We start from the raw sequence: 111,456 nt of genomic DNA, 5'->3' as shown, positions 1-111,456 counted from the left end.
CTTGGCGTCGTAATCGGCGAATCGTTCGCAAAAGATTGCGGTTTTACGCAGTTTTCCCGCTTTACTTTCAACTAGTGAATCGGTACACTAGGCTAGACTTTGATTCGATGATTCTTACAGTTGATCATAGATTTGGACAGAAAAAGGGGAAACACATTTCATGACAGTATTGTTATCACTATTCGGTTTGATGTTTGTGGGATCGTTCATCCTCGACTATCAACGTGGCAAGACGTTCCGCCAGTCGCTCTTCGGGGGAGTCGACACGATGAAACGGAACTTACTGATCTTTTTACGCACGTCACTCTCAATGATGATTTTCATCGGCCCGCTCTTGCTTATCTCGATGTTTGCGTTCTCAGAGCTCGTCTCGTTCGAAACGGTCGCTGCGTTCATGATTTCCGTGCTTAGCATCGGTTTCGCGGAACGCATCATCGGGATGATCGTCGCTCCGCTCGTCCGGACGTTCTGGCATCAACGTGGCAAATTGATGCCACTCTATCTCGACGCTGGCCTCTACATCTTCTTGCTGTCGATTCTCATCCTCGAGTTCTTGATGAACATTCCAGGTGTTGAACTCGGCGCATCAGCCATCGCTGTATTTTATGCGTTCGCCCTCTTCTATATCCGCTATTTGTTCAGCTTGATTCGCTTCACGTTCCGCAAGGGCGTGCCATCAAGCTGACGATTGACCGCAACCCGAACCGGTTGTGGTTTTTTTGTATCATTTTCTAATTGACAATGAGAATCGTTATCACCTATACTCAAGATGTAGCTCCCAAAAGCTTGACGTAACCGTTCCCCAAACTATTGCGTCACGTGGATTCCCCTCCACGACACTCTTTTTGAAAGCAATGCGACAACCCCCATTTGTTGCACCCAAATTTGCCATCCAAAAAACGAGCGGCTCTCCGACGGAGCCGCTCGTTTTTTCATGCGAAAATATCTTGCTCGATCTGTTTCAATCCATAGAATACACCGCGGGACCGCATCAGTTCATCATACGTTCCCGTCTCTACAACGCGACCGCCTTCCATGACGATGATGTGATCGAAGCGCTCGAGCCCGGTCAAGCGATGGCTGACCATGACGAGTGTCGATGACTCGGCACGGCGGAAGACTTCGGCGAACACGTCCGCCTCGGTCCGCGCATCGAGAGCCGACGTCGCTTCATCGAGAATCCAGAGCACCCCGTTCTTCAAGAGCGCCCGGGCGATGGCGAGCCGTTGCCGTTCTCCGCCCGACAAGTTCGCCCCTTTCTCGAGGACAGGCTCATCGAGTGAGAAACCGAGCCGGACGCTCGCGAGCGCCGCTTCCATCTCAGCGTCGGTGAACTCTCCGGCTAACGCCAAGTTCTCGCGCACCGTCCCGAAGAAGAAGTGATTCTCTTGAAGGACGACGCTGGCTTCACTCCAGACCGATGCTTGGGTCACATCGTCCAACCGTTGCCCATTCAATCGGATCTCACCGGAATCAGGTCTGACGAAAGCGAGCAACAGTTGCAGGAGCGTCGATTTCCCTGAGCCGCTCGGCCCGACGATGACCGTCTTCGTCCCGCTTCGTAACGTCACATCCACGTCGCTCAGGACATCGCGGTACGTATCCGGATAACGATAGGTCACGCGCTCGAACGATACGTCCGGAGCGGATTCGAGTATCATGTCCGTCCGGGCGGCCTCGGCCGCGACGATTGCTTCACTCGGCTCGACGACTTCGAGCAGTCGATCGGCCGCTTGCTTGCTGTCGGCAAAGTGACCTGGGAAGACCGCCATCGGTGTCGCGTTCTCAAACGCGGTGAGCGACATCATGATGAGCATGGCCAAAAATAGGCCGTTCAACTCGCCGTCGACGACGAGATACGCCCCGATGGCAAGAACACCCCACGAGACGAGCAGGGAGGCCGCCACGACGAGTGACGAGTTGAAGAACTGATTCGTCACATCCCGCTTCTGCGCTTCGGCGTAACGGTCACTCTGTTCGAGCAGCTCGCCGCGTGTCCGTCCAAGTTGATGATGAAGCAACAAATCGCGATATCCGTACATCATCTCTGTCATCCCACTCGACAGGTCACCCCGTAAGGCGCGAAGCTCGCGGTCGTGCTTGGCACGGATTCGGGCGAAGAACGCCGGAATCAAAAAACCGGTCACGAACACACCGAACAAAATCCAGAGGCTGACCCACATCGAGAAATACGTGACGAAAAAAATCGTACTCAAGAAGACGAGCACCAAGATAATCGGCGGATAGAATACCCGTAAAAAGTAGTTTTGCAAGCTCTCGACGTCACCGACGACGCGAGCGAGCAAATCCCCGCTCCGATACTTGGCAAAGATGCTCGGCACGAGCGGTTCGAGCTGGCGGTAAAACCGGACCCGCAACTCGCTCAAAATCGTGAATGTCGCCCGGTGCGAGGCAAGGCGCTCTTGATAACGCGCACTCGCCCGAATCACACCGAACAATTTAATCAAGACGACAGGCACCATGAGCGCATAGAGCGGCGGTACGAGACCGGCCCGTGAGACAAGATAACCGCTCGCCGCGAACAAGGCGACGGCCGCGATGCCGGCCACGTACCCAAAGAAGATTGAGAGGACGATATCTTTCTTCTCTCGCATCATCCATTTCGTGATCGTCCAAAGTGAATTCATCCTCTCACCCCTTTCTGTAGCGTGAACAAGTCAGCGTATTGCGGAACGCTGAGCAGTTCGTCATGCGTGCCTTGGGCGAGGAGCTTCCCATCGTCCATGAACCAAATCGCATCCGCCTGCTTGATTGTATGCAACCGATGCGCGACCGTGACGAGCGTCGCCTCGCGCGACAACTCCTCAATCGAGCGCCGAACGATTTGCTCCGTCACTAAATCGAGCCCTGTCGTCGGTTCATCGAACAAGATGATGCCCGGTCGTTTCAAGAAGGCGCGGGCCAAGGCGAGCCGTTGCCGTTCGCCTCCGGACAACCCATAACCGCCTTCACCGAGTTCAGTATGAATGCCGTTCGGCAATTGCGCGATGACATCGTTCAATCCGGCTGCATCCGCGGCTTCAAGGATGTTTATCTCGTCGGCCGTTTCCCCGAGGGTGATATTATCGGCGACGGTACCGGCGAACAAATACGGATTTTGTGAGATATAGCCAATCGTGTCATACCATGACGAATCGGTGTATGTCTCGAGCGGTTCTCCATCGACGAGGACACGTCCACTGTCCGGTTTCACGAGCCCGGACAACACGTTCAAGACGGTCGTCTTGCCGGACCCGCTCGCCCCGACGAGCGCCACATGGGCGCCGGCAGGAATCACACCGCTCAAAGGCTGCAGCGTAAAGCGTCCACCTTCATAGGCGAACGAGACGGCGTCGAGCTCGAGGTCGGGTGTCCGGCTCGTCAACGTCCGGTCGCCCCAGGTCAAGCGTTCATCCGGTGCATCGAGCGCCTCGAAAATACGGTCGGCCGCCCCCATGCTGCCGCGTCCGGTGTGGAACGCACCGCCGAGGTCTTTGATGGCCAAATAGTATTCCGGGGCCAAGACGAGAATCAAAAAGCCGGAGAAGAACGTCAAGTTCTCCCAGACGACCATTTGGAGCGCGACTTCGAGTGCGACGACGCCCGTGCTGAGCATCGAGATGAACTCGAGCATGAGACCCGACAGGAACGCCGTCTTCAAGACGACCATCGTCGCGTCGCGGAAGTCGAGACTGCTCTTTTCAATCGCTTGCGCCTCACGCTCGGTCCGACCGTATAGTTTGAGCGTCGTCAATCCTTGCAACACGTCCAAGAACTTGCCGGAGAACTGATTCATTTTCTCCATCTGCTGTTCTGACTTCTTCTGGGTCGCAATCCCGATGATGATGAAGAAAATCGGGATGAACGGAGCCGTCACCATCATGATGACGCCTGAAATCCAATGTTGGCTGAAGACGACGACGAGAATGAGTAGCGGAATAATCGACGTTTGAATGACTTGCGGCCAATATTGGCTGAAGTAGGCATCGACTTCGTCGACCGCGTCCATGAACACGCTCACCTTTTTACCGGATTGACCGGATAGTGACGTCTCAATCGGATTCGACGTATAGCGGTCGAGCAGTTGCAATCGGAGTGTTCGTTTCGCCTTTTCTGACAGGCTCGCTCCAATCCTCCCCGACATATAGCCGAAACCAGCTCGTGTGACGAGCGCGAGGATGAGCCAACCGAGCGTCGGAACGACGCTTTCAAACGATGCATTTTTTAAAAAGACTTGATCGACAATGTCGACAATCAAATAGGCTTGAGCTAAAATCGACAACCCGATCATCACTGCCGCGATGATGAGTCCGACGATATGGCGTTTTTCTGCTAAAGCGAGAGCTTGCAGTCGTTTCACTGCGTTCATCCTTTCTATCAATCAGGAGACTTTTTCTTTGTGAGGATTCTCACTAATTATACCTGATGCACCCTTGCAAGGCGAACGCTTCGCTTCCTCAGACATGCAAAAAACGCCACGTCCCACACGCGGCGCCATCACAGCGACTGTTCAAAATATTCAGGATGACCGATCATCAATTCCCGCGCATCAAATTGAAGCACGTCTTCTTTTCGCAACCGCGATAAGATGTTCGACACGGTCTCTCGTGACGTACCCGACAAGCGCGAAATCTCAATTGTCGTGAACGGGCAGCGGACACGGACGCCCGTCGCTTCCGGCTCCCCGAGGTCTTCAATCAAGTAATGAATCGTGTTGAGCACCCGGTCAGTCGCACTCGGTGTGATGATGTCCTGGACACGGCGCTCGTGCAAATCAAGAATCCGGTTCATCTGTCCGACGATGTGGAGCAACATCGATGCGTTCCGCGAGACAAGCTGTTCGAAACGGTCGGTCGGCATATAGATGACCTCGATATCGGTCAACGCCTCGGCTGAATGTTGATAGTACGGTTCCGTCAACAAGCCACGATACGGGAACAATTGCTTCGGTTTCAAGTAGTCCGTATATTGATGTGTCGCCGTCTCGTTGCAACGCTCGAGCTTCACATAACCGCTAATCAAGAAATAGACCCGTTCCCGGGGATCCCCCTCTATGAACAAGAGTTGACCTTTCCGATACGTGCGGCAATAGACATGCGGCAACAGCGCCTCGAGCTCTCGTGTGGCACATTTGGCGAACACATCAAGCTGTCTCAAATCGTCCACCGTCCATTTTGGTTTCATGTCGCATCCTCCAATCCATCTTGCCTCTCTTTTAAGTATAAAACGACTCTTTTGTGAAAACGCTTACAAAATCCAACGATTTTCTGACAAAAAAAAGAAGGGCATGAACCGCCCTCTTCGTCACAATAAAGTATTCAGTCGAGCATCAATTCCATAATCGCGTCTTGCAGGTCGCGATCGAGTTCGAGCGCATGTAAATCGAACAGCCATGCTTCGAGTCGCGTCTTCGCGGCCGCTGACCGGTATAACCGGTCTTTTAAATCGTATGAGATTTCCGCACGGTCCAAGAAGCGATACAACCGATCGAGACGATGGTCGTTCGCCGTCACATCGACCGGGAGTTCCACGGTCAGCTCGTCTCTGATCGGTCCGAGCTCGAGGCGCAGCGTCTGTGTCTCCCGTTTGTATTCACCAGACCCGGTCACCCCTCGAAGCAGCAACGTGACATGGCGGTCCACCGGTAACACAGACCGGTCACCTGTCACTTGGATATGAAGGCTCCGTTCATCCCAATCAAGCGTGAACGTCGTCTCGGCGTAGGCTCCCGTCTCATAGCCACGGTCCTTCCCATTGTCTTCATAGAGCGTGAACGTGTTCGAGGCGCCTGGGAAGATGAGCACTTCCAAATCGGCTGGGTTGTCGGTATCGTTTCGACCCGAATGGTGTGGTGCCATCGGGATAATCGCCCCGGCTTTGGCGAACACCGCCTGATCTTCGAGCTCACGGAACATGCGAACCGATTTGTCCCCGCTGTAGCGATGACCGGTAAAGAAGTCGAACCAGTCACCTTTCGGTAGCCAGACGTTCGTCGCCGCCACATGGAGCTGTCGATTCATCGGTTCAACGATTGGGGAGACGATGAGTTCACTGCCGAAGTAATACTCATTCGGTACCTCATACGCCACGTCTTCATCCGGATGCTCATAATACATCGGTAAGACGAGCGGCAAGGCGCCGACATGATTTCGCCAGTTCATCGTATAGATATATGGAATCAATTGATGGCGCAGACGCAGGAACGTCTTCATCGACCGTTCCGCCTCGAGACCGAAGCGCCACGGCTCCTTGCCGTTGAACGTACTAAAAGTCGAGTGCAACCGCATGATCGGGCTGAATACACCGAATGCGACCCAGCGCGCGGCGAGTTCATCATCTTTCGACCCACGATAATGGCCGCCGATGTCATGACTCCACCAGCCATAGCCGATATTGGCCGCCGTCGCTGTAAAGTATGGTTGGAAGGCCAGGGACGCCCACGAAATCAACGTGTCGCCCGAAAAACCGATCGGATACCGATGGCTGCCCGGCCCGGCGTAACGGGAGAAGATGAGCGGACGGTTGCCGTCACGGGCGATGTCGGCCGCATGGTAATGATTCAACATCCAGAGCGGGTCGAGCCCTTCCATTTTTGAGGTGGATCCTTGTTGCCAGTCAATCCACCAAAAATCGACGCCGTCGACTTCATGTGGATGGTGCATCTGCTCGAAATAGGCTTGAATGAAGCGTTTATCAGAGAAGTCGAACGGAATGCGGTCACCATGCGACGGGTCGATGCCCATCGCCTCGGCCATCGCCGCATATTGATCTTCAAATGCACGTACACCGTCCGCCGGGTGCAAGTTCAACGTGACGAGCAACCCTTCTTGCTTGAGCCACGTCAAGAAGCCTTTTGGGTCCGGAAACAGGTTTTTATTCCATGAATAGCCCGTCCAGCCGCTCCCATATTCCTCAGGGATATCGGTGATGTGCCAGTCGGTGTCGATGACACTGACCGAGAACGGGATGTCTTCTGTCTTAAACCGACGCATGAGTTCTTTATATTCGGTCTCGTCGTAGCGCCAATAGCGGCTCCACCAGTTGCCGAGCGCTTTTCGTGGCAACAGCGGCGTCGGGCCTGTCAGTTGATAGAAGTCACGCAGGGCCTGCTTATATTCATGTCCATATCCGAAGTAGTACAAGTCATGGATGTGTTTCCGTCTCGGTTCCACAAAACGGTCCTCGGTCATGATGAACGAATCGGAATCATCGATGACGGCATACCCTTGTTTTGAGGCGATGCCCTCACCGAGTTCCGTCGCCCCGTCGACATGGTCGAGCGTGCGCGCCGTCCCTTTCAACGTCCGTTCCGGTCCGTTAAACGTATAGCGGCTATAGTACGTACTGAAGTTCCCTTTCACATCGACGTAGAGCGTGTTCGGCGCGAACGGCCCTTTCGTGTAATAGAGGTGGACGTGCTCTGTGATGATTTGCAGTTCTGTCTCATCCTCGATCACGCGAAACTCCGGGACTGCGAACGCCCGGTTAAAGACGACTTGGGTCGGCCGGTCTTCGAACACCCCATCTTCCGCGTATTCCATCCGAATCAGTTGGCTCGTCAGCACCGTGAAGCGATAGCAGCTCCCTTGGACGATTGCTCGATTATCTGACTGTGGTTTCATTTGTTGCGTATAGACGTTCTCCTCTTCAAATAGACGCATAAGCTCGAGCGTTGCCGCTCTTCGTCACTCCCCTTCTAAATTGTGCAAACGTTTACACTCAAAATGATAGCAATGTCTAAATCGACATACAACATTCCTTCCCTATGTCGGACCATAAAAAACGACGAGCTACCAATTCAGAAAAAAAAGCCACAGACGCTGTTGTCTGTGGCGTTGAGTTTATTGTTGGAGCGTCGCGGCGAGTCGGACGCGCGTCCCGACCTCGCCTCGGACCGCCGCAAGGGCTTGTTCGAGCGACGTGATGACGGCGACCCGGTCGTGGCCTGACTCGGCGAACTGAAGGGCGGCCCGAACTTTCGGCAACATACTGCCCGGTGCGAACTGGCCTTCGGCGATATACGTCTCGAGCTGTTCTTTCGTCGTCTCCTCGAGCGCCCGAGCCGACGGGGTCCCGAAATCGACGAACACGTGCTCGACGGCCGTCAAAATGAGGAGCATGTCGGCGTCGACGAGATCGGCGAGTTTCGCAGCGGCGAAATCTTTATCGATGACCGCCTCGACACCGACATAACCATCTGGTGTATCGATGACGGGAATCCCGCCACCGCCAGAGGCGACGACGATATGCTCATGGGCGACAAGGTCACGGATGACCGCGTGCTCGAGAATCGCCACTGGAAACGGGCTCGGGACGACGCGGCGATAGCCGCGACCGGCGTCTTCTTTGAACACATAACCGGTCGCCCGTTCCATCTGCTGCGCTTCCGCCTCGTCGTAGAAGGGACCAATCGGCTTCGTCGGGTGACTGAAGGCACTATCGTTCGGGTCGACGACCGACCGCGTGACGATTGGCGCGACCGAACGTTCCAAACCGCGCGATCTCAGAGCTTTCGTGAGGGCATTCTCGAACCAATAGCCAATCATCCCTTGTGTCATCGCCCCGCAAACGTCGAGTGGCAAGGCCGGCGTCGCCGGACTGTCTGATGCGGCCTGTTGCAACATCAAATTCCCGACTTGCGGCCCGTTCCCGTGGGTGATGATGACCTCAATCCCTTCGGCGACAAGCGCGGCCAGAGATTCAGCCGTCGCCTCGACGGCTCGAATTTGAGCCTCGGCCGTCGCATCTTTTCCTTGTTGAATCGCATTTCCACCTAGTGCGATGACTACTCGTTTATTCCGCATATTGGTTTCCCCCGATCAAAAGACTGAGATATTTCCTGAGACGATGCGCACGACGGCCAAGATGGCGAGCGCGGTCAAGACACCGGCCACAATCCATTCCGTCTTCGTCAACGTCTTGATGCCGTTCTCACGCTGTGCCTTGATATAGAGCAACGTACCTGGTGCGTACAGTAAGGTCGTCAAGAGCAGATAGTCGATTCCAGCCGCATAGATGAGCCAAATCCCGTAAATCGAGGCGACGGCTCCGATGATGAGATCGCGGGTCCGGCGTTCACCGGCGTTGTAGCCGATGCCGTTCTTCGCGACTTTGACTTGATAGAAAGCCGAGAAGACGTATGGAATCAAGATGGCGCTCGAAGCGAGCGAGAAGGCGAAATTATACGCCGCATCCGAGAACAGGAACGTGAAGAGGAACAATTGAATCAATCCGTTCGTGAGCCAGAGCGCGTTGGCCGGCGCGCTGTTTTTATTCTCTTTCGTGAACCATTTCGGGAACACGCCGTCTTTCCCGGCCACGAATGGAATCTCGGCGGCAAGTAACGTCCAACCGAGCCACGCCCCGAGGACAGAGATGACGAGACCGCCGTTGATTAGCATCGCGCCCCACGGTCCGACCGCCGACTCGAGCAAGTACGCCATCGCCGGTTGTGAAGCGTTCGCCACGTTCTCTGGATTCATGAGACCGAGCGACATGATCGAGATGAGCAGATAGATGACGAGTGTCCCGAGCAACCCGATGACCGTCGCTTTCCCGACGTCCGAGCGCTTGCGGGCCCGTCCGGATAAGACGACCGCCCCTTCGACACCGATGAACACCCATAGTGTGACGAGCATCGTCGAGACGACCTGGTCTCTCACACTACCCCATGAGAAACCACCCTGGCCCCAGAAATCGAACGTGAAATTATCGAGATTGAAGAAGAATAAGGTGATGGTGATAAAAGCAAAAATCGGTACGAGTTTCGCAATCGTCGTGATGATGTTGATCATGGATGCTTCATGAATGCCTCGTAAAATGAGCGAATGAACGAGCCACAGCATAATCGAGGCGCCGATGATGGAGGCGATGTTTTGACCGCCTTCGAAGATTGGGAAGAAATAACCGACCGAACTGAACAAGAGCGTCGCATAGGCGACGTTACCAAGCCATGCGGAGAGCCAGTAGCCCCACGCCGAGTTGAACCCCATGAACTGACCGAAGCCGGCCCGGGCGTAACTGTACACCCCGCCGTCGAGGTCTGGACGACGCATCGTCAAATTTTGAAAACTGAGACCGAGTGCGATAATCCCGATTCCGGTGATGACCCACCCAATCAAAATCGCCCCCGCGTTCGCACCTTGGGCCAAATCGGCCGCTAAGTTGAAGGCTCCCCCGCCAATCATCGAACCGACGACGAGTGCCGTCAACGCCCCGAGCCCTAATCGTCGATCCTTTTTCTCCGGTTGTACGCCAGCCGTTCCACTTGAGTCATGCGCTATTTTCGTAGACATTGAACTCATCCCTTTCGTTTAGTACGAACCGGAGGGGAAACCCCTCCCGTCCGTCAGCGTTCAAGCCATTCGTTCGTGTCGGTGAGCGTCGCCGCCATCACAGCTTTAATCGTGTGCATCCGATTCTCCGCCTGATCAAAGACGAAGGAATGACGACTCCGGAACACCTCGTCCGTGACTTCCATCTCGGTCAGACCGTATTCGGCATGGATGGCTCGGCCAACCTCGGTCTCCAAGTCGTGGAAGGCTGGCAGACAGTGAAGGAACATGACGTCTGGATTATTCGTCTTCGTGAGCATGTCCATGTTCACTTGGTAAGGATGGAGCAACTTGATCCGCTCGGCGAATTCTGCCTCTTCGCCCATCGACACCCACACATCGGTGTAAATCACGTCGGCGTCGGCGACCGCTTCATCGATACTCTCGGTCAACGTAATTTTCGCTCCCGTCTCAGCAGCGACCGAGCGGGCAAAATCGACGACCTCATCTGACGGCCAGAGCGATTTCGGCGCGCAGATGCGCATGTCCATCCCGACTTTGGCCCCACCAATCAAGAGCGTGTTGCCCATATTGTTGCGTCCATCGCCGACATAGACGAAGCGAATGCCAGACAACTCGCCTTTCTGTTCTTTGACGGTCAAGAAGTCGGCCAAGATTTGAGTCGGATGATATAAGTCCGTCAACCCGTTCCATACCGGGACACCGGCATCTTTGGCCAAACCTTCGACCGTCTCATGGGCGAACCCACGGAACTGGATGCCGTCGAACATACGTCCGAGCACGATGGCCGTGTCTCGCACCGATTCTTTTTTACCGAACTGGATATCCGATTTCCCGAGGTATTCCGGATGCATGCCGAGATCGATGGCCGCCACAGTAAACGCACAACGCGTCCGTGTCGATGGTTTTTCAAACAAGAGCGCCACGTTCTTCCCTTCACAGATGCGATGCGGGACGCCTTGTTGCTTTTGACGCTTGAAGGCGGCCGATAAATCGATCAAATAGTTCAACTCGTCTCCTGAAAAATCGTTCAATGATAGAAAATGACGGCCTTTCAAATCAAAGTTGTACGTTGTGGACATGCTCGTTTCCTCCTCGTTAAATGTTTTCGCGGATAATCGGACAGCTCATACAGCGTGGACCCCCACGACCACGCGACAGTTCACTCGACATGATTTCGATGACTTCGACGCCCTCGGAACGGAGCAACTCGTTCGAGACGTAGTTGCGGTCGTACGTGACGACGACGCCTGGGGCTATGGCGAGCGTGTTCGACCCATCGTTCCATTGCTCGCGGGCAGCGGCAATCGGGTCCCCGCCCCCACATGGGATTAAGACGATCTCATCGAGACCGAGTGCGGCTTTCAACACGTTCAACAGATCCGTGTGCTGCGTGATGTGAAGTTCGCCTTCGGCGTTCAACGTCAGTTCAAAGATATTCATTTTGCCTCCTGGACCTTGGATGAACGGATGAATCGTGAACTTGTCATGGTCGACCATCGTGAAGACCGTGTCGAGATGCATGAACGCGCGCGACTTCGGAATCTCGATGGCGATGACTTTTTTGAATGTGCCGCCGTTTTTCAACAAGTTGAGGGCGACCCGTTCAATCCCTTGGGCCGTCGTTCGTTCGGAAATCCCGATGGCGACGACTTCCTTCGACAACACGAGCTCGTCCCCACCCTCCATCGCGAAACGATAGTCGCGGTCCGACCAAACCGGGATGTCGTGTTTCGCGAATCGCGGGTGATAGCGCATAATATATTGCGTGAACAACGATTCACGACGACGAGCCGGCTCTTTCATCCGGTTGATGGATAGCCCGTTGCCGATTGCTGCCGCCGGGTCACGGGTGAAGTATAAGTTCGGCATCGGATCGAGATAGAACGGATACGTGTCCTCAATCATCTCGTGTAAGTGGCGCCGTTTTTCGGGCTTAATCTCGGATTTCCGAATCCCGGCCATGACGGTCTCAATCAACTTTTCATTGTCGTAGGCGAGCAAATATTCTTTCAGCGTCTCGTACGAACCGTTGATATTTGATTTGGACTCTGACAAGATATCAGCGACGAAACGTTCACGGACACCCGGCAACGACAACGTCTCAGCCATTAAATTTTCTAGATAAAGCACTTCGACGCCTCGGTTTTGGAGCACGCTCGCAAAGTAATCGTGTTCTTTTTGAATGACTGGAAGATGAGGAATGTCGTCAAACAGGAGTCGTTCCAAATATTCCGGGGTCAAATTTTCGAGTTCGCGTCCTGGACGTTTTAAAAGGACGGTCCTGAGTTCACCAATTTCTGAATACACGTGGATCGGATGTTTCAGCGTAGTATCCCGTGCGGTTTGTTGATCCGTCATCGATATCATCTCGCTTCCTCCTTGTGATTCGGGTGTGTTGCTACCCTTACATTATCAACTTACCCATTTCCACGATGGGCAAGTCCGACGTTTGGACTGTGGTGGATTCCACAGAAAAGTGCATAGATCATGACGTGACATGAATGAACAATCACTCGAGAAACGGTGTGGCCCCTCGAATCGAGAGAAAGTGACGTATACACGCTGTATAGATTGTGAAAAAAATTCATAGCTTTTTTTTGATTTTGTTTGAGACCGCTCAAACTCGTGACATAATATAGACAAATGATGTGAAAAGGAAGTGAGTCGATGGCAATCGAACGTACAGAACGCGCCCGTCATGAAGCCCAAGTGACAGCGCTCATTCAAAAAGGGGACCCGGTCGATTTCCGCGACGTGTTCCTCACCCTCCACCCTGGTGAACAGGCCGACCTGTTCATCGAACTTGAACGTCCGGCCCGTGAGTTCGTCTACGAGGCGTTATCCCCGGAAGCGTTCACCGACTTGTTTGAAAAACTTGAACTGGACGAACAGGAACAGTTCATTCAAGAGATGCCACGTCCGTTCGCCGTACGTGTGTTGAACGATATGTTCTCGGATAACGCCGCCGACTTGATGACCGAGCTCCCAGACGACTTCATGAACGAACTGTTCGAGTTGATGGACGAGACCGAGGCGACCGAGGTCAAAGACTTGATGCGCTATCCGGACGATACGGCCGGTGCCATCATGACGACCGAGTTTATCGTGTTGAAGGCGGACAAGACCGTAGGTGCGACACTCGAAGACTTGCGCGAACTTGGACCGGAAGCCGAGACAATCTATTACCTGTACGTCATCGACACCGATCGCCGGCTCGTCGGCGTCGTCTCGCTACGCGACTTGATCGTCTCCCCGCTCGACGTGCAAATCGCGGACATCATGGGCCGGCGCGTCGTGTCGGCCCACGTCCTCGCCGACCAGGAAGACTTGGCCCGGACCGTTCAGAAGTATGACTTATTGGCCCTGCCTGTCATCGACAGCGAGGACCATCTGCTCGGGATCATCACGGTCGACGATGTCATGGACGTCATCGAACGCGAGACGACCGAGGATTTCGAAGAGCTGTCGGCGACGAAAGGTTCGTCCGACATCAACATGGGACCGGTCGAGGCGGCGATGAAGCGGGCGCCATGGATTATCAGCCTCATGTTCCTCGGGATGATCACTGCGTCGACGATCGGTGGTTTCGAGGACACGCTCGAAACGATCGTCTTGCTCGCCGTCTTCATGCCGCTCGTCATGGGTTCGGCCGGTAACGCCGCCACCCAATCGCTCGTCGTCGCCGTCCGCTCAATCGCGCTCGGGACGATTAATCGAAAGAACGTGTTGAAGATGATTCGTCGTGAGTTCGGGACGGGCGTCTTGCTCGGTCTCGCCTGTATGGTCGTCATCTTCGGCGTCATCACCGTCCTCTATGACAGTGCCTTAATCGGCATAATCGTCGGTCTGTCGATTTTTGCGTCGCTCAGCGTGGCGACCATCGTCGGGACGCTCGTGCCGCTCTTGATCAATCGATTGAAACTCGATCCAGCCGTCGCGTCGGGTCCGTTCATCACAACAGTCGTCGACAATCTCGGCTTAATCATTTATTTCACGGTCGCGACTTCGTTGCTTCGCTTTTTTTGACACCTGACCTCTCAGGTGTCTTTTTTTGTTGTGAGGTTTGTTACAGTTCTTTTACAAAAGAGAAAACGGGAAATAATCATACTTCCTGAAGGGTAGTTATGAAAAAGTACTTATAAATAAGAAGAAGTTGAGGGAGGGAATGTCGTTGACCATTCAACAAGTTGTTTACATATTAATCACAGGGGCCTTATTCATGGGGCTCGTCGCTTACGTCTCTTATCGCATGACGAAAGGGAAAGTCGAGAGTGCCGACGACTATTTCTTGGCAGGACGGGGGCTAACCGGCATCTTTATCGCCGGATCACTCTTATTGACGAACTTGTCAGCCGAGCAGTTGATCGGCTTAAACGGGCAATCGTTCGCCGGCAACATGTCGGCTATGGCGTGGGAAGTCACAGCCGGAATCGCCGCCATCATCATGGCGCTCTTTTTACTGCCACGTTTTCTCGGAATCGGGATTTCGACGATCCCTGAATTTTTGAGCCAACGGTATGACGAGGACGTCCGTCGCTTGACGGTCCTGTTGTTCTTGTTCGGCTATATGTGCGTCACGATCCCATCGATGCTCTATTCCGGCGGATTGGCCGTCCTGCAACTGTTTGACGTCCCGGAATTACTCGGAATCAGCTTCGAGCAGTCGCTCTGGCTCGTCATTTGGTTCATCGGGATTATCGGAGCCGTTTACGCCATTTTCGGTGGTCTCCGCGCCGTCGCCGTCTCCGACACGTTGAACGGGATCGGATTAATCATCATCGGTTTCCTCGTCCCGACGCTCGGCTTCATCGCGCTCGGTGACGGCAACCTCGTCGATGGGATGAAGACGATTGCAACCGAGAATCCAGAGAAACTGAACGCGATCGGTTCAGAGAACGATTCCGTTCCGTTCTTGTCCATCTTCACGGGGATGATTTTTGCGAACTTGTTTTATTGGGCACTCAATCAATATGTCATCCAACGGGCACTCGGGGCGAAGAACTTGGCCGAGGGTCAAAAAGGGGTACTTTTCACCGGTTATTTGAAGTTGCTCGTCCCGATTTTCATGCTGCTTCCAGGGATTATCGCGTTCCATTTGTATGGCACGAACGTCGATAAGGCGGACCTCGCTTATCCGAGCTTGATTGCCGACTTGTTGCCGATGTGGCTCATGGGCTTCTTCCTCGCCGTCTTGCTCGGTGCCGTGTTCAGCTCGTTCAACTCGTTGCTCAATAGTATCGCCACCTTGTTCGTGCTTGATATTTATAAGCCGAAGTTCAAACCGGACGCGTCTGACAAAGATTTGATTCGCGTCAGCAAATGGTTCGGGACGTTCGTCGCGCTCGTCTCGTTCTTCGTCGCTCCGAACTTGATGTACGCACCGGACGGACTGTGGGACTTGATTCGCCGCTTCACCGGTTTCTTCAACATCCCGATTCTCGTCATCGTCTTAATCGGGATGCTCGTGAAGCGCGTACCGCCGATTGCCGCGAAACTCGTCATCGGCTTCCACGTCGTCACGTATTACTTCCTCGTCTGGGGAACGGAGCAGTGGTTCGGCTTCGACCTTGGCATCAACTTCATTCACATTTACGGGATTTTGTTCGTCCTCGAAACGACCATCATGCTCGTGTTCGCAAAAGTTCGACCGATGCAACACATCAATCCGATTCGCATCGATCTTGGCCGCGTCAAGCCATGGCGTCATGCAATTTCGACTTCCATCATCCTTGTCGCGTCGATGATTTTCGTCTACTTCGTCTTCTCACCGATCGGTCTCGCCTACGCGGACGGGATCGTCTCGAGCTGGTTCTGGCCGGCGACCGTCGCCTTGTTCGTTGTGACGGGTGGCCTCGTTTGGGCGTCCTATCGCTACTGGCTCCCGAAATATGAGGCTTACTTGACGAATCTCGGTACGACAGACACTGACCGTGAAGAAGCGATTGGTGAATAATCAGCGTCTCCTCCGTCTTTGACGGAGGAGACATTTTTTTGTGTGGTTAGGGATTGATTGGCCGTATGCTATGCTAAAAACACTAGACAATCTTTCGGAGGTGCCCGATGAACAAGCTTTTGCACGACGACTTTACTGACCTTCCCATTAAACCTGATTTTTCTGGATCGACGCTCGTCATGCGACAAGACGACATCCTGTTCGACCATCAACAAGGTTATGCGAATCGTGCGGAACGAATCGAAAATCGAACGTCGACCCGATTCGGTATCGCTTCGGGCTGTAAGTTATTCACGGCCATCGCCGTCTGCCAGCTCATCGAACAAGGCAAGTTGGCATTTACATCGACGCTCGGCGAATGCCTCACCATCGATTTTCCAACGTTCGATCCGGCCGTGACAGTCGAACAGTTGCTCACTCACACGTCCGGCATCCCAGATTATTTCGACGAGTCTGTCATGGACGATTTTGAGGAATTGTGGCAGCAACGTCCGATGTATCACATCAGGCAGCTACGTGACTTTCTCCCAATGTTCCAGCACGAGCCGATGCGACAAGAACGGGGCGTGTTCCAATACAATAATGCCGGTTATATCCTGCTCGGCCTCATCATCGAGCAAGCGAGCGGGTTGATGTTCTCGGACTATATCGAACAGTTCGTGTTCAAGCCGGCCGACATGAACGATTCGGGGTACTTCTCGCTCGATGCCTTGCCGGCGAATACGGCGCTCGGGTATATCGACAACGCTGACGGCTCGTGGCGGACGAACCACTATTCGATTCCCGTCAAAGGCGGAGCGGACGGCGGCGCGTTCGTGACGGCACAAGATATGACCAAACTTTGGAGCACCTTGCTCGCTCATCGCCTACTTGGCGAGGAGATGACATCACGACTGCTGACTCCTCATGTGAAGGTAAACGATAAAGGCGTACATTATGGCTATGGTCTGTGGATTCAACTGGATGCGAATCGACACGTGTTCAAATATCATGTCATGGGCTATGACCCCGGCGTCAGTTTTCATTCTGCGTACTACCCGGCCACAGACATCGTCTCGGTCGTCTGTTCGAACGAGTCAGATGGTGCGTTCGACCTCATGAAAGCCATTGAAATGAAAGTAGGTGAAGGTTGATGGTCATTCGTCCTTATGAAGAATTTGATTTTGAACAGATTCAAGCATTGAATGAAGCGGAAGGTTGGAGTCAACTCGTGCGACAACATGACTTGACGAAACAGGCGTGGCGGCAATCGAACGTTGCCTATGTCGTCGAGTCAGAAGGACTGGTGATTGCCTACTTGCGTGGGTTGACCGACACAACCGTGAGCCTGTACGTGTGCGAACTGCTCATCGCGGCCTCGCACCGTCGCCTCGGGATTGGCGAGCAGTTGTTGTCACACGTCCATGCGCTCTACCCTGAGACGCGTCTCGAGATGCTCGCGAGTGCTTCATCCCACACGTATTACGAAAAACTGAACTTCCGTCCGTTTTACGGGTACCGGAAGACGATTCACGAATAGGAGGAGCTGTCATGAAACTAGCCATCGTGACCGGTGCGTCGCGCGGTCTCGGCCGTGCCATCGCCGAGGAATTATTGAAGCGGGATTACGAGGTCGTCAATTTTTCACGGACGCAGGCGACCGATGCCTCGTTCCGTCACGTCGAGGTCGATTTATCTGATCCGACAAGTACACTGGCCGCGCTCGAACACGTGAAGCCACTCATCGAGACGGCGACATCCTTGCTCGTCGTCCAAAACGCAGCCTTGATTGAACCGATTCATCGGGCCGGTCAATTGGACGCCGCGCAGCTAATCGCCCACGTCCAAGCCAACCTGCTCGCCCCGATGCTCTTGACGAATGCGGTGCTCGCGTACGACCTGCCCGTCTCGCTCATCCACGTGACCTCTGGGGCCGCCAAGCGCCCCATCTCGGGCTGGAGTGCCTATTGTGCGACGAAAGCCGGACTCGATCATTTCACCGAGACGGTCGCCCTTGAATTGACCGGTACGAACGATAAGGTCGCCTTGTTCAACCCAGGCGTGATGGACACCGCGATGCAGGCAAACATCCGGGCCTCATCAGAAGACGCGTTCCGTGACGTGGAACAGTTCCGTTCTTACGTGACAGAAGGCCGATTGCGCACCCCGGAGACCGTCGCCCATATCTTGGCGGAACACTTACTAGACGAGCCGTTCGAGAATGGCAAGACGTATTCTGTATATGACCTCGCTTGATTTTTGACCTGGTATAAAATTCAGTCACCCTTTTCTTACTAGACCGCCTACACTAAAGGCAGACGAAACAAGAAAGGATGACTTAATCATGAAAACGATTGCAGGAGGATTATTATTTTTCGGCTTGTTCAGTCTGACGCTGTCGTTCACGATGATTGGAGATACCGCCATCGTCGGCGCGTTAGTGAGCGGTGTCGCCGTCTTGTGTGGGGTCGGGCTCTGGTTCGGCGCGACGGAACTGACACGCATCCGTGCCTCATTCCTCGACAACAAAAAAACGTCTTTCCCTGAATGAGGGAAAGACGTTTTTGGATTCATTGATTGTCTTCGTCTTCGTAATCATCATCCACGTATTCTTCGAAATCATATTCTTCGAAGTCCGCTTCGTCGATGAAGATGTCGCGGTCATTGACGACGTGAATCGGACCGTTGGCCACATCGATTCGAATCGTCCATGCCCATGGAATGCGCAATCGGCTATAAACGCCTGTCCAGAATTCCATCGATTCTTGCTCGTATCGCTCGAACTCTGCCAGCAACTCTTTAAAAGTGATTCCTGACAACTGGAAGTTTGAGTCTTGGATTCGCTCAAGCGCATTATGCGTCGCCTCGAGCTCCGCCGCACGTACCATTTCTTCGGCCGTAGCCATCTCAAGAATGGTTCCATCCGGTGGCAGAATGTCGTATACGTTAAACAATTCGCCTTCTTCTACTTCTTCATCAAACTCATAGTCGTCGTGCCGCATGCTTCATTCCTCCTCACTCTAGTTGAATCTCTTTCATTGTACCATTCCACTCCCTGTTAGAACGAAACATTCGTGTATATATTTTGGCAGGTGGGGAATGATAACAAAGGAATAGAATACGTATCAGCGAAAGGGGCCAATTGACCATGAACGAATCATTTCAAGCACTCGTCCTCGACAAAAAAGACGACCGTCTCCATTCCACGGTGACCGACGTCAAATTCGACGCCCTTCCGAGAGAAGAAGACGGCAACGTCCTCATCGAAGTCCATTATTCAGCGCTCAACTACAAAGACGCTCTCGGGCTGACCGGATCCGGCAAAATCGTCAGTCATTATCCGTTCATCCCCGGGTGCGAGTTCGTCGGGAAAGTCGTTGAATCCGACCATCTCGATTTCAAAGCCGGCGACGATGTCATTGCGACCGGTTTCGGCATCGGCGAACGACATTTCGGTGGCTTCAGCCGTTACGCTCAAGTCCCTGGGAACTGGCTCATCAAACTACCGCAAGGCATGGCGCTGCGAGATGCAATGACAATTGGAACGCCAGGACTTACCGCCATGTTCGCTGTCGAGGCGCTCGAACACGAGGGTGTGCATCCTGGTCAAGAAGTACTTGTGACCGGTGCTTCCGGGGGAGTCGGCAGTTTTGCCATCGCCTTGCTCCACAAGCTCGGCTACCACGTGATTGCCTCGACCGGCAAACAAGATCCGGCGTATTTGCGTGACCTCGGTGTCGAGAACGTGATGGCCCGAAGTGAGCTCGAAGGACCGTCCCGTCCGCTTGATGAACAGCGGTTCGATGCTGCCATCGACTCGGTCGGAGGCGAGACGCTCGGTAATATCCTCAGCCGAACGCGCTACGAAGGGACCGTCGTCGCGTGTGGGCTTGCCGGTGGCCATGAGCTCCACACGACCGTCTATCCGTTCATCTTACGAGGCGTACGGCTCATCGGCATCGATTCGGTCATGCAACCGATCGCCCGTCGCGTGAAAGCGTGGGAACGGCTCCATGAGCTGGTCGACACACGCGTGCTGAACCATATGGTCCATGAGATTCCGCTGCACGACGTCCCGCGTCACGCCGAGGCGATGATGCGCGGCGAACTGAGCGGCCGGACCGTCGTCCGCATCCACGACTAAAATAAACAGGGCTGAATCCTTCGATTCAGCCCTGTCTCTGTATTCTCCATGGTGGTGGAATTATAACGTGAATCCGGCTGGTGCGTCTTTGACGACGACAATCACCTTGCCTTGATCTAATTTCTTCTCGAGTTGATCCGCTTCGGTCGATGAGAAACCGAGCTGTTCGAACTGGGCTCGGAGTTCGTCCCCTTTTTTACGGAACAAGTTTTTCGCGGCCGTCCCCAGGCCGACGTCCGATGCCGTCACCGTATTCGCATCGGCGTTATCGGCCACACGGTCGGTCCGGTCATCGTCGTGGGTGACGACATAAATGTGCTTGTCCTCAATCCCTTTCGCTTTCATCGATTGAATGGCGGTCACAACTTCTTCATCGTTTGTAAACTCTTTGTACAAAACTGACATGTCTGTTCTCCTCCTTCGATAGCGTTACATGAATAGTTATTACCTTCTTTTCCTAAAATGACACATTAAAAAACGATGACAATTGTCATCGTTTCGTTAAACGGCCGGTTCTTGGCCCTTCAATTTTTTTAATTCATCGAGCAGGATGTCTGATTCGTTGAAAGGAATCGACTCTCGGCCGACGCGTTCGACGTGGTCATGCCCTTTTCCGACGACGACAATCCGTTTGCCGTCGAACGCTTGTTGCGCCGCGTGGCGCAGGGCGTCCCGTCGTTCCTCGAACGTCACGTAATGTGTGTTCGCGTCAATCCCTTCAAGTAGCCCGTCGATGATTTGCTTCGGGTCTTCCGTGCGCACGTCATGCACTGTCACAATCAAGTCGTTCGAATAACGACTCGCGATGCGACCCATCTCCGCCCGTTTGGTCGGATCCCGGTCGCCCGCCGCACTCAACACGACAACAAGTTCACGTTCCCCTTGCTGAAGCGTCGACAGACACTTCTCGAGGCCGTCAGGCGTATGGGCATAATCGAGATAAATCTCGGCGTCTTCCGTATCGAGTCGTTCGAGCCGCCCTTTCGGAAGCGTGAGACCCGGCACGTTGGCGATGATTGAACGCAGCATCAGTTCCGATGTGGAGACGAGACCGATGGCCGCGGCCAAGTTGGCCGCATTGAAGGCGCCCATGAAGCGGACCGGGGCCTCAATCGTCAGCGCGTTCATTTTGACGACGACCGTCTGGTCATGCCAGATGACTTGAATATCAGCCGGTACGTCGGCATGCGTGCTGTACATAATGCGCCGACGAGTCGGAGCAAACGCGGCCATCGTTTTGCTGGCCGGGTCTTCGGCGTTCAACACGATGGCATCTCCGTTCGTCGTCTCGACTTGTTCGAACAATCGGGCTTTGGCTCGGGCGTACTCATCCATCGAGCGATGATAATCCAAATGGTCATGCGTCAAGTTCGTGAACGCCGCCGCGTGAAACCGCACTCCCTCGACGCGTCCTTCCATCATCGCATGCGAGGAGACCTCGACGACACAATCGGTCACGCCGGCATCGGCCATCTCGGCCAGCAAACGATGTAAGACGACAGCCTCAGGCGTCGTATTTGGTGTGTTTAATGTTTGATCTTTATAACGTGCTCCAATCGTGCTGACAATTCCGACCGGTCGGCCGGACAGACGAAATAAATCATATGTCAATGTCGCGGTCGTCGTCTTCCCGTTCGTACCGGTGACACCGTAAATGCGCATCCGATGTGAGGGATGGTCATAAAAGGCACTGGCCACCACGCCGGCTGTCCGCTTCGTGTCCGCGACGACAAGGTTCGGCACCTCAAGGTCAAGCGGGTATTCCGAGATGACAGCAACCGCTCCTTTGGAGACGGCGTCCTCAGCGAATTCATGTCCGTCCACCGTATAGCCGCGGATACAGATAAATAAATTCCCTGGACTGACCTTTCTGGAATCTGTCTCAATTCCGGTCACCCATGGATCGCGTTCGATGTCATCCATCTCATTTCCTAGAATGGCGGATAAACGTTTCGTCCTCATGCTGTGTACTTCCTTTCTCATGGGTGTCGCTAGGTTCGCAAACCTTATCGTCATGGTACTAGATATTAGGCTGTAATGGAGATGACAAATATATTACTTCCCTTTTTACGTGCGATACAATCGCCCAACCAAAAAATTCCTAGTCCAGGACGGGACTAGGAATGTATTTCGCTGTCGGTGAACCGAAGTCCTTGCTCGTGAAGCGCGGTTTCCAAGATTCGCAGCACACTTGGCCCGACCCCATGCAAGGCCGCAATCTCTCGTTTCGTATACGTGGCCAACTGTTCAATCGTATCGATATAGGCGGCCCGAAGCGCCCGTTCGGCCGGTGCCGAACATTTTGGAAGTGGCGTCATCCGATTCCCTCCTCTCGTCCTGAGGCACGTTCAATCGTCGGGAGACAGGCGAGGACACGTTCCATACAAAATGTTCGACGCGCTTGTTTGTTTACGTCCCAGGCGACGAGTCGATCGCCTTGCAGCTTCATCAGCTTGACACGTCGCTTCGAAATGACCCCGTTCCGATCGATATACATCATTTCCACGACCCGTCCGTTCCGCATCCAACGCATGACTTCTTGCCTCATCTGATCTCCCTCCTTTGTTACTCTTAGTATACAGAACATTTGTTCGTAATTCCAGTCTGGAGGTGTGTGTTCGCACAATTTCACGTATGCTAGAAGAAACGAATGTTTCGTGAAAGGGGTATACCCAATATGACCTATTTGCTGTTGGCCGTTTTGGCCATCGTCCTATTCATCTCCATGATTTATGCCGCCAAAGCCTTACCGAATTTACGAAATGTCTTATTCAACCGCGGCAGCCTGTTCGGTCAAGACACCGAGACCATCACGTGTCCGAACTGTAAAAAAACGTTCAAACGGTCCGGTGGGAACACACAGACATGCCCGCACTGTTATACGTCGTTTTAACTACAAAACAGCCAACATTCCGCTCATCAGCGGAACGTTGGCTGTTTTTGAATGTGCTCGAATCGGAAAGTAACCGTTTACGTTCACCCCATAAGTGAAATAAGAAGGTTACGTCATTTGCCCGCAACCCAACCACGAGAGAGTTCTCATTCTGAAGGAGTCCACCATGTCATTCATATCCGATCACGATTTATACGCACGCATGTTAAACCGCGACACGTCCGCGCTCGAACTGTTGTACGACCGCTATGAGCGCATCTTATACTCGCTCGCCCTCCGCTTGACGACGCGAGCCGACTTGGCCGAGGCTGTCCTATCCGAGGTATTCACCGAGCTTTGGAAGCATCGTCTGCCGCTCGATTTGACGACCCATCGGCTGAGAACCCATTTGTTCGAACGTGTGGAGACCGCAGCGCTACGTCTAGTTACGAGCGCTTAAACCCGTCTACCGCACCGCTCGATGTAACACTTCTAGAATCCCATCCGCATACATGCCCTCGGTGACACGACCATGTGCTCGTTTGGCTTCTTCCGTCCCGTTGCCGAGTACATAACCGTTGCCGACATATCGCAACATCCCTAAATCGTTCCCGCTGTCACCGAACGCGAAGGCGTGCTCGGTCTGAAACATATATCGGTCGCACACGTAGTCAACTGCAGCGATTTTCCCCGCCCCTTGTGGGATGAAATCGATATCGTAGGCACCTGCTGGATCCCCGGCGAGCGGGTTGCAGCGACTGACATTGACCGCAATTCCGAAATCACGGGCGCTCGAACGAATGTGCTCGAGCTCATCCTCGCTCTCGCCGAAGTAATAATAATTGTGCATCCAGCCGCTTGTGCCAAGGTTCGTCTGTGGTTCAATCGTGAGTGTTCGCCCTAGCCTGTCGACGACTTGGGTGACGCGGTCTGAAAAGTCATCGGGAAACCGCGACGAATAACCGGAATCGAGCTCCAGTTGTCCGGACGCTGTCACTTGATACAGCTCTGTCCCGAGACTCGCCGCAATCCGGTGCGGGAAATAACGCATGTCTGCCCGTGCCATTTTTTCTCGAATCGTTTCAAGTGAACTCCCCGTCACCCACATCGTCGAGAACCGATGTGAGTGCAAATCGAGAAAGTCTTCAAGTTGGCGCAATCGCTCCAACTGGTCAACAGAGCAAGCATGCGGAAAATACGTCTCATCAAAATCAAAACAGACGAGCACCCGTCCCTCGCTAGTAAATCGTTTCATGGTCATCCTCCTTGTGTCGTCATACCCCATCTCGTATAGTAAAAGAGAAAGGACGTGGCATCATGAAAAATCGATTAAGCCGTTACTACTGTCAGTATAGCGGAATCGTGATCGGGTTCGGGCTCGTCTTCACCTTTTTGTTTGGGGTCCGGTCCTATTCGGTCTGGCAACAATGGCTCCCGAGCGGCTCGGCGCTTCTCGTCACTTTGTTCACAGCAACGCTGTTCAGTTACGTGACCTACCGCCTGCTCAGCGCCTTGAATCTACGCCTGTTCCGCCGTATCGGAGGGATGACGTCCAGTTGTTCCCGTTAGACGCGGGGAAATCTTGACTGTTCACAAAATAGTCACGTCAAATAGGCATCCATTTTACGGTTTCATCCGTTAGATCAATACAAGGGATTCCCTTATGTGTAAAGGAGCAAGCCATGACTGATATTGAATTGTACGAGCGTGTCAGGCAAAAAGACAAACAAGCGCTCGAGACACTTTATGACCGCTATGAACGAATCCTCTACGCGTTCGTCATGCAGTTGACGAAAGACCGCGACCTCGCCGAAGAAGCGATGCAAGAAGTATTCATCAAGCTATGGCGCGGTGGCGGCGTGTATGATGAGACAAAAGGAAAATTCAAATCGTGGCTGTTCACGATGAGCCGTCACGTCACAATCGACTTGATTCGCAAACGAAAACCTGACCTGCAACTGGATGAGTCCTACGCGGAAGCCATCCCGTCCCCGGCCCCGTCCGTCGAGACCGAGGTCGAATGGCAAGAAGAGCGGACCCAAATCGAGACGGCGATGGCCGAACTGCCGGCCGAGCAACAACAAGTCGTCCGTCTCATGTACTTCCAAGGGCTCAGCCAACAAAAGATTGCCGATACGTGCGGCATCCCGCTCGGTACTGTAAAAGGAAGGATTCGATTAGCGTTGAAACAGTTACGAAGGCATTTATCCCATGATTTGAATGATAAGGAGGTGGAACGATGAACGCTTGTGACCAATTGATCGATTATTTCAACCAGCATTTGACAGAAGACGAACGCATCCGGTTTGAAGCGCATCTCGCGACATGTCAAACATGTCAAGAAGAGCTCGAACAACTCGAGGCCCTCGTCGGCGGCGTCGCGTTCCTCTCTGAACCGGCTGAACCGCCAAGCGGGATGAAGGCACGCATCCTCGACAACGTGTTCGCAGAAGACAAGACGGAGACGGAGTCGAAGCAAGACGAACCGACCCCGATCACACCGTTCACAACCACGAAGAAGAAACAGAAGACGCCATGGGGGGCGCTCGCTCTCGCGGCCGCACTCATGCTCTCCTTGATCGGGAACGGCTATCTGCTCTTGAACCAAGATGATCCGAGCGGAATCGCCTTGACCGAGACCGTCCCGCTCGAAGGCGAATCGGAAGGCGTGGCTTACCTCGCCGAACAGGACGGCCAGCGCCAGCTCATCGTCCAGACGAACGGACTCGATGCGCTCGAAGCGAACGAAGTGTATCAAGTTTGGTTGTTAAAAGACGGCTCGCCGATTCCGACCGGGGCGTTCGTCACGGACGACAAAGGGAACGGGACCGTCATCTATACGCTCGATTCGACCGAATCAGAGATGGACTGGGATACCGTTGCTGTCACGAAAGAACCCGAACGGGGCAACACGGCACCCGAGGGCGACATCGTGCTCAGTGCCAGCCTATAAGCAAGGACCGAATGACCTGACGCACCGCGCGTACGTGTCATTCGGTTCTTTTTTCGTTATGATGATAGAAAAGGAGTGGTACATATGCGTCAGCCTAAAATTGGTGTCGTCGGTCTCGGCGGCATCGCTCAGAAAGCGTACTTACCGATTTTAACGAACAGCACGTCGTTCGAACTCGTCGGTGCCTATTCCCCGACCGTCGCCAAACGTGAGGCGATCTGTCGGGCCCACCGGATGGAATCATTCACGGGACTGCCCGAGCTCGCGGCAGCCGTCGACGCGGCGTTCGTCCACAGTTCGACCGAGACGCATTTCGACGTCGTCTCTTATCTGCTCGCAAACGGTGTCGATGTGTATGTCGATAAACCACTCGCTGCGACAATCGAACAGGCGGAACGTCTCGTCGAGCTGGCCGAGCAGACGAACCGGAAGCTCATGGTTGGCTTCAATCGCCGGTTCGCCCCGATGTATCAGCACGTGAAAGCAGCAGCCCCATTCCACACGCTCGACTTCGTCAAGCATCGCGGGGACGGATTGCGCGGCCACGACTATCAGTTCACATTGCTCGATGACTATTTGCATGTCGTCGACACGCTCCGGTACTTCGCCGGAAGCGAGTTGCGCTTAGTGACGGGCCAAATCGCGACGACCGAGGCGAACGGTCTCCACTTCGCGCGCCATATCTGGCAAGACGAGCACGGACTGCACACGACGTCGATGCACCGTAAAGCCGGGACGAATCATGAAGGACTCAGCGCCATCCGCGACGGACTGCGCGTGACGGTCGATGAGATGGTGACGCTTCAACGGTTCGAGCACGGCGCCCATTCAACGAAGACGTTCGGGTCATGGGACACGCTCCTGACCCAACGAGGCTTCCAAGGGGCAATCGACCACTTTATATCGGCAGTGACCGAGGATACAGCCATCATGACGGACGGTCGTGAGGCGCTCCTCACACAACAGCTGGTGACGGATTTGTTCGGCTCACACTAAAAGGAGGCGTATCAAATGGATTTCTTTTTCTACATTATGGTCATCGTCGTCGTGTCCATCGCCGCAGATACATTTAATAAGACACGGAAGGCGCGTTTAGAAGAACTTCGACTCAAAATCGAGCAAGAGAAACTCGCGATTCAGCGGCTCGAACTCGAGATGAAGCGCGACGAAGACAAACTCGATCATCACGGATTTTAAAAAGACGATCGGCCCAGAGCGGGTCGGTCGTCTTTGGTTATAAGATATGGCGCTCCTCAGCTTGACGTGTCTCGCGGACACGCTTTTGCCGTCGCTCGTCGAGTGTCGACCACGTGACGGCCATGACGATACAGGCGGCGCCGATAAAGAAGTTGCGGTCGAGTCGTTCGTCGAGGACGAGCCAGCCGAGGTAACCCCCGACGAGCGGTTGGAAGAAGAAGAACAGCGAACCGACGCTCGCATCCATGAGTTCGAGCCCTTTGTTCCAAAAGAAGAACGCCCCGGCTGTCGAGATGATGCCGACATACAATACGCTCATCCACAGCACCATGGTCATATTCGGTAAGCCGGATGCGGCCACTTCCACTCCCATGAGCGGCGTCATCAACACGAAGGCGATACCGATGGCGAACGTCGTGATCGTCAACGACGACATCGTCTCGGATGCGATTTTCACATAGATGGACATGAGCGCCCACGTGACGGCCGCACCGACCAAGACGAGGCTCCCGATGAAATACGTGCCTTCGACGTGCCAACCGACAACGATGATGACACCGAGCGTCGCCAACAGGAGTGACCCGATTTTGACAGGTGTGAGCCGCTCTTTCAAGATGACTCGGGCGAAAATCACCATGAACGCCGGTGTCGCCGCCGTGACGAGCGATCCCGTATGGGCGTCGGATAGTTTCGTGCCAATGAACTGAAACGAAATCGAGGCAACGTATCCGATGACGCCGACGAGCGCAATCCATTTCCAGTCGCGTCGACCGATTTGCTCGCGCCCGAACGCCCACCACATCGCGAACAGGACGACAAACGCGACGGCATAGCGCATCCAGATGAGCGTGAACGGTTCGATATAGCCGAGCGCATATTTACTGACGACGTACATCCCGCCCCAAATACTGGCGGCGAGCGTTAAACTGATGGCACCGAGCCATTCCTTGCGCATGGCGTCCCTCCTTCCTGATGTCTAAACAATACGACATCGGTCCTCGATATTCCTGTCCCCTAGTTGTCGAACAAGCCGAAATCGCTTACAATGAGCGTAATGATGATAGAAAGGAGGGAGAAAGGTGAACTTTGTCGGACGTACGCATTGGTCAACAGAACATTTGTACATTTTGCGTGCGATTTTTCACGATGTCGCATAATCACAGGACCCGTCTGTCCTTTTTTAGACATTGCTGAAATACGACAAAGCGCCTCTCTCTCTTGCCGAGCGCTTCTTTGCGCTCGGCTTTTTTGATAGGCCTCTACTTTAGGAGGAACCACTCATGTTAATCGAGTTACAACACATCCAAAAACAATTTGGCGGTCATGCCGTCTTGACCGATGCCAATCTTCATGTGAACGCCGGCGAACGAATCGGGCTTGTCGGGCGAAACGGGAGCGGCAAGACGACGCTTCTGCGTCTCATCGTCGGTGCCGATTCGCCAGACGAAGGGACCATTTATCGCAAGCAACGGTTACACATCGGCTATTTGGCCCAAATCCCGGCCCATCCCGGTAAATCAGGTCGAGACGTGCTCTACACCGCGTTCGCCGAGTTGACGCGACTCGGTGACGAGATGCGACAGCTCGAGGAACAGATGGCCTCAAATGACGACATCGACGCGCTGCTCGAGACGTACGGTACCTTGCAGACGCGCTATGAGAACGGTGGCGGGTACGTCATCGATTCAAAAGTGAACGCGATGATCGACGGGCTGCGCCTGACCCGCTTCGTCGACCGACCGTTCGATACGCTCAGTGGCGGCGAACGGACCAAAGTCGGCCTCGCCTTGGCATTGCTCCAAGAACCGGAACTGCTCATCCTGGACGAACCGACGAACCATCTCGATTTAGAGGCGATGGCTTGGCTCGAGACGTTCCTGCGTGAAAGTCCGTCCACGTTACTCCTCGTCTCGCACGACCGCGTCTTTCTCGATGCAGTCGCCACGCGCATCGTCGAGTGCGAGGACGGGAAATTGACGAGTTTTGACGGCAATTACAGCGCGTTCGTTGCGCAAAAAGAAAAACGATTGCTCGATCAGTTCCACGCCTACACGGAGCAACAAAAGAAAATCAAGAAGATGAAAGAGACGATTCGCCAGCTTCGGCAATGGGCGAACGAGGGCAATCCGCCGAACGAGAAATTTTACCGCCGTGCCAAATCGATGGAGAAGGCGCTCGCCCGCATCGAGACGATTAAGCGCCCTCGCCTCGAAGCCGTCCAACCGGACATCCAGTTCACAGCGAACGGACGGACCGGCCGTGATGTGTTCGAGGCGACCGATGTGACCGTCAGTTACGATCGGACCATCTTCGAGCACGTGTCGTTCTACACCGGTCACGGGGAGCGTGTCGCCATCGTCGGTCCGAACGGGAGCGGTAAATCGACACTGTTGAAAGTGTTACTCGGTCAACTCGAACCGACGACGGGTACGGTAAGACGAGCGGAACGGGCCCGCATCGGCTACTTGTCCCAACACATCGACTTCGAGGACTCCCACCGGCTCATCGAGGCGTTCCGCGACCGGATTGCCGTCGACGAGGGAAAGGCCCGTCAACTGTTGGCCCAATTCCTCTTCTATGGTGCGAGCGTCTTTAAACCGGTCAAAGATTTGAGCGGTGGCGAGAAGATGCGGCTCATGCTCGCCATTCTCATGCATGAGGATGTGAACGTGCTCGTCTTGGACGAACCGACGAACCACCTCGACATTGAAGCACGCGAAGCGCTTGAAGACGCGCTCGATCGTTTCACCGGAACGCTCGTCGCCGTCTCGCACGACCGCTACTTCTTGAACAAACTGTTCCCCGTCACCTATTGGCTTGACGTTACAGCGACACGTTTCCCGGGAAATGTCACGTATGCGCTCGAAAAACGCCAGTACGAACCGGAAGCAGTCGTGGAGGTACCGAAGAAAACGAAATCAACAGAAGCGACCGTGACGGCGGTCGAGGCTCGAGACATCTCGGCGGATGAGGCTCGTCTGTCTGCGCTTGAAGAAGCGCATCAGGAACTTCTTCATCAGATGAATAAGACGAACGACCTCACCGAGCTGATGACGTTGCAACACCGGGCCGATGTCCTCCAAGCTGACATCGACACGCTGCTTGACCAACTCCTAGAATCGATGTAATGAAAAACGACGCCGGCTTAACGGCGTCGTTTTTGTTCGAACCAAGATTGAACGAGAAACCCGGTCACACCGAGCGCCATCAAAAAATAGGGCACGATCCGTGGGACTCCGCCTGCTTCTCCCATCGTCGTCAGAATCACTCCGCTCACGAACGTCCCGAGCCAATAAATCTTTGGCATACCCTCACTCCTCTACAACTTTCCTCTACGTCTGCTACTCGACCAAGATCCAGCAACTAACGCGACTTGCAGCAACAACTTGCGATTCATTATAACATTTCAGGCGACACGGGTACCCTCGTACGTGTACGGTTTAACGTCCGCGGACGGGGCCGGACACCGCCTATACGTTTCAAGTCAAGCGATCGGCGAACGACCGGTCCGCGTCACAACCTTCGCCCCATAAGAAAAGCGCCACAAACGTGGCGCTTCCGGTGAGCGTTTCTAGAAAAGCGGACTTTCAACCGACCGAGAATTTTCCCGGCCGACCGTCCCATGCGGTACATGAATATAAACTAGAAATCGGACGTGGTTCAGAACGTGATTTCGGGGCGTGCGTTCGTCTGAACAGCAATCAAGTCCTTGACGGGAATCTCGTCTCCACAATGACTCTGACTGCGTTTTGACGGATGTGGTTGAAATCAATCATGAACCTCATCGGGCCCACCTTTTTTTGAAACACCGAGTTGCCTAAACGTCTAGTCTCCCACCGATTCTCTTTTGTCTGCCCCTCACCCCTTACGCGAGGTCAGGTGGACGACAGCTTGAACGAGGAGAGTCGTCTAGTCAGCCGATGCTTCATCCAACATGTCTCTCATTTCACCGAGCCGGCCTCAGTTAAACAACGATGGAATCTTTGTTTCATCCGTTGCCCCCTTTCAGCTCAACACGTTGAATGAGGACTACACAGATACATTAACCGTTTTATCGATTGACGAATCCTTGTTCACCATTTCTCCAAAAATTAGTTATCGATATAGTGGTCGAGCGCATAGGCGACGCCGTCCGCTTCGACATCTTTCGTGATATGGGTACTGATGTCTTTCAACGGATCGACGGCGTTCCCCATCGCGATCCGTGTTTCCGCCACTTCAAACATCGAGATATCATTCAAGTTGTCACCGATGGCCACGATGTCTGATTGCGGGATGTTATGATGCTCCGCTAACTGCGTCAACGCCATCCCTTTGCTTGCGTTCGGATGACCGATTTCAATCTTTGTCCAGCCCGCCGTCGTGATTAAAATATCTGTCCGTGGTTCATACAATTTCCGGAGCTCATGCAGCTTGCGCCGGTCGAACGAATAGACGAACACTTTATACACTTCGTCGGCCTCGAAGTCGATGTCCTCAATCGCATCGACGTATGTCAACCCGAATTGTTCGTTTTGAATCTCGATCTCCCGCTCGCCCCACTCTCGTGTGAACGATTGATCATGTGGCAACACCTCGTCCAACTCACCCTTCAACAAATCGGTGCCCGATCGGAGCACTTTCACTCCGGCGTTCGTATAGAATTCAACGTACGCTCCGTGCTCGTGGGCCACATCCCACAACTCTTGCACGACATCTTTCGGGAGCGCATGGTAATAAATCCGCTCATTTTCATAGAAGGCGATTGCGCCGTTCCCTGACAAAATCGGGCACGACAAATCGCTCCGCTTCAACAGCTCCTCAATATCATGAATCGAACGTCCGGAAGAAATCGAGACTAAATCCCCTTTGGCCTGACGCCGGCGAATTGCCTCTTGGTTCGCCTCCGTGATGACACCTGTCCGAGATAATAGCGTCCCGTCTAAATCGATGGCAATTAGTTTCATGTCCTCTTCTCCTTTCACGTGGGTCTGATCACCCAATTCCCTCAGATTGACTCTCTCCATTTCATCATCACATATACACGCGCGAGAAGCACGTGCGAACCATGCCCGAACTGCGGTCATTCGTGTTGACACGCCATGCCCTGATTGCTACGCTTTTGTCAGCATGACACGCAAGTCAAAGGGGGAAATGATATGGCTCAAGATTTCACACGGGCGTACGCAGAAACACGCGACGCCAGCGACTCGCTCGCACCATACCGGGGAGAATTTTATTTGCCGCAAGACGGCATTTATATGGACGGTAACTCGCTCGGCCTGTTATCGAAACGGGCCGAACGGACGTTACTCGAATCACTGAGCGATTGGAAAGAGCTCGGGATTGATGGGTGGATGTCGGGACGCCACCCTTGGTTCAACTTATCGGAACAATTAGCCGCACTTAACGCCCCACTCGTCGGAGCCAGAGCCGAAGAAGTGATGGTCACCGGGTCGACGACGGTCAACTTGCACCAACTCGTCGCCTCATTCTTTAAACCGGAAGGCAAGCGGACGAAGATTTTAGCCGACACGCTCACCTTCCCATCTGACATCTACGCCTTGAAGAGTCAACTCGAGCTCCGTGGACTCGACCCGAGCGAACATTTGGTTCAAGTCTCGAGCCTGGACGGACGCTATTTGAAGGAAGAAGACATCATCGCAGCGATGACGGACGAGATCGCCTTGATCGTCTTGCCGACCGTCCTCTATCGCAGCGGACAAATTCTCGATATGGCCCGTCTCGCCAAGGCGGCGCATGAACGGGATATCTTGATCGGCTTTGACGCCTGCCATTCGGTCGGCGCCATCCCGCACGCATTCCACGACTGGGGTGTCGATTTTGCCTACTGGTGCAACTATAAACATTTGAACGGCGGACCGGGCAGTGTCGGCGGCCTGTTCGTCCATGAACGTCATTTCGGGACAACACCTGGCCTGGCCGGTTGGTTCGGTTCACGCAAAGATAAACAGTTCGATATGGATCACACGATGACGCCGGCCGATGACGCCGGAGCGTTCCAAATCGGGACACCGCACGTCTTGAGCCTGGCCCCGCAACTTGGTGCCCTCGAGATGTTCAACGAGGTCGGGATGGACGCCATCCGTGAGAAATCACTCGCTTTGACGACGTATATGACTGCATTAATTGATGAGGTGCTCGCCCCATACGGATTCGTCATCGGCAGCCCGCGCAACGAGACGCAACGCGGTGCCCATTTGAGCCTCGAGCATCCGGAGGCGGCCCGCATCTGTAAAGCGCTCAAACAGCATCGCGTCATTCCGGATTTCCGGGCCCCGAACATCATCCGACTCGCACCGGTCGCGCTCTACAACACGTTCACCGATGTGTATGATGTCGTGATGACGTTACAGACAATTATGGAAAACAAAGAATACGAGGCGTTCGAGAACGTCCGCGAAGTCGTGGCCTAAGGAGAATCGATATGAGTGAACGGATTGAACATAAAGTCGAGCAATCGATTCAGACAGACTTTTCAAAAGACATGTCATACGGTGACTATTTACAACTCGACCCGATTTTATCGAGTCAGCACCGCTTATCGGACCATCATGACGAGATGCTGTTCATCATTATCCATCAGACGAGTGAGCTGTGGATGAAATTGATTTTGCATGAACTGACGGCAGCCGTGACCGCCATCGAGACGGGAGAGCTCGAGCGTTCGTTCAAGATGCTCGCCCGCGTCTCGAAGATTCAACAACAGCTCATCCAGTCGTGGAGCGTCCTCGCGACGTTGACCCCGGCTGAATATTTGGAGTTCCGGGACAAACTCGGTTCGTCTTCTGGTTTCCAATCGTATCAGAACCGCCAAATCGAGTTCGCGCTCGGCTTTAAGAACGCGCGCACACTCAGCGTGTACGCCCATGACGAGAAATTGTATCCGCTTCTCGAGTCGTCGCTACAGGCACCGAGCATCTATGACATGACCGTCCGCGAAATGCATCGCCGTGGTCTCGCCATCGATGACGCCGTGCTCAACCGTGACGTCACGAAAGACTGGGAATGGAACGAAAGCGTCGAAACGGCTTGGGCCGAGGTGTACCGGGACGTGGACAAGTATTGGGACTTGTATGAGCTCGGAGAGAAACTGCTCGATATCGGCAGCCAACAGCAGATGTGGCGCTTCAACCATATGAGCACGGTCGAGCGAATTATCGGTCAAAAGATGGGAACCGGCGGCTCGTCCGGCGTCAACTATTTGCGACGCGTCCTCGACCATCGCTTCTTCCCTGAACTTTGGACCGTCCGGACAAAACTGTGAGGAGGACGAACACGATGACATGGATTGATGTTTCGCAACCACTCGAAGATTCCATCACGACATGGCCAGGTGACACGGCGTTCCGTTACGAAATCGCTTGGCCGATGGCCGACAGCGGTTCGGTCAATGTCGGGAAAGTGACGATGAGCCTGCATACAGGCACGCACATCGATGCCCCGTTCCATTTCGACGACGCCGGACAGCGCGTCATCGACCTTGATCCCGGTCTCTATATCGGCCCGGCCCGAGTCATCCATCTCCCTGGCCGCGAACGAATCGAGGCGACGGACTTGGACGGCTTTGACTTGACCGGCGTCGAGCGATTAATTTTAAAGACGGACGGCTGGCCGAATAAGCAGGAGTTCCCGAGCCATATCCCTGAACTCACACCTTCACTCGCCGACCGGCTCGGCGAACTTGGGATTTACTTGATCGGTCTCGATTTGCCGTCAGTCGACGCAATCGACAGTAAAGAGATGGCGGCGCATCATGCACTCGCCCGGAATGGGGTCCATATTCTCGAAGGACTCGTTCTCGACCATATCGCCCCTGGTGATTACGAATTGAACGCCGTGCCGCTCCCAATCGTCAAAGGAGATGGCAGTCCGGTGCGCGCGCTCTTGCGTTCGCTCGATTGAACAAACACCCCTTCGCTTGAAGGGGTGTTTTCAGTCTTCCTGCATGACTTCACTCGAACTTTTACGATGATCGAACCGTTTCGAGATTTGCACTTTGTAAGCCATGTTCGCCTCATAGTCTTTCGAGAACACACCAGCGTACAACAGGTCGAGCAGACAATGAATCGAATCGTTCGTCGTGAAGCTCCCAATTTTCGAGTAGAGGCGCTCACGGGTCGTCAAACGGAGCGTGCAGTCGGCCTGATGCGAGATCGCGTTCTCTCCGAGACTCGTTAAGGCGAGCACCGGCACACGTTGTTTCTTTAAGTAAGGAATAAGCCCGACCGTATAATCACTTTCCCCCGTATATGAGATCAGGAGCGCGCACGTCGTTTCGTCCGAGTTGGCCGCTTCGAACTCGGCGTCGAATTCGCAGAGACTGACTTGCTTGCCGATTCGGTTCATCTTTGACTTGAAGTCGTGACAGAGCAACAAATTATGGATGACAGAAAAGACTTTGATGTGCCGCGCCTCACACAACATCGTTACGGCCTGCTCGAACGCCTCGTGATCGAGCAACGACAGCGTATCCTCAATCGTCATCTGCTTGAGCGCAGCCAGCTTGTTCGCCACGACCATCAAGTTGTCCTTGGGTGAGAATGGCTCATTGGCATCGATATCCGAGAAGTGACGATTCAAATACTCGATTTCTTCCAAAAATTGTTCCTTCAACTCGAGCCAACCCGCAAACTCCAATTTCATGGCGATACGACTTAATATCGACGGGTGTGTATACGTCACCTCGGCGATTTGTTTCATCGTCTTGTCGTGGATTCGCTCCCGTTCGGCGAACAAATAGTCGATGACGGTCCGTTCCGATTTAGAGAACAGGTCTTGTTTCATTTTCTCGGTCAATAGCATGTCCGGTCTCCTCTCGTAAATTGAATTCACAAAAATAAGTATATATGCGTTTTATTTTGTAAACGCTTTCGGAGTTGTCTGTAAATCTATTGTGTTCATTTTTCTTTATTTTATACTGAAATGGACATGAGAAGTTGCATTCAGCCAGCAAATATATTTACACATCCATAAATTTTTTGTGAACAAATGAGGAGGAGATTGAAATGACAACCGGAATCAAGCTCGTCACCATTGGGGGCGGCAGCAGCTACACACCAGAATTGATGGAAGGGTTCATCAAGCGTTACGAAGAGTTACCCATCCGTGAGATTTGGCTCGTCGATATCGAAGCCGGCCAAGACAAGCTCGACATCGTCGGACAGATGGCGCAGCGGATGTGGGACGCATCCCCTTATGACGTCAAAGTCCACTTGACGCTCGACCGTCGAGAAGCGTTACAAGACGCCGACTTCGTCACGACCCAGTTCCGTGTCGGTTTGCTCGACGCCCGAATCAAAGACGAACGAATCCCGCTCTCGTACGGCATGGTCGGCCAAGAGACGAACGGGGCCGGCGGCATCTTGAAGGCGTTCCGTACCATTCCTGTCATCCTTGATATCGTCGAAGACATGAAACAGCTCTGTCCGGACGCCTGGCTCGTCAACTTCACGAATCCGAGCGGAATGGTGACCGATGCGGTCATCCGTTACGGCAAATGGGACAAAGTCATCGGACTGTGCAACGTGCCGGTCAATGCGATGATGGCAGAACCGGAACTAATCGGCAAGAAACCGGAAGAATTGATTTACTCGTTCGCCGGATTGAACCACTTCCACTGGCACCGGGTTCATGACGTGCATGGTCAAGACGTCACGCGCGACATCATCGACAAGATGTATGACGGTGATTCCGGCATCCCCGCCAATATTCATGACATGCCGTTCTTCCAAGAACAACTGCAACAGATGAATTTGATTCCTTGCGGCTATCACCGATACTACTATCGTGCCGAAGAGATGCTCGCCCACATGCTCGAGGAATATCGGGACCCGTCCGTCGGCACGCGGGCTGAGCAAGTGAAGCAGACGGAAGCCGAGCTGTTCGAGCTCTATAAAGACCCGAACCTCGACCATAAACCGGAGCAACTGTCTAAACGCGGCGGTGCCCACTACTCGGATGCGGCGTGTGAGACGATCGCCTCGATTTACGCCAATAAGAACACACATATCGTCGTCTCGACGAAGAACAACGGGGCCGTCCCTGACCTCGCCCCGGACGATGTCGTCGAAGTATCGGCCTATATCGGTGCGACCGGCGCGAAACCAATCGCATTCGGAACTCTCGCCCCGGCTGAAAAAGGATGGCTCCAAGTCATGAAGAACATGGAGCTGTGCGTCGAAGAAGCGGCCGTGACCGGTGACTACGGACTCGCCCTTCAAGCGTTCATCATCAATCCGCTCATCCCGAGCGGCGAGACCGCGAAACGGGTGCTCGATGAACTGCTCATCGCCCACAAAGCGTACTTGCCGCAGTTCGCCGATAAAATCGCTGAACTCGAAGCGAGCGGCGTCACGATCAAAGACGAAGTCGTTCAAGCACTCCAACCTATTCATCAAGCATAAAAACAGCCGACGCACCTCGAATGCGTCGGCTGTTCATATTATTTAATCAATTCGAGGTCGACCGGGATGTTCTCTTCCACTGTCTCCCCTTTTAAGTGGTTCACAGCAGCCTCGACACCGAGTTTTCCAATCTCCGTCGGTTTCTGCGCGACCGTCGCGGCCATCGTTCCGTCTTCGACCGCCTTGACGGCATCATCCGTCGCATCAAAGCCGATGACTTTGACATCGTTCAAGCCAGCACTGTTCAACGCTTGAACGGCACCGAGCGCCATCTCATCGTTATGAGCGAATACCGCGACGATGTCTTTATTGTCTTGTAGGATGTTCTCCATGACCGTCAACCCTTGGGCCCGGTCAAAGTTAGCCGACTGTTTGGCAACGACGTCAAGTTTTCCGTCAATCGCTTCGTTGAACCCTTGACCACGGTCACGCGTGGCTGACGCTCCTGGAATGCCTTCGAGCTCGACGACTTTCCCGCCTTCACCGACGAGTTCGACCATATATTCACCTGCGAGCTTCCCACCAGCGACGTTATCTGACGCCACGTGCGCGACCACGTCGCCTGACTCGGCGTTACGGTCGACTGTGATGACCGGAATGCCCGCATCGTTCGCACTTTGAACGGCTGCACCGACTGCTTCTGAATCCGTCGGGTTGATGAGAATCAAGTCCATCCCTTTTTGAATCATGTCTTCGACGTCGCTCACTTGTTTGGCTGCATCATTTTGCGCATCGGCCACCGTAAGTGTCGCATCTAGTTCAGTTGCTTGCTCTTCCGCACCGTCTTTCAACGCGACGAAGAACGGGTTGTTTAGTGTCGAAATCGAGAGCCCGATTTTGAAGTCCCCGTCTTTTGTTTCTTGCTCCGAACTTGTCCCCGGTTGTTCCGTCGAACAAGCTGCCATGACGACCATTGTCAATACGAGTAGCCAAGCTGTCCATTTTTTCATCTTCTGTTTTCCCCTTTCGATGATTAAGCGTTTTGTTTCCGATCAAGTAATACCGCGAACAAAATGACGGCACCTTTCACGACAAGTTGGAAGAACGATGAGACGCCAAGAAGGTTCAAGCCGTTGTTCAACGTTCCGATAATAAGCGCCCCAATGAGCGTCCCGACAATCCAGCCTCGTCCACCCGCAAGACTCGTTCCCCCGAGAACGACCGCTGCGATGGCGTCAAGTTCATAAGACGTCCCGGCCGTCGGTTGGGCCGAGTTGAGACGCGATGTTAAAATGATGCCGGCGAGCGCCGCTAACGTACCCGACAACGAGTAAATCAAGACTTTGACTTTATTGACCCCGATGCCCATCAGTTTGGCGGCTTCCTCGTTGCCGCCAATCGCGTACGTATGACGACCGAACGTCGTCTTTTTCAAAATGAAGTACAACACACCGAAAGCGATCAACATCGTCACGGCTGGCACCGGGATGATCCAGAAGTAACCGCGTCCGAGCAGTTCGAACCACGTCGAGTCGCCTAACCCGGTAATCGGACGACCATCCGTATAGACGAGCGTCAACCCCCGGTAAATCGTCATCGTCGCGAGCGTCGCAATGAACGGTGCGACTTTCCCGTATGTGATGACGGCGCCGTTGAACGCACCGAGCACAGCACCGGCGATCAATCCGAGGGCGATGGCCATGACCGCATGTTGTCCATCGACCATCATGCCGGCGACGAACGCCGAAGACAAGGCGAGAATCGAACCAACCGATAAGTCGATACCGCCTGTCAAAATGACGAACGTCATCCCGAACGCAATCAAGGCGTTGATGGACACTTGGCGTAGGACGTTAAAGATGTTGTTCAACGAGAGAAAACCTGGTTCGAGCGCTGTCACCACAACGATGATGGCGAGCAATCCGAATAACGGTCCGAGTTTTTGTCCCCAACCGAGCTTTTGCGGTCGACCTAATGCAGTCGCTGCTTTCAATTCCATATCATTGTCCTCCTGTCGCATATGTCATGACTTTTTCTTGCGTCGCCTCGTCTTTTGCCAACGTTCCGGTGACGACACCTTCTCGCATGACGACAATCCGATCGCTCATCCCGAGTACCTCGGGTAAATCCGACGACACCATGATGATGGCGACGCCCGACTCAGCAAGCTCACTCATGATTGTATAAATCTCTTTTTTCGCCCCGACATCGACACCACGCGTCGGTTCATCAAGAATCAAGACGTCCGGCTCGGCGCCGAGCCATTTGCCGAGGACGATTTTTTGTTGGTTCCCGCCCGAGAGCGACTTCACTTTCTGCTCCATCGAATGATGTTTGACGCGCAGCTTTTTCAAATAACCGTCCGCGAACTGTTCTTCCGCTTGCCGTGAGATGATGGTCCCCTTGGCTCGTTTCTCGAGCGTCGGCAGCGATAAGTTCTCACGTAACGTGAAGTCGAGCAATAACCCTTCGCCTTTTCGGTCTTCCGTCAAGAAGGCGATGCCGTGTCGGATGGCGTCTGCCGGTTGCTTGATTCGGATTTCGGTTCCGTTCAGTTTGACGATGCCTGCTTTGGCTCGGTCGGCTCCGAACAAGGCACGCATCACTTCGGTGCGTCCAGCTCCCATGAGTCCCGAGAAACCGACGATTTCACCGGCCCGAACATCAAACGAGACATTGTGGAACCGGTTACCTATCAATCCATCGACTTCAAGTACGACGTCGCCAATCGTAGCGTTCCGATCCGGATAGCGTTCCCCAATCTCTCGCCCGACCATCTCTTTAACGATTTCTTCGAACGATGTCTCATTGATGCGATGTGTCCCAATCGACACGCCGTCGCGGAGGACCGTGATGCGATCGCATAGTTCAAAAATCTCTTCCATCCGGTGCGAGATATAGATGATCGACACGCCTTGGTCACGTAATGCCCGAGATACCGAGAACAGCGCTCGAATCTCGCGGTCGGTGAGTGCGGCGGTCGGTTCGTCCATGACGATGACTTTCGCATCCGTCATGAGCGCTTTGGCGATCTCGATCATCTGCTGTTGTCCGACAGATAATTGTTTGGCAAGCTGATCGACTTCCATGAACACGTTCAACTCGGCCAAATACTCCCGCGCCCGACGCTTCATCTCTTGCTGCTTGATGACACCGAACGGACCGGTCAATTCCCGTCCGAGAAACAAGTTTTCCATCACGGTCAGCTCCGGTAGTATGTTCAACTCTTGGTGAATAAACGCGATGCCAGCGCGCTCGGCTTCTTTTGGATGTTTGAACTGCCGGACGGCCCCATCGATGACGACTTCCCCTTCATCGAGCGGATGAAGCCCGGTCATCACTTTCATGAGTGTCGATTTACCGGCACCGTTTTCGCCCATCAATGCATGAATTTCGCCGGGTAACAATTCGAAGTCGACGCCTTTCAATACACTGACCGGACCAAACGACTTATGGATGCGCTTCAACTGGATGTGCATCGAACCCCTCCTTAAAATATGACGCCGGCATGTAAAATGACGTTCGCATACGGAGTCGCCTCCCCTGTCCGGATGACGACTTTCGCCTGTTCGACCTCACGCTTGAACGCTTCATGTGAACAAGTTTTAACCGTGTCAAATCGATCGGTCAACGCTTTTGCGATCGGCTCGTTCTCCGTGAACACCTCATCGGCTACGGTAATCTGTTCGATGACCATGTCCGCCTCGACCGCATCTAATACATCGAGGAACGACGGTTCACCGAGACGAAGCGCCAAATCGACTCGCGCCACGCCGTTTGGAATCGGTAGTCCACAGTCCGCGATGACGACCGTGTCCGTATGACCCAAGTCCGCAAAGATTTTGGTCAAATGGCTATTCAAAATCCCATGTTTCTTCATCACACTCGCTCCAATCGTCTCATGACGTCATTTCGGTTCGGCATGCCGCCTTGTGCCCCGAACCCTTCCACGCTCAATCCTGAAGCGACGACAGCGAAGCGTACCGCTTCACGTAACTCGCTTCCTTCCATCAGGGCGGCTGCGAGGGCCCCGTTGAACGTATCCCCTGCCCCCGTCGTATCGACGACATCGGCTTGAATGGCTGGAACGTGCTGAATCGTCTCGCCATCAAAGAAGCGGACACCGTTGACCCCTTCGGTCACAATCAGTTTGTTCGGATAGCGGCGCAGTACCTCATCAAGCGAGACATCTCCGAACAAATCTCGGCACTCATGCTCGTTGGGCGTCACGTAGGTCACATGCTCGAGCAGTTCATCCGTGAGCGGTTGTGACGGAGCCGGATTTAACAGCACCGGGATTTGGCGGGCGCGACAGTATGCACTCACGTGTTCGACCGTCGCAATCGGAATCTCGAGCTGGAGCAAGACGAGCGACTCGTCATCAATCAACTGTTCGAGCTCGGCTTCCGTGAAGACGACCTGTTTGTTCGCCGATTGGACGACGACAATCGAGTTGTCGCCTTCGGCGAGCACGATATGCGCCGTCCCGGTCACTTCGCCGTCAATCGTCCGCAGCTGTTGGGTCCCGACTTCATTCTGTTCAAAGTTTTGGCGGATACGTTGCCCGAACTCATCGGAACCGACGCATCCGACCATCTCGACTCGTCCTCCGAGTCGAGCGGCGGCGACCGCTTGGTTGGCTCCCTTTCCTCCGGGCACCGTCTGAAACGCCTGTCCGATGACGGTCTCCCCTGCCTGCGGACGTTTGTCTGTCGTGACCACTAAATCCATCGATACACTACCGATGACCACAATTCGCTTCATGTGTCATGCCCCTTTCGGATCGTCGTCTGTCGCTCCGTCAACGTGACGGGCAACAAGATTTCTTTCGTAACGGTCTCCTTCTTCTCAATCAAATCAAGGAGTCGCTCGGTCGCACGTCGTCCCATCTCATAGATGGGTTGCGAGATCGTCGTGAGCGGCGGCGATGTCATCTCACCGAGCTCGATGCCATCGTAGCCGATGACTTGCAAATCTTGCGGCACACGCACATTCCGACGCACCGCTTCCTGCAACACCGCGGCCGCGATGACATCATTGGCGGCGAACAATCCATCGAACGGCCAATGCTCATCAAACAGCGTTTGCGCCGCCGTGAGCGCTTCTTTGAACGTGAAACTCGAATGCGTCATGCCGACGAGACGATCTCCCGCGACGTCAAGGAACCCATCCGTCCGTCGCTTCACCGTCTGCAGCTGTTCAGGTCCGCCGATATGAGCGAGCCTTGTCGCACCACAATTCAACAGCGTCTCCGCCGCCAGGCGACCGCCTTCATACCCGTCTGAGATGACGGCGTCAATGCCAGACTTGACGATTCGGTCGAGCGCGACCATCGGCAACTCTAACTTTTCGTAGTTCGGGTTGTCTGAATGGTTCGTCGTGATGATCAGACCGTCGACATGCATCGTCTGAAGCGCGACCAAGTATGACTGTTCTTTCGCCAGTTGCTCGTCCGTGTTGCACAAGACGACTTGATAGCCGTGTTGATTGGCCACGTCTTCAATCGCGCGGGCCAACTGCGGGAAGAACGGGTTGGTGATGTCTGGCATAATCAATCCGATTAGCCCGGACGTTTTGGTGAATAACGAACGAGCCACCCGGTTTGGGGCGTATTCGAGCTCGGCGATGGCCCGTTCCACGGCTTCCCTCGCTTCAGCGCTCACATAGCCGTTATTGTTCATGACACGAGACACGGTTGCGACAGAAACGTTCGCCCGTTTGGCCACTTGTTTGATTGTTGCCATCTCGTCCCCTCCTTTTGGTAACGCTTACAAACACATCATAATGTGTAACCGGTTACATATCAAGTGTTAATTTTCCGGCATCAAAAAAACGTCGGGCTCATCATTGAGCCCGGCGTTCCTCATACTCGTCTTTCGTCACGACGTAGATGAGGCTCTGCACAGTGCGCCCATCTAAGCGCGTCAACTGTTGGGATGTCGTGAACACGTATGTGAATCCTGTCTTTTCGACGACACGGCGCGACTGGTCGTTGAAGTCGAAATGACCGCACCAGATGCGCTCGAGGTCGAGGTCGTCAAAACCGTGACGCATCACTTCATGAACGGCCTCCGGGATGTACCCTTGCCCCCAATGGTCCGGGCTGAGGACATACCCAATCTCGCGTTGCCGGTCATGCTGAATCTCAGGGTCCGGCCGGCGGTCGTGCAACCCGAGACTGCCGATGACTTCACCCGTCTCTTTTAACGTGATGGCCCAGACGTCTTGGTCTTGTTGGAACAGCCGGATGACGTCACGCGTCTCCTCGACCGATTGGTGCGGCGCCCATCCTGCTTTTGGTCCGACCCGCTCGTCTTGCGCGTATCGAAACATCTGTTCAGCGTCCTCGAGTTGAAACGCCCGCAACTGGAGCCGGTCTGTATCAAGTTGAATCATCTTGTTCTTCCTTTCTGTCGTTTCCCTCGGATTCGTTCCGGGAATGAGTCCATGAGGAGGGATGACGATGCCGTTTGATTATGATTTAGATTTTGAAACGATTGATTTCCGTAAACAACCGGAGCTGTATCGAGTCGGACGAGGTGAACAAGGCGTCCTACTCGTCGAACCGTATAAAAGTGAGATTCTCCCCCATTGGCGTTTCAAGACGCCAGACATCGCCAAACAGTCCGCTGATGAGATTATGGAGCTGTTCGAAAAATACCGGGCCAACGATGATTTCGTCGGAATGGATATGGCCCGTAAATTCATCCAGATGGGCTATACCCGGGCGAGACGTTACGCCAACTATAAAGGCGGACGAAAATATAAGGACGACGGCGACATCCACGACCGACAAATCGATGAAGAAAAGGCGGAATCGGCCCGCATCTTCAAGGAACGATGGGACCAACTTCGAGCAGATGAAGACTATTTGAAGCGAAAGAAAGCCCACCAGAAACAGTACGGATGATTACCGGGTCATGACGAGAAAACGGGTCGACCCTTTTTCAAACGAAGTGACCTGTTGAAATCCTAGCCGCTCATAGAGATGGATCGCCCGCTCGTTGAACGCGGCCACCGTCAACCGGAGCGGTTTGCCTTCGCGCGCCGCTTCTTGCATCACCAACTGGACGAACGTACGGCCGTTTCCTTGCCCCGTTCGGTCCGGATGCATGCCGAGCCCGAGGTCGATGTATGTGTCATCGTAGACATATGTATCGTTCGGCACTTGTGCGTATCGGCCGAGACAGTAAAAACCGATCAGTGTACCGTCATAGACGGCCTGATAGGCCATCAGTTCATCCAGCCCTTCCGCTGAAACTTCTTGATTATAAAAGTCATATGGCGACTCATACGTCCACGCTTGAATCGCGTGGGCGTCTTGTCGCGTCATCGAGCGAATGTCCATGACAGCCTCCTTTCTCATGTCTCTTTTTGTTCGTGCTCGTCGGCAAACATTCCTGTCTACATCAAAAAAAGGATGGGTCGCCCCATCCTCACTTCCGTGTCCACGTCGCCGTGATGTCGACGTCGGCCGCATGCATCAAATTATGGATTGGACAACGAGCCTCGACACCTTTCTGGAGCGCCGCAATCCGTTCATCCGATTCGATCGTATCGAGGACGATGTTGACGTGTACTTTCTCAAAATACGTCCGTACTCCTTCAACGCCTTGGAAGCCGCGCGGGTCGAGCGTTCCTTCAGTTACGAACGTCACTCCGTCGTAGTTGAAATCTTGATCTTGCGCCACATAAGCAATCATGATTGTCGTACACGACGACAATGCACCGAGCAAATATTCGAGCGGATTCGGACCGGCGTCCGTTCCGCCGAGACGTTCCGGCTCATCGACGACGAACGGCTCGAGGTCACGCACGTGCACCGTCGTCTTCACACTCGTCGCTTCCCCTTCGGCGCGCATCGTCACTAACGGTTTTTCAGTCATATCGTCTCCTCCTCTATCAAGGTACCATCTTCATTCTCGTTCCCGTTATTTCGGTCCGTGTAACACCTCGTCATAAATCGCATAGTCGTTTTTACCGTGTTGCTTGATTTGATACATCGCCTGATCGGCTTTGTGAATAAGCGTGTCTAAATCTGACCCTTGACCCGGTGCGACGCTGACCCCAATGCTCGCTCGAATCGGAATCGTCTCCCGTCCGAGTCGGAACGGCCGCTCGGCCAATTCGGATTGCAATCGTTCGACGAACGCGACGATCTCGTCTGCTTCGACATCCGTCAAATACATATAAAACTCATCACCGCCGACCCGCGAGGCGAGACCCGTTTCCGGCGTCACCGTTTCGAGCAGGACACCGAGATGAACGAGGAAATCATCACCGACCTGGTGGCCGTACGTATCATTGATACCTTTAAAACCATCGAGGTCGAGAATGACGAGCGCGAGCGTATCCGCTTGCAGTAACGCCTGATCGGCCTGTTCATAAAACGCGCGACGGTTCGCGAGTTTCGTGAGCGGGTCGTGATAGGCGAAGAAGCGAATCGATTGCTCGGCTTCTTTGAACGTATGGACGTCCCGAATCAAAATCATGCCATGAATCTTCTGGTCGATATAGACGAAGTCCCCGTCGATGACGACGTACCGCTCTTGTCCTGATTTTGTCTGAATCTTCGTCTCGAACTCGAGAAACTTCTTTTGCGCATTAAAATGTTGAGTGTAGTGTTCACACCATTCGTCCCGCTTTTTCTCGGGCAATAAATCGATGAAACGCTCATTGACGACTCGGACGGTATGGAACAACATACGCGCAGCCGGGTTCGCACTCTCGATGCGACCGGTATCGTCGACGAGGAGAATTGCCGATGGATTCAAGTTGTAGAGGGTACCGTATCGTTTCGCATAAGACGCGAGGAAATCGAGTCGGTTCATCGCCACGACGAGGGCGACCGTCCAGACGAGGCCCCCATACATATACGCATACGGTGGCATGATGCCACGGAACTGGAAATAGCCGAAGACGATGTCCCAGATGAGGACGGCGACAGCGGTCCAAATGAGCATGCGCAGGACACGTTGATGCTCGGTCCGATCGGCGCGTTTGAGTGCATAGACGAGTAACAGGATGATGAGAAAATGGAACACGTTGCCGACGGTCATCGTCGTCAAATACGATGCGTTGAACTCAGGATAAATCCAGACGCCGACTTGGTCGAACCGCTGACTGTTCAAAATGTTCTCTTGGCGGATGAACGTCAACGCGACCGGCACGAGCGGCAAATAGATGACATACGGATACATCCATTTCGGCAGTTTCGCCCCGACTCCCGTCACTTTGACGATGAAGTGGACGGAACACACAAAAATCAAAATGCCAGCGTTGCCGAACCAATAGGTGACGAAGGCGGGACTGGCTTCAATTGGGGACAGATGTCGTCCAAACTCGGCCAAGAACAACATCGCGTAGCCAAATACGAACAGGCTGAGCAGTCGATGCTCGACTTGGCGAGGGTTCCGGAGCAAAACATCAAGGGCAAGGTGGCTCAATAAGAAAGCCGGAAGTAAATAAACGGCCATATAGAGAAATAGTGTGGTCACGGATAGACCCCTTTCTTCAAACAAATCCATCTCTTACTTTCTCTATCGGTCGAAGCGAATCCTTTCTCGAGTGCGCGGACACATCCATACAAAAAGCGAGCGGAACCAAGTCCGCTCGCAGTCGTCATCTCTTTTTATAACGTGTCTTCGATTGCCGTGTCGCCTTTGACGAGGTCAATCGCTTGATTGTAGGCCGCGTCATGACCGATGAGGTGGGCCAAGAAGGCCGCCACGTCTGCACGTGGAATCTCACCCGTTGAGACGTCGCCCGTCTTCACTTTGCCCGTGCCAGCGTCGTCCGTGAGGGCGCCCGGACGAACGATCGTATACGTCAGTCCGCTCTCCTCGAGCAAACGATCGGCATGATGCTTCGCGACATAGTATGGTTTCATCTCTTCCGGCCATGCCGAACGATCTTCCGCCTTCAAGGCGCTGACCATGACGAACTGTTTTACATTCCCGTTCGCCTGAGCCGCCTCGACACTTTTCGCCGCGCCGTCAAGATCGATTAACAGCGTCTTGTCGGCTCCGGTACTACCGCCCGAACCGGCCGCAAAGATGACCACGTCCATCCCAGACATCGCCTGTTCAAGTGACGACACGTCACCTTCGAGGTCGCCTAATACGGCTTGATAGCCTTTCGATGTAAAGTCGTCGAGTTGCTCTTGTTTCCGCACCATCGCCGTGACTTGATGCTTCCCTTCCTCGTGCAATCGTTCGACGAGCTGTTTTCCAATCTGTCCATTCGCGCCTATTACAAATACGTTCATCTGTCTTCCTCCTCAAGTTGAATTCAGAGACAAGCGAAACGCCGTGTGGCCATGGCCACATCCGGTGCAGAAGCGATGGCCGAGATGACGGCGACGCCGTCCGCCCCGTCGTTCCGAATCATCGAAACGTGTTCCGGTGAGATGCCGCCAATCCCCACGATTGGCAGCTCTCGATACAAGGCTCGAACTTGGCGGATGAGAACCGTCCCGTTCACTGCCCCGGCGTCTTCTTTCGAATTCGTCGGGTAGACCGGACCGATGCCCACATAATCCGCATGCTCGATGGCCGCCGCTACTTCTTCGAGCGTATGCACCGAGACACCAAGCCATTTGTTCGGGCCGATTCGCTCACGAACGCGTGCGACCTCGGCATCATCCTGTCCGATATGCACGCCGTCGGCATCGATGCGCTCTGCTAGTTCGACGTCATCATTGATGATGAACGGAACATCGTATGAGCGGCAGAGTGTTTGCAACGCTCTCGCCATCGCTTCTTTTTTATCCCCATACAGTGCATGTTTACCTTTTTCGCGAAATTGAAAACATGTCACGCCACATTGAAGTGCCGTTTCCACCGTCTGGAGCAAGTCTTCCGCGTTCGCGGTTCCACAAATAAAGTAGAGCCGCAACTGCTCAGCGATAGTTCGTTGTGATAGATTCAAGCGTCACACCTGCCTCTCCATGTGTCGCATACGCCCAGTGATTCGTCGGTCCATGTCCGGCACCGATATCGAGTCCATGCGTGATGGCACTTTGAATGAATCGCTTGGCGGTCACCGTCGCCTCGAGGATAGAATAGCCTTTGGCCAGTTCCGCCGTGAGCGCTGCCGAGAACGTACAACCGGTGCCATGCGTGTCACTCGTCTGGATGCGCGGGGCCGACAGGAGGAACGCCTCTGACACCGTCATGACCAAATCGTCCGCAGTTGCGCCATCGAGATGTCCCCCTTTTAAAATAACGGCACGGACACCGTACGCTAACATCCGTTCTGCTGCTTCGATGCGGTCTTCAAACGTCCGAATCGTCATGCCCGTCAACACTTCCGCTTCTGGCACGTTCGGTGTGACGACGGTCGCGAGCGGCAAGAGGGATGTCTTGAGCGCTTGGACCGCCGAATCCTGAAGCAGCGAGGCCCCGCCTTTCGCAATCATGACCGGGTCAACGACGAGCCGATTGAATGTGTGACGCCGCACCCCGTCAGCGACCACCTCGATGTGCGCCGCATCGAACAACATCCCGGTCTTGCACGCCGCAATCATAAAGTCTGAACCGATTGCATCGAGTTGTTGCGTCACGAGTTCTGATGACACCGCCTCGACCCCATGCACCCCACGCGTGTTTTGGGCCGTGACAGCCGTCAAAACACTCGTCCCGAACACACCGAGCTCTTGAAACGTCTTCAAATCAGCTTGAATGCCAGCGCCACCGCCCGAATCCGAACCGGCAATCGTCAACACTTGCTGCCGTATCATGACACCACCTCGATGCGGTCACTCGGCAACTCGACCGCCGTCATCTTGCCCAGCTCATTCAAGAAGTGAACGGGGAAGTCACCCGGCCCGTCGGCCAAAGCGGTAGCGAGTTCCCCGCACCGGGCATAACCGGCGAGCGCTGTCGCCGTGGCCGTGACCGCATCCCGTTCGACCGCAAGGAACGCACCGACGACCGCACTGAGTAAACAACCGGTCCCTGTCGTCCGGGCCATCGCGCCAGTGCCGCCTTTAATTTCAATCGTCACGTCCCCGTCGCTGACGACATCCGTCTCTCCGGTCACGGCAACGACACAGGTGTAGCGCTTAGCCGCTTCACACGCGATGTGATTCAAATCAACCCGCGTTTCCCCGGCGTCCACGCCGCGTGCCGCCGCGTCGAGGCCAATCAATGTCGCGATTTCTCCGGCATTCCCACGGATGACCGTCGCACGGACAGATTGCAGAATCTCCTTGGCGACGTCGCGCCGGAATGAGGTCGCCCCGACACCAACCGGATCGAAGACGACTGGACGATCTGCTTGATTCGCCGCCTGTCCGGCTCGAATCATTGTACGTTCCGTCATTGCATCGAGCGTACCAATATTGAGCACGAGCGCATCGCTTAAAGACGCCATCTCGGCCACTTCTTCAACCGCTGACGCCATGACCGGGGCCGCCCCGATGGCGAGCAATCCGTTCGCCGAAAAGTTGGCGACGACGATGTTCGTGATGTTGTGGATGAGTGGCCGCTCGGCTCTGACTTTATCCCATAAGTCGCGCTTCATCGTGTCACCCCCGCCGGTAAATCCCACGACTCGAGCGTCCACGCCATCTCCCAAAACGCATGCTCGTAATAACAACTCTTCAAGAACAGCTGTTGATACCGGACCCGTTCTTCCGCCGTCGCCTGCCCAGCGAGCACGTCGAGCCGTTCAATCTGTTCCTCGACGAGGTCGCGGAACCATTCCGACCCGTACGTCGCAATCCACGTCGCATAAATCGGGTGGTCGGGTGTCGTGTCTTTCATGCGTTCGCCAATCTCGTAATAAACCCAATAGCACGGCAAAATTGCTGCGAGCACATCACCGAGCGTCGGACCGGCCTGTTGCATATGGAGCGCATAGGCGTAAGCCGTCGGGGCCGGCTCAAACGTCGCCCACTCCGCCTCCGTCACGTCGAGCAAGGTGAAAAACTCACGATGCAGCGCATGCTCCGCTTCGATGGTATGGAGCGCGTGCGTCAAAAAGCGGCTCGCCACTTCCATGTTCGGGGCGAGGGTCGCGCCTTTCGCCTGTACTTTTGAGAACTGATTCAAATAATACGAGTCTTGCATGACGTAATGTCGAAACTTCGCCTCGTCGAGTTCACCCGTTCCGAGCTCGCGGACGAACGGATGGTCAAAGCTGGCTTGAAACAAGGCATCGGCCTCTTGTCGTAAATGTGCGGTGAATGTCATGTTTTCTCCTCCTTTGTAATCAAAAAAGACGCCGCCTCCCATAACGGAAGCGGCGTCGGATTTACACAAAGTGTACGAAAACAATCGGTTCGCCCACTTCCCTACGCTAGCGTGAACTAGATCAGGTTCAAAGGGTCTGGACCTCGTCCATCTCAGCCGCGTCACGCGACTCCCCTAGTGGTAAACATTATGAAATTCGGTCGTCTACGACCACATCATATCAGTCTTTCTCCGTACTGAAAACCCTTTATCGTGAGAATCGCCGGTTCAACAACGTCCCCATTCGCGAGAACCGCTCGGTGCCGAGCTTGCGCCGGTTCGAGGCGGCGAACACGTAATAATCAACTTTGCCCATATAATAAATCAAACGCAGGCCGGCCAAGAAGAACGTGATCGTCGTGCTGACGGCAAAGCCGACACCGTACCAATCGATGCCGCGCGGCAAGAGCAGTAACGTGAACAACGCGTTCAACGTGAAGAACGAGATGTTGACGAACAACGCCCCGCGCCGGTCCTCGAAATAGAGCAACAACAACGTCAAGATGAGAATCATCGCATTCGCGAACGCCGCGAGCGTCGTCATCCGAAAGATTTGACCGATTTCATCCGGGACACCAATCCAACTGACGAACGCACCCGCCATCAGGATGGCGAACAGCGTCACCACGCCTTGGCTCCGCGCGAGTCGAATCAACTCATTTTTCAATACGGACGTCATCGTCTGTTTCGCCTTCTCGATTTGATGGAGTGCCCCGCCGTAGTTGATCAATCCATAAAACGTACGGTAGCGCTCATAAAACCGGGTCTCAACAGCGACGACGAACAACAGTTGCGTCGGGATAATCGTCAAGTACGACCAAAAGATGGCCGTGTCATAATACGGGTTGAACAAGAACGAGTCCGCGATGATCACACGTCCTTCACCGAACCAGATGATGAAATTCGTGACCCAAATCCCGAGCACGTACAACACGCCGATGGCGAACAAGTCTGGATAGCGGTCGAAGTACTTGAAGTACGAGAACTCTTTCACCGCGTAACGGAGCGGGAACGTCCGGAGCATCGCGAAGAACAACCCGAACAACGTCACAATCATCCCGACCGTAAAACCGAGCAACAGCTCGAGACTCGACGGGTCGACCATGAGACGGCTAATCGCATAGACGCTCCCGACCGAGATGAGTCCGCCGAGCAGGAAGCTATAGGCCACCGCTTGATAATACTTGGCGGCACTTAAAAACAAGAACATGACCCAGATGACGTTAATCGTCATGAATAAAACGAACAACGTCAGTTTGTACAGAAAATCGAGCGGCGACAATAGCCAAAAGATACTATACAGCAAGGCTGCCGCGAGAATCGTCACTTTGAGCATCCCGGTGAACACCGGGAAAATCTCATGCGCCTTCTTCTCATAAAACAAGTCCGCCACGTATCGGGTGACGACGAGCTGTTGAAAACTGAACAAGATTTGCGAGAAGATGAACGCGTACGAGACCGAGATCATGAAGAGCGTCCGTTCGGCGAGCGACAACGTCGGCATTTGGAACGCCAACCATTGAATCGTACCGACGACCAAGATGACGATCAACCACGGTCCGGACGTGACGAGGCCGGAGAACGTGTACGCCTTCAGCCGGGACGAATAGTAGTCTTCTTGGAACAACTTCTGCAACTTAAACCCGATGCCCGCCATACTGTTCCCTCCTCGCTTCATAGATAGCCTTATAGCGGTCCACGACTTGTTGGAGACGATAATATTGGCGTACCCGCTCCCGTCCGTTCTTGCCGAACCGCATTCGTTCCTGCGGGTAATCCATCATCCATTCGACTTTGTCGGCGACCGCTTCCGGATGAACCGGCGGCACGATGAAACCGGCCGGACCGAACGGGTCATCCGCTCGGCCGTATAAAAGCTCGGAACAGGCGCCGACATCGGTGGCGACCCACGGAATCCCGGCGGCCATTCCTTCGAGAATCGCGAGCGGCTGGCCTTCTGAGATGCTCGTCAAGAGCAATAAATCAAAGGTCGGCAAATACGTTTGGACGTCCACTTTCCCGGCCAGTTCGACATAATCGTTCAGTCCGCTCTGTTCGATGAGCAGACGGCATTCTTCCGCATATTCTTCATCCTCATCGAGTGGACCCATGATTGTCAGTTTGAACAGACGATGCCGCTCCTGCAAAATCTTGGCGGCGTAAATCATCGTCTTCAAGTCTTTGATGGGAACGAGGCGGACGATGGCACCGATTTGAAAGAGGTCGTGCTCCGGACGATCGACCGTCGCCTGAATTTGTCGGTCGGCAATCCCATTGGCGATAATTTTCGTCTTCTCGCTCGGGGCGCCGATCCATTCCTGATATTCGCGATTCCGCTCGAACAAGGTGATAATCTCATCGGCCGCGTTATACGCCTCGCGGGACAAGTGGTGGAAGAACCGGACCCATCTCGGCTTATACGGCGCCGGAATCCAATACGACTGTAAAATTTCTTCCTCGCGTTCACGGGAATAAATGCCATGCTCGGTCAAGATGAACGGGATCCCTTGCGTCTCTTTCATGTAGGAAGCGACTACCCCGGCATAACCTGTCGATACGGAATGGACGAGGTCGACTTTCGGGAGCGGCTGATGGAGCACCCGCAAAATCGGGGTGTACATGCTTTGCCACATCCAGAAATAGTCGATGAACGAACCGCCGTTCATCTCTTCGGCGTAGGCGGCCTTCACGTTGCGCCAAAAGAACTCGCTCGCGAAAAACGCCTCGCTCGAAGGCACTTCTTTCCCGAGTAGTCGTAGCGCTTGCCGGTTCGGGCTTCTCAACATGAGCCAATCCGACACATTCTGTTCGTCGTCGGCACCCCACTTCAATCGTCCCCTCGCGCGTTCACCTACGTCGTTCAAATACAGATGGGTGATGCCTGAGACGTTCGGAGGGAGCGCGTATTTCATGTCTTCCGGCCGTTTCTCGGTCGGTTGAATCGAGATGATTTCAAACGACACCTCAGGCATCGCCTCGATTAACGTCTGCGTCCAGCTCGAGACGCCTCCGCTCACGTACGGATAACTGCCCTCTAAGACAAGTCCGATTTTCATTGCGCTTCCCCCTTGATGTCGATCTCAGCGTTCGCCGATGTCAGTTTGACGAGATAGAGCGGTCGGTCGGCCTCCCACTGCTCGACCGTCCCGAAATCAAACTTTCCTGTCTCGAGTGACTGGCCCGGTTTCAGGCGAATCGTAAAATGAGACGGGTTGACGAGCCCTTCCCCGGCCAAATAGACCGTCGACTCATCGAACGTGACGTTCAAATCAGCTTGTTGGTAGGTGATCATCTTTTCGGTCGCGTAATGTTGCGTATACGCTTCGAGATGCGGATATTGGTCTCTCACGTCATGGACGATTTTTCGCAGGCTCGTGAACATCGTATCCCAGTCCCGTCCGAAGGCCCGGTCTGGATCGATGACATCATCCGGGTGAATGAAGTGTGAAAACACGCCGAAGTTGGCGATTGCATCGACCATCTGAAAAATCGAGCCGCGCTCTTCCCCGTAATCGCTCGTCACGCGCGGGAAATGATAGAGATTCGGGTGCGTCGCATCAAATTCGAATTCTTGCACGAAATCCCCGCTTTCCGGTTCACCGGTGTAGAGCGAAGCGATTGTACGAAGTTCCGGCAACGCCTCGGCAATCGCATCGACTCCCGTCCGGTTGAGCGCGTTCGACGGTGGGACGTATGACTTGAGCGTCTCGGCCGGGAAATAGTTCGCAAATACGGATTCGGCCTGTAATAACGACCGTTTCATCTCGTCTTTATCTTTCCACGGGATATATCCATACGTCGGATCAATCGGTTCATCGGCCGTGACGAGCGACTGATGATTATAGCCATGCAGGCCGATTTCACCGCCGTGGGCAATCAGTTTTCGCCCGAAATACAACATCGGAAACTCGCCGCGCTTAATCAACTGCTCATCGACAAGTTCCATCTCTTCCTCATACGTCCCAATCATGGCACCTGTATAAATCACATCGTCGTCTTTCGCTAAATCGACCATGTCTTCCCACCAATCTTCGGCGAAGAAGTCTTTGACGGATTTATCAAGCGGGGTGGCAGAGACATCTTTCATCTTCCCATCCATGACCGGTGCCGGGAAATCATCAATGTACATGAGTTTGATGGCCGCTTGTGCCGTGACGAACGCCGGTGGCATCGTGCCGAGCGTCTGCACGAACAGCCCGCGAATCATCTTTTGGTTCGTGATGGTCGTGTTCCAGTATAGGACGTTCCCTTCGCCGACTCCGTATTCCCAAAGGATTGGGAAACCTTCGGCTGACAACATGACGTTGGCGTCATCCGCGATTGCAAAGTCGACGACGCTATGAACGAACAGGTCGTCCGGCGGATTCAAGTCGACATAGCCCGGGAAAATTGTCTCCTCGAAATTCAAGCCATATACGTCCGGTACATACTCACCGATTTCTTCAACCCCGGTCAACGCGTTCCACGCGGGATCTTTGAACCGGTTCGCGAAGACGAGGTTGCCGCCCTGTTCGACGTAACGCTTCATCGCGACGAACGGCCATCTCGATGAATCTTCTCCAGTAAAGATGATGATCGTATACGGAGACGGTGCAATCGACCCGATGGCACCAGGGCTGACTTCACGCACGTCGAGCTTCGCGTACTGTAAGCCGCGCAACAGATTGTCCGCCGTCTCGATTGCCAAATCCCCTTCATCCCGGACAAGATAAATTTGAAGTTGATGTTCGCCCGCTTTCGCTGACGCATCACTCTTCAATTGATCGATATTCATTTGCTGCTCGGCGACGTTCGGCAGTAACGTGTGCAGCGAATGAATCCGTAAGTATTGAATCGCACCGACGATGACTAGAAATAAGACGATGAAGAGCGAGAATGAGATTACAGTTCGTTTTTCCATGATGTCGTGTCACTCCATTCTTCAAACAACAGTCGGTACTCATACGGCACATCGTCGAGCGTGAACTGGGTCTGCATCATAAACATGACCGCCTTCACTTCGTTCCAACGCTCCCGCTCATAATAGAAGTTGATGAGCATGAGATGGGCCTCGATTCGTTCCGGGAAATGGTGGACGTACTCCTTCAGGATGTTCAATTGCTCTTTTGGATGCTGTAACGTGAGATAAATCTCGTTCAAGTCTTCATAAATCCATGGCGTCGGGGGATAGAGCGTCTTCGCTTTTAACAATTCTTCGAGCCATGCGGTCTGCTTGTCCTTCAACATGACCTCAGTGATGAGCTCGCTATGAATCATCCGTTTATAGATTGTCGCGAGCCGTTGAATCGTGTCCGGATTCCCTAAATCATACTCGCGTTTCGCTAATTTCAGTTCTTGTTCATACTGATCGATTAAGATATTCATCGTCGCCGCCGCATAATGGACGGTCTCGCTGTCCTTACTCTCGAGACCCATCTGCAAATACTTCCCTTGTTGGTCAATCGACTGATTGACGTGCGTCAAAATCGAATGTTTCCGGATAGCCGGATCTTTGGAATTGATGGCATCGGTGAGCGGCAACAAGTGCGTGCTGCTGTTAGCTTCATGACGAATCTGTTCATAGTTGACGACTTTGAAATCGATATAGTCGTCATAGTCTTCAATCAGACCGCTCCGGCCAAAGCGCTCGGCCAAACGATACACCGCATAGACGGCAAGTTCAGCCACAAACGGCAGGAACAGTCCGAAACTGAGGGCCGCCACCGCGACCCCATAATCGGGTGCTTTCATCTTTCGTTTCAATACGATTAACAAGACGAAGGCGAGCACGGCGTGAACGACATAAATCCCAATCAATCCGAAACGAACCGTCGGCTCCATACCGTCACACTCCCTTCTGGATCAAAATCCCTTCGATCCGATCATAAATCCGTTGACGGTGTTCTTCACTCGTCCCGGGGAGCAACAGCAACAGCTTGTTGTCTTCGGGATCGTAGCCGACGACATCGATTTCCCGTAAATACGAGTGGACGATGGCCTCGATACTCTCGAGCGAGACCGGTTCATAGCCGAGCGCATAATCGAGCACGATATACGGCTGTCCGTGGTGAAGTTTCTTTTGTTCTTGAATGGCGACAAGTTCCGTGAACGCCTCTTTTTTATAGAACGAGGTGCCTTTATGCATTTTCTCGTGCTGCTCTTTGCGAATCAGGTTTTCGGCGTTTTGGACGCGCGTCCCAATCCACGAGAATAAGATATTCAAGACGTGCAAGTCATCGGTCGTCAACTTGCGGAGCGGCAAGCGTTTGATGACGACGACTTCACGTGTCTGTCCGTCCACGACGATCGGCGCGAGCAACATCGGGTCCGTGTCCTCATCATCGAGTTGACGGAGTGTCGTCTCTTGGACTTGGAAGAACCGTTTGAACATACTCGACGCCTCGTCGAGGAAAATTGTTTGCGGAAATTCTTTCGTTTCGGTTTGGCGAATCAAAAGACGCATCGATTTTTGTGAGCGGTCGACGTGGTAAATGGCGACATCGCTCGCTAAAAACGTCTTTTTTAACAGGCGAATCGTTTCGCTTCGAATCAGTTCCGGGTGCGGCAAGTCGAGCGATACGGCAAGTTCATACAATTGGTTCAAGCTGTATTCGGATTGAAGTAGTTTTTGACGAAGTGTCGTTTGCGAAGTGTTGAGTAAATCGACGGTCTCTTTCAAATACGTGTTCTCATCTTTCAGTTCCTCATTGCGGAACTGACTGATTTCATAACGCTCTCGAAATGAGGTGCTGAACAACCCGACGATGACGGTGATGGCGAAGTAGTAAAACAGTGTAAGAAGTGAGTTTGTATCGTAGAACAAGAGGAAAATGTCCCCTCCCATTAAGCCGGTGTATAACACTTTATAGAGGAGCAAGATGCCAAAACTGATTAAGCCGAAGATGGTTCCGTATCGTAAGGCGAATAAGATGGCGGCCGCATAAAACAAGTTCAACTCATTTTGAATCGTGCCCAGATTAAAGAATAGATCGATTCCAATCAACAGCGCGAACACGACAAGAATCTCAACCCATTTGAGCCACGGACGGTCTTGAGCGTATAAAATGATAATCCCCTCCTCGCGATTGGTTCCTCTTTACTGGTCCAACACATAGGCAGCCGAATGTAAGTAGTGGATGACGGCATCTTCTAGTTTCCTCATACCCTAATCAACACCTAAAAATCCCACGTATTGTAATACGTCGGCTCGTGATAATGGATAAACCCGTTCGCTTCGGCCATGTCCCGACTGGTCGCTTCCTCTTGATCGGACACGGTGAGGACGGCAATCCCATACTCGTCTTGAATCACGTTCATCCGGTCGAGCATCTCCATCGACCACGAATCAGATGTGATTTCGGTGTAGTTGAAGCCTTCCCACATGAAGCCTTCCACATATGGGGCACTCGTCCGTTCGAGCGTCTCGATGCCCCAATTTTGAACGACCGGAACGCCGGGATACGCACGCTCAATCGCCTGCAGAAAATCCTCGAGCCCAGCCAACTGTTCCGCTAAGTCTTCTGGATAGTCCAAATGGACGTCATCGATGTCCCCGACCGTATCAAGGAAAATACCGTCCAAATGCTTGTTGATGACTTGTTTTTGAATCTCGCGGATTAAAATTTTGCGAAAGTCGGCCGAACTGATATCGGTCAAATACGAGTCCCACTTCGGAAAGTAAATCCGTTCCCCGTCCCGATAGAAGTAGTCATCCTTGTCCATTTGGCCGATCAGCGCTCGATTCCACGAATCCGCCTCCATCACATTGATATACCCGAACACTTTCGTCCCGTTCGACCGAATCGTCTCGATCTGTTCGGGCGTATACCAAATCGGTTCGATAATGACGAGGTCGTAGCGAGCCATATCCTCGATAATCGCCTCGGTCGGCATGTTATAGAATATCTTGTAAGAGTGAATCTCATCAAAATCAAACGGCTCTCGCGTCGTACATCCTCCTAAAAAGAAAATGAGCAATAAGCCGGTAAGCCACAATCGTCGCACGCGGACACCTCCTTGGTGAGCAATCTGTCTTGGTGTGAATCGGTCCGTTTGACGTTGAACAACGAGTAAACATGCTAATTGTTTCTTTAGAAGGGAGAAAATGGATGAGAATCGATTTATTGAGAGTTGCCCGGTTCTGGCCCGACCTAAACGTCTCTCGCCCGATTCCGCTCACTAAAAATCTGCTATACAAAAAAGAAGACTGATGAAAACAGTCTTCTAGCGTCCAGTAATCAGCAAATATAAGTTGAAGGCCACGAGTCCAAGCGGAAATAAGGCCACGACAACAATCGGCCATTTCTTCGTCCGGATGCCGACAAATAAAAGTAAACTCCCTACTAGGAGCGCGATGAACGTCGTATACGGATTCAAGCGTCATTCCCCCTTCTATAGAGGGGCTTTTCCCGACTCGATCGAAACTTAACCGTTTGAACACCAAAGCGTCGAAAAGGCGTCACGAATTCGTCGGGCTTCATCTGCACGAAACGGATATCCCGCCCGCTCGGCGACCCGTCTGCTCGTGCGTTCGAACTGCTCGACCAACGCTTCATGGGCCGCCTCGAGGGAAGTGGTCTCGATTGCCGGGAATGTATGAAGATAGCTGTCCCACCTTGCCGCATCCATATATGGGGCCAGAGCGTCTCCGGCCTTCCCGGCGTTCACGGTGAAGTCCGTCTTAAACCCGACCTCCCACGACAGCATCTGACGGAGCATCGTCCGCATAATCGTGACATGGTCGTACGCGTATAATAAGTGCCCCCGCTTGATGCCTTTGACGACGTAAAGCGACACCCACCAAAACTCGTTCCAACACTGCTCGTAGTCGAATCGGCTCGGTCGGTGGATGCGGTACGTGTCATCAGATGGAATCGGTTCACCGGCAATCCCGTCTTTATCGACGAGGACGAGACTGAGTGAGTCCGCTTGAATCGCCTGTTGCACGTCACGCAGCGGGCGAACGGTCAAATCGACGCGATGACCGGCTGCAAACTGGACGAGAAACGCGAAACGCTCATATTCGTCGCCTCCCGGCACCTCGTCCGGCATCTGCATGATCAAGACGTCCCCGAGCGGCAGCATCCAGGAACGGTCCTCGATGAACGTGGTCACGTCTTCGACGAAACAAGTGACATCGACGTCTTGAAAGCAGTCCACCGGCACGTTCGGATTGACGAGCGACCCGTTCAAGACGAGGACGCGGACGTCTTCCCGCTCCGCGGCCACGGACGTCAAATGCTCGAGCACTTGCTCATTGGTCATATGACGTTCGCCCCGAGCGAGCGGGCGATTTGGACGGCCTGTATCACATCGATCGTCGCTTGTTTCAGGATGACGTCCGAGAAATCGACCCCGTCCATCTCGGCCCCTACAAAATCGGCACCGGTGCAATCCGCGTGCTGCAACACGGCGCGGGACAAGACGGCGTTCGTCCAGCGTGATTCTTTCAAATCCGCACCGTATAAATCGGCCTCGGTCAACCGGACACCGGACCAATCCATCTTCCGGAGCGGGGCGTGACGCAGATTGACGAACGACCAATCTCCTTCACGCACGACGACCCCTTCGAACGTGCATGACTCGAACGACGAGCCTGTCATCTTGCACTGATCGAACTCGCTCAAAAACAGATTCGCCCCATTGAACTGACAGTTCAGGAACGAGCTGCCGCTGTGGCGCGAGGCGTTCCACTTCGAATCGGTGAAGTCACAGTTGATGAAACGACACTGTTCGGTCTCGAACTCGGTCGCATCGATATAGGTAAAGCGACAGTTCTCGAACGTCGTCTGCGTGAGTTGGATGTCACGGAGCGTCTCGTCGCGGAAGTCCTCGCCTTTATAACTCTCATTTGATTGAAACATGACCTGCCCCCTTGACGTATAATTGATGTAGCTTAAGGAATGGAGTGATGAAAATGGATATCGTATTTCCGACCGAGCACGGCACGTTCAATTATCGCGTTGCCGGCATCTGGGTCCAGGACGGTCATTTGCTCGTTCATCGGAACGTGAACGATGACTTTTGGGCGTTGCCGGGCGGCCGGGTCGGCATCGGCGAAGAAGCCGAGCTCGCCTTGACGCGTGAGCTGCAAGAAGAACTCGAAGCGACACTGACGGGAACGACGTTCGCTTTCGTCTCCGAAAATTTCTTCACGTATTTGGAGCGCACCGTGCATGAGATCGGCATGTACTTTTATGTATCGGGTGACCTCCCGCTCCGGCATGGAGACTTCCACGGACCGGAAGGCGATCACCTCATCTATCGTTGGCAGCCGCTCGACGCGCTCCGGGACTTGAAACTCTTCCCGGAGACACTCTATGCGTTGCCGCAATCACTACCGCCCCACTTTATCGATCGCTGAGCTTGATAGAATCGACTTCAATTCGTGCAAGTCTTGAATCTCATATGTCGTCTCGACCGATGCCGCAATCTCGTGCGGATTGTACCAGCACGTGTCGAGCCCATACATGCGACCGCCGGCGATGTCTGCCGTCAACGAGTCCCCGACGATGAGTCCGCGTTCCGGTGCCACGTTCGGAACTCGGTCAAATACATAGTCGAAAAATGGCTTCATCGGCTTTTGCGAACCGGTCGCGTCCGAGACGAACACGTCCTGGAAATAAGGGAGCAGTCCCGACGCTTCGAGCCGCTTGAACTGAGTCTCCGTCACACCATTCGTGACGATATAGAGCGGATACTGTTCACTGAGCGTTCGGACGAGCTCGAGTGCCCCATCGATGATGTGCACCCCGTCGTGCAAATGGTCGCGATAGCGCTGTTCGACTTCATGCGCGTCGATTGTGATGCCGAGCGTATCGAACAGTTGCGTGTGTCGGCCCATTAAGACGTCTTCCCGTCCGACCTCGCCACGCTCGAAGGCGCGCCATAATCCGTTATTGATCGTCACATACTGCTGTTTCAATTCATCCGTCATCCGAACGTTGTGGGCAGCGAGCAACTGCTCCAAGGCGACGTGCTCGCTCTGTTTAAAGTCGAGCAATGTATCGTCGACATCGAATAAAATCGCTTCATATCGTTTCATAATCAGAATTACCCCTCTCTGCCTCTAATGTACAGGAACGGACCGAGAAGTTCAAAACAAGGAGTGAGTCATATGGCTAAACGACCTATCAGCAATCTCGAGTATTCAGGGGAAGAATTCGCGTCATTTTTCTATTTGGCCGATGAGATGTTCGGCATCGATTTTGGTGAATGGTACATGGCCGGCGAATGGACCGACCGCTATCGTTGTTACTCATTGACGTTTTATCGGAATGTCATCTCGAACGTCGGGATGAGCCGGATGACGATCGTGGCTGACGGAACCGCTCGCGAGACGTATCAGATCGGGACGGTCATGACCGACGAGGATCGACAAGGACAAGGGCTCGCCACCCGCATCTTCAAGCATGTGTTCAAGCAACATGACACGGATGGGTTACCTTATTTTTTGGCTTGTGACGAAGGGGTTGCACCATTTTACGAGCAACAGGGGTTCTCCGTCCAACCCGAACCGGAGCTATTCGTTTCAGTCTCGGGATCGGCTTCCCTACTCGAACATGTTGACGTCGATGCCGAACAGTGGCGTCGTTTCAAACTAGAGTCACTCCCGTTTTCACCGCGTCTGTATACGACAGACGACATGCACATTTGGATGTTCCATTACTATCAAGGGATGGACGAGGACGTGTATCGTTTCGATGACGTCCATGTCATTTATATGATTGAGCGCTCGCGCTTAAACTTGTATGCCGTGCTGTCGCCGCGGCCTGTCGATATGCGTGACGTCGTGGCCCGGCTCTCCTTTGAAGGCATCACCGAAATCGTCTTTAAATTCACGCCGGACCTGGACGGTGTGGAGCAACGTCCGTCCCGCGACGGCCAATGGATGATTCGCATGAACGAAGGACAATTTTTCCCGGAAGGTTGTCGCTTTCCTTATTTATCGAAAGCATGAAAAAAACTCGCCTTAGGGGCGAGTTTTTTGCGTATGGAAGGCATGTCCGAGCGACTGCGCCGCTTCTTTGACGGCTCGTCGCGCTTCCGGAACGTATGCGTAGTAGTTGACGAAGCCGTGGATGAGTCCTCCGTAATTGTGATACGTCACCGGGACACCGAGACTAATCAATTTATTGGCGTACGCTCGGCCGAGGTCACGGAGCGGGTCATATTCTGCCGTCAACAGCGTCGTCGGCGGCAGTTTCGCCAAATGTGGCGAAACGATCGGCGAGGCGTAGGGGTGGGTCAATTCAGTCTCGTCATGAAAGTATTGGTGTTGGAACCAACGAATCAACGCCTCGTCGAGCAAATAGCCGGTCGCATACTCGATTAACGATAACGGCAGATTCTCCTCGGTCCCCGTCACCGGATAAAATAACAGCTGATGCATGGCGAGGGGACGGCCTTGCTCGATGGCCATCAAAGCGCTGACCGTGGCGAGCGTCCCCCCAGCGCTGTCACCGCCGACGGCGATGCGCTCGGCATCGATTTCGAGTTCCGAGGCGTGATCCGCAATCCAAACGAGCGCCTCATAGCTGTCGTAGACGGCTGTCGGGAATTTATGTTCCGGCGCGAGTCGATAACCGACCGAGATGACGGTACAGTCGGCCTCATTCGCGATCGTCCGGCAAATCGCATCATGCGTGTCGAGACTCCCCGTGACATAGCCACCCCCGTGATAATAGACGAGGGCAGGGGCAAGCGTTCGACTCGATCGATAGATGCGGATTGGAAGTGAGCGATTCGGGAGCGTGATCCAGCGCTCCTCGACATCAAGCACATGTTCTCTATGTTGAAATCGGGTCATCATTGCGTCTTCTTGTCGTCTTAATTCGAGCGGATCCAATTGGTCATATGTGGTCGAGAGCTGATTTTGAAACTGGTTCAAATAAAATTGAATCGTCGGATTGACTGGCAATGGGAATCCCTTCTTTCTCTTTTAGGCGTTCAGTTGCCTATTCCCAGCCGCGTCCGACCTTAAGCAGATTCACGTGCTTTTTGCAAAGCACGACGATACATATACGCCAAAACGACACCACTCGCGTAAACAATGGTCCAGACATTCACGAGGATAGACTGGCCAATCGGCTTGAAGAAATAATCCCACGCCCCATCGACGTGCCAAACCATCGCCGTGGAAATGACATACGATACGATGAGCCCACATGCGAGCCACGGGAACATCTCACGCCGCCCAAACCACCACACACTCGACCACACGATCGCTGGAATCAGAAGATAACCGAGCGCATTCCCCCATAGAAAGTCTGCCGCTGTCACGAAAAAGCCCCACGGCAGACACAAGATCGCGACAAAAATGATTCGTCCGAGCATCATGCTTGCCCCTGTTGATTCTTTTTCCACCAGACGAACAAGAAGACCCCCATCCCGACGAACAGAATCAGCATCGAGAAAATAAGTTGTTGCTCGAGCGGCAAACTCGTCTGGGCAAACGCGTATTGTGGTCCGAATAAGAGAATCGGAATGATCAGATTGATCCATGTCTTCGTCCACACCGAGACGGTGAGCAACGTGACGACGGCCAGTCCGAACAATACGAGTTGACCGGTTGGACCGAACACGATCGTCGGGGTCTCGACGAAGATGTCGAGTATCATCAGCCCGAGGAACAATGTCATCGGCAGCGCAGCGAGCGTGATGTACGTCGCCCCATTTTTAAATTTGCTTTCTTTTGAGCGGACCGACATGTGGCGGAACGCTTGTGAGGCGGCCAGCAAGAACAGGACGGCGATGAGCGGGAACCCAATCAACTGGACCGTCGAGAATGTCATCTCGCCTTGAATGAAATTAGCGATGATGATGTAGGCGAACACGTTCGGAATGATCATCGCAACAATTTTGACGAATCCCTTCACGTCAAACGTCATCTCGCTTCCGAGGTGTTGCATGTAGTCTTTCGGGCTCTGGCCGACGACCTCGTCCACACTTTTTCCCGCTCGTTCCGCTTCTTCGAGATGGTCTTTTAACTCCTCGACAACTTCTTTTACTTCATCTTCCGATTTCCCGCTCGACATGAGATATACCGCCAAGTCATCCAAAAAATCACGACTCTTTTTTGAAAGTTCCATCTTCATTCCCCTCTCCGAGTACGCGGTCGACACCGCTTGACACTTCCGCCCAACGTTGTTTGAAGGCCAGCAACTCTTGGTGCCCCACCTCCGTCAAAATGTAATATTTTCGTTTCGGTCCCCCTGATGGTAACGCTTTTTGGACCGTCTCGACCCACCCTTCTTTCTTCATCCGTAACAGGACCGGGTAAATACTGCCCTCACTCACCATCGTGAATCCGTACGCCTGCAACTTCTCCGACATCTCATAGCCGTACGTCTCTCCTTTATCGATGATGGCCAACAGGCAACCTTCGAGCAATCCTTTCAACATCTGACTCATCGCCATGGCGCGACCTCGCTTTCACCAAACTAACTTGTTATACATAATAGTAATGGAAGGGACTGCCATTTGCAACTACTTTGTAAAACAAGTTAGTTGCGCATTGGTAGGTTTAATTTTTCAAATCAGGTGAATACTTCTTAAGGTGAAGCAAAAACATAAAGGAGTGTTTGAGTATGCATAACGATTTTACAAAGATGTACATTGATGGCCAGTGGGTCGAAGGGTCGAGTGACAAATCGATCGACAACACCAATCCGTTCACGGACGAGACGTTATTCTCCATCCGGTCGGCCGACGAATCCGATCTCGACAAGGCCTACGCGGTTGCAAAGGAAGCACAAACAGAATGGGCGACGATGCTCCCACAAAATCGACGGGCCTTGATTGAGAAGTTCGCCGAAGTGACGATGCAGCATAAAGAGGACATCATCGAGTGGCTCGTCAAAGAGTCAGGTAGCACGCGCATCAAAGCAGAAGGTGAATTTTTAGCGTCGATGGCGATCATCAAGGAAGCGGCGACATTCCCGTTCCGGATGGACGGGCTCATCAAGCCGTCAATCGTCCCGAACAAAGAGAACCGTGTCTATCGCAAGCCGCTCGGCGTCATCGGCGTCATCAGCCCTTGGAACTTCCCGTTCCACCTCGCGGTCCGCTCCATCGTCTCCGCGCTCGCGACGGGCAATACCGTCGTCGTCAAACCGGCGACCGCGACACCGGTCACAGGCGGTCTCCTGTTCGCGTCGCTATTTGAAGAGGCGGGTCTTCCGAAAGGCGTCTTGAACGTCGTCGTCGGTCGCGGTTCGGAGATTGGGGACGCGATTGTCGAGCACCCGGTGCCAAAACTCATCTCGTTCACCGGTTCGACCGAGGTCGGCAAAGGCATCGCCGAGAAGGCAGGACGCCTATTGAAGAAAACAGCGCTCGAACTTGGCGGGAATAACGTCTTCGTCGTGTTAGATGACGCTGACATCGACCGTGCCGTTGAATCGGCCGTCTACTCGAAGTTCTATCACCAAGGGCAAATTTGTATGTCGACGAACCGGATTCTCGTCGCCGAGTCGATTCACGATGCGTTCCTCGAAAAATTCGTCGAGCGGGTCCGTGCCTTGAAGTTCGGCAATCCGAACGAATCGGATACACAAGTAGGACCGCTCATCGATCATGATCAAGTCGAGCGTATCCTCGATCAAATCAAGCAGACGGTCGACGCCGGTGCGAAGGTTCAAGTCGGCGGCAATGCTGACGGGAACGTACTCGAGCCGACCGTCGTGAGCGGTGTCACGAATGACATGCCGCTCGCGAAAAACGAGATTTTCGGACCGGTCGCCGTCGTCATCTCGTTCAAGGATGACGCCGAGGCGCTGAAACTCTCGAACGAGCTCCCGTACGGATTGAGCGGCGCCGTCCACGGTTCCATCTATCGCGCGACCGAGTTCGCCCGCCGAGTCGAGACGGGGATGATTCACGTCAACGACCAGTCGGTGAACGATGAGCCGCATTTGCCGTTCGGCGGTGAGAAGGATTCTGGTCTCGGCCGTTTCAACGGCGAATGGGTGCTCGAGGAGTTCACGACGCTCCAATGGGTATCTGTCATGCATGAACGCCGGGAGTACAAACCGTTCTTCTCCTAAACAGCAAAAAGCGTGTTGGTCCGGGGACGGACCAACACGCTTTTTTTAGATTTTCTTCACGAACTCCGATTTGAGCTTCATCGCGCCGAAGCCGTCGATCTTGCAGTCGATGTCATGGTCCCCGTCGACGAGACGGATGCCTTTCACTTTCGTGCCTTGTTTGACGACGAGCGACGTCCCTTTCACCTTTAAATCTTTGATGACCGTGACCGTGTCCCCGTCTTGGAGCACGTTTCCGTTCGCGTCTTTGATTTGCGCGTCCGCTTCTGCTTCAGCCGCCTCACTCGGTGACCACTCGTACGCACATTCTGGACAGACGAGCAAGCTCCCGTCCTCATACACGTAAGACGATTGACACTTCGGACAATTCGGTAGTTCTGTCATGCTGATTCCTCCATTCGATTCACTGTCCCCAGTATACCGTATTTTCGGAACGTCGACAGCTAGCGGTCAGCCTTCTTGCGGAGCCTCGGGGCCTTTCAAATCGAGTTGATAAAACGATAAGTCGAGCCACTTCCCGAACTTGTAGCCGGCTTTTTTAATCGTACCGGAATGGACGAACCCTAACTTTTCATGTGCTTTGACGCTCGCGATATTGGCTGCATCGATGCCACCAATCATCGTCTTCACATCCCGCTCTTCACCGATCCGGATAATTTCTCGGAGCAACTTGTTGCCGATGCCTTTGCTGCGGTATCCAGGATGGACGTACACCGAGTGTTCGACCGTATAATGATAGGCCGGCCAAGGACGAAACGGTCCAAACGTGGCAAAACCCATCACGACGTCCCCTTCCTCCCATACGATGATGGGAAGTCCGGCCGCTTTTTTCTCCTCGTACCAAGCGATTCGATTTTGAAGCGTCACCGGTTCGTAGTGATAGACGGCGGTACTGTTGACGATGGCATCGTTATAAATATGTAAAACAGCTTGAAGATCATCTCGACGACAATTGCGAATCATGAGAACACCACTTTCATACGTTTTCTTCATTATACTTATCTCGATTTCAAAATACACCTGGCGATTCGCTCCCACATAAAAAAGTCAGCCGTTTTGACTGACTTTTCACATTATGCTGCCAAACGATCGCACATCGAGGCGCACTCGACGCAGACGCGCGCACATTCTTGGCAATGGGCATGCTTATGTTTCTCGCATTCCTGGGCACACGCCTTACAGACGACCGCACAAGCCCGGGCGAGTTCGGGCACGAACGCCGAATCTCGCGTCATCGCCTCGGCGAGAAACGAACAGATGGCGGCGCACTCCCGGTCGAGCCGGATGCAGTCAACCATCATCTTGACGTCATGTTCTTCCAGGCACGACTCAAGACAGTAATTACACGTCTCCACACAATCACGTAACGTCTCCAGTTCATTTGCATAAATCCGATGCATACAATCAGCCTCCTTTTCCAAAACGAAGTGACAGTCACATCCTCTTTGTTCCCTAATCTTCAAAAGAAAAACGACCGTCGACTAGTGTCTCGGGTCGTTCACAAACGTACGGTATAAATAGGCGACTCCGTTCAACAAACGCTCTGAATAGCGCTTCGGCATGAAACGGAGCCGATAAAACCGATACATCCGCTTCAAATCTTCCCATTGGTGATCGACGTGCTGTCCTTGGCGGAAGCGGGCCAAGTCGATTAAATAAATACGGCCTTCCGGCGTCAAAATCAAATTGCGCAAATGAACGTCCGATGGCGTCAGCCCGAGGTTTCGTGCCGCGATGAGCGCTGCATCGACTTGCTGAATGTACGACGCATCAATCCAAATTCCTTCCGTCAAACATTCGAATAGCGTCTTGCCCTCGATGTAGTCGATGACGATATAATTCACACCTGCTTCATACAAGCGTGGGAATTGAGGTAACCCTTCGAGCGTTCGATAAATCACAGCCTCTTCAGCTGCGATATGCGTATAATCCGGAAAGAACACTTTGATGACGAGTCGCGTGTCTTTTATGCGAAACACGGCGGCACTGCGCCCAATCCCGTGCAGTTCGAGATCGGCATGAGCGGCGGTCACGTATGTTTCCTGACCTTGTTGCTCAAACGTGACGTTCGCATATTGTTCGTAATGATTCATAAGTCACTCCTCTTTTTCTAATCATCTCTGTCTCATCATAACTGAAATCGCTTTAGTTTGACTCGGTTCATGTCCTTCCAATACGCCCCAAAAGTGACGCCCTCCTGTTTTATCCTTATAATGAAAGCGACAAACAATGAGGAGGAACTTACCATGCAACGCATCGAACTGACAGAAGACTTATCATTCTCACGAATCATTCACGGCATGTGGCGTTTGGCCGAATGGGACATGAGCCCGCAGAAACGCCTCACTTTCATCGAACAATGTATCGAACTCGGCATCACGACGTTCGATCACGCTGATATATACGGTGGCTATACGTGTGAAGGATTGTTCGGCGAAGCGCTTCGTCTCAAGCCATCACTCCGCGATCAAATCGAGATTGTGACGAAGACCGGCATCAAGCTGACAGGCTCTTTCAACCCTGGCCAATCCATCAACCATTATGATACGACGAAAGAACATATCATCCGTCAAGCCGAGCGCTCGCTACAGGAGCTCGCCATCGATCAGATTGACACGCTTTTGATTCACCGTCCCGACCCGCTCATGGACCCGGACGAAGTCGCCGAGGCGTTCATCACGTTGCAACGAAGCGGAAAAGTGCGTACGTTCGGGGTCTCGAACCATGTGCCGGCAACCCAACAGTTGTTACAGTCACGTTTACCGTTCCAACTCGTGACGAACCAGCTTGAGCTCTCACCGATGCAACTGAAGCATTTTGAAGATGGTACTGTCGACCTATGCCACGAGAAACGGATGCCACTCATGGCGTGGAGCCCTCTCGCCGGCGGACAACTGTTCACCGAGGCCGCTTACGCACCGCTTCGTGAAAAATTGGAGGAAATCAGCGATCGACATCAAGCGGGCGGCATCGACGCCGTCGTCTACGCGTGGCTCTTGAAGCACCCGGCCAAGATCATGCCGATCGTCGGATCTGGGAAAATTGAACGAGTTCGGACCGCCGTCGATGCGCTTCAGATTGACCTGACGCGAGAAGAATGGTTCGAAATTTTGAAGGCGGCCCGTGGTCGCGACGTGGATTGAAGGTAAAAATAAACAAATAACCCCCTTTTAATTCCATTTTGTTATTTTCGACGATTTTCGTCATTTTCAAGAACGTCTACATCACAACGTTCATTCGTCAAAAATCGACACGTGTCAAATGGAGAAATTCCATTTCATATCCATAAGTGTAAAACAAGCCCGTTCAGTTCAAGTGGAGCGGGTTTTTTGATTTTTTTAAAAAAAATCGCATTAATTTTCCTAAGACTATAGTCACAAAAAAATGGTGCTAAAATGATGAAAGTTAATCATTAAAGGAGTGCACCCTGTGAAAAAGTACCTGATTCTTTGTACGCTCGCCATGTTGTTCGTCCTGTTCGGATGCGAAGAAGAACATGCATTTCGTTTACATACGGCTCCAGAGTACTATCAAGGTCGCGCCTCTCTGCCTTCTGGTCAACAAATCGAGATGACCGAGTCCGACCGGACGAACGTCCTTGATGCCTGTTACCCAGAGGACGCCATCACCCGTGCGCCTGATGGAGAGCGTCTCTTGATTGGCACGGTCAAATTGAGCCAACCGCTTACGACCACGGCCTCGACCGAAGTCTTTCCGACCGCCACATTTTTTGAAGTGGAAAATCAAACCTACGTCCAATGCCAAGCCGACACCATCACCTATATGAAACAAATCGATGCGTTGCCGGATAGTCTCACTCCGTACCGCGACCAAGCCGTCTCATCATCCGCGACGTCGAAGCTTCGAGTTGCGCAACCGCACGAGCAAGTCCATTTCACCGAAGAGATGAAAAAACCGGTCGGCAATGAGCCTTATCCAAAACGTCACGGTTTCGAACAGACGCTCGTCCACGTGACGATGCCGTTCAACGGTTCGTTCGAATTCACGTTCGAGTCACCCGAATCGCGTGAGACCATCACGTTGCCCATCAACGAATCGTCACGTCAACCGTTCCTGTCCCTCGGCTTAGGGACCGAAGTGTCTCAAGACACGCAACAGTACGGGCTCCATCTGTCATCCGATCAGACGTTATATGAGGACGTCCTGCGACCGCAGGATGCCACCTACGATCGAATGCTCGGGGCACGGCAGGCGAGCACGCTCCCGACCAAACTCGTTCCGAACGAGCGCTATCCACTGTTCAGTTTCTCCTTCATCCGCGATGGCAAACCTTATAAACAAGTCGTTTCTATCACCTATAAAGAAGAGACGTTGTTGCACGGCGACCGCTTGAAAACAAAAATGCGGCAACAATTCGCCAATCGACGTCACGTCGTCGCCCATGAACTGGCTCTAATCGGCACAGAATCAAAAGATGCACCGTTCTTGCATCATGCCAACGCCGAGACCGTCCAGTTCGTGTTTCAAGCCATCGATCGCTCAAAAGCCGTGGCCACGGCCGGAACCCCAGCGCCAACCCCTTATTTGACGGTGTTCGAGGGCATTTGTGCTCAAACGTTCGATCTCAGTTACACGGAAGACGATGTAATTTTGACAAACACGAAGACAGGCTCACATTTCAAATTGCTCCGCGCCGATGCCGAACGGTGGCGCGACCTTTCCATCGGACAAGCAAACAACTGACGACACTTTTCAAGCCAGACTGGCTCACCGGTCTGGCTTTACACGTTATATAGGCAAAATCGGAAAGCCTCCTTGGCTCGCTATGCGACAATGACAACAAACAGTGCAAAGGAGAGAGTGTGATGACGAAACGATTCGAGCGCGACGTCGCCAGCCATTGGCCGGTCGCCTATAAACAAAACGGATATCCGCACGTGCAGCAGGGTTGGGTCTTGCCTCCGGAACGAAAAGACGAGTTCGACCCGTTCATCTTGATGGCCGAGGACTGGTTCAAGCGGGGAACGTTCTCTGACCATCCTCACCGCGGCTTCCAGACCATTACCTACGTGATTGACGGACGACTTGAACATATCGACAACCATGGCGGACATTCGATTTTAGATGCGGGTGACGTTCAATATATGAATGCGGGCTGGGCGGCACGTCATGCCGAGGAGGCCGTCGACGACGACTTGATTCATACGCTTCAACTATGGCTCAACTTGCCGAAAACACTTAAAACGACGACGACATCTTACCAAAACGTATATGTCGAAGAGGCACCGCTCGTGCCGATTGACGGAGGACACGTGCGTGTCTATTCGGGTGACATCGCCGGAGTGACCGGACCGATGGACAGTCTCGTCCCCATCACGATGAGCGAAGTGAGCTTACAGAGTGGGGCCGCCTATGAGCACATCATCCCGACGAATCATAACGCTTTCGTCTATGTTCTCGCGGGTTCCCTCGAACTCGGAACGTCAGCGACACCGCTTGCGAAGACGCACGCGGCGACGCTCACGTACGATGAGACGAGTGACGGTGAGAGCGTGGTCCGCCTCAAAGCGACGTCACGTGCGAAACTGCTCATCTACTCAGGTAAGCCGATTCGGGAAGACTATATCGCCCACGGTCCGTTCGTCATGAACACCGAAGAGGAGATTCGTCAGGCGTTCCGCGACTACCATGCCGGTGGTTTCGGTCCCCCGGCCGTCAAATAAAATAAGCCGCGCCTAGGGCGTGGCTTATTTTTTATCTGGCATGAGCACGGTCTGCTGCGTCGGGACGCGACCGATCGGGACGGTCCGTTCGACGAGGACATAGCGCTTACCGTCTACTTCAAACTTCCGGTCGCCGAGATAATGGGCCGACTTCCCGTCTTCATACAGCTTCGTCAAAATCGCCGGCACATATTCATTCAAGTTCGTGTAATGCTCATCGAGCGTCATGACGATATTGCCTTTGCCATAGCCCAACCATTGGTTCGACATGAATAACATGAGCGAAATGGTGCCGATGACACCGATGACTAAAATGACTGTCTCCATCAAATCCTCCCCGATCTCGTATGTGTTTAAATGGCGTGATTATCGTACGCCAAGACTAATCTTCTACTTTAGAGATGCTTCACGACGAACTGTCGCTTCGGTTGAAAGCCAATTTCGCTATAGAACGCGGCCGCCGCTTCGTTCACCGACCAATAATCCAGTTCGATTGACGGAAATCCGTGCGCGATGGCATAGCGTTCCACTTCTTCCATGACCAAGCGTCCATACCCTCGCCGCTTCGCCTCCGGGTTAATGCTGATTTGATGCACGTAGAGTGTCCGGACAGCTTTCCGAAACGCGTTCGCCTCACTCACTCGCTCTTGAAAACAGACGTAGCCGACTGTGTCTCCGTCGACCTCTGCCGTGAAGAAATGATAATCGTCTCGCGCCATCATCTCCGAAAACGCCGCTTCCATCGAGGCGTGATTGTAAGGCGCAAAGAACGCCGGCGCCAACTGAAGATGATGTTCATGGATTGGACAGTTCAACGTCGCAATCAACGCCGCATCATCGGTTCGTATCAACTGCATCATAACGGCCACGAACCTTCATTTTTATAGTCCCGCGTCTCCGTGACCCCGTGCGGCTTTTCATCCCCACGCAACGTATGGTTTGTCGTTTCCTGCTCTTTGCCGTGCAAACGGTGTTGAATCGGACGGGCCAGGAAGTAGCCGCCGAACAAGGAGACCGGGAAAATGATAAAGGCGGTTCCTAGAAACAGGTAGGCGTATGCACGCATCTCGTCTGTTCCGACGAAGTGATTGACGCCATAGCGCAATCCAAAAAATAAGCCGACAAATAACAGTGCGACAAACGCGTACTCGATACATTTCCCGAGAAATCGTTTCATCTCATGACCCCCCTCAACTGATTAGTTTTCTGTACGAGATGAAACGGTAAAATGTTTCAAATTTGTTGGCGAGACATATACCACAACGTCGCCTCCTGCTCGGTCGCGGATACCCAGTCTTGTTTTCCTTGGATATAGCTCTCGATATCTTCCGGATGCTGGCTCGCCAATTGTTGTTTAAGCGCCGCATACTCGTCCCGTACGTCTGGGAACGTCATCAAATAATCGCGGAACGCGAGATGGCGGGTCACGCCTTCATCCCCTTCCTCGAACATATGGACGTGAATCGTCCGGACGTCTTCTCCTTTAGCGAAGAAACGCCGTCTCGGAATCCCATGCTCGCCGAAACTTCGATACCCGAGTGCCTCCATGTGCCCGACCCATTCATCAATCCGCTCGATTTCCCGTACGACCGGCATGATGTCGATAATCGGTTTCGCATCGAGTCCCGGCACCGACGTGCTTCCGATGTGATGAATGGCGACGATTTCCCCTTCAAATAAGCGTTCGAGTTTGGACGCCTCTTCCTTGAATTTCGTCTCCCATATCGGATCGTACGGGACGACCTCTACTTTTCTCATGGTCCATTCCCTCCTTCACAATAATCGTTCCGTCTCTTTCATCATACCCGTTTTTCAAATCGTTTAGAAATCACCTTCGCCAATCGAAAGGTTTGTTCCGTCGCAAAATGGGAAATGCTAATATTAATGAAATCAGAACTGGAGAGTGGACCGCATGTTGACACAACAGCAGATTGATACGTTCAAAGAACGTCTATTAAAAGAGAAAGCGAAGACCGAAGGATATATGGAAAATCGGGAAGAAGTATATGACGAAGGGGAACTGTCCCACTACGATAACCATCCGGCAGACTCAGGAGAAGAATTATTCTTGCGCGAACGCGACCAAGCGCTAACTGAGCTCGATGAAGAGTTCTTGAGTGACGTCGACAAGGCGTTGCTCGCCATTGAGAACGGGACGTATGGCAAATGTGAGGTGTGCGGCGAAGACATCGAGTTGGACCGTCTTGAAATCATCCCTGAGGCGACGCTCTGCATCCAGCACGCGCGCGAGCAAGAAGAGAACGAGCACTTGACCGACCGCGAACGTCCGGTCGAAGAGGACGTGCTCAATCCATCTGAGACGGCTGCCCGGAAACAACTCGATGGGACCGACGAACCAGGCCAAAGCACGGATGCGTTCAGCCAAGTCGAAGATTTCGGGAGTTCGGACACGATTGCCGATAGCGAGGGCAATCATGACCCGACACGTGAATAACATCAGTCAGTGACCGAGCGAAAGGAGTCCCTCTCCTTTCGCTTTTTTGATGGCTCGAGGAAACGCCCTTCTTCATCCGATATCTTCCATCTTTCTATACCGCGTGATACACTGTGTAAAAATACACTTTAGGAGCAGGTATGCATACAAAAGAAACGTTTTCCGAACTGATTTCAAGCAAGCTCAAACTGATTCGTACCGAGCAAGGATTATCGCAAGAAGAACTATGTACGCTCGTCGGCATCTCGAAAAAAACGTTGATTCAAATCGAGAAGCGACGTCTGAACGCGAACTGGACGACGACGGTCGCCATCTGCGCTCTATTCAATCAAAGCCCATATCTCCATTCGTTGATTGGGGATCAACCCATCGAGTTCATTCGTCTCGTCGCCCATACCGACCCGAGCCTGGCGACGAAAACGTTGGGCGGACACGTCTGGTGGACGACGATTGAGCACCAAGGGAAGTACCGGATTCAACAGAATATGGTCAGTCAACATTACCGGATTCTCGACCACGACGACTTCCGCTGGTTCAGTACGTTCGACCGTGACGAGGCGTTCCGGAAATTAATCGAACTGCGCGCGACCCATGATGAGAAGGGAGACACAAAAAAATGACGCAACGAATCGTTGCGTCAATACGTCGCTTTGATGGGCGACGCGCCACCGAGCACTTCGGCGACATCCATCGGGTTGACCGTGTTACCGGCCGAACTTGATGAATAAGCATATTCTCCTTGATGCACTTCGAAATGGAGGTGCGGACCTGACGAGTTGCCCGTGTTGCCGATTTGGCCAATGCCTTCGCCTTGGAGCAACGTCTGGCCTGTCTTCACTTCGATTTTATGCATATGGGCGTAGACCGTCGTCCACTTTTGACCATCGATTTCATGCTCGATGAAGACGTGTTTCCCATACGGGCCGCCTGATTTGACGTCCGTGACCGTCCCAGCCGCCGCCGCATAAATCGGTGTGCCGACGTTCGCCGCGATATCGAGCCCGTTATGGAACGTATATCCGAACTGGCCGCTTGCCGGTCCATAACCTTGTGACAGACGTCCGGTCGCTGGCATCATAAACTTGTCAGGCGCAAGCGCCGCCGTTTGTTGCTTCAAGTCTTTCAATTGGGCCGCTTGCCCTTTCAACTGCTTATAGGCTGCTACGTGAGCCGAGCGGGCTTGTTGTCGTTCTGCTTTCACGTCCGCCCGTTTGCTCTCAAGCGCCTTTAACGATTGCGTTGTCTCGGCTTGTTTGGCTTGCAAATCACGCTTCGTCTCTTCAGACTCCGCCGCCTCTGCCTTGGCGCTCGGGAGCACGGTTGACAACACTTGTTTGAATAGAGACTTGTCAGCTGTCTCCGGATTCAATGCCGTCTCGAATGACGCGAGTTTTGATTTGGTCTGCTCAATCTTCTGATCGATTGCTTTCGCGCTCTGATCGATCGTTTCGACGTGACGTTTGGCTTTGGCGACCGATTGTTTCGACGTTTGAATCCGTTGTTCGGTCTGTTGAAGCGATTTCGTCGTCTTGACGAGGTCTTGCGGGGTAATTTGATCCGCGGATACGGCTGAAGTCCCTGATAGAATCAGGACGCCTGTACCGACGGTGACGAGTAGTTGTTTCCACATATATTGATAAAACCTCCAGATTGGATGATTCGCTAGCTTGATTAAAAAGCTACAAGTGCGAATATAGCATCCTCGTCTGAAAAGTTCAATATATGAAGCATTTCATTTGTATGTCGAACATATCAAAACCGTGAACTCGCCATCCATAAACTTCATTGAAATTTCACATCATCGCCTTCGTTGTAGGACGATGACGATGATACTGACGGCAGCCAGGATGGTCAACGCCGGTCCGCCGAACAAAAAGAGTCGATTCAGGCCCGATGGTAGATTCGTTGTCAGGCCGAGAATCGTGAACAAGTTCCCGACAATCAGACCGATCATGAGGACAGGCAACAGGACGCGCATCACGTCTCTATCCCGGGCTTGATCATCTCGAATTGAGCAATCTCGTCCTGGACGAACCCGAGCTGTCGCGCTGCCGAGAGCAACGCCGGGCGATCCGACGTCAACGTGAGGCGAATCGGTCCTTCGGCCGCGGCCGCACGCAATAACCACGCGGCGTCCTCATCGCGACCGAACACATCAAGCAACAGATTGCCCCGGAAGAGCAGCGCCCCGGTTTTCTCACCTTCCACCACTCGAACGAGCTCAGTCTGTTGTTGCGTCGTGCGGACATCAACTTGCCAAGTCGGCTTGTGCGCCGCTGCCGGATAATACGTATCGAACAGTTCGAGCATTGAGGCCCGTTCCCGTGTCACACTCGTCTCGGTCGGTACGGATTGAAAGTACATAATCTCTCGGACGACACGGTACCCGAGTCGGTCATAGAGGGCGAGCGCGGGATCGTTCCCTTGAATGACCTCGAGCAGACGCTTCCCCGTCGCCTGTTCATCGAACTGTCGCATCAATTCGTGCGCGATGCCGAGATGTCGGTAATCAGGGGCGACGGCCAAGCCGCCGCAACGAGTGACCCATCCCGTATCGAGGTGCGCTACGCCGCTCAACATGACGGCAACAGGCCGACCGTCCGCATAGGCGACGACGGAACGCGTCGGCTGGTTTTGATCGCGGACGAGGAAAACGGCCTCGAACTGGGCCTCATTCATGTCAAAGCGAATCATGTAATCGGAAAAGCCGTCCATGAAGGCTCGATACAAATCTTGGAGCGGTGGATGTTGGACATAAGAAATCACTGGATGCATCACGTGTTCGTTCCCTTCACTTATATTTCGGTATACTGGTGGAGACAGCTAATCATGGAGGAGGATTCATCATGACGACGAGACTCGAACCACTTCGAGAGGCCCATTGGCCCATCTTGAACACATTCACGTTACCGCTCGATCAAGAAAAATATACGACACTCCCGATTGACCTCGATTCCCCCCTCTTAGACGGGATTCATCCTATCGTCATCGTGGCCGAAGAGCCCGTCGGCTTCTTTTTGCTCCATGATACGGAACGGGTCGCCTCGTATACAGAGGCAGACGACGCGTTGTTGCTCTCGATGTTCTCGATTAACCATTCGGCGCAAGGGAACGGCCATGCCAAAGCGGCACTCCACCAGTTGCCGAACTATGTACGAGCCCACTTCCCTCATAAACACGAGGTCGTGCTATCGGTCAATCTGAAAAACGAAGCCGCCTTTTCCCTTTATCAGACGGTCGGCTTCATCGACACGAAGCGCCGAATCGACGGCCCCATCGGCCCGCAGCGCATCATGTCGCTAACGGTCTAAGTTCGCCTGGCAACAGGCCATACACGGCCGTGTCCGTCAGTCGCATCCCATCAGCGGACAAGTCTTCGTTCCGGAGCATGCCTTCTAGCTGAAAGCCGAGCCGTTCCGGAATCAAGCGACTGCCTTCGTTCGTCGACTCGCAGCGAATCTCGATCCGTTTGAAATCGAACTGGGCGCAACCGAAACGGACGACCGCCTCGACCGCTTCCGTCATATAGCCACGACCGGTATGCGTCGAATCGAGCCAATACCCGATTTCCGCTTTCGGGACGTCCCAATCAATCCCGAACAGGCTGACCGTCCCCACGAACGTCCCCGTCTCCCGTAAAAAGATGAGATACCGGAAACTTTCGCCTGTTCCGTACAATTCTTGCGCCCGTTGTAAATTCGCTTCCGTCTCAGACAACGTCGGTACGTCTTGCGCGAACGGGAGCCATCGCTTCAACTCTTCATGCGATCTCCGAATCGACTCGTTGACGACACGCGCATCCGTATCGGCGAGCGGTGCCCGTAAATACAGACGCGCCGTCTCCAAGCCGAGCGGGATTGTGTCTGGTCCTGTTTTCATCTTTCTTCCCCCTCTTTACTTACGAAAACACCAAATGAGCAAGCCGCCTATCCCGACCACGAGCACGACGTGAAGCAGTTGCCATAGGACTTCAATCATGGCGTTCCTCTTGAGCGGTTTTTACACCCGCCAGCACTTGCTCCCAGTAGTTGGTCGGGTGTGGTACGAGATCGCGTTTCGTCACGACCCGGGTATCTCCTGAGATGACCGATGTCGTCTCCACCTCGGATTTCGTCCCGTCAATCAGTGCGTGCAGCGCCTTGATCTCGACCGAGACGACATCGGCCACTTCCGCTTCGTCCAACGTGAACGCTTCGCCATCATACGCATAGACGTACGTGTGGGCGAACTCGCGGTCTAAAAACGTATCCGTCTCGATGACGTCTTCGAAGACGCCGAGCGGGGTCAGTTGGTCGAGTGTCAATTCGAGTCCTAACTCTTCTTGAATCTCGCGCACCCCGTCACGAACGGTCTCCCCGGCGGTCAAGTGCCCGGCGGCCGTGATATCGAACAACGCGGGGAAATCTGCCTTCGTATCGCTGCGAAGCTGTAACAGGAGGCGGTCGTGATCCATCATCCAGCAGTGGAACGTCTCATGCCAATCCCCGTCCCGATGAACGTCCGCCCTTGATTTCAAGCCGATTTTCTTCCGACGGTGGTCGACGATTGTGATGAACTCGATCATGGCATCACCCCGTTCTCTAAAAAGGTGATCGTTCCCGCCGTCGCGTCAAGTTCGACTTCGATGCCGATCGGAAACACATGGGACGGGAACGTATGCCCGATATCGACGTTCGTCAAAATCGGGAAGTCGACGTCTCCAAGCACTTCGAGCAACAAGTCCTCAAATGAGAACGGCGCGCCGGCCGCATCGAAATGTTCATGCTTGCCGATGACGAGACCGCTGATGACGTCGAATACCCCGGCGAGCTTGAGCATGCTGAGGGAACGCTCCTCGTCCGCCATCGTCTTGAACGAGTCTTCTAAAAAGAGAATCGCACCGGTCACATCAGGGAAATAATCCGACTTTAAAAAGCCGGTCATCGTGTTCATGTTCCCGCCAATCAACCGCCCCTGGGCCTGTCCGTCTCGAAGGGTAAGCCAGCCGTCATTCGGACGGAACGTCTTCTCCCGGTCCTGGGTCGACCAATCAATCATCTCCTCGGTCCACTCTCGGGGCACGTCGAGCGTATACGGTGCCGTCCGTTCTAAACCGAGCACCTCTCGCACGTAACGTTCCCCATCCGCGAACATCGTCTCGTATTCCCCGAACGACGGCACGATGGCCGGACCGTAAAACGTCGTCACTCCCGTCTGCGTATAACAAGCGAGGAGGAGCGCCGTGACATCGCTATAGCCCATAATGATTTTCGGCTGACGTCGCAACGCCTCATAGTCGATATACGGCAAGAGCGAGTTCGAATTCGTCCCGCCAATCGTGCTGATGATCGCTTTGACGTCCGGGTCACGCAATAGCGCGTTGAACTCTTCGGCCCGCTCTTGAATCGAGGCCGAGCGATACCCTTCCGAACGATGCGTGCATGAGCCTTCACGAACGATGAATCCCATCCGTTTCATTTGTTCGATTCCGCGCGTGTATCGTTCCGGGAACCGTGCCGGTGCCGGGAACGACGGCGTGATGATTCCAATCGTGTCTCCCGGTCGTAACGCCGGGGGGTGCTTCTTCGTTAACACAGTCATCCCTCCATCAAGTGCGATGCCTTCACTGTACGAGTTTAAAGAGTCGGATGACAACCTGGTTCAAAACAAATCAGGGTCTTCCGAAAGGGTCCGTACTTTTCGGATTTTCTGCGGCCGTCCGGTCCAACCAAGTGTGAGAAAGAAGAAACCGCCTCCGATGACACATGACAATCCGACCAACCCTGCAATCACGCCATCAAAACCGAATCGTTCCCCGCTCACGACGAGCAACAGTGGCGAAAAAAGCAAAGCCACGCCTAGCAACAATACGCCACCCCACATCCGTCGCCGTGGAAACCCGATTGTCCACCAGCCGAATGCCACCAATCCTAAAACGATTAATCCAATCATTCCGATTAGAACCATCCTCAGCGCCTCCACTCTTCAAATTGTCTTGTTTTATTCCGCGTCAACAATTGAAAATCCTGTCAAAAAGGCACTATAGAATTCCTGCAAACCGGGTAAATAACTATTGGAAACCACCGTACCGGAATCGCACAGAGGAGGAACACCATGAGAACCCGACTCATCTTTGCTCTGGCATTTATCGGTCTTTTTTTAGTTGCTGTTTATTGGATCAGCACATGGGACGACCATCAAATCGAAGGTCGAATCGAACAGATTGACATCCCACAGCTGATGATTGGACCACATGACTTGTCAGACGACGAGTTAACGTTGCAGACAATATTAATCAACGAACGAACGAAAGTGACAGGAGAAGCGAACGATGTGCAACAACTCCGGGTCGGACAAGTCGTCACGGTCGAACTCGATCGCGACGCCAAGTTGAAAATCGCGGTATCGATTCACGTTCAACCCGAATGAGTCGTTTCACCTTTTTTCAGAAAACGGGCTTAGGTTTCATAGAACGGTGGAATATGAGAACAGGAAGCTGAAAGGAGCGAATTGAATGATTTCAAATACATTGTTATCGGGGAAGGTCGCCTTCATCACAGGCGCGGCATCTGGAATCGGACGTGCCACTGTCATCCGGTTCGTCCAAGCCGGGGCGAAAGTCGCCATCGTCGATTTGAACTTAGAAGACGCGGAACAACTTGCGACTCTGATTGGAGAAGAGCGTGCCATCGGCATCAGTGCCGATGTGGGGAACGAAGACGAGATGAAACGAGCGTACGAGCAGACGGTTGAACGTTTCGGCCGCGTCGACATCGTCTTCGCGAACGCAGGACGAAACGGCACGATCACACCAATCGAGCACTTGTCGCTCGAAGATTGGAACGGTGTCGTCGAGACGAACTTGACGGGCACGTTCTTGACGGTGAAACATGCCATCCCTCATTTAAAAGAACGAGGCGGCAGTGTCATCATCACGTCGTCTATCAACGGAAACCGTTACTTCAAAAACTTTGGGTTCAGCGGCTATGCGACGACGAAAGCCGGCCAGACCGGATTCGCCAAAATGGCAGCAGCCGAGCTCGCCCAATTCGGCATTCGCGTCAACTCGATTTGCCCGGGGGCCATCGACACGAACATCGATGACTCGACGAATCGCGATGACGCCTTGCTCGAAGAAATCGTCATCCCGATCGAGTATCCGGAAGGAAATCAACCGTTGGCCGGGAAATCCGGCACGGCCAAACAAGTCGCGGACGTCGTCTTGTTCTTCGCGAGCAACATGTCGAGTCACGTCACCGGCTCTGAGGTGTACGTCGACGGTGCCGAATCATTACTTTAACAACAACAGGTCGCCCCGCGGGGCGACCTGTTTATTTGAGAATTGGGCTTTTCATGACGGCTTTCTGGTAAAACGGAATGAATCCTAAGCGCTCCATGTTCCGTCCCGAGGCCGTATCGACTTTCGTCGTCACGGTCACGTACTGGCAACCGGCTGCTTTTGCGGCCGCAATCCGTTCCAAGATGAGCTGTGTCTGATAGCCTCTGCCCCGATAAGCGGGAATCGTGCTCGTCAAAAACAGTTCGCCCATTCCGTCCTGGACGGCAAGAATCCCACCAGCGACGGCCATCTCACCTTCGCGGACGAGAAACGCCTGGTTTTCGGGTAACGCGTAGAAGCCTTTCGCGGTATCAATCGTCTCTTGCATGACCGTCCCGGTCTCGGCGAAGCCGGCCGCGATGGCCCGAGCCCATTCGTTCACGTTATCGGCGTGCACGCGTTCGACCGTATGCTCCATATCCGGGAATACGAACGTGTTCACGTCGAGCAACCACACGTCCAGGAAGTGGTCGAGCGTATAGTTTCGCTCTTGGAGCAACCGAATGAGTGACATGTCCGCGAGCGGACAAACCTCGATATGTAGGCGGGACACGTTCTTGCCGCGTACCCATTTCTCCATCTGGTGCAAATCGTAAAAACTGGTCGGTCGATTCAAACCGAAGCCGACCGCAAAACTCGTATTGCCCATCCGAAAGACGTGGCCTTTGTTTTCGACAATCAATTCCGAACCTTCATAGGGAGAAGACTGTTTCCGATGCCGAATATAGGCAGACGTCCCTTCCGCTTTGATGCGTTCGATCCGCCTGGCTAGTTCTAAGCGTCTCATCTCGTTCCCTCCCCACTAATCTCCCCTGAGTTTACCACACTTCGATTGCGAACAGATTGTGATTCCGTTACAAGGCGAGACGCAAGTCTGACTCAAATCGAAGTAACCGTTCCCGGACAGATGGGACGAGATCATCCAGGGCCATCAATTCTGACCAATCGACGAGACGAACCGCTACGACTTCGTCTTCCTGAAGCACCAAGTCATCAAGTTGCAGCGGAGTATCGGTTTGATAGCGATACAGGTCTAGAAAATATGTCTCGCGGCGTAACGTCGCCACCCACTCCAACTGGTCAGGTTCGATCCAGAGACCAATCTCTTCACCAAGTTCACGAATGGCACCGTCACGGCTCGTTTCACCGGCAAGAACGGAACCACCCGTCCCTTCCCAAAGAAGTGGGTGCGTCTTGCCTGGATGGCGTTGCGAGAGCAACACGTTTCCGTTCACATCAAACGTGAACACCTCGATGACGGTATGATACGTGTCCACTGCTAACTGTTCGCCGCGCACGTGCGTTTTGCCGAGCGGACGCCGCTCTCCGTCGACTAAATCCCATTGCTCACTCAAAGCCGGACCTCGTCAACGACAAACGAGGATGACCCTTCAATCTCTTCGATGAAGTGTGATCCGAACAGCATCGCCGGTGTGAAGCTGCCAGGGATGACACGGCCTGAACTGACAAGTCGTGACACGACCTCAAGCGCCCCGTACACGGTAAAGGCATATGTGCTCGCCGTCTTGATGCGGACGATCACTTTACGTCCTGAGGCGTTCGTCGCTTCGCCCCAGACATACGTCGAGGAGCGTTCCCGTTCTGACTCGTCCGGTCCGCTCACATGTTCATCAACATAACGGAGCAGTTTCCCTTGCACCGCGTCGCTGCCGAGAATCGGACCGAACCAAGACAAAAGACGCGCCCCGTAAGCGTAAGCCGTAGGGACCGGGACCCACGTCGTGATGTTCGGAATGCCCGTCGTATAATAGGCGGTCGAGACGTCTCCCCATGGAATGGCGATGGCCGTTTTCTTGCCGCGTCCGAAATCGATGTGACGACGTTTCTCGCCCAGCGGAAACGGTGTCAATTCGCCATCTTTTCGTTCGGCACTGCTCGACCCTAGCCCACGGATGGCTGTTTTCAGCGTCCCGCGTGAGATACCGGCGGCGGCCGAGAAACCGAGTGCGAGATTCGTCGCGTCCGGCATCAGCTCTTTCAGCTTCCGGGCCACACAGTCGGTCGGAATCACGTCGAAGCCGACACCCGAACAGAGCAACACGCCCGCTTCTTGCGCGAGCTTAGCCCGTTTCTTCGAGTGGATGTATTCGAACACCTCGATTTCCCCGGTAATATCCAAGTAATGTGTCTTCGTGGCGAGACACGCCTCGACCATCGGCCGACTCGTATCGGCGAACGGTCCGGCACAGTGTAACACGAGGTCGATGTCTTCCAATTGGCGTGTCGCCTTATCAAGCGACAAGTTGAAGACGCGCGTCTCGCACCCGAGCTCCTCCCCGAGCTTGGCGATCGCGTCCGCACGCCGACCCGCGAGCACCGGTGTCATCCCTTGTTTCACCGCTTGACGGGCAATCAGTTCGCCTGTATATCCGTTCGCCCCATAAATCATCCATTTCATCACGATTCCTCCTTCAACTCTGCAAATATGTCTTTTCTTTGTTCCCTATCCTGCCAACTTTCACCCTTATAAACGATGCATCACGTCTTGCATCACACCGCCCAAATAGACAATGCCAAAAGCCGCCACTACGACACCGACTGGGATGATGAGACTCGACCAAGCCTGTCTCGTTTCGAATCGACAGTCTTTATGCGACAAGTAGCGGTCAATCATCCAATATAAAACTGCCGCTCCTGCACCAAGCCAGAGCAAAACAAGTCCGAACCCGATATGTAAGCCAAACGAGACGAGCGGCTCGAACCGCATCGACATTCGGCGTGCCACCCAGTCGCTGAACACTGATGTCAACACCCCGTACGTGACGATGACCGGGAAACTGACTGACAAATAGGTGGCCGTCAACATGAGAAGCCCGTTCACCGTGTCCGCTATCCCTCCGCTATCCGGATATTGCGGGATGACGACCCAACATGCCAACAAGAACGAATAAACCGGGGTCGTAAGTGACGCCGCGATGATTTTTCTAGTCCACATGTCCATCCTCCTCTTCTCCTCTCACTCTACACGACCCGACTAAAAAGCGCACAAAAAAACCAGCCTCGTGAAAAGGCTGGTCGAGTCATCAGTTATTCGCAGCTTCTGCCGCTTTCGTACGGACCGTCTGCATCGCTTCTGTCCATGGGACGAGCTGATCGAGCATGTCGTTGACCGATTGGACTTGAACGTCTTTCGGTGCGAAATGTGTCCCGTTCTCGAAGTCTGTGAAGAGCGAGAGCGCTGGGTGGACACGGACGTGGGCGATCAAGAGCTCGCTCAACACGCCGCGTAAGTGTTCTGTCGCACGCGCACCGCCGACCGAACCGTATGAGACGATGCCGGCTGCTTTGTTATGCCATTCGTTGCGTAAGTAGTCGAGGGCGTTTTTGAGCGCACCTGTAATCGAGTGGTTGTATTCTTGGACGATGAAGACGAAGCCGTCCATTTCCGCGATTTTCTCAGACCATGCCGCGGCACCTGTTGCGTCGCCGCCTGGCTCGCCGAGAAGCGGGAGGCTGTAGTCTGCGATATCGATGATTTCATAGTTAGCGTCACCGCGTTTGTTCGCGATTTCTTTCACCCATTCTCCGACTTGCGGGCTGACGCGTCCTTCACGAGTAGATCCGAGTACGATTCCAATTTTCAACATGTTAGTTCCTCCTTGTGAGTTGGTTGGTTCTTCTTGTTTACCGAACAAACGATTTAAAAAGCTCATTTCATGCCCTCATATTCTTTCTCAAACGTTTTTGTACTTCTGACCGTATCAATCGGTCGAACCATCGCTTCAATCTGTTCCCGCTTCGGTTCTAAGAACGGCGGGAGTGACAATTTCTCACCGACCGTCTCATACGGTTCATCGCCCATGAACCCTGGTCCGTCCGTTGCCCATTCGAACAGGATTTGCGGCGCGACCCGTGCGTAAGACGATTCGAAGAAGAAGCGGTCGACATAGCCTGATGTCGGTAACCCGAACTGTTGCAATCGTGCCGTCCATTCATCGAGGACACTGCGGTCATCGACACGGAAAGCGACGTGATGCACGGTTCCAAACCCTTGGCGCGCGACTGGTGACGTCTCGTCATGAATGACGACGACTTGCGCCCCGTTTCCACCCTCACCTCCTTCAAAGAGATGCGCGTCGCCTTCTTGTCCGATTTCTTCGAACAACATGACTTGCTCCATCACTTGTTTGAAATACGTAAAATCCGCGATGCGGATAAAGATTGGACCGAGACCCGTGATGGCGTACTCGAGCGGCACCGGGCCGTTTTGCCACGGTTCGCCTGACGCGACACCGACGTTGAACTCATCTGAGATGAGCTGGTACGCCTGCTCGTCGAAGTCGACGAACGCGAGCGTCTTCTTACCGAACTGCTCCTGAATCCCTTCATGCTTTACGCCGAGGCGGTCGAAGCGACGTTCCCAATATGTGAGTGCCTCGTCGGTCGGGACGCGGAACGACGTCTTGGCGATTTCATTCGTCCCATGCACGCCTTTTGGGATGCCAGGGAAATCGAAGAACGTCATATCTGTTCCAGCGCTGCCTTTGTCATCGGCGAAAAATAAGTGGTACGTCTGAATGTCGTCTTGGTTGACCGTCTTTTTGACGAGGCGCATTCCGAGGACGTTCGTAAAGAAGTCATAGTTCTTCTCGGCGCTGCTCGTAATCGCCGTCACGTGGTGAATTCCTTTTACATGGTTCATTCGAATCGCTCCTTAAAATCTTGATTTCGAGATAATCAGTTAAAAATTTTTGACGCTTCGGCGCGTTTGCCGACCGTCTTCAATTGAGTAATTGTATTTGCTAAATCGAGACCGTCGAACAGCTCGTCCATTCGTTGTTCATGGGCCGGAAAGATGCGAGACATGAGTGTGCGCCCTTTTTCCGTCAGCGCCGCATACGTGACGCGCCGGTCGCTCGGACAGGCTTTGCGAATCAAGTAGCCTTTCGCTTCGAGCCGGTCGACGATGTACGTCATGCTCCCGCTCGTCAATAATACCTTTTTGCCGATCGTTTGAATCGGTTGATCGCCTTTATGATACAGCAGTTCGAGCACCGAGAACTCGGTCGGGTTCAGCCCGTACTCGGCAACCTCTTGCTTGACCACGTCTTGAATCGACTGTGAGGCCCGAAGCAACACCGTAATCGCTTTTAACGTTTGTCGTTCTTCCATGTGTTCCCCTCCTCTACTGAGAGAAAACAATACTTTAAATTTCATTATCTTTAATTCGAGATAAATATAACACGGTAAGTTTGATGGGTCAATCAATTTGTCTCAAAAAAAAAAAGACGAGTTGCCTCGTCTTTTCATCTGCGCCGAATGACCGCCATCTCCCGCCCGAAGCGATTGCCTTCGTCGACAAAGTCCAAGCTTTCGTATAATCGATGCGCGCCCCTATTATCGGGATGGTAACCGACGACGATCGGTTCGGTGCCGAGCTGCCCTACTTCTTCCAGCATGAGTTCGGTCGCTTTGCGTCCAATCCCTTTTCGTTGGTGCGCATGGTCGACCATAATGCGATACACCCAGCGCGCGTCCAACTCTTCGAGTACCGTATTGTACATGAGAAACCCGACCATCGTCTCGTCCTCCTAAATCGCATACGCCCGCAGCGTCGGTTCATACATCGCTTGCAGCAGCGAAATCGCATTCGGTTCCATATACGCTTGTTGCTCGTCACTCAGAGTGAGCTGACAGCACGTGTACCAGTTTTGTTCTGTAATCGGTTGAAGTGTGATCATCCGGTTCTCCTTAATCGTATGTCTCGTCCAAGTTACGCGCATAAAACGCGATGGCGCGACGATACCGTTTAATGCTGTCATCCGGCTCCGGGCTTGCGAGCAGTTCGAGCAACGTACCGGTCGCCTCAGTGTGGCGCCCGAGATTATAATGGGTCATCGCTTGAAATACTTTGAGCGCCCCGATGTCTGGGAACTGTTCAATCGCCTTGGTGAACAACGCCTCAGCGTCCTCGTAGCGGCCGAGCGCCCGGTACGTGCTACCGAGTCCGATATACGTCTCACGGAGCTCTTCGCCGGCGAGCCCGAGCCGAATCGCCCGTTCATAATGTGGGACGGCTTGACGCTCTTCACCGAGCGAGTCATAACACGAAGCGCAATGGGCATGGAGGCGCGGATTCTTCTCGTCTTGCCGGAGCAACATCAGGAACAGCTGCTTCGCCCGTTCGAGCTCTCCGTTCTCACGGAGACGAATCGCTTCGTCGAGCCCCTTCTCTTCAGGAGTTTGGACTTCCAAGTCACTCAAGTCATCAAGCCACGCTTGCAACAATTCGTAATAGCGACCGACATGGACGCCATCGACGAGGGCATGGTGGGCTTGGACCGAGAGCGGCATCGTCATCCGGTCACCGGTCTCCGTGAATTTGCCCCAGGCGATGCGCGGCACCGTATCATGCTGTTGGTCGTGTGTCGGGTGGCTGATGCTCGTGAACGTGACCCAAGGCACGCTCGTGATGTAAAGCAGACTGTCCGGCTCATCGTCTCCGACGACGACTTCCCGTTTCGCCCCGCTCATCCGAGCCGTCACTTCTTCCATGAAGTCCGGGAACGCGTCTTTATAGGTCGCCGTGCAAAAGTTGAAGACGTCATCGTCCATCATGACGGTAAACGAGGGATGCACGACGTCGTGCTCGATGACCTTGTCGCCGCGAATGCGGTAGCGAAGCTCCGGGATGGCGTTCGCCGTCTTGACGGCACCGTACAAGAACAGTTTAAAGAACGACTGGCCCGTCCGTTTGGCGTGCGTATGTAACTTCGTCACATCAACGCTCGCCGTCACATTGAAATGCGGGGCGTCAAACGCCTTGAAGAATTCGTAGTGCTTCTTGCGCGACCACGTCTCGGTATTGATGATTTTCATGATTCGTCCCCCTGTTTTTTCTTTCACTGTACCAAAGGGAACAGGCCGTTCAAAGTTTTTGCTTCAACTCGGTGTAATGCTCGTTCGCCAAGTCGAAATAGACGAAGTCCCGACGTTCAATCCGATCGAGCGTCGCATGGAAGTCACGCCAGCCCTGCTCGATGAGCTCCGTCGTCAGTTCTCCGGCCTCCGTCGCTTCCTCGAACTCGTCCTCGTCTTTGCGGACGACGTCCCCGTTCGGGAAGATGAGGATGTCGAGCAACAAGTCGTCCATATACGGGATTCCGTCCTCGTATCCGATTGCTTCGACGATATCGATGTACCATTGAACGATGTGTCCTTCATCATTAAACATGACGGTCACACCGAACGGCTCGTCGTCCGGGAAATATTGGAGCCAGCTGTAACCGGCATCGGCGACGATGAACTCTTCTCCCTTGTGCATTTTATATTGAGGTGCGCGGACCGCATCGATTTGAAACAAGGCGACGGTCCCGGAGAAACGGTCATCATGTACCTCCATTTGCGCGTAGCGATGTTGCAAAATCCGTTCCCAGTCTCGACGATTGGCAAATTTCCGTTTTGGCATATGTCTCTCTCCTTTTGACCCAATTCATACGTAAAGAGTTCGCCAAAATCCGACATTTCCCTGTTCAATCGTACAGATTGTGTTGATTGAACCAGACGAGGTGGCTTTGCTTCAATCGTTTTCGCTCGACCATCCGCGTAAAGGCGTCTGTCGAGATGAAGCGATTGCCTGGGTGAATCGTCGCTAACTGCAGCAAGATGAAGCGTATGCCGCGCTCGCCTTCCTGAAGCGGGACATGGAGCATCGTCCCATCCTCATTGAATCGATTCAAGAACAACTCGATTTTGCAGTCCTCTTTTAACAGGCGCGATGTGACGAAGGCGGTTTGGCTGATGAGCGATTCAAAGTCGTGATGGAGCGTATAACCGGACGGACCATTCAAATCCAAGGCGAACGTGAACGTATCGAGCGTCGTCTGTTGAAATACTTTTGACTGCAGTCGTCCGAGTTTGGCGGTCGCGTACCAATCGATCTCCTTCACCGGTTCCCCTTCATACGGTTTCGACCCGATTAGTTGCAACGGATTTCGAAGCGGTGACGCCAAGAGCGGCCGGTCCCCGAGCGCTAACCGTTTCGTCCCGACCGGTGGATGCAACAGGAGCGATGGAAGGACGGTCCACTCTATATCGACCGGTCGTTCATATAAATACGTCCCGAGTCGGAACGGGAGCGTGACGGCGATGACGCATTCCTCGAACGTGGCTGGTCCGCGATACTCAGCGCGCACGACCAATTCGTGGCGGGCGCGACTGACATCGACCTCATAGTCGAGCACGTTCGGAAGGCGCTCATGCGCCGGAAAGCTTATTCCCGAGCTCGACTTCAGGCGAATCCGTAGCGGTAGTCCGAGCCGATCCAACTCGTCCACCCCATCGACCACTAACACGATCCGGCTCTCATCTCCGACAAACAGCAATTCTTCGTATTGCGTGAACCGGAGATCGATGTGCCGCTCGAGTTGTTGCCGCGTCCGCTCGAGCATCCAAATCGCACTCGCTACAATGAAGCATATGTAACCCAATCCGTATACGTACGGGAAGAACACGAGCATGGCTCCGCTCACGAGATATATAGGGAGGAGCCGGCGCTGCAACCAAGCGTGCGTGGACAGAATCATCCGTCAGCCCTCGACCGGCACGGGCACCGTGTCCAGAATGTGCGCGACGACGTTCGCTTTCGTCGACTTGATGCCGCCTTCGAGCGTCAAGCTGATGCGATGGGCGAGCACGTACGGCGCCACGGCTTTGACGTCTTCCGGGATGACGTACAGTCGGCCGGCCAAATAGGCATAGCTTTGACAAGCGCGGAGCAGCGCGATCGCGCCGCGTGGGCTGACTCCGACCTCGACGGACGCGTGTGCCCGGGTCGCATGGACGAGACCGAGCATATAGTCGAGGACATCGTCCTGAATCGCGACTTGTCTCGTCTCGGCCTGCGCTTCTTGCAGCGAGGCGAGTGACGTCACGGCCTCGATGTGTTTGCGGGTCTCGGTCAACACTTGCAACAACAGTTCTCGCTCTTCGGCGGCTTCCGGATAGCCGACCGGAATCGAGATGAGGAATCGGTCGAGCTGCGCGTCTGGGAGCGGGAACGTCCCGGCCGATTCAATCGGGTTCTGCGTCGCGATGACGAAGAACGGTTTCGGCATCGGATAAGTCTTCCCGCCGATTGAGACTTGTCGTTCTTCCATCGCTTCAAGCAGCGCGGACTGGGTGCGCGGGACGGCCCGGTTGATTTCATCAATCAGGACGATGTTCGCGAAAATCGGACCTTGCCGATGGTCAAAGCCTTGCGTCTGCATATTGAAGTAGTCGGTCCCGATGACGTCGGACGGGAGCAAATCGGCCGTAAATTGGATGCGCGAGAATGACCCGTCCAAACTGCCGGCGATCGCTTTGGCGAGCAACGTCTTCCCCGTGCCCGGAACGTCCTCAAGCAAGATGTGCCCTTCGGCGAGAAGGGCCGTGCAGCAGAGCCGGACGACCTCATCTTTTCCTAAATACACTTCATTCAACTGTTTAATGACTGCTTCGATTCCCATGTCGTTCCCCTCCGTTAGTATATGTCTTATTCGAAGTTTACCTGTTTATGGTAATATAGACAATAAATAGTCTGAACATTCTGGTAAGGAGGTAGAACATGAAGTGGTCGTCTCGATTTATCGGGTTCTTGATTGTGACAGCTTGTCTCGTTGTGATGTTTGTCTTTGTCAGCAAGGAGACGTTCAGTTGGTTTCAAACGATTAACACCTCATCTCCAGTTAGCGTGACCGAGATGGGCAGAGAAGAAGATGAGAATCCTCCACCAAAAGATGGTATTGATTTAGGTTCGACCGATGAGCCTGGAAAAGCTGGAGAACGGCAAGAGAAGCAAGACATGCTCAAATTCAAATTTGGTAGCGGGAATGGTGATGCCCCCGGCGGACTCGGCACATTGTTCGCCTTCCTCGCCGCCATCGGGTTGACCGTCTATGGCGTGCATCGATGGCTGCGTCGTCGACGGTGGGAAAGATTCACGTTCTCGTCTAGGCCGGATGCTCCGGTGCCACTGTCCCTCAACGCGGACGCCTCGATCGAGGCACAGACGTTCCCGCTGCTCACGAATATCGAACTGAGAGATTGGCTCATCACGTTCAACGCCTCACTCGCCCCTGAGCTAAAGCTTCAGACGAATGAGACGCTCATCGACTGGTTCGAGCGCATCGAACTGACGGACATCGACGCCTCGCTCTATCATCTGATTCGCTATGGGGCCGCATCCGAGCATGACATCCCGGTCGAGCAGCAACAAAGGTTTCACGAGGCACTCGACCGCTACTTACAGCGACACCCCTGAACGAGAAAGTACCCAGGTTCTCACAAAGACGTAAACGTGCTACGCTCATTGATAATAGGGAAAAAATGTAACTTTCTTAGGAGGTTTGATTAATGAGACGCCTAGGCTTGCTCGGATTCAGTGTGTTCTTGCTTACCGGATGCACGGATCCAGTCGAGAAACCAATCGTCCCGGCTGATACAAACGAGCCATCGTCCGAAGAAATCACCACATGGACGCGCGAAGACTTCAAGGACGTGTTCGACCAATACGAAAAAGTCCCGCCGCTCTTGAAGGCCCTCGAGAACGATGGAATCACCCCGTTCCGCGAGACGTTCGAGCACGTCGTCATCGCCGGCGACGGCATCCATCATACATACGCCGATATCCATCCGTTCAAACTCGATGACGGCACATACGCCACCGTCTATGAGAGTGAAAATGGAGACATCGCCAACGGTTCCGAATCGGTCGCGCCGCTGTTTTGGCAAGAAGCGTCGTTCCTTCAATTCGTCGAAGAGATTGAGAAACGAAAATACGGAACGAGTGCCCCCCCGACGGACGTCGTTTTGACACAAGACGAGTTCCAGGCGCTCTATAACCGCCACGCCTATACGTCCGCGCTCATCGTCGAGCTCGACGAATGGGGCGTACAAGTGGCGCGCGACCCGCTCAAAGATGTCATCATCGCTGGGAACGGGGTCAAGGAAGTGAAAGCCGACTTGATCGTCTTTGAAGTCGAGGGTGGCTACGCAATCGTCTACGACCGAGACGGTGAGATTTTCAAAGGTCCGGAGTCGATTGCTCCGCTGTTTTGGAGCGAGACGGATTATGAAAACCTACTCGAGAAACATGAATGACTTATCGGAAGCGTCGTTTCAAGTCCCGGTACTCGAGTAGCAAATTGAGCCATTGCGCCGGCTTATCGCTCGACTCAGCTACATCGTACCGGTATCTCGTCACATACACATGCCACGACAAGGCACGATAGACGCAACCGAGCTCCTCGGCGATCAGTAGATGACGCCAAAGTACGTCCTTGGGTGCGACGCCGCTCCACGCTTCCAAGTAAACCGTACGCATCGTTTGAATCTGTTTATACCAGGCAACCTCGTCTTCTTCCGGCAATAAGTCGTACAGCGCGTTCCAAAACACGCGCACGCTGAAAAACGGATGCGTGACGGTCGCGTCGCCCCAGTCGAGGATACACAAATCATTCGTCCGTTCCCGCCAGAAGATGTTGCCGCCGTGCAAATCACCGTGCTCAAGACTCATCGGCATCCCGGTCGCCAGCTCATCGCACATGGCAATCAATTCATCTTGAAGCGCGAGCACGGCCTCGGCTTTGTATTGCTCGAGCCCGGCGCAGAGCTCAGGTAAATACGTGCGAATTTCGCCCTTCAACTTGGCCGGTCGGCGGTCCGGGATGCCGTAAGACAAGTAGGTCTCGATCTGGTCGATCTCCTGTCGCTGCAGCTGTGCGTATTGACGCAACGCCGCTTCGTATCGACTCACGTCCGGTCGTTCACGTAACGCGTCTCCGCCGATGTCTCGCATGAGCAACCAGTTCCGGGCTGAATCGATGGCGATGACGTCAGGCACGAAATCAGGATACCGCTCGGCAAGAAACGCCGACAATCCGGCCTCGCCGCGGCTGATATCGGTCACCGCTTTGGCGTAGTAACGTTCCTCATTGAGCGCGCCAACAAGCAAGTACGTCAAATCGGTATCTTTGATCACGTGCCACCTCGCATTCGGCACGTTTGCCTCAATCCATCGTTCGAACCGTTCACGAAACGCTCGGTCACGCCATGGAATTGCCTGACTCATCCTGTTCACCCTTTCTTTCATCATCTCCTAGGAGGAAACGATATGGACGTTGTGTATTACTCATACCCGGTCGATGCCATCTTGTATATGTATTTAGGGGCGACGGCCGTCGTCAGTGTCCTCATCGGGCTACTCGTCTGGCGTCTGTTCAAGCGCCGGGACATCGGCTTTTGGACAACGCTTGTCATCAGCTTCATCGGGCTGTCGTTCGCGCTCGTCTGGTTTCAAAACGCTTCCGTCGCCGTGTTCATGGGGACACTCCCATGGTTAATCAATCTCGTCTTCTCCCTTTTGTTATACGGCCTGTTCGTCGGCACAATCTATGTCACGTTCCGACCAAGAAAGCTCGACCGCATCAAATGACGGTATGCTATACTTAACGTAATAAACGACCACTAGGGGAGCCTTCGGGCTGAGACGGCATGCGCCGGACCCTTCGAACCTGATCTGGCTCATACCAGCGTAGGGAAGTGGTGTGGGATTCGTCTGTCTTTCCACGCCACTTTTCCACTTGGAGAAGTGGCGTTTTCATTTCGAAAGGAGACTTATTCATGCGAATTCAACAACTCACTTGGATGGCGATGCTCGTCGCCATCGCCGTCATCGGTTCTCTGTTCATCTCGATTCCGACCGGTGTCGCCCGTGCTTATCCGATTCAACATATGGTGAACGTTATCGCCGCCGTCACCGTCGGACCGATCGGGGCCGTGCTCGTCGCGTTCGTGACCGGACTCGTCCGTGTCATGACCGGTACTGGATCGCTCCTCGCGTTCCCTGGTGGTATGATTGGCGCACTGCTCGCCGGTATCTTTTATATGAGGACGAACCGCGTAGCCTTCGCCGCATGTGGTGAAGTCATCGGGACCGGCCTTATCGCTTCGCTCGTCGCCGTCCCGTATGCCAAGTTATTGATGGGGAGCGAGTTCGGGGCGCTGTTCTTCTTCCCAGCTTTCCTTGCTTCGAGTGTGACGGGGGCCGTGCTCGGCTGGATTGTTTTGGCTCGGGTCAAGCAATTGCGACCGCTCACGGCGAAGCGATAAATACTTCCCTCCCACCGATAGTAAATGGTAAAATCAGGATATCAGATATTAGGAGGTAATTTCTTGAATCGATTGACGCTATTATTGGCGGCTACCGCCTGCCTGTTCATGTCTGGTCTGTTGTACACACTTGAACGGATTGCCACGTATACACGGTGGAACGCTCAAATCGCAACGGGTACATTCTCGAGCGAGCCGATGTTCGTCGATGTTCTGCTCCAAAACGTGTTCATCTCGATTTTCGGAGTGGCTGCTATCGTTCTCTTTTTCAAAGCGGGCAGTGCTGTTCAAGGCTCAACGACGACGAAAACAGGGACGGCCGACTTATGACGGCTGTCCCTGTTTGACGTGATACACCCAAATCTCTTCCCCGTTCGCCTCATCAATCAGGCCACTGTCGACGAATCCCCCCTTCGCATAGAACCGTTTCGACGGTTCGTTCATCGGATGCAGACTGAGGATGAGGTCATCGACATCGAAGCGTTCTTGCATCCACTGAATCGTAAGTTGTAAACATGTTGAACCGATGCCTTTCCCTTGCTCTGTCACATCGATCATAAATCGATCGAGCCAGATGTAACGCTCCACCTTGTTCTCGGCCCCAATCATCATGAAGCCGACGGGATGCTCATCGCGACAAAGCGCATAGCACTGCCACGCATATTTGACATCGGTTTCCATCTCGCGAAGCGATTCGGCGTTTGTTTCGATAAAGCGAGCTTGGTCAGAAGCGACGGTCAAGGCGACAACAGCCTCCCGGTTCGTGTCATCGACAAGTTGAATCGTCAGCGTATCGGCAGCCATCGGCGCACCTCTTCCATGTCCAGTCCGCGCTTCGGCAAAATATAGGCGCTGACCGAGGAGTTGTATAGATACACATAATCGTCCTCCTCGACGACTTCCTTGATTCCTGCCCATGACACACGCGTCTCGCCGAACTCATTTAAATCGCGCAGACCAGTCTCCTCCAAATCCATCGTGTGGGGGCCAATCATGCCTTCGTTGCTGCGTTCGTCGATGAGACGCCGCGTCTGCTTCTGGACATGCTGTTCAAAGTATTTCGGATAATACAGGAACCAAAGAATACTCGCGACCCCGTATATGCCATATAGCCACCAGTCCGTCTCTTGGAGCCACGTCGCCAGCACGAAAGCAGCGCCTAAAAAGATAAGTGGTCCGATGATTCGCTGTAAGAGGATCATCCGCTTTCCTGTTTTCGAACGTTTAATATGGCTCAAGTTGAACCGGATATAGTCGTCTTCTGTCAATTCGTATTGGATTTTCATCATCATTCCCTCCTCGGTGTCCTATACGTCTCACGTGAAGAAAAGTTCCGTTCAGAACGTTGATTGGATAAACTAAAAGAAAGGAGTGACATCATGAAACAAATCCACCATCTCTGCATCCAAACGCCCGACTATGAGGCATCCAAACGATTTTATGAGGCGCTCGGCTTCGAGCTCGTTCAGGAGTCGCCCGACTTTCATACGCGCGCGTTCAATAGCTGGCTTAAACTCGGTGATTTTTATATCGAGCTCCAAACGGCGAAAGTCGATGAGACGTTGTCACCGTATTCGAAGCATGTGGCCGGCCCGGTCCACTTCGCGCTTTATGTCGATGACCTCGAAGCGGAAGTGAGACGGCTAGAATCACTTGGCGTGACGTTCCTACCAAAGCACGGCGGGAACATCTACTTCGTCGTTGACGGTCATTTGAGTAAATTAAAAGCCCCGGAAGGCACGATTATCGAGCTCCGGGACACGTTTGTCATCAAGTGAGGCGCTGCCTCGCTTTTTTTATTGCCAAAATCGCACACCCTCATGTTTTTCGCCGTCTTCGAACAGGTACATGACAGAGAACACACTTTGTCCGTAACGTTTGGAGGCCTTTCATGAAATATCTCGATTATTGGAGTTACTTATCGCTCTCCCTCGCCAAGCTGTTCCTATTCAGTCTGTTGACGGCGAGCGCGTTCGACCTGCGCTTTTTGTTCATCAATCTAGCGACCATCTTGATGATGACGAGTTGGGCGCTACTCATAAAACAACAGACGCGCCGCTGGATTTTGTTCGCGTCGCTGTTTCTGCACAGCACGCTCCTCATCTCGGACGTCTGGTACTACCGCTATTTCGGTAACTTGCTGTCGGCCGCCCTACTGTCTGATATCGGCCAGATGGGAGACGTCGGGGGCGGCTTTCTGACACTGATTCAAGCGCCCGACTTCATCTTGTTCACGGACTTGCTCGTCTACGCGGCTGTCCTCCTCTATATGAAGCGACACCCCATCACGGAACCGAAACGTCTCGGTCGCCGTTTGGCGGTCGCCGGTTTTCTTGTCGGCTTCATCGTCTTTACCGTCCCTACCGTCGTTCATTACGCCGAAACAGATCACCGGAAAAGCTCGATTTCGAACATGCGCGAGTATTATCAGCTCGGCTTTTGGGGCTATCACGGCCTCGATGCATTCCGCGGCATTCAGGACGCCCTTCATCTCGGTGACGACCTGACAGAACGGGAGCGCAACCAAATCGAAGCGTTAGCGACCGAACCAGTTGAGACCACAGCCGATACGAACGTCATCGTCGTCCAACTCGAGTCGTTCCAAGCGTCCGTAATCGGCCAGACGGTTAACGGTCAAGAACTGACACCGAATCTGAATGCGCTCCGCGACGAGATGCTGTATTTCCCGAATTTTTATCATCAGACGCACGAGGGACGGACGTCTGATGCGGAATTCACCGTCAACGCCTCGCTCTATCCCGTCAAATCAGGTTCGGTGTATACGCAGTATGCGACGAACACGTTTGACGCCTTGCCTGAGCAGTTACGACGAGCCGGCTATGATACGGCCGCGATGCATGCGTTCGACAAGGAGTTTTGGAATCGTGCCAACTTCTATGAGCTGATTGGCTACAACCACTTCTTCCACCAAGACGATTATCCGGCCAATCCGGTCATCGGTATGGCCGTCGGCGACAAGGAGTTCCTGACGACATCGGTCGACCACTTGGACACGTTGGAAGAGCCGTTCTATTCCTTCATGGTCGCGTTGACGAGCCATACGCCGTATGAGATTCCGGACGAGGAGAAACGGTTGGATCTATCGGAATACGAGGACCCGCTCCTCCAAGACTATTATCATACCGTCCACTACACCGATGCCGCCGTCGGTCTCATGATTGAACGACTGAAAGCCAACGGAACGTGGGACGACGCCTTGGTCGTCTTTTATGGCGACCACGACAGCGGATTGACCGCTGCCGGTGACGAGATGGCTATAAAAGCAGATGCCGACTCCACGGTCGATTTGTTCCAGCTTGACCGCTCCGTCCCGTTATTCATCAAACCGGCCGGACTTGAACGAGGTCAGACGGTGAAGGTGAGCGGCGGTCAAGTCGATTTGGCCCCGACCATCCTCGATTTGCTCGGGATGACACCGACGTACATGCTTGGAAATTCGCTCCTCGACGACGAGCCCAATTTGACCGTGTTCCGGAACGGCTCGTTCCGCTACGACGACCTCTATTTTGTCCCGGATTTGACAGAGCCAGTCGGTGGCGGCATGTGTTATTCGGTCGAGACCGGTGATGACTTACCGCTTCAAGCATGTGAACCATACATTGACGAGGCCGCCGAACAGCTTCGCTTATCCGATACAATGATTGAGAAGGACGCCCTGTCCGACTTCACACCAAACGACAAACAAGCCGCCCCGAAATAATCGGGACGGCTTGTTTTGTTAGTAGACGTTTCGTAACGCGGCGACATCGATTTTCTTCATCGGCAAGAACGCTTGCGTCACTCGCGCCAGCTGCTCCTTTGTACCGGTCGTCAGCATCTCTTCCATCTCCCACGGCACGATTTGCCAGGAGACACCATACCGGTCTTGGAGCCAGCCGCACTGTTCCGCTTCCGGGACGGCCGACAGCTTGGCCCAGTAGTCGTCAATCTCGGCTTGCGACTCACAAAACGCAATCAGCGACTGCATCTCGTTGAAGGCGAATTGATGATTTTCCACGCTGTCCATGGCGACGAACTCACGTCCGGACAAGACGAAGCGGGCGTAATTGAGCTTCCCTTCCAACTCCGGGCCGTCTGTCGCCTCGTAACGGATCATATGGTCTTCCAGCACGTACGAATCCGGGAAGATGGAAATCCAGTCGTTCATCGCCGCCTCAGCACGGCCGAATACGTCCCCGACGAACAAAAAGCATGGGGTCACCGTCTGAATGTCCATCCCGCCGCTATGCATGATTTGCCAGGAGACTCCGTATTTGTCTTTCAACCAGCCGTAGCGCTCGCTGAAATCATACGTGTCGAGCGGCATGAGCACCTCTGCCCCATCCATAAGTTCGTTCCACAGCGTCTCCACTTCTTCCGACGTCGGGAACGTGACCATGTATGAGATGGACGGGTTGCGTTCCTTCAGCGGACCAGCACCAAGCAGTTGAAAGAACTGTCCCGCCAGCGAGACGGTCACAATCGTCGTCTCACCTGATGGCGTATCCGTCAGTTTCGTCGTATAGTCGACGAATGAATCGGGAAACTTCGACACATACCACTCCGCAATCGCCTCAACGTCGCCTTCGAACCAAATGCATGGGATAATCGGTTGGGTAATCATAGTCTTTTCTCCTTTCAGACCTCGTGGAGACGATACACCTCACGAACTGCGAGCAACGTCTCTGCCGCCTTCCGATACGCCTGATAGTGAGATGAGTTGATGTGCGCGTTGAGCGCCGTCTCGTCTCGATACTTCTCATAGAACACGAACGTGCCCGGGGCGTCGATTGACTCATGGAGCACATACGTCAAACACCCGTCTTCTTGTCTCGACGGGGGGATGACCTCATCGAGCGCTTGCCGTAACGCCTCTTCTTTCCCTGGATGTGCCTTCAAAATAGCGGTAATCGTAATTTCCATACGCGATTCCTCCTTTTAATCATCTGTTCGTTCATCTGTTCCCTAAACGAAACGAATCTATCCCAAAAGCGGGCATCTCGATTGAGACGCCCGCTTGCGATTATTTCTTGTGTTTCGGTTTGAACGGCCACCATACTCCGTCCCCGAACGATACCGTGATCGCAGGGATGAGCAGCGGCAACACAATCAATCCGTATAACAACAGTCCGGTGATAACGATCGTCGCAATCTGGACGAGACTGAGCACGCCAGACGGAATCATCGCCCCGAACGTACCGGCAAGAATGACGGCCGCGGTCATGATGACCGTCCCCATCTTCGTCATCGAATGGACGAGCGCGTCGCGCACCGTCATCCCGTTAATCGACTCCTCGCGGAACCGGTCGAGCAGGAAAATCGAATAGTCGATGCCAAGCGCGATCAACATGACGAATCCGAAGAACGGAACGGCCCAACTGATGCCGTCATAGCCGAGTCCTTCGACGAAGATGAGCTCCGTGATGGCTGCTGACGTGTAATACGTCAATAAGAGCGAGCCGATCATATAGAGCGGCATGATCATCGACCGGAACAACACCGTCAAGACGATGAACAGCGTCACGAGCATGATGGCGACGGTCCGATTGAAGTCGTTCGTCGACGTCTCATTCAAGTCGCTGTTAATGCTCGAGATACCGGCATACCCAATCGTTGCCTCCGCGAACGGCGTATCGGTGACGACCCGGTCCATCGTCGCTTTCACGGTCTCGACCGTGTCAATCGCTTCCGGCGAATATGGGTCCATCTCGAGGATGACTTCGAGCTGTGTCGCCGTCCCGTCGTCAAACACGTAGCGCTCGACAGCTGGAGCGAACTCCTCTGACGTGAGCGTCCCTTCCGGTAGATAGACGCCCGTATCGCGCAGGCTGTCCGAGCTACTCAGGTCTGATAGGAATGCTGCCGCTTCATTGATGCCTGTCTCGATTTGAACGAGCCCTGCGTTCGCTTCACCGACACCAGCAGCGAGTTGTCCGAGACCCGTTCCGAGTTCCCCGGCTTGGGCGCCTTGTGCCGTCAATGCCGTAGCTGCCTCGTTAATGCCTGCCTCGATTTGACCGAGACCGGCCGACACTTGCCCGAGCTGCGTTACGGTCGCAGGAATATTTTGCGTCGCCGTGAGTCCTTGGCCAATCAGACCGAGCTGAGCGTTCAATTGACCGAGTCCCGCTGCCGCTTCCGCGAGCGGGGCACCGGCGTTCGTTGAACCGCCCGGCAATTGATTGACGACGGCGTCAAGACCAGCTTCCACTTGCGTGAGTCCATCCTGGACGTCACCGAGGCCAGTCTCGGCTTCCGTCAATCCTGCACTCACTTGTTCGAGCTGGGTGTCCACGTAAAAGTCATCGATGACGTCACCGGTCGGACGCGTCACCGAACGGACGCCGCTCACCCCATCGATTTTTTCAAGTTCACTCGAGAACTTCTCGATATACGGAATCTCCGCTTCGGAGAGGTCGCCGTCTTGTTTCAAAATGACTTGGACTGGCAGCGACTCCCCTTGCCCGAATCCTTCTGAAATCAAGTTGAGGCCGCGTACGGAATCATAATCGTCACCGATCTCATCGACCGTATTGAATGACCGGGCATCGTCATACGTGAACAACACCGGTACGGTAATCAACGCGACGACGAGAATCGAGACGAACGGCCGATTGACCGAGATGCGGCTGAATCCGGCCCAGAGGCGGCTGTCGTGATGTTCGCCCGCCTTTTTCGAGGGCCAGAACAAACGATGCTTGAGCGTCGCCATAAAGAACGGCACGACCGTGAACAAGATTAACAGTAAGACAGCAATCCCGACCGCGACGGCGACGGCTGATTTGAAGATTGGGAAATCGGCGAAACCGATAGCCGCAAATCCGACGAATACGGCGAGACCGCTGATGAGGACTGTCCGCCCTGCCGTTTTGTACGTGTTGACGATGGCATCTTCAATCGCGTGACCCGCGCCGAGCTCTTCTTTATACCGGCTGAGCAGCAAAATACAATAGTCGGTTCCAATCCCGAACAAGATGGCCACGAGGAAAATCTGCGTATAGTTCGAGACCGGGAAACCAAACCAATCAACAAAGAATGCGACGAACGATTGACTCAATAAATACGTGAATCCGACCGCAATGAGCGGGATGAACGGTGTCACGATTGAGCGGAACACGAGTAGGAGCAGTCCGAAAATGAGGACGACCGTGATGATTTCCGTCTTCTTCAAGCCTTCCTGCGCACTCAAGTTCACATCGTTGTTGATGATTTCTTCACCTGTGATGTAGACCGTCTCGTCTTCCGGGAGAATGTTCGCCCGCACGTCGTCTGCGAAGGCGTTGATGTCTTCCATCGACCCTTCGACCGTGATTGGGACGAGCACGATGCGACCGTCCTCCGAGACGAGCTGTGCTTCCGTCTCTTCACTTTCAAACGGGTCGAGTACGTCTTTGACGACCGTGTCGTTTTGTTCCATCTCGTCGATGACCCGGGAAATATCGGCCCGTTCGGCATCACCGAGCGTTTCGAACTCATAGACGAGTGAAATTGTCTTGTCGCTCTTCCCGGCGGCGTTCAAGATGTCCTGCGCCCGCTGCGAGTCCATGTCCTCTGATAATTGGAAGCTGCCGGCTTGTTCGGCCTGCTTCGTCAAGTTCGGGGCCGCCACAAACAAGGCGGCTGTCAAGACGATGAGACCGATCAAGATGCCCCAGCGCCATTGGATGATTTTATGCACGTGTTATTCCTCCCCAATTCGAAGCAGCTGTTTAATTTTCCGGAACGTCCGGACGAACTGTTCGATTTCTGTCTCTTCGATGTTTCCGTCGAGCAACGATTCGACATAACGGTAGACGGCCGCATCCGCTTCTTCGACGATGCGATGTCCGGCTTCCGTCAACTCAATCAACCGCTCGCGCTGGTCATGCCCGCGTCGACTGACGACGAGCTCTTTGTCGACGAGCTTTTTTAACCGGTTGGAGACGGCGCTCTTATGAACTCCTTGTTTTTGGGCCAATTGCCCGGCTTGAATCGGACCGAACTGTTCGAGCAGCTTGAGTAGCTGCAGTTGTTCCCGCGAATAATCATGCCAGACGTCACCGTCCATCGCCTCGATGACATGCTCCGCACCTTGGAACATGACCTCTTCGAACAACTGGACGGCTTCCCGCATCAATTCTTTCATTTTGGTTTACCCCCTAAACTAGATAAAGATAGTTTATGTCCTAAACTATCAACCGTCAACTAAAACGACCGATGAAGTCGTTCTTTCATCGGTCGAGTGGATACACATACGTATAAAACGTCAGCGTTCGTCCTGCCCATTCCAGCTGTCGTGCCTCGCCGTCACGGATAAAGCCGGCACGCACTAATACGCGCTGGGACGCCACGTTGTCGCTTGTCGTCTCGGCTCTCAATCGTTTGAATCCAGGCAACTCGAACGTCAGCAATTGGCGCAGGGCCGCCGTGGCATACCCGCGGCCCCCATGCTCCGCCCCGACCCGGTAACCGACCTCACCAGTGTCGGTATCGGTGTGATGGACGTTCAGACGCCCGACGATTGTATCGTCGTACCACATCAAGTAATAGCATCCGTCCCCGTCCGCCTGCTCGCTCAATAGTTGCTGCAATGCCTGATGGAATGATTCCGGCTCATAGTAGGCGTCGCCACGGCTCGGGACCGAGCGTTCGAAATGTATGCGATTCGCGCACTCGAACGCATACAGCAACGCCTCATCTTGAAGACGCAACGCCTTTACGTTTACCCGATCCATGTGACGAGCGCCTCCCGTTCTCGCGACGCCTGGGCGAAGACACGTTTCAACTCATCGAACTGGTCCAATAAATACTGTTTTTCCTCGAGTCCCCACTCACGTTCAAACGGATACAGTTCCTGCTCATTCATCGTCGTGACATCGTAACGCGCTTCTAGCGCCTCCAGCTCGATGTATTGAAGCCGGGTCGACAAGTCCTCCACCTCTCCCGGCGTCAAATAAGCGATGCCCGTCTCCCCATCGATAACGTCGCCGCCGAAGACTGCCTTCCCGAGCGAATGACGGTCAATCTCGTCCAAATCGGTCTCACCGGTCAATAAAAAGTACAGGCCGTGCCACGCCTTATCGATATCGGTCTGCCGTTCCTCGTCTTCCAACAGTTCTTCGAAGCGGTCCGGCTCTTGAAGCAGTTCGGTCAACTCTTCGCTCGATACCCGCATGTATGCGCCAACCATCCCCATGTCTGATTCCCCTCTCCAACTCGTATGTCTGACTATTCGGTATGGTCATGAAAAAAACCTTCCGAAGAAGGTTTAGCGCATCGCTTCCGCAACGCGGAGTCCTGAGACGTATGCACTCTCAAATCGCGTTCGACCTGAGGTGTCGTCCGGCTCGAGGAAGACGTCACCGGCCAAAAAAATCGGCTCGGCCCGCAATCGATAGTAAGGCTCGTTCCAGACGTCGGTCGCCTGCGCGTAGCGCCACCGTTTCAACTGTCTCGATTGAATCACGGCTGAACCTGTCACCGTTTGCAACAGACGTTCAATCTCACGAAGCGTGTCTTCGTCCGCTCGTTCATACCACTCCTCGCTCCACGACTCGTCCATATAGACGCTGACGAGTTCGGTATCCGAGACGCCCTTTTGGCGGTTGTTGATGACTTTCAAGATACCCGGCGCCAAGTCTGTATCGAGGATCCCGTCCGGACCGATGCTAATCTCGCTTCTGAACTCGAACAAGCCGACAAACGTCGGGGCGTACGTCAATTCACGCAACGCCGCATCGACTGCAAAGTCAGTGAGCAAGTCGAGCGTCTGCGGGAGCGGCGACGTGATGAGGAGACGATCATACTGTCGCGTCGTCACATCCGTCTGGACGCTGACCTGACCATCTCGTGTCGTGACCGTCTCGGCCCGTTCGTTCAAATGGACGGTCAATCCGTCAGCCAACCGTTTGGCCAAGGCGTTCATCCCGTCGACGGCGACGTAGCGCGGATACGGGTCGGCGTACCACACGTTGACCCACCCTTTCGTCTGCCAGTCGGCGACATCTTGTTTGAGTTCTTCCCCTCGTACGGTGAAATAGACAGCCCCGTGATCGGCTTTGCCGTCTCCGATCCGTCTCGTCGCCAAGCGTCCCCCGACGCTCCGACTCTTTTCAATCAATTCAACTGTATGACCGTGACGGGCGAGGTCGCGTGCTGCGACAATCCCGCTCAGTCCGGCACCAATAATACCGATGTTCATGTCCATTCCCCCTTCTGTCAGGAAGATTGTATCATGACCGAGGACCCGTCGCCGGAATCGATGCGCTTCACGCCGACCGATTCCATTGCTCATCATACTCACGGCGCGTGTCTTCATACATGACGGCGAAACGGCTGACGATGAACGGGCGGATGAGTGCAATCGCAACGAGGTAAATCAACGATCCGAGAATGACGGATTCGATGCTGATAAAGAACGTCAATCCGACCAAGAATAGCGGGATGAATGGCAAAATCAACTTGAATGCCTCCCACTTTCGTCCGCGCATCAACGTCCGTGATTTCGTGATCGCCTCCGTGATGGACAAATCGGGCTCGTCGCGCAAGATAAAGAAGGTGAAGGCGTACGAGAAGTACTTCACGATGCCTGGTACAAGCAGTAACAATGACCATAGCACTTGGAACAACATGACAAGCAATCCGGCAAGCAAATGTTTACCGTAGCGATGTCGGAACGGCGTAAAAACATCGCGTAACGACGACGACTTCCCGCGGACCGTTTCTAACATCAACCAGTTGTAACCGATGATGACCGGGAGCAGTCCCGCGTACAAGATGAGACCCGCTAGACTGATCAACGTGAGTGCCAATGAATCATATTCGAACCCGAAATAATACGGATCCATCATCAATCCAATCTCTAATACAATCGAGCACACAAATGACCAGATAATCAATGTACCCGTCTTTCCTTTTACTGCGGCGCGCGCCCGTTCATTCCATGTCTGAATCATCTTGTTTCCCCTTTTCGTTCTTCTTTCCTGTCTTATACGCAACGTGATGGAAAATGTTTCAAACTCCACAAAAAAACAGGGCAATCGCCCTGTCCATCACTCTTCCCGATATTCTAAAATGTCGCCCGGCTGACAGTCGAGCGCCTGACAGATTGCTTCAAGCGTCGAGAAACGAATCGCTTTCGCTTTGCCGGTCTTTAAAATCGACAAATTCGCCATCGTGATGCCCACTTTTTCAGACAGCTCGGTCACACTCATCTTTCGTTTCGCCAACATTACGTCAAGATTTACGATAATCGCCATATGTCTCACCTCAGACCGTCAAATCATTTTCTTGCTTCATGTCGATGGCACGCTTCAATAGTTTCTGTAACAGTTCCGCGAATACGGCGACGACGAACGCGGCAAACACAAAGACGAGCCCGATGAGAAGGAACCCAGGCGCATCATCTCGCTCGGCGAACCAGTAGAAGAACGGGAGCGTCCCGATATAGACGGCCGTGATCGCCAACGCACAATACTTGATCGTGCGGAGTGATTGGACAGCCCGATACGAGAACCCTTCGTCGCGGTCGATCAACCGGAGCAGCATGAACGCTTGGAACAACGCAATGAAGAACGGGATGGCCGATACATACATACCAATCACAATCGGACGAATCGAGTCCTCAATCCAACTCCCACTCTCGACCGCCTCGCGCCAAATGTACGGAAGCAAAAACAAGCAGGCCGCCACAATCGGGACAGCCAGAACGAATACGGCCAACCGTAAAAAAACCGTCTCTCGTTTCATGATTCAGACACCTCACCTCGTTTGATACCTTCATCATAATCTTATTTTTATCGTTTATCAATAAATAATCGTCGTTAATAAATAAAAACCTCAGGATATCCTGAGGTTGATCTTTATTTTAAGGCTTCGAGTTCATCCTCTGTGACCCATTTGTGGTTCGTGACGTCTTCCCCGTCGTTTGTCGTGAAGTCGACCATATACACCGTCGTCTGTTCGGCCGAATCAATCGTCGCCTCGGCGCCGTCCATCCCGTCCATATGGTCCGTGGCCAGTGTGGCTTCGGTTCCTTCTTCTAACGGTGCCTCGCCTGGATTGTCGAGTTCTTCGTGAATGACCCACTTGTGATCTTCGACCGGATTGCCCCCATCCGTCGGGGTATAAGAGACCGAATAGACGGTCGTGTCATATGCACCGACGATTGTCGCCTCGGTGCCATCCATGCCCGGCATATGGTCGGCCGTCATCATCGCGGTCGACCCGACCGGGAACGTCGGATCTGTCGCTTCACTTAATCCGCTCGGCACCTCTCCTGATCCCGAATGGTCCATCATCGAATGGTCCGAATGTTCTTCTGTCGAGTCGCTCGTCTGCTCCTCCTCGGCATCCCCACAAGCTGCCAAAGTCGTCGCGAGCAACATCGCGCTCAAACCGGTCATCCATTTTTTCTGTCTCATCGAATCTCTCCCTTACGTCTTTATCTTTATACGTTACCCTGCTATCGAGGTGGTGAGACGTTTTTGAGACCGATGCGATGATTTGTTATCGCTTTGATACATTAAAAGACCGCCTCGCGGCGATCTTCTAATTAATGCGCGTGCTTCACATCCTCGAACAAGCCGAGCGCGAACCCGGCCACCGCTCCGATCGTCGTCACGATGAGCACGTAATTCAAATCAACCCCTTGCCAGAACTGGCCTTTCATCACGTTCGTGACTTCAATCAAAACGGTCAACACGAGTGCCGTGACGAAGCTGGCCAATAGGAAGAAGCCGAGTGCTTTCTTTCCGTACACGATGACGCCGAGCATCGTACCGAAGGCCGTCGTCACCATAATCAGGAATGCCGTGTTTCCGTACGTGTCACCGAGCGTCGGGAAGATGGCCGCGAACGTTTCGCCAACCGCAAACCCGAGCAAGATAGAGGCGACCATGCCAATCGTGCTCAAGCCGACATTTCGAATCAAGTGTTCTCGGTGACCGAGCAAAAAGAACAACAGGATGCTGCCGACGACACCGGTGAGGAACGTGACGAGCACACCGGCTTCAATGAAGAGACTGAAGAGGAAACTGCTGAGTAGGAACGACACTAAACCGATCAACAACCCGATTGCCCAATGCGTCCGGTGACTTCCATGGACAATGTTCATGATGCTCATCCCCTTTTATGCGTCCTACTATCCTATTGACCACTTTTTCAACTATGAAACGAGTTCTCTCTTTCTAGTTGGCGGTTTCCAATCGAATTCTCCACATCGTCACAAAAAGACCGTCCCCAAACGAATCACGGGACGGTCTGTGCCTCAATGGTGCTTGATTTTTCTCAAGAAAACCAACATCGGGAGGAGCAAGAGCGCCGCTGCCCCAAGCCCTCCTTGAATCGACGTGTAAAGGGCGAGCAATCCAATCAGCGGACCCCCGGCGACTTGACCGAACGCGTCGACCTGACCGAACATCGACAAAATCGTCGCCCGGCCTTTCGATGGGATCCGCTCGTTCGTCATAACGCTCATGAGCGGATAGTGCACGTTACGCAGTGCCGCAATCGTCCAATACAGCAACACGGCCAACCAAAACTGTCCGACCGAGGCGAAAGCAAGCATCGCGATGATGAGCAGCACGTTGAACCAAAACAAGGTCGTCGCATAGCGTCCTTTGACGTATAGCTCGACACCTTTCAACACCAACATGTTGAGTAGAAACGCGACGGCATAGAACAAGCCGAACCAATACACGGCCGCCTGTTCAGACAACGCGAACGTCTCAATCAAATGCGCGCCCCATAACCGGTCGAATCCTTCACTAGCGAGACCCCAGACGAGCGTGATGGCAGCCAAGCCGACGAGAATCGAATTGCCACGGATATGGGTGTATCCGTCCCGAACCGTCCGTTTCGCTTGCACGAGATTCGACGTATCGGCTCGCGTGATCGGTTCGAATCGCGTCTCTGGCAAGACGCGCCATGCGATGACCGCGAGCGTCACCAACATCCCCCCGGCAAGCACGATTGTCATTTGGACAGACGTGACTTCAGCGAGGAGGACGGCGAACCCAATTCCGACGAAGCGGCCGAGCGAGCTATACTGTGCACCTCGCAAAAACACTTGTTCTAAGCCGTCATTCCCCATCTCATCGGTAATCCATGCCTGTTCGGCCCCGCTGATGAACGTCCAGCCGATACCCCATAACGCTGACGCGACCGCGATGGCCCAAAATTCAGGGATGCCCCCTTCTAGCAAATGGGCCAGTCCAATCAAACCGATACCGATGACCATCGACCGCTTCCGCCCATATAAATCGGCGACGAGACCGGTCGGTAGCTCAAATAGTAAAATCGATACTTCTAATATCGTTCCGATCAAGACGAGTTGTAACGCATTCAACTCGGCGGTCGTCACATAATAGATGGCGTTCAACGTGAACACCATCTGTATGATGAGCGAGCGCGAACTCGATACTGCATAATACAGCTGTTGAATCTTCAATTGTATATTCCTCCGATAGGATTGTTCCAATACAGTGAATCATCGGAGGAGGTGGCCAACTTATGAACGCACGTCCTCCGGCAGGATGAATGTGTCAACTAGTTGGATTTGCATGGCGTTCTCTCCTTAGTCGTTATACCTTCAGTATACAAGCCGGTTCGCATGACGTAAATCACAACAAAAAAAGCCAAGATCCCGAAAGATCTTGGCCTATCATTTATTCGACTGTGACTGATTTCGCCAAGTTACGTGGCTTGTCGACATCGCAATCACGCGCAAGTGCCGCGTAATACGAGATGAGTTGAAGCGGTAACACCGTCACGAGCGGTGTAAGAAGTGGTTCGACACGTGGCAATACGAACGCATCGCTCTCGTGTTCCATGCCTTCCATCGAAATCGTGCAGGCAACAGCGCCACGAGCGACAACTTCCTTGATGTTTCCGCGGATGTTGAGGTGCGTGTTCGGTTGCGAGACGAGTGTGATGACCGGTGTGCCATCTTCAATCAAGGCGATCGGTCCGTGCTTGAGCTCACCACCTGGGTAGCCTTCTGCTTGGATATACGAGATCTCTTTGAGCTTGAGGGCACCTTCGAGACCGACGTATGAATCCATACCGCGACCGAGGAAGAACGCGTTGCGTGACTCTTTCAAGAACTTGTCTGCCAATTGCTCAAAGATTTCTTTTTGAGCCATGACCGAGTCCATGATCGTCGCGATACGCGCGAGCTCTGTCATGAGGTCAAACGGAAGCTTCTTGCCGTTCGCACGAGCGATGTCGTAGGCGAGGATGGCGAGCACGGCGATTTGGGCCGTGTACGCTTTCGTCGATGCGACCGCAATTTCCGGGCCGGCGTGGAGGAGCATCGTCTCGTTCGCTTCACGTGAGAGCGTCGAACCGGCAACGTTCGTGAGTGTAAGCGCCTTGTAGCCGCGCTTCTTCACTTCGACGAGGACGGCACGGCTGTCCGCTGTCTCACCTGATTGTGAGATAAAGAGGAACAACGGCTTCTCTGTGAGGAGTGGCATGTTGTAACCGAACTCAGAAGCGACGTGCACTTCTGTCGGAACACCTGCGACGCGCTCAATCAATTGCTTGCCGACAAGACCAGCGTGGTAACTCGTACCACAAGCGACGATGTAGATGCGATCCGCTTCCGAGACGAGCGAGCGCACGCCTTCCGTGAGCTCGATGTCACCGGCGTCGTTCTGGTAGTGCTGGATGATGTTGCGGATGACGGCCGGTTGCTCGTCCATCTCCTTCAACATGTAGTGCGCGTACGTGCCCTTCTCGATGTCAGACGCATCGATTTCGGCCGTGTACGGGGCACGTTCGAGGACCTCGCCGTCGAGTGTCTTGATCGTCGCCGATTCGCGCGTCAAGATGACGATCTCGCCGTCGTGGAGCTCGAGGTACTGGTCCGTCACTTGGAGCATCGCCATCGCGTCAGACGCCAC

At 53.6% G+C, this 111,456-nt stretch carries 130 protein-coding genes, 1 pseudogene and 2 riboswitches (1 of these 133 only partly in view); of the genes and pseudogenes, 40 read left to right on the top strand and 91 right to left on the bottom strand.

What is annotated here, in order from left to right:
- Nucleotides 1-13: the end of a diguanylate cyclase gene (locus KNP84_RS13175; RefSeq protein WP_214837587.1), read on the top strand. Its footprint begins 1,058 nt before the window's first position; 13 of the gene's 1,071 nt are visible here — the last part of the coding sequence; the start codon falls outside the window, past its left edge; it ends in the stop codon at nt 11-13.
- 147 nt (nt 14-160) lie between these two features.
- Nucleotides 161-685, top strand: coding sequence for a hypothetical protein (locus tag KNP84_RS13170; protein ID WP_058764968.1), 525 nt, complete (start codon nt 161-163; stop codon nt 683-685).
- Between the two features lie 247 nt (nt 686-932).
- Here KNP84_RS13170 and cydC read toward each other — a convergent pair whose 3' ends face one another.
- From cydC to arcA, 8 genes are all read right to left on the bottom strand, one after another.
- Complete coding sequence (gene cydC, locus KNP84_RS13165) at nt 933-2,648, bottom strand: thiol reductant ABC exporter subunit CydC (protein ID WP_215114944.1); 1,716 nt, start codon at nt 2,646-2,648, stop codon at nt 933-935.
- Entirely contained in the window at nt 2,645-4,369 is a 1,725-nt protein-coding gene (cydD, locus tag KNP84_RS13160) for a thiol reductant ABC exporter subunit CydD (protein ID WP_214830629.1), read from the bottom strand. Before cydD ends, cydC begins: the two co-directional genes overlap by 4 nt.
- 128 nt (nt 4,370-4,497) lie before the next feature.
- On the bottom strand, nt 4,498-5,184 hold the full coding sequence (locus tag KNP84_RS13155; protein ID WP_021065978.1) for a Crp/Fnr family transcriptional regulator: 687 nt from the start codon (nt 5,182-5,184) through the stop codon (nt 4,498-4,500).
- Between the two features lie 134 nt (nt 5,185-5,318).
- Entirely contained in the window at nt 5,319-7,661 is a 2,343-nt protein-coding gene (locus KNP84_RS13150; RefSeq protein ID WP_215114943.1) for a glycoside hydrolase family 31 protein, read from the bottom strand.
- A 180-nt stretch (nt 7,662-7,841) separates the two neighbouring features.
- The gene (gene arcC / locus KNP84_RS13145) at nt 7,842-8,804 is read right to left on the bottom strand and encodes a carbamate kinase (protein WP_058764975.1); all 963 of its coding nucleotides are present in this window, start codon (nt 8,802-8,804) and stop codon (nt 7,842-7,844) included.
- A 15-nt stretch (nt 8,805-8,819) separates the two neighbouring features.
- Entirely contained in the window at nt 8,820-10,295 is a 1,476-nt protein-coding gene (arcD, locus tag KNP84_RS13140; protein ID WP_021065975.1) for an arginine-ornithine antiporter, read from the bottom strand.
- A gap of 53 nt (nt 10,296-10,348) precedes the next feature.
- On the bottom strand, nt 10,349-11,377 hold the full coding sequence (gene argF, locus KNP84_RS13135; protein WP_214715651.1) for an ornithine carbamoyltransferase: 1,029 nt from the start codon (nt 11,375-11,377) through the stop codon (nt 10,349-10,351).
- Nucleotides 11,378-11,393: 16 nt separating this feature from the next.
- Nucleotides 11,394-12,623: an arginine deiminase gene (arcA, locus tag KNP84_RS13130; RefSeq protein ID WP_215114971.1), complete on the bottom strand. Its 1,230-nt coding sequence runs from the start codon at nt 12,621-12,623 to the stop codon at nt 11,394-11,396.
- A gap of 342 nt (nt 12,624-12,965) precedes the next feature.
- Between arcA and mgtE the strand changes: the two genes are divergently transcribed.
- The 6 genes from mgtE (at nt 12,966) to KNP84_RS13100 (ending at nt 18,781) form a co-directional block, all read left to right on the top strand.
- Nucleotides 12,966-14,324, top strand: coding sequence for a magnesium transporter (mgtE, locus tag KNP84_RS13125; RefSeq protein ID WP_214756041.1), 1,359 nt, complete (start codon nt 12,966-12,968; stop codon nt 14,322-14,324).
- Nucleotides 14,325-14,469: 145 nt separating this feature from the next.
- Nucleotides 14,470-16,251, top strand: coding sequence for a solute:sodium symporter family transporter (locus KNP84_RS13120; RefSeq protein ID WP_215114942.1), 1,782 nt, complete (start codon nt 14,470-14,472; stop codon nt 16,249-16,251).
- 107 nt (nt 16,252-16,358) lie between these two features.
- Entirely contained in the window at nt 16,359-17,384 is a 1,026-nt protein-coding gene (locus KNP84_RS13115; protein WP_215114941.1) for a serine hydrolase domain-containing protein, read from the top strand.
- On the top strand, nt 17,384-17,770 hold the full coding sequence (locus KNP84_RS13110) for a GNAT family N-acetyltransferase (RefSeq protein WP_214837572.1): 387 nt from the start codon (nt 17,384-17,386) through the stop codon (nt 17,768-17,770). The genes KNP84_RS13115 and KNP84_RS13110 overlap by 1 nt, the downstream gene beginning before the upstream one ends.
- Before the next feature lie 11 nt (nt 17,771-17,781).
- Nucleotides 17,782-18,486, top strand: coding sequence for an SDR family NAD(P)-dependent oxidoreductase (locus KNP84_RS13105; protein WP_215114940.1), 705 nt, complete (start codon nt 17,782-17,784; stop codon nt 18,484-18,486).
- Between the two features lie 88 nt (nt 18,487-18,574).
- Nucleotides 18,575-18,781, top strand: a complete 207-nt coding sequence (locus tag KNP84_RS13100; RefSeq protein WP_021065967.1) for a hypothetical protein — start codon at nt 18,575-18,577, stop codon at nt 18,779-18,781.
- Nucleotides 18,782-18,800: 19 nt separating this feature from the next.
- Here KNP84_RS13100 and KNP84_RS13095 read toward each other — a convergent pair whose 3' ends face one another.
- Nucleotides 18,801-19,232 (bottom strand): hypothetical protein, encoded by a 432-nt coding sequence (locus KNP84_RS13095; RefSeq protein WP_021065966.1) that lies wholly within the window; start codon nt 19,230-19,232, stop codon nt 18,801-18,803.
- A 146-nt stretch (nt 19,233-19,378) separates the two neighbouring features.
- On the opposite strand from KNP84_RS13095, the gene KNP84_RS13090 reads away from it, so the two are divergent.
- Nucleotides 19,379-20,374 (top strand): MDR family oxidoreductase, encoded by a 996-nt coding sequence (locus KNP84_RS13090; RefSeq protein ID WP_215114939.1) that lies wholly within the window; start codon nt 19,379-19,381, stop codon nt 20,372-20,374.
- A gap of 60 nt (nt 20,375-20,434) precedes the next feature.
- On the opposite strand, the gene KNP84_RS13085 is transcribed toward KNP84_RS13090, so the two are convergent.
- The 4 genes from KNP84_RS13085 to KNP84_RS13070 form a co-directional block, all read right to left on the bottom strand.
- Complete coding sequence (locus KNP84_RS13085; protein WP_214754412.1) at nt 20,435-20,779, bottom strand: YflT domain-containing protein; 345 nt, start codon at nt 20,777-20,779, stop codon at nt 20,435-20,437.
- Nucleotides 20,780-20,875: 96 nt separating this feature from the next.
- Nucleotides 20,876-22,336 (bottom strand): UDP-N-acetylmuramoyl-L-alanyl-D-glutamate--2,6-diaminopimelate ligase, encoded by a 1,461-nt coding sequence (locus KNP84_RS13080; RefSeq protein WP_214837562.1) that lies wholly within the window; start codon nt 22,334-22,336, stop codon nt 20,876-20,878.
- A gap of 155 nt (nt 22,337-22,491) precedes the next feature.
- Nucleotides 22,492-22,692 carry a helix-hairpin-helix domain-containing protein gene (locus tag KNP84_RS13075; protein ID WP_215114938.1) on the bottom strand — a complete coding sequence of 67 codons (201 nt, stop codon included), beginning with the start codon at nt 22,690-22,692 and terminating at the stop codon, nt 22,492-22,494.
- Nucleotides 22,689-22,922 (bottom strand): hypothetical protein, encoded by a 234-nt coding sequence (locus KNP84_RS13070; RefSeq protein WP_021065961.1) that lies wholly within the window; start codon nt 22,920-22,922, stop codon nt 22,689-22,691. Before KNP84_RS13070 ends, KNP84_RS13075 begins: the two co-directional genes overlap by 4 nt.
- Before the next feature lie 129 nt (nt 22,923-23,051).
- Here KNP84_RS13070 and KNP84_RS13065 point away from each other — a divergent pair, with 129 nt between their 5' ends.
- Both KNP84_RS13065 and KNP84_RS13060 read left to right on the top strand, forming a co-directional pair.
- The gene (locus tag KNP84_RS13065) at nt 23,052-23,267 is read left to right on the top strand and encodes a hypothetical protein (RefSeq protein ID WP_215114937.1); all 216 of its coding nucleotides are present in this window, start codon (nt 23,052-23,054) and stop codon (nt 23,265-23,267) included.
- A 166-nt stretch (nt 23,268-23,433) separates the two neighbouring features.
- Nucleotides 23,434-23,706 carry an RNA polymerase sigma factor gene (locus tag KNP84_RS13060; protein ID WP_021065959.1) on the top strand — a complete coding sequence of 91 codons (273 nt, stop codon included), beginning with the start codon at nt 23,434-23,436 and terminating at the stop codon, nt 23,704-23,706.
- A 6-nt stretch (nt 23,707-23,712) separates the two neighbouring features.
- On the opposite strand, the gene KNP84_RS13055 is transcribed toward KNP84_RS13060, so the two are convergent.
- Nucleotides 23,713-24,501, bottom strand: coding sequence for an HAD-IIB family hydrolase (locus KNP84_RS13055; protein ID WP_215114936.1), 789 nt, complete (start codon nt 24,499-24,501; stop codon nt 23,713-23,715).
- 62 nt (nt 24,502-24,563) lie between these two features.
- On the opposite strand from KNP84_RS13055, the gene KNP84_RS13050 reads away from it, so the two are divergent.
- The 5 genes from KNP84_RS13050 (at nt 24,564) to KNP84_RS13030 (ending at nt 27,396) form a co-directional block, all read left to right on the top strand.
- The gene (locus tag KNP84_RS13050; RefSeq protein ID WP_215114935.1) at nt 24,564-24,815 is read left to right on the top strand and encodes a hypothetical protein; all 252 of its coding nucleotides are present in this window, start codon (nt 24,564-24,566) and stop codon (nt 24,813-24,815) included.
- Between the two features lie 113 nt (nt 24,816-24,928).
- Nucleotides 24,929-25,489 carry an RNA polymerase sigma factor gene (locus KNP84_RS13045; RefSeq protein ID WP_214803226.1) on the top strand — a complete coding sequence of 187 codons (561 nt, stop codon included), beginning with the start codon at nt 24,929-24,931 and terminating at the stop codon, nt 25,487-25,489.
- Nucleotides 25,486-26,199 (top strand): anti-sigma factor, encoded by a 714-nt coding sequence (locus tag KNP84_RS13040; protein ID WP_215114934.1) that lies wholly within the window; start codon nt 25,486-25,488, stop codon nt 26,197-26,199. Before KNP84_RS13045 ends, KNP84_RS13040 begins: the two co-directional genes overlap by 4 nt.
- An 84-nt stretch (nt 26,200-26,283) precedes the next feature.
- Nucleotides 26,284-27,195 (top strand): Gfo/Idh/MocA family protein, encoded by a 912-nt coding sequence (locus KNP84_RS13035; protein ID WP_215114933.1) that lies wholly within the window; start codon nt 26,284-26,286, stop codon nt 27,193-27,195.
- A 15-nt stretch (nt 27,196-27,210) separates the two neighbouring features.
- The gene (locus KNP84_RS13030) at nt 27,211-27,396 is read left to right on the top strand and encodes a hypothetical protein (protein ID WP_021065953.1); all 186 of its coding nucleotides are present in this window, start codon (nt 27,211-27,213) and stop codon (nt 27,394-27,396) included.
- A 37-nt stretch (nt 27,397-27,433) separates the two neighbouring features.
- Here KNP84_RS13030 and KNP84_RS13025 read toward each other — a convergent pair whose 3' ends face one another.
- Nucleotides 27,434-28,351, bottom strand: a complete 918-nt coding sequence (locus KNP84_RS13025; protein WP_215114932.1) for a DMT family transporter — start codon at nt 28,349-28,351, stop codon at nt 27,434-27,436.
- A 325-nt stretch (nt 28,352-28,676) separates the two neighbouring features.
- On the opposite strand from KNP84_RS13025, the gene abc-f reads away from it, so the two are divergent.
- A complete protein-coding gene (abc-f, locus tag KNP84_RS13020; protein ID WP_215114931.1) occupies nt 28,677-30,524 on the top strand; it encodes a ribosomal protection-like ABC-F family protein in 1,848 nt (615 codons plus the stop codon).
- Between the two features lie 17 nt (nt 30,525-30,541).
- Here abc-f and KNP84_RS13015 read toward each other — a convergent pair whose 3' ends face one another.
- Entirely contained in the window at nt 30,542-30,703 is a 162-nt protein-coding gene (locus tag KNP84_RS13015) for a hypothetical protein (protein WP_201455035.1), read from the bottom strand.
- 784 nt (nt 30,704-31,487) lie between these two features.
- Complete coding sequence (locus tag KNP84_RS13010) at nt 31,488-32,342, bottom strand: HAD family hydrolase (RefSeq protein ID WP_214830614.1); 855 nt, start codon at nt 32,340-32,342, stop codon at nt 31,488-31,490.
- A gap of 192 nt (nt 32,343-32,534) precedes the next feature.
- Here KNP84_RS13010 and kynU point away from each other — a divergent pair, with 192 nt between their 5' ends.
- The 3 genes from kynU to kynB are packed head-to-tail and all read left to right on the top strand — an operon-like array spanning nt 32,535 to nt 35,301.
- Complete coding sequence (gene kynU / locus KNP84_RS13005) at nt 32,535-33,812, top strand: kynureninase (RefSeq protein WP_214830612.1); 1,278 nt, start codon at nt 32,535-32,537, stop codon at nt 33,810-33,812.
- A gap of 11 nt (nt 33,813-33,823) precedes the next feature.
- Nucleotides 33,824-34,663, top strand: coding sequence for a tryptophan 2,3-dioxygenase (kynA, locus tag KNP84_RS13000; protein ID WP_214830610.1), 840 nt, complete (start codon nt 33,824-33,826; stop codon nt 34,661-34,663).
- A gap of 14 nt (nt 34,664-34,677) precedes the next feature.
- Nucleotides 34,678-35,301, top strand: coding sequence for an arylformamidase (gene kynB, locus KNP84_RS12995; RefSeq protein ID WP_021065946.1), 624 nt, complete (start codon nt 34,678-34,680; stop codon nt 35,299-35,301).
- 30 nt (nt 35,302-35,331) lie between these two features.
- Here kynB and KNP84_RS12990 read toward each other — a convergent pair whose 3' ends face one another.
- Nucleotides 35,332-36,201, bottom strand: a complete 870-nt coding sequence (locus KNP84_RS12990; protein WP_021065945.1) for a MurR/RpiR family transcriptional regulator — start codon at nt 36,199-36,201, stop codon at nt 35,332-35,334.
- 203 nt (nt 36,202-36,404) lie between these two features.
- On the opposite strand from KNP84_RS12990, the gene KNP84_RS12985 reads away from it, so the two are divergent.
- Nucleotides 36,405-37,802 carry a 6-phospho-beta-glucosidase gene (locus KNP84_RS12985; RefSeq protein ID WP_215114930.1) on the top strand — a complete coding sequence of 466 codons (1,398 nt, stop codon included), beginning with the start codon at nt 36,405-36,407 and terminating at the stop codon, nt 37,800-37,802.
- 38 nt (nt 37,803-37,840) lie between these two features.
- Here the strand turns inward: KNP84_RS12985 and rbsB are convergent, their stop codons facing one another.
- The 7 genes from rbsB to KNP84_RS12950 all read right to left on the bottom strand — a co-directional run bounded on the left by rbsB (nt 37,841) and on the right by KNP84_RS12950 (nt 44,138).
- A complete protein-coding gene (gene rbsB, locus KNP84_RS12980; RefSeq protein WP_021065943.1) occupies nt 37,841-38,752 on the bottom strand; it encodes a ribose ABC transporter substrate-binding protein RbsB in 912 nt (303 codons plus the stop codon).
- 23 nt (nt 38,753-38,775) lie between these two features.
- On the bottom strand, nt 38,776-39,741 hold the full coding sequence (locus tag KNP84_RS12975; protein WP_021065942.1) for an ABC transporter permease subunit: 966 nt from the start codon (nt 39,739-39,741) through the stop codon (nt 38,776-38,778).
- Nucleotide 39,742: 1 nt separating this feature from the next.
- Nucleotides 39,743-41,221, bottom strand: coding sequence for a sugar ABC transporter ATP-binding protein (locus KNP84_RS12970; RefSeq protein ID WP_021065941.1), 1,479 nt, complete (start codon nt 41,219-41,221; stop codon nt 39,743-39,745).
- Between the two features lie 11 nt (nt 41,222-41,232).
- Nucleotides 41,233-41,622 (bottom strand): D-ribose pyranase, encoded by a 390-nt coding sequence (gene rbsD / locus KNP84_RS12965; protein ID WP_021065940.1) that lies wholly within the window; start codon nt 41,620-41,622, stop codon nt 41,233-41,235.
- On the bottom strand, nt 41,622-42,506 hold the full coding sequence (gene rbsK, locus KNP84_RS12960) for a ribokinase (RefSeq protein ID WP_021065939.1): 885 nt from the start codon (nt 42,504-42,506) through the stop codon (nt 41,622-41,624). The genes rbsD and rbsK overlap by 1 nt, the downstream gene beginning before the upstream one ends.
- The gene (locus tag KNP84_RS12955) at nt 42,503-43,486 is read right to left on the bottom strand and encodes a LacI family DNA-binding transcriptional regulator (protein ID WP_021065938.1); all 984 of its coding nucleotides are present in this window, start codon (nt 43,484-43,486) and stop codon (nt 42,503-42,505) included. The genes rbsK and KNP84_RS12955 overlap by 4 nt, the downstream gene beginning before the upstream one ends.
- Before the next feature lie 100 nt (nt 43,487-43,586).
- Nucleotides 43,587-44,138, bottom strand: coding sequence for a GNAT family N-acetyltransferase (locus KNP84_RS12950; protein WP_029594516.1), 552 nt, complete (start codon nt 44,136-44,138; stop codon nt 43,587-43,589).
- 67 nt (nt 44,139-44,205) lie between these two features.
- On the opposite strand from KNP84_RS12950, the gene KNP84_RS12945 reads away from it, so the two are divergent.
- A complete protein-coding gene (locus KNP84_RS12945) occupies nt 44,206-44,652 on the top strand; it encodes a DUF4385 domain-containing protein (RefSeq protein WP_021065936.1) in 447 nt (148 codons plus the stop codon).
- Here the strand turns inward: KNP84_RS12945 and KNP84_RS12940 are convergent, their stop codons facing one another.
- From KNP84_RS12940 to KNP84_RS12860, 17 genes are all read right to left on the bottom strand, one after another.
- The gene (locus KNP84_RS12940; protein ID WP_215114929.1) at nt 44,653-45,090 is read right to left on the bottom strand and encodes a GNAT family N-acetyltransferase; all 438 of its coding nucleotides are present in this window, start codon (nt 45,088-45,090) and stop codon (nt 44,653-44,655) included. It lies immediately after the preceding gene.
- An 88-nt stretch (nt 45,091-45,178) separates the two neighbouring features.
- The gene (locus KNP84_RS12935) at nt 45,179-45,628 is read right to left on the bottom strand and encodes an OsmC family protein (protein WP_215114928.1); all 450 of its coding nucleotides are present in this window, start codon (nt 45,626-45,628) and stop codon (nt 45,179-45,181) included.
- A 45-nt stretch (nt 45,629-45,673) separates the two neighbouring features.
- On the bottom strand, nt 45,674-47,239 hold the full coding sequence (locus tag KNP84_RS12930; RefSeq protein WP_215114927.1) for a diguanylate cyclase domain-containing protein: 1,566 nt from the start codon (nt 47,237-47,239) through the stop codon (nt 45,674-45,676).
- Between the two features lie 134 nt (nt 47,240-47,373).
- Nucleotides 47,374-48,009, bottom strand: a complete 636-nt coding sequence (locus tag KNP84_RS12925; RefSeq protein WP_214830602.1) for an SDR family oxidoreductase — start codon at nt 48,007-48,009, stop codon at nt 47,374-47,376.
- A 23-nt stretch (nt 48,010-48,032) separates the two neighbouring features.
- Entirely contained in the window at nt 48,033-48,671 is a 639-nt protein-coding gene (thiE, locus tag KNP84_RS12920; RefSeq protein WP_215114926.1) for a thiamine phosphate synthase, read from the bottom strand.
- Nucleotides 48,643-49,479: a bifunctional hydroxymethylpyrimidine kinase/phosphomethylpyrimidine kinase gene (gene thiD / locus KNP84_RS12915; protein ID WP_215114970.1), complete on the bottom strand. Its 837-nt coding sequence runs from the start codon at nt 49,477-49,479 to the stop codon at nt 48,643-48,645. The genes thiE and thiD overlap by 29 nt, the downstream gene beginning before the upstream one ends.
- Entirely contained in the window at nt 49,479-50,267 is a 789-nt protein-coding gene (thiM, locus tag KNP84_RS12910) for a hydroxyethylthiazole kinase (RefSeq protein WP_215114925.1), read from the bottom strand. Before thiM ends, thiD begins: the two co-directional genes overlap by 1 nt.
- Nucleotides 50,264-50,938, bottom strand: coding sequence for a thiaminase II (gene tenA / locus KNP84_RS12905; RefSeq protein WP_215114924.1), 675 nt, complete (start codon nt 50,936-50,938; stop codon nt 50,264-50,266). Before tenA ends, thiM begins: the two co-directional genes overlap by 4 nt.
- Before the next feature lie 81 nt (nt 50,939-51,019).
- A riboswitch (TPP riboswitch) is annotated at nt 51,020-51,124 on the bottom strand.
- Between the two features lie 61 nt (nt 51,125-51,185).
- Nucleotides 51,186-52,634 carry an exopolysaccharide Pel transporter PelG gene (pelG, locus tag KNP84_RS12900; RefSeq protein WP_215114923.1) on the bottom strand — a complete coding sequence of 483 codons (1,449 nt, stop codon included), beginning with the start codon at nt 52,632-52,634 and terminating at the stop codon, nt 51,186-51,188.
- Nucleotides 52,615-54,033: a GT4 family glycosyltransferase PelF gene (pelF, locus tag KNP84_RS12895; protein ID WP_215114922.1), complete on the bottom strand. Its 1,419-nt coding sequence runs from the start codon at nt 54,031-54,033 to the stop codon at nt 52,615-52,617. The genes pelG and pelF overlap by 20 nt, the downstream gene beginning before the upstream one ends.
- Nucleotides 54,030-55,877, bottom strand: a complete 1,848-nt coding sequence (locus KNP84_RS12890) for a DUF2194 domain-containing protein (RefSeq protein ID WP_215114921.1) — start codon at nt 55,875-55,877, stop codon at nt 54,030-54,032. Before KNP84_RS12890 ends, pelF begins: the two co-directional genes overlap by 4 nt.
- Entirely contained in the window at nt 55,859-56,797 is a 939-nt protein-coding gene (locus tag KNP84_RS12885; RefSeq protein WP_215114920.1) for a tetratricopeptide repeat protein, read from the bottom strand. Before KNP84_RS12885 ends, KNP84_RS12890 begins: the two co-directional genes overlap by 19 nt.
- A 4-nt stretch (nt 56,798-56,801) precedes the next feature.
- Nucleotides 56,802-57,959 carry a GAF domain-containing protein gene (locus KNP84_RS12880; protein ID WP_215114919.1) on the bottom strand — a complete coding sequence of 386 codons (1,158 nt, stop codon included), beginning with the start codon at nt 57,957-57,959 and terminating at the stop codon, nt 56,802-56,804.
- A 173-nt stretch (nt 57,960-58,132) separates the two neighbouring features.
- Nucleotides 58,133-58,960, bottom strand: a complete 828-nt coding sequence (locus tag KNP84_RS12875; RefSeq protein WP_241764562.1) for a glycoside hydrolase family 191 protein — start codon at nt 58,958-58,960, stop codon at nt 58,133-58,135.
- 219 nt (nt 58,961-59,179) lie between these two features.
- A complete protein-coding gene (locus tag KNP84_RS12870; protein WP_021065921.1) occupies nt 59,180-59,332 on the bottom strand; it encodes a hypothetical protein in 153 nt (50 codons plus the stop codon).
- Between the two features lie 48 nt (nt 59,333-59,380).
- Nucleotides 59,381-60,220: an aminoglycoside 6-adenylyltransferase gene (locus KNP84_RS12865; RefSeq protein ID WP_215114918.1), complete on the bottom strand. Its 840-nt coding sequence runs from the start codon at nt 60,218-60,220 to the stop codon at nt 59,381-59,383.
- Nucleotides 60,217-60,819 carry a pentapeptide repeat-containing protein gene (locus KNP84_RS12860; RefSeq protein WP_058765043.1) on the bottom strand — a complete coding sequence of 201 codons (603 nt, stop codon included), beginning with the start codon at nt 60,817-60,819 and terminating at the stop codon, nt 60,217-60,219. Before KNP84_RS12860 ends, KNP84_RS12865 begins: the two co-directional genes overlap by 4 nt.
- 53 nt (nt 60,820-60,872) lie before the next feature.
- Between KNP84_RS12860 and KNP84_RS12855 the strand changes: the two genes are divergently transcribed.
- Nucleotides 60,873-61,319: an NUDIX hydrolase gene (locus KNP84_RS12855; RefSeq protein ID WP_021065918.1), complete on the top strand. Its 447-nt coding sequence runs from the start codon at nt 60,873-60,875 to the stop codon at nt 61,317-61,319.
- On the opposite strand, the gene KNP84_RS12850 is transcribed toward KNP84_RS12855, so the two are convergent.
- On the bottom strand, nt 61,293-62,000 hold the full coding sequence (locus KNP84_RS12850; RefSeq protein ID WP_058765045.1) for a YjjG family noncanonical pyrimidine nucleotidase: 708 nt from the start codon (nt 61,998-62,000) through the stop codon (nt 61,293-61,295). The two genes, KNP84_RS12855 and KNP84_RS12850, sit on opposite strands and share 27 nt — an antisense overlap.
- Before the next feature lie 72 nt (nt 62,001-62,072).
- On the opposite strand from KNP84_RS12850, the gene KNP84_RS12845 reads away from it, so the two are divergent.
- Complete coding sequence (locus KNP84_RS12845) at nt 62,073-62,915, top strand: GNAT family N-acetyltransferase (protein WP_029594496.1); 843 nt, start codon at nt 62,073-62,075, stop codon at nt 62,913-62,915.
- Between the two features lie 12 nt (nt 62,916-62,927).
- On the opposite strand, the gene KNP84_RS12840 is transcribed toward KNP84_RS12845, so the two are convergent.
- Genes KNP84_RS12840 through KNP84_RS12825 form a run of 4 tightly spaced genes read right to left on the bottom strand, consistent with a single transcriptional unit; the run spans nt 62,928 to nt 65,374 of the window.
- Nucleotides 62,928-63,875 (bottom strand): alpha/beta hydrolase, encoded by a 948-nt coding sequence (locus tag KNP84_RS12840; RefSeq protein WP_029594495.1) that lies wholly within the window; start codon nt 63,873-63,875, stop codon nt 62,928-62,930.
- 59 nt (nt 63,876-63,934) lie between these two features.
- Nucleotides 63,935-64,291 (bottom strand): hypothetical protein, encoded by a 357-nt coding sequence (locus KNP84_RS12835; protein ID WP_021065914.1) that lies wholly within the window; start codon nt 64,289-64,291, stop codon nt 63,935-63,937.
- Entirely contained in the window at nt 64,291-65,046 is a 756-nt protein-coding gene (locus KNP84_RS12830) for an HAAS domain-containing protein (protein ID WP_215114917.1), read from the bottom strand. Before KNP84_RS12830 ends, KNP84_RS12835 begins: the two co-directional genes overlap by 1 nt.
- On the bottom strand, nt 65,021-65,374 hold the full coding sequence (locus KNP84_RS12825) for a PadR family transcriptional regulator (RefSeq protein WP_215114916.1): 354 nt from the start codon (nt 65,372-65,374) through the stop codon (nt 65,021-65,023). The genes KNP84_RS12830 and KNP84_RS12825 overlap by 26 nt, the downstream gene beginning before the upstream one ends.
- A 170-nt stretch (nt 65,375-65,544) precedes the next feature.
- Here KNP84_RS12825 and KNP84_RS12820 point away from each other — a divergent pair, with 170 nt between their 5' ends.
- On the top strand, nt 65,545-67,002 hold the full coding sequence (locus KNP84_RS12820; RefSeq protein ID WP_215114915.1) for an aldehyde dehydrogenase family protein: 1,458 nt from the start codon (nt 65,545-65,547) through the stop codon (nt 67,000-67,002).
- A 45-nt stretch (nt 67,003-67,047) separates the two neighbouring features.
- On the opposite strand, the gene KNP84_RS12815 is transcribed toward KNP84_RS12820, so the two are convergent.
- From KNP84_RS12815 to KNP84_RS12800, 4 genes are all read right to left on the bottom strand, one after another.
- Nucleotides 67,048-67,386 (bottom strand): zinc ribbon domain-containing protein YjdM, encoded by a 339-nt coding sequence (locus KNP84_RS12815; protein ID WP_214837490.1) that lies wholly within the window; start codon nt 67,384-67,386, stop codon nt 67,048-67,050.
- A 66-nt stretch (nt 67,387-67,452) separates the two neighbouring features.
- Nucleotides 67,453-67,965: a GNAT family N-acetyltransferase gene (locus KNP84_RS12810; protein ID WP_029594490.1), complete on the bottom strand. Its 513-nt coding sequence runs from the start codon at nt 67,963-67,965 to the stop codon at nt 67,453-67,455.
- 110 nt (nt 67,966-68,075) lie between these two features.
- Entirely contained in the window at nt 68,076-68,402 is a 327-nt protein-coding gene (locus tag KNP84_RS12805; RefSeq protein ID WP_021065908.1) for a four-helix bundle copper-binding protein, read from the bottom strand.
- A gap of 81 nt (nt 68,403-68,483) precedes the next feature.
- Nucleotides 68,484-69,095, bottom strand: a complete 612-nt coding sequence (locus KNP84_RS12800; protein ID WP_029594488.1) for a serine/threonine protein kinase — start codon at nt 69,093-69,095, stop codon at nt 68,484-68,486.
- 153 nt (nt 69,096-69,248) lie between these two features.
- Here KNP84_RS12800 and KNP84_RS12795 point away from each other — a divergent pair, with 153 nt between their 5' ends.
- From KNP84_RS12795 to KNP84_RS12785, 3 genes are all read left to right on the top strand, one after another.
- A complete protein-coding gene (locus tag KNP84_RS12795; RefSeq protein ID WP_215114914.1) occupies nt 69,249-70,145 on the top strand; it encodes an aldo/keto reductase in 897 nt (298 codons plus the stop codon).
- 286 nt (nt 70,146-70,431) lie between these two features.
- Nucleotides 70,432-71,706 (top strand): hypothetical protein, encoded by a 1,275-nt coding sequence (locus tag KNP84_RS12790; RefSeq protein ID WP_029594487.1) that lies wholly within the window; start codon nt 70,432-70,434, stop codon nt 71,704-71,706.
- Nucleotides 71,707-71,828: 122 nt separating this feature from the next.
- Nucleotides 71,829-72,686 (top strand): pirin family protein, encoded by an 858-nt coding sequence (locus tag KNP84_RS12785; RefSeq protein ID WP_021065904.1) that lies wholly within the window; start codon nt 71,829-71,831, stop codon nt 72,684-72,686.
- Nucleotides 72,687-72,710: 24 nt separating this feature from the next.
- On the opposite strand, the gene KNP84_RS12780 is transcribed toward KNP84_RS12785, so the two are convergent.
- From KNP84_RS12780 to KNP84_RS12765, 4 genes are all read right to left on the bottom strand, one after another.
- Nucleotides 72,711-73,013 carry a hypothetical protein gene (locus KNP84_RS12780; protein WP_029594486.1) on the bottom strand — a complete coding sequence of 101 codons (303 nt, stop codon included), beginning with the start codon at nt 73,011-73,013 and terminating at the stop codon, nt 72,711-72,713.
- Between the two features lie 68 nt (nt 73,014-73,081).
- Nucleotides 73,082-73,546, bottom strand: coding sequence for a GNAT family N-acetyltransferase (locus KNP84_RS12775; protein WP_131472183.1), 465 nt, complete (start codon nt 73,544-73,546; stop codon nt 73,082-73,084).
- Nucleotides 73,543-73,863, bottom strand: coding sequence for a hypothetical protein (locus KNP84_RS12770; RefSeq protein WP_029594483.1), 321 nt, complete (start codon nt 73,861-73,863; stop codon nt 73,543-73,545). The genes KNP84_RS12775 and KNP84_RS12770 overlap by 4 nt, the downstream gene beginning before the upstream one ends.
- Nucleotides 73,864-73,919: 56 nt before the next feature.
- Nucleotides 73,920-74,444, bottom strand: a complete 525-nt coding sequence (locus KNP84_RS12765) for a GrpB family protein (RefSeq protein WP_021065900.1) — start codon at nt 74,442-74,444, stop codon at nt 73,920-73,922.
- A 154-nt stretch (nt 74,445-74,598) separates the two neighbouring features.
- Between KNP84_RS12765 and KNP84_RS12760 the strand changes: the two genes are divergently transcribed.
- Together KNP84_RS12760 and KNP84_RS12755 are read left to right on the top strand one after the other, a co-directional pair.
- Nucleotides 74,599-75,141, top strand: coding sequence for a TraR/DksA C4-type zinc finger protein (locus KNP84_RS12760; protein WP_021065899.1), 543 nt, complete (start codon nt 74,599-74,601; stop codon nt 75,139-75,141).
- Nucleotides 75,142-75,281: 140 nt separating this feature from the next.
- Nucleotides 75,282-75,761 carry a helix-turn-helix transcriptional regulator gene (locus tag KNP84_RS12755; RefSeq protein WP_029594482.1) on the top strand — a complete coding sequence of 160 codons (480 nt, stop codon included), beginning with the start codon at nt 75,282-75,284 and terminating at the stop codon, nt 75,759-75,761.
- A gap of 17 nt (nt 75,762-75,778) precedes the next feature.
- Here the strand turns inward: KNP84_RS12755 and KNP84_RS12750 are convergent, their stop codons facing one another.
- From KNP84_RS12750 to KNP84_RS12740, 3 genes are all read right to left on the bottom strand, one after another.
- Nucleotides 75,779-76,771, bottom strand: coding sequence for a M23 family metallopeptidase (locus KNP84_RS12750; RefSeq protein ID WP_215114913.1), 993 nt, complete (start codon nt 76,769-76,771; stop codon nt 75,779-75,781).
- A 168-nt stretch (nt 76,772-76,939) separates the two neighbouring features.
- Nucleotides 76,940-77,119, bottom strand: a complete 180-nt coding sequence (locus KNP84_RS12745) for a hypothetical protein (RefSeq protein ID WP_215114912.1) — start codon at nt 77,117-77,119, stop codon at nt 76,940-76,942.
- The gene (locus KNP84_RS12740; RefSeq protein WP_215114911.1) at nt 77,119-77,916 is read right to left on the bottom strand and encodes a GNAT family N-acetyltransferase; all 798 of its coding nucleotides are present in this window, start codon (nt 77,914-77,916) and stop codon (nt 77,119-77,121) included. The genes KNP84_RS12745 and KNP84_RS12740 overlap by 1 nt, the downstream gene beginning before the upstream one ends.
- A gap of 71 nt (nt 77,917-77,987) precedes the next feature.
- On the opposite strand from KNP84_RS12740, the gene KNP84_RS12735 reads away from it, so the two are divergent.
- Nucleotides 77,988-78,452: a GNAT family N-acetyltransferase gene (locus tag KNP84_RS12735; RefSeq protein WP_214827609.1), complete on the top strand. Its 465-nt coding sequence runs from the start codon at nt 77,988-77,990 to the stop codon at nt 78,450-78,452.
- Here the strand turns inward: KNP84_RS12735 and KNP84_RS12730 are convergent.
- The 4 genes from KNP84_RS12730 to KNP84_RS12715 form a co-directional block, all read right to left on the bottom strand.
- A complete protein-coding gene (locus KNP84_RS12730) occupies nt 78,433-79,020 on the bottom strand; it encodes a GNAT family N-acetyltransferase (protein WP_215114910.1) in 588 nt (195 codons plus the stop codon). The genes KNP84_RS12735 and KNP84_RS12730 overlap by 20 nt on opposite strands.
- Before the next feature lie 91 nt (nt 79,021-79,111).
- On the bottom strand, nt 79,112-79,705 hold the full coding sequence (locus tag KNP84_RS12725; RefSeq protein ID WP_215114909.1) for an NUDIX hydrolase: 594 nt from the start codon (nt 79,703-79,705) through the stop codon (nt 79,112-79,114).
- Nucleotides 79,702-80,715, bottom strand: coding sequence for a S66 family peptidase (locus tag KNP84_RS12720; protein ID WP_353049112.1), 1,014 nt, complete (start codon nt 80,713-80,715; stop codon nt 79,702-79,704). Before KNP84_RS12720 ends, KNP84_RS12725 begins: the two co-directional genes overlap by 4 nt.
- Nucleotides 80,716-80,781: 66 nt before the next feature.
- Nucleotides 80,782-81,087 carry a hypothetical protein gene (locus tag KNP84_RS12715; protein ID WP_021065890.1) on the bottom strand — a complete coding sequence of 102 codons (306 nt, stop codon included), beginning with the start codon at nt 81,085-81,087 and terminating at the stop codon, nt 80,782-80,784.
- A gap of 147 nt (nt 81,088-81,234) precedes the next feature.
- Here KNP84_RS12715 and KNP84_RS12710 point away from each other — a divergent pair, with 147 nt between their 5' ends.
- Together KNP84_RS12710 and KNP84_RS12705 are read left to right on the top strand one after the other, a co-directional pair.
- Entirely contained in the window at nt 81,235-81,549 is a 315-nt protein-coding gene (locus KNP84_RS12710) for a hypothetical protein (protein WP_029594473.1), read from the top strand.
- A gap of 85 nt (nt 81,550-81,634) precedes the next feature.
- The gene (locus tag KNP84_RS12705) at nt 81,635-82,420 is read left to right on the top strand and encodes an SDR family oxidoreductase (RefSeq protein WP_021065888.1); all 786 of its coding nucleotides are present in this window, start codon (nt 81,635-81,637) and stop codon (nt 82,418-82,420) included.
- 31 nt (nt 82,421-82,451) lie between these two features.
- Here the strand turns inward: KNP84_RS12705 and KNP84_RS12700 are convergent, their stop codons facing one another.
- From KNP84_RS12700 to KNP84_RS12645, 12 genes and pseudogenes are all read right to left on the bottom strand, one after another.
- A complete protein-coding gene (locus tag KNP84_RS12700) occupies nt 82,452-83,246 on the bottom strand; it encodes a GNAT family N-acetyltransferase (RefSeq protein WP_215114907.1) in 795 nt (264 codons plus the stop codon).
- A gap of 67 nt (nt 83,247-83,313) precedes the next feature.
- Nucleotides 83,314-83,814 carry an NUDIX hydrolase gene (locus tag KNP84_RS12695; protein ID WP_035385626.1) on the bottom strand — a complete coding sequence of 167 codons (501 nt, stop codon included), beginning with the start codon at nt 83,812-83,814 and terminating at the stop codon, nt 83,314-83,316.
- A complete protein-coding gene (locus tag KNP84_RS12690) occupies nt 83,811-84,878 on the bottom strand; it encodes a saccharopine dehydrogenase family protein (RefSeq protein WP_021065885.1) in 1,068 nt (355 codons plus the stop codon). The genes KNP84_RS12695 and KNP84_RS12690 overlap by 4 nt, the downstream gene beginning before the upstream one ends.
- A 66-nt stretch (nt 84,879-84,944) precedes the next feature.
- Nucleotides 84,945-85,415 (bottom strand): hypothetical protein, encoded by a 471-nt coding sequence (locus KNP84_RS12685; protein ID WP_131472161.1) that lies wholly within the window; start codon nt 85,413-85,415, stop codon nt 84,945-84,947.
- Between the two features lie 88 nt (nt 85,416-85,503).
- Nucleotides 85,504-86,133: an NADPH-dependent FMN reductase gene (locus tag KNP84_RS12680; RefSeq protein ID WP_031199947.1), complete on the bottom strand. Its 630-nt coding sequence runs from the start codon at nt 86,131-86,133 to the stop codon at nt 85,504-85,506.
- Complete coding sequence (locus tag KNP84_RS12675; protein ID WP_029594467.1) at nt 86,130-87,122, bottom strand: ring-cleaving dioxygenase; 993 nt, start codon at nt 87,120-87,122, stop codon at nt 86,130-86,132. The genes KNP84_RS12680 and KNP84_RS12675 overlap by 4 nt, the downstream gene beginning before the upstream one ends.
- A 35-nt stretch (nt 87,123-87,157) precedes the next feature.
- On the bottom strand, nt 87,158-87,592 hold the full coding sequence (locus KNP84_RS12670; RefSeq protein WP_029594465.1) for a MarR family winged helix-turn-helix transcriptional regulator: 435 nt from the start codon (nt 87,590-87,592) through the stop codon (nt 87,158-87,160).
- Nucleotides 87,593-87,726: 134 nt separating this feature from the next.
- Nucleotides 87,727-88,161, bottom strand: a pseudogene (locus KNP84_RS12665) (GNAT family N-acetyltransferase).
- A 10-nt stretch (nt 88,162-88,171) separates the two neighbouring features.
- Nucleotides 88,172-89,299, bottom strand: coding sequence for a tetratricopeptide repeat protein (locus KNP84_RS12660; protein WP_215114905.1), 1,128 nt, complete (start codon nt 89,297-89,299; stop codon nt 88,172-88,174).
- A gap of 49 nt (nt 89,300-89,348) precedes the next feature.
- Nucleotides 89,349-89,888 (bottom strand): ribonuclease FAU-1 family protein, encoded by a 540-nt coding sequence (locus tag KNP84_RS12655; RefSeq protein WP_215114904.1) that lies wholly within the window; start codon nt 89,886-89,888, stop codon nt 89,349-89,351.
- 64 nt (nt 89,889-89,952) lie between these two features.
- Nucleotides 89,953-91,005: a DUF58 domain-containing protein gene (locus KNP84_RS12650; RefSeq protein ID WP_215114903.1), complete on the bottom strand. Its 1,053-nt coding sequence runs from the start codon at nt 91,003-91,005 to the stop codon at nt 89,953-89,955.
- Nucleotides 91,006-91,008: 3 nt separating this feature from the next.
- On the bottom strand, nt 91,009-91,929 hold the full coding sequence (locus KNP84_RS12645; RefSeq protein ID WP_215114902.1) for an AAA family ATPase: 921 nt from the start codon (nt 91,927-91,929) through the stop codon (nt 91,009-91,011).
- 98 nt (nt 91,930-92,027) lie between these two features.
- On the opposite strand from KNP84_RS12645, the gene KNP84_RS12640 reads away from it, so the two are divergent.
- Nucleotides 92,028-92,723: a hypothetical protein gene (locus tag KNP84_RS12640; RefSeq protein WP_214718909.1), complete on the top strand. Its 696-nt coding sequence runs from the start codon at nt 92,028-92,030 to the stop codon at nt 92,721-92,723.
- Nucleotides 92,724-92,815: 92 nt separating this feature from the next.
- The gene (locus KNP84_RS12635; RefSeq protein WP_215114901.1) at nt 92,816-93,562 is read left to right on the top strand and encodes a hypothetical protein; all 747 of its coding nucleotides are present in this window, start codon (nt 92,816-92,818) and stop codon (nt 93,560-93,562) included.
- Nucleotide 93,563: 1 nt separating this feature from the next.
- Here the strand turns inward: KNP84_RS12635 and KNP84_RS12630 are convergent, their stop codons facing one another.
- Nucleotides 93,564-94,532: an aminoglycoside phosphotransferase family protein gene (locus tag KNP84_RS12630; protein WP_215114900.1), complete on the bottom strand. Its 969-nt coding sequence runs from the start codon at nt 94,530-94,532 to the stop codon at nt 93,564-93,566.
- Between the two features lie 42 nt (nt 94,533-94,574).
- On the opposite strand from KNP84_RS12630, the gene KNP84_RS12625 reads away from it, so the two are divergent.
- The 3 genes from KNP84_RS12625 (at nt 94,575) to KNP84_RS12615 (ending at nt 95,902) form a co-directional block, all read left to right on the top strand.
- A complete protein-coding gene (locus tag KNP84_RS12625; protein WP_214718904.1) occupies nt 94,575-94,895 on the top strand; it encodes a hypothetical protein in 321 nt (106 codons plus the stop codon).
- A gap of 24 nt (nt 94,896-94,919) precedes the next feature.
- Nucleotides 94,920-95,018, top strand: a riboswitch (TPP riboswitch).
- Between the two features lie 65 nt (nt 95,019-95,083).
- Nucleotides 95,084-95,572, top strand: a complete 489-nt coding sequence (thiW, locus tag KNP84_RS12620; protein ID WP_214718902.1) for an energy coupling factor transporter S component ThiW — start codon at nt 95,084-95,086, stop codon at nt 95,570-95,572.
- 63 nt (nt 95,573-95,635) lie between these two features.
- Entirely contained in the window at nt 95,636-95,902 is a 267-nt protein-coding gene (locus KNP84_RS12615) for a hypothetical protein (RefSeq protein WP_215114899.1), read from the top strand.
- Here the strand turns inward: KNP84_RS12615 and KNP84_RS12610 are convergent.
- Together KNP84_RS12610 and KNP84_RS12605 are read right to left on the bottom strand one after the other, a co-directional pair.
- Complete coding sequence (locus KNP84_RS12610) at nt 95,897-96,376, bottom strand: GNAT family N-acetyltransferase (protein ID WP_215114898.1); 480 nt, start codon at nt 96,374-96,376, stop codon at nt 95,897-95,899. The genes KNP84_RS12615 and KNP84_RS12610 overlap by 6 nt on opposite strands.
- Complete coding sequence (locus tag KNP84_RS12605; protein ID WP_215114897.1) at nt 96,358-96,858, bottom strand: YcxB family protein; 501 nt, start codon at nt 96,856-96,858, stop codon at nt 96,358-96,360. Before KNP84_RS12605 ends, KNP84_RS12610 begins: the two co-directional genes overlap by 19 nt.
- A gap of 93 nt (nt 96,859-96,951) precedes the next feature.
- On the opposite strand from KNP84_RS12605, the gene KNP84_RS12600 reads away from it, so the two are divergent.
- Both KNP84_RS12600 and KNP84_RS12595 read left to right on the top strand, forming a co-directional pair.
- A complete protein-coding gene (locus tag KNP84_RS12600; protein ID WP_021065867.1) occupies nt 96,952-97,350 on the top strand; it encodes a VOC family protein in 399 nt (132 codons plus the stop codon).
- Between the two features lie 113 nt (nt 97,351-97,463).
- Complete coding sequence (locus KNP84_RS12595) at nt 97,464-99,293, top strand: LTA synthase family protein (protein WP_215114896.1); 1,830 nt, start codon at nt 97,464-97,466, stop codon at nt 99,291-99,293.
- Between the two features lie 18 nt (nt 99,294-99,311).
- On the opposite strand, the gene KNP84_RS12590 is transcribed toward KNP84_RS12595, so the two are convergent.
- From KNP84_RS12590 to glmS, 14 genes are all read right to left on the bottom strand, one after another.
- Complete coding sequence (locus KNP84_RS12590) at nt 99,312-100,196, bottom strand: VOC family protein (RefSeq protein WP_215114895.1); 885 nt, start codon at nt 100,194-100,196, stop codon at nt 99,312-99,314.
- A gap of 14 nt (nt 100,197-100,210) precedes the next feature.
- Complete coding sequence (locus KNP84_RS12585) at nt 100,211-100,495, bottom strand: putative quinol monooxygenase (RefSeq protein ID WP_215114894.1); 285 nt, start codon at nt 100,493-100,495, stop codon at nt 100,211-100,213.
- Nucleotides 100,496-100,595: 100 nt separating this feature from the next.
- On the bottom strand, nt 100,596-103,250 hold the full coding sequence (locus tag KNP84_RS12580; RefSeq protein ID WP_215114893.1) for an MMPL family transporter: 2,655 nt from the start codon (nt 103,248-103,250) through the stop codon (nt 100,596-100,598).
- A 3-nt stretch (nt 103,251-103,253) separates the two neighbouring features.
- A complete protein-coding gene (locus KNP84_RS12575; RefSeq protein WP_021065862.1) occupies nt 103,254-103,697 on the bottom strand; it encodes a MarR family winged helix-turn-helix transcriptional regulator in 444 nt (147 codons plus the stop codon).
- A gap of 85 nt (nt 103,698-103,782) precedes the next feature.
- Entirely contained in the window at nt 103,783-104,286 is a 504-nt protein-coding gene (locus KNP84_RS12570) for a GNAT family N-acetyltransferase (protein WP_215114892.1), read from the bottom strand.
- Nucleotides 104,274-104,747 (bottom strand): YfbM family protein, encoded by a 474-nt coding sequence (locus KNP84_RS12565; RefSeq protein ID WP_051627656.1) that lies wholly within the window; start codon nt 104,745-104,747, stop codon nt 104,274-104,276. The genes KNP84_RS12570 and KNP84_RS12565 overlap by 13 nt, the downstream gene beginning before the upstream one ends.
- 72 nt (nt 104,748-104,819) lie before the next feature.
- Entirely contained in the window at nt 104,820-105,752 is a 933-nt protein-coding gene (locus KNP84_RS12560) for an NAD(P)/FAD-dependent oxidoreductase (RefSeq protein ID WP_251131247.1), read from the bottom strand.
- A gap of 67 nt (nt 105,753-105,819) precedes the next feature.
- Complete coding sequence (locus KNP84_RS12555; protein WP_214803294.1) at nt 105,820-106,506, bottom strand: DUF975 family protein; 687 nt, start codon at nt 106,504-106,506, stop codon at nt 105,820-105,822.
- A 96-nt stretch (nt 106,507-106,602) separates the two neighbouring features.
- Nucleotides 106,603-106,809 (bottom strand): helix-turn-helix domain-containing protein, encoded by a 207-nt coding sequence (locus KNP84_RS12550; protein WP_021065857.1) that lies wholly within the window; start codon nt 106,807-106,809, stop codon nt 106,603-106,605.
- 10 nt (nt 106,810-106,819) lie between these two features.
- Nucleotides 106,820-107,299, bottom strand: coding sequence for a DUF2975 domain-containing protein (locus KNP84_RS12545; RefSeq protein WP_029594440.1), 480 nt, complete (start codon nt 107,297-107,299; stop codon nt 106,820-106,822).
- A gap of 113 nt (nt 107,300-107,412) precedes the next feature.
- Nucleotides 107,413-107,973, bottom strand: a complete 561-nt coding sequence (locus KNP84_RS12540) for a YdhK family protein (RefSeq protein ID WP_215114891.1) — start codon at nt 107,971-107,973, stop codon at nt 107,413-107,415.
- 131 nt (nt 107,974-108,104) lie between these two features.
- Nucleotides 108,105-108,665 (bottom strand): hypothetical protein, encoded by a 561-nt coding sequence (locus tag KNP84_RS12535; RefSeq protein ID WP_021065854.1) that lies wholly within the window; start codon nt 108,663-108,665, stop codon nt 108,105-108,107.
- 153 nt (nt 108,666-108,818) lie between these two features.
- A complete protein-coding gene (locus KNP84_RS12530; protein WP_215114890.1) occupies nt 108,819-110,000 on the bottom strand; it encodes an MFS transporter in 1,182 nt (393 codons plus the stop codon).
- A gap of 217 nt (nt 110,001-110,217) precedes the next feature.
- The coding region (gene glmS / locus KNP84_RS12525; RefSeq protein WP_215114889.1) for a glutamine--fructose-6-phosphate transaminase (isomerizing) at nt 110,218-111,456 on the bottom strand (1,239 nt) is incomplete at its 5' end.

The sequence above is a fragment of the Exiguobacterium sp. s70 genome (assembly GCF_018618315.1).
Classification (GTDB): Bacteria; Bacillota; Bacilli; order Exiguobacteriales; family Exiguobacteriaceae; genus Exiguobacterium; species Exiguobacterium chiriqhucha.
Note: the sequence above shows the minus strand (reverse complement) of the source record. Positions and strands in the feature narration are given on the sequence as shown.

Bases quoted from the DNA above. Each gene is read 5' to 3' on its own strand.
- KNP84_RS12760 (WP_021065899.1), top strand. From the start codon at position 74,599: ATGTTGACACAACAGCAGATTGATACGTTCAAAGAACGTCTATTAAAA.
- kynB (WP_021065946.1), top strand. From the start codon at position 34,678: ATGACATGGATTGATGTTTCGCAACCACTCGAAGATTCCATCACGACA.
- KNP84_RS12740 (WP_215114911.1), bottom strand. From the start codon at position 77,916: ATGCATCCAGTGATTTCTTATGTCCAACATCCACCGCTCCAAGATTTG.
- KNP84_RS12700 (WP_215114907.1), bottom strand. From the start codon at position 83,246: ATGAGACGCTTAGAACTAGCCAGGCGGATCGAACGCATCAAAGCGGAA.
- KNP84_RS13095 (WP_021065966.1), bottom strand. From the start codon at position 19,232: ATGCGGCACGACGACTATGAGTTTGATGAAGAAGTAGAAGAAGGCGAA.
- thiW (WP_214718902.1), top strand. From the start codon at position 95,084: ATGCGAATTCAACAACTCACTTGGATGGCGATGCTCGTCGCCATCGCC.
- KNP84_RS12845 (WP_029594496.1), top strand. From the start codon at position 62,073: ATGGCTAAACGACCTATCAGCAATCTCGAGTATTCAGGGGAAGAATTC.
- KNP84_RS12640 (WP_214718909.1), top strand. From the start codon at position 92,028: ATGAAGTGGTCGTCTCGATTTATCGGGTTCTTGATTGTGACAGCTTGT.
- KNP84_RS13065 (WP_215114937.1), top strand. From the start codon at position 23,052: ATGACCTATTTGCTGTTGGCCGTTTTGGCCATCGTCCTATTCATCTCC.
- KNP84_RS13150 (WP_215114943.1), bottom strand. From the start codon at position 7,661: ATGCGTCTATTTGAAGAGGAGAACGTCTATACGCAACAAATGAAACCA.
- KNP84_RS13115 (WP_215114941.1), top strand. From the start codon at position 16,359: ATGAACAAGCTTTTGCACGACGACTTTACTGACCTTCCCATTAAACCT.
- KNP84_RS13105 (WP_215114940.1), top strand. From the start codon at position 17,782: ATGAAACTAGCCATCGTGACCGGTGCGTCGCGCGGTCTCGGCCGTGCC.
- rbsB (WP_021065943.1), bottom strand. From the start codon at position 38,752: ATGAAAAAATGGACAGCTTGGCTACTCGTATTGACAATGGTCGTCATG.
- mgtE (WP_214756041.1), top strand. From the start codon at position 12,966: ATGGCAATCGAACGTACAGAACGCGCCCGTCATGAAGCCCAAGTGACA.
- rbsK (WP_021065939.1), bottom strand. From the start codon at position 42,506: ATGAAGCGAATTGTGGTCATCGGTAGTGTATCGATGGATTTAGTGGTC.
- KNP84_RS12540 (WP_215114891.1), bottom strand. From the start codon at position 107,973: ATGAGACAGAAAAAATGGATGACCGGTTTGAGCGCGATGTTGCTCGCG.
- KNP84_RS12570 (WP_215114892.1), bottom strand. From the start codon at position 104,286: ATGGATCGGGTAAACGTAAAGGCGTTGCGTCTTCAAGATGAGGCGTTG.
- KNP84_RS13090 (WP_215114939.1), top strand. From the start codon at position 19,379: ATGAACGAATCATTTCAAGCACTCGTCCTCGACAAAAAAGACGACCGT.
- kynU (WP_214830612.1), top strand. From the start codon at position 32,535: ATGGCTCAAGATTTCACACGGGCGTACGCAGAAACACGCGACGCCAGC.
- KNP84_RS12935 (WP_215114928.1), bottom strand. From the start codon at position 45,628: ATGACTGAAAAACCGTTAGTGACGATGCGCGCCGAAGGGGAAGCGACG.
- KNP84_RS12550 (WP_021065857.1), bottom strand. From the start codon at position 106,809: ATGGCGATTATCGTAAATCTTGACGTAATGTTGGCGAAACGAAAGATG.
- KNP84_RS12820 (WP_215114915.1), top strand. From the start codon at position 65,545: ATGCATAACGATTTTACAAAGATGTACATTGATGGCCAGTGGGTCGAA.
- KNP84_RS12715 (WP_021065890.1), bottom strand. From the start codon at position 81,087: ATGGTTCTAATCGGAATGATTGGATTAATCGTTTTAGGATTGGTGGCA.
- KNP84_RS12745 (WP_215114912.1), bottom strand. From the start codon at position 77,119: ATGCGCGTCCTGTTGCCTGTCCTCATGATCGGTCTGATTGTCGGGAAC.
- KNP84_RS12770 (WP_029594483.1), bottom strand. From the start codon at position 73,863: ATGAAACGATTTCTCGGGAAATGTATCGAGTACGCGTTTGTCGCACTG.
- pelG (WP_215114923.1), bottom strand. From the start codon at position 52,634: ATGGCGGGCATCGGGTTTAAGTTGCAGAAGTTGTTCCAAGAAGACTAC.
- KNP84_RS12850 (WP_058765045.1), bottom strand. From the start codon at position 62,000: ATGAAACGATATGAAGCGATTTTATTCGATGTCGACGATACATTGCTC.
- KNP84_RS12800 (WP_029594488.1), bottom strand. From the start codon at position 69,095: ATGAATCATTACGAACAATATGCGAACGTCACGTTTGAGCAACAAGGT.
- KNP84_RS13050 (WP_215114935.1), top strand. From the start codon at position 24,564: ATGAAAAATCGATTAAGCCGTTACTACTGTCAGTATAGCGGAATCGTG.
- KNP84_RS12755 (WP_029594482.1), top strand. From the start codon at position 75,282: ATGCATACAAAAGAAACGTTTTCCGAACTGATTTCAAGCAAGCTCAAA.
- arcD (WP_021065975.1), bottom strand. From the start codon at position 10,295: ATGTCTACGAAAATAGCGCATGACTCAAGTGGAACGGCTGGCGTACAA.
- KNP84_RS12585 (WP_215114894.1), bottom strand. From the start codon at position 100,495: ATGGAAATTACGATTACCGCTATTTTGAAGGCACATCCAGGGAAAGAA.
- KNP84_RS12860 (WP_058765043.1), bottom strand. From the start codon at position 60,819: ATGTTTCAATCAAATGAGAGTTATAAAGGCGAGGACTTCCGCGACGAG.
- KNP84_RS12855 (WP_021065918.1), top strand. From the start codon at position 60,873: ATGGATATCGTATTTCCGACCGAGCACGGCACGTTCAATTATCGCGTT.
- KNP84_RS12685 (WP_131472161.1), bottom strand. From the start codon at position 85,415: ATGTGGACTAGAAAAATCATCGCGGCGTCACTTACGACCCCGGTTTAT.
- abc-f (WP_215114931.1), top strand. From the start codon at position 28,677: ATGTTAATCGAGTTACAACACATCCAAAAACAATTTGGCGGTCATGCC.
- KNP84_RS12805 (WP_021065908.1), bottom strand. From the start codon at position 68,402: ATGCATCGGATTTATGCAAATGAACTGGAGACGTTACGTGATTGTGTG.
- KNP84_RS12985 (WP_215114930.1), top strand. From the start codon at position 36,405: ATGACAACCGGAATCAAGCTCGTCACCATTGGGGGCGGCAGCAGCTAC.
- KNP84_RS12650 (WP_215114903.1), bottom strand. From the start codon at position 91,005: ATGATTCTGTCCACGCACGCTTGGTTGCAGCGCCGGCTCCTCCCTATA.
- KNP84_RS13155 (WP_021065978.1), bottom strand. From the start codon at position 5,184: ATGAAACCAAAATGGACGGTGGACGATTTGAGACAGCTTGATGTGTTC.
- KNP84_RS13030 (WP_021065953.1), top strand. From the start codon at position 27,211: ATGGATTTCTTTTTCTACATTATGGTCATCGTCGTCGTGTCCATCGCC.
- KNP84_RS13110 (WP_214837572.1), top strand. From the start codon at position 17,384: ATGGTCATTCGTCCTTATGAAGAATTTGATTTTGAACAGATTCAAGCA.
- KNP84_RS12675 (WP_029594467.1), bottom strand. From the start codon at position 87,122: ATGAACCATGTAAAAGGAATTCACCACGTGACGGCGATTACGAGCAGC.
- argF (WP_214715651.1), bottom strand. From the start codon at position 11,377: ATGTCCACAACGTACAACTTTGATTTGAAAGGCCGTCATTTTCTATCA.
- KNP84_RS12825 (WP_215114916.1), bottom strand. From the start codon at position 65,374: ATGGCGATGAGTCAGATGTTGAAAGGATTGCTCGAAGGTTGCCTGTTG.
- KNP84_RS13035 (WP_215114933.1), top strand. From the start codon at position 26,284: ATGCGTCAGCCTAAAATTGGTGTCGTCGGTCTCGGCGGCATCGCTCAG.
- thiM (WP_215114925.1), bottom strand. From the start codon at position 50,267: ATGAAGCGCGACTTATGGGATAAAGTCAGAGCCGAGCGGCCACTCATC.
- KNP84_RS13010 (WP_214830614.1), bottom strand. From the start codon at position 32,342: ATGAAACTAATTGCCATCGATTTAGACGGGACGCTATTATCTCGGACA.
- KNP84_RS12785 (WP_021065904.1), top strand. From the start codon at position 71,829: ATGACGAAACGATTCGAGCGCGACGTCGCCAGCCATTGGCCGGTCGCC.
- KNP84_RS12605 (WP_215114897.1), bottom strand. From the start codon at position 96,858: ATGAAAATCCAATACGAATTGACAGAAGACGACTATATCCGGTTCAAC.
- KNP84_RS12810 (WP_029594490.1), bottom strand. From the start codon at position 67,965: ATGATTCGCAATTGTCGTCGAGATGATCTTCAAGCTGTTTTACATATT.
- KNP84_RS12730 (WP_215114910.1), bottom strand. From the start codon at position 79,020: ATGAAAACAGGACCAGACACAATCCCGCTCGGCTTGGAGACGGCGCGT.
- KNP84_RS12670 (WP_029594465.1), bottom strand. From the start codon at position 87,592: ATGGAAGAACGACAAACGTTAAAAGCGATTACGGTGTTGCTTCGGGCC.
- KNP84_RS13085 (WP_214754412.1), bottom strand. From the start codon at position 20,779: ATGTCAGTTTTGTACAAAGAGTTTACAAACGATGAAGAAGTTGTGACC.
- KNP84_RS12600 (WP_021065867.1), top strand. From the start codon at position 96,952: ATGAAACAAATCCACCATCTCTGCATCCAAACGCCCGACTATGAGGCA.
- KNP84_RS13100 (WP_021065967.1), top strand. From the start codon at position 18,575: ATGAAAACGATTGCAGGAGGATTATTATTTTTCGGCTTGTTCAGTCTG.
- KNP84_RS12865 (WP_215114918.1), bottom strand. From the start codon at position 60,220: ATGACCAATGAGCAAGTGCTCGAGCATTTGACGTCCGTGGCCGCGGAG.
- KNP84_RS12560 (WP_251131247.1), bottom strand. From the start codon at position 105,752: ATGAACATCGGTATTATTGGTGCCGGACTGAGCGGGATTGTCGCAGCA.
- KNP84_RS12645 (WP_215114902.1), bottom strand. From the start codon at position 91,929: ATGGGAATCGAAGCAGTCATTAAACAGTTGAATGAAGTGTATTTAGGA.
- KNP84_RS12815 (WP_214837490.1), bottom strand. From the start codon at position 67,386: ATGACAGAACTACCGAATTGTCCGAAGTGTCAATCGTCTTACGTGTAT.
- KNP84_RS12705 (WP_021065888.1), top strand. From the start codon at position 81,635: ATGATTTCAAATACATTGTTATCGGGGAAGGTCGCCTTCATCACAGGC.
- KNP84_RS13040 (WP_215114934.1), top strand. From the start codon at position 25,486: ATGAACGCTTGTGACCAATTGATCGATTATTTCAACCAGCATTTGACA.
- tenA (WP_215114924.1), bottom strand. From the start codon at position 50,938: ATGACATTCACCGCACATTTACGACAAGAGGCCGATGCCTTGTTTCAA.
- KNP84_RS12750 (WP_215114913.1), bottom strand. From the start codon at position 76,771: ATGTGGAAACAACTACTCGTCACCGTCGGTACAGGCGTCCTGATTCTA.
- KNP84_RS12795 (WP_215114914.1), top strand. From the start codon at position 69,249: ATGCAACGCATCGAACTGACAGAAGACTTATCATTCTCACGAATCATT.
- KNP84_RS12565 (WP_051627656.1), bottom strand. From the start codon at position 104,747: ATGGGGATGGTTGGCGCATACATGCGGGTATCGAGCGAAGAGTTGACC.
- KNP84_RS12660 (WP_215114905.1), bottom strand. From the start codon at position 89,299: ATGAAAATCATCAATACCGAGACGTGGTCGCGCAAGAAGCACTACGAA.
- KNP84_RS12635 (WP_215114901.1), top strand. From the start codon at position 92,816: ATGAGACGCCTAGGCTTGCTCGGATTCAGTGTGTTCTTGCTTACCGGA.
- cydC (WP_215114944.1), bottom strand. From the start codon at position 2,648: ATGAATTCACTTTGGACGATCACGAAATGGATGATGCGAGAGAAGAAA.
- KNP84_RS12925 (WP_214830602.1), bottom strand. From the start codon at position 48,009: ATGAACGTATTTGTAATAGGCGCGAATGGACAGATTGGAAAACAGCTC.
- KNP84_RS12885 (WP_215114920.1), bottom strand. From the start codon at position 56,797: ATGGAGCCGACGGTTCGTTTCGGATTGATTGGGATTTATGTCGTTCAC.
- pelF (WP_215114922.1), bottom strand. From the start codon at position 54,033: ATGAAAATCGGACTTGTCTTAGAGGGCAGTTATCCGTACGTGAGCGGA.
- KNP84_RS12595 (WP_215114896.1), top strand. From the start codon at position 97,464: ATGAAATATCTCGATTATTGGAGTTACTTATCGCTCTCCCTCGCCAAG.
- KNP84_RS12625 (WP_214718904.1), top strand. From the start codon at position 94,575: ATGGACGTTGTGTATTACTCATACCCGGTCGATGCCATCTTGTATATG.
- KNP84_RS12835 (WP_021065914.1), bottom strand. From the start codon at position 64,291: ATGCTCGGACGAATCATTTTTGTCGCGATCTTGTGTCTGCCGTGGGGC.
- KNP84_RS12575 (WP_021065862.1), bottom strand. From the start codon at position 103,697: ATGAAAGAATTGATGCGGGAAGCCGTCCAGTTGTTCGAAGAGGTCATG.
- KNP84_RS12590 (WP_215114895.1), bottom strand. From the start codon at position 100,196: ATGATTACCCAACCGATTATCCCATGCATTTGGTTCGAAGGCGACGTT.
- KNP84_RS12710 (WP_029594473.1), top strand. From the start codon at position 81,235: ATGAGAACCCGACTCATCTTTGCTCTGGCATTTATCGGTCTTTTTTTA.
- KNP84_RS12535 (WP_021065854.1), bottom strand. From the start codon at position 108,665: ATGAACATTGTCCATGGAAGTCACCGGACGCATTGGGCAATCGGGTTG.
- KNP84_RS13170 (WP_058764968.1), top strand. From the start codon at position 161: ATGACAGTATTGTTATCACTATTCGGTTTGATGTTTGTGGGATCGTTC.
- KNP84_RS12775 (WP_131472183.1), bottom strand. From the start codon at position 73,546: ATGATGCAGTTGATACGAACCGATGATGCGGCGTTGATTGCGACGTTG.
- KNP84_RS12545 (WP_029594440.1), bottom strand. From the start codon at position 107,299: ATGAAACGAGAGACGGTTTTTTTACGGTTGGCCGTATTCGTTCTGGCT.
- KNP84_RS12725 (WP_215114909.1), bottom strand. From the start codon at position 79,705: ATGATCGAGTTCATCACAATCGTCGACCACCGTCGGAAGAAAATCGGC.
- KNP84_RS13055 (WP_215114936.1), bottom strand. From the start codon at position 24,501: ATGAAACGATTTACTAGCGAGGGACGGGTGCTCGTCTGTTTTGATTTT.
- rbsD (WP_021065940.1), bottom strand. From the start codon at position 41,622: ATGAAGAAACATGGGATTTTGAATAGCCATTTGACCAAAATCTTTGCG.
- KNP84_RS12780 (WP_029594486.1), bottom strand. From the start codon at position 73,013: ATGGAGACAGTCATTTTAGTCATCGGTGTCATCGGCACCATTTCGCTC.
- KNP84_RS12690 (WP_021065885.1), bottom strand. From the start codon at position 84,878: ATGAAATGGATGATTTATGGGGCGAACGGATATACAGGCGAACTGATT.
- KNP84_RS12735 (WP_214827609.1), top strand. From the start codon at position 77,988: ATGACGACGAGACTCGAACCACTTCGAGAGGCCCATTGGCCCATCTTG.
- KNP84_RS12945 (WP_021065936.1), top strand. From the start codon at position 44,206: ATGCCGTTTGATTATGATTTAGATTTTGAAACGATTGATTTCCGTAAA.
- KNP84_RS12950 (WP_029594516.1), bottom strand. From the start codon at position 44,138: ATGATTCAACTTGATACAGACCGGCTCCAGTTGCGGGCGTTTCAACTC.
- KNP84_RS12990 (WP_021065945.1), bottom strand. From the start codon at position 36,201: ATGCTATTGACCGAGAAAATGAAACAAGACCTGTTCTCTAAATCGGAA.
- KNP84_RS12830 (WP_215114917.1), bottom strand. From the start codon at position 65,046: ATGGAACTTTCAAAAAAGAGTCGTGATTTTTTGGATGACTTGGCGGTA.
- KNP84_RS12610 (WP_215114898.1), bottom strand. From the start codon at position 96,376: ATGGCTGCCGATACGCTGACGATTCAACTTGTCGATGACACGAACCGG.
- KNP84_RS12890 (WP_215114921.1), bottom strand. From the start codon at position 55,877: ATGGAAAAACGAACTGTAATCTCATTCTCGCTCTTCATCGTCTTATTT.
- KNP84_RS12655 (WP_215114904.1), bottom strand. From the start codon at position 89,888: ATGCCAAAACGGAAATTTGCCAATCGTCGAGACTGGGAACGGATTTTG.
- KNP84_RS12680 (WP_031199947.1), bottom strand. From the start codon at position 86,133: ATGAGCTTTTTAAATCGTTTGTTCGGTAAACAAGAAGAACCAACCAAC.
- KNP84_RS13045 (WP_214803226.1), top strand. From the start codon at position 24,929: ATGACTGATATTGAATTGTACGAGCGTGTCAGGCAAAAAGACAAACAA.
- cydD (WP_214830629.1), bottom strand. From the start codon at position 4,369: ATGAACGCAGTGAAACGACTGCAAGCTCTCGCTTTAGCAGAAAAACGC.
- KNP84_RS12955 (WP_021065938.1), bottom strand. From the start codon at position 43,486: ATGGCAACAATCAAACAAGTGGCCAAACGGGCGAACGTTTCTGTCGCA.
- KNP84_RS12555 (WP_214803294.1), bottom strand. From the start codon at position 106,506: ATGATTCAGACATGGAATGAACGGGCGCGCGCCGCAGTAAAAGGAAAG.
- KNP84_RS13060 (WP_021065959.1), top strand. From the start codon at position 23,434: ATGTCATTCATATCCGATCACGATTTATACGCACGCATGTTAAACCGC.
- KNP84_RS13070 (WP_021065961.1), bottom strand. From the start codon at position 22,922: ATGAGGCAAGAAGTCATGCGTTGGATGCGGAACGGACGGGTCGTGGAA.
- arcC (WP_058764975.1), bottom strand. From the start codon at position 8,804: ATGCGGAATAAACGAGTAGTCATCGCACTAGGTGGAAATGCGATTCAA.
- KNP84_RS12975 (WP_021065942.1), bottom strand. From the start codon at position 39,741: ATGGAATTGAAAGCAGCGACTGCATTAGGTCGACCGCAAAAGCTCGGT.
- KNP84_RS13080 (WP_214837562.1), bottom strand. From the start codon at position 22,336: ATGAGGACGAAACGTTTATCCGCCATTCTAGGAAATGAGATGGATGAC.
- kynA (WP_214830610.1), top strand. From the start codon at position 33,824: ATGAGTGAACGGATTGAACATAAAGTCGAGCAATCGATTCAGACAGAC.
- KNP84_RS12940 (WP_215114929.1), bottom strand. From the start codon at position 45,090: ATGGACATTCGCTCGATGACGCGACAAGACGCCCACGCGATTCAAGCG.
- KNP84_RS13015 (WP_201455035.1), bottom strand. From the start codon at position 30,703: ATGCCAAAGATTTATTGGCTCGGGACGTTCGTGAGCGGAGTGATTCTG.
- KNP84_RS12765 (WP_021065900.1), bottom strand. From the start codon at position 74,444: ATGAGAAAAGTAGAGGTCGTCCCGTACGATCCGATATGGGAGACGAAA.
- KNP84_RS13075 (WP_215114938.1), bottom strand. From the start codon at position 22,692: ATGACGCCACTTCCAAAATGTTCGGCACCGGCCGAACGGGCGCTTCGG.
- KNP84_RS12970 (WP_021065941.1), bottom strand. From the start codon at position 41,221: ATGCACATCCAGTTGAAGCGCATCCATAAGTCGTTTGGTCCGGTCAGT.
- KNP84_RS12630 (WP_215114900.1), bottom strand. From the start codon at position 94,532: ATGAGTCAGGCAATTCCATGGCGTGACCGAGCGTTTCGTGAACGGTTC.
- KNP84_RS13025 (WP_215114932.1), bottom strand. From the start codon at position 28,351: ATGCGCAAGGAATGGCTCGGTGCCATCAGTTTAACGCTCGCCGCCAGT.